Below are 91,496 nucleotides of genomic sequence, written 5' to 3' on the forward strand. Positions count from 1 at the left end.
TGACGTTCCTCGCGGGGAGCCGCGGCGGAGCGCCGGGCCTCCTCGGCGGCCGCGTCGGCCAGGCCGGCGGGCAGGTCCGCCTGCGGCACCTTCTGGCGGCACCCGCGCCACCCCTACACGCAGGGGCTCATGGCCTCGATCCCCAGCGTGCGCCGGCGCTCGGCCACGCTGCAGCAGATCGACGGCGCGATGCCGCGCCCCGGGTCCTGGCCGCAGGGCTGCGCCTTCCATCCGCGCTGCCCGAGGGCCGTCGACCGTTGCCGGGCGGAGCGTCCGCCTCTGGAGGGCGCGGGAATGCATGCGGCCGCCTGCTGGCGTCCCGTCGAGGAGGACCGCCATGCTGGCTGACGCCGCCGCGCCTCCCGCGCCGACCGAGGATTCCGCGCCCGCCAGCGACATCCTGCGGGTCGACGACGCTGCGTGCTGGTTCACGCTGCGCAGGCCGGGCCTGTTCTCCATGCTGTCGCGCGAGCCCGCCCGCGTGCTGAAGGCCGTCGACGGGGTGAGCTTCCGGGTCCGTCGCGGATCGACCTTCAGCATCGTGGGCGAGTCCGGCTGCGGGAAGTCCACCCTGGCCCGGCTCGTCGTCGGCCTCTACCGGCCGACCTCCGGCGGGCTCGCCTTCGGCGACGCCGCCCGCGCGCCGGGCCAGCCGCCCCGCATCCAGATGATCTTCCAGGACCCCTACGCCAGCCTTAACCCGCGCTGGCGGGTGGAGGACATCGTGGCCGAACCGATCCGGGAGCTGAAACTGCTGCGCCATCACGCCGACGTCGCGGCGCGGGTCGGCTCGCTGCTGGAGATGGTCGGCCTCGCGCGAACCGACGGGGCGCGCTATCCGCACGAATTCTCGGGCGGTCAGCGCCAGCGCATCTCCATCGCCCGGGCGCTGGCCACGGAGGCGGAGTTCCTCGTTTGCGACGAGCCCACCTCGGCGCTGGACGTCTCGGTGCAGGCGCAGGTGCTGAACCTGATGAAAGGACTGCAGCAGGAGCTGGGCCTCACCTACCTGTTCATCAGCCACAACCTCGCCGTGGTGCGCCACATCTCGGACGATCTCGCGGTCATGTATCTGGGCCGCTTCGTCGAACAGGGCCCCGCCGAGCACGTGTTCGCCCAGCCCCGCCACCCCTATACGCGCCTGCTGCTGGACACGATCCCCGACATGGACGCGCCCCGGCGAGACCGGGTGGTCCCCGCCGGCGAAGCGCCCAACCCCATCGATCCGCCGACGGGCTGTCCGTTCCACCCGCGCTGCGGCCTGGCCGACGCGCGGTGCCGGGAGGAGCGGCCGCTGCTTGCGGCCCGTGCGGGCGCAGAGGTCGCCTGCCATCACGCCTGAGCGGCGCAGCCCGGACCGAAACGGGATTGCGTCGCGCCCTGGCAACCCGTTCAATGCGCGCATGAGCGACCCCCGCCTCCCCCTCCTCCGCGAAATCGAACGCCGCGTGCTCTGGCTCGCGTCGTGGACCATCCACAACGCCAATCACCTGCGCCCCGCCGGAGAGGTGAAGGTGGGCGGCCACCAGGCCTCGTCGGCCTCGCTCGGCTCCATCATGACGGCGCTCTACTTCGCCGCCCTGCGCCCGCAGGACCGGGTCGCCGTGAAGCCCCACGCCTCGCCGATCTTCCACGCCATCCAGTATCTCGCCGGCAACCAGACCCGCGAGAAGCTCGAGGCGTTCCGCAGCTACAAGGGCGCGCAGAGCTATCCGTCGCGCACCAAGGACGTCGACGACGTCGATTTCTCGACCGGCTCGGTCGGGCTCGGGGTCGCGCAGACGCTGTTCTCCTCGCTGGTGCAGGACTATGTCCGCGCCCATGGCTGGATGAAGGATCGGCCCGACGGCCGCATGATCAGCCTCATCGGCGACGCCGAGATGGATGAGGGCAACATCTACGAAGCCCTCATCGAGGGCTGGAAACACGGGCTGCGCAACACCTGGTGGGTCGTCGACTACAACCGCCAGTCGCTCGATTCCGTGATCCGCGAGGGGCTCTGGCGAAAATTCGAGCAGATCTTCGCCAATTTCGGCTGGGACGTCGTGATCCTGCGGCATGGCTCCCTCCAGGAGGCCGCCTTCGCCGAACCTGGCGGCGAGACCCTGAGGGACTGGATCGAGCGCTGCCCCAACCAGCTCTACTCCGCTTTGACCTTCCAGGGCGGCGCGGCCTGGCGCAAGCGCCTGCTCGACGAGATCGGCGACCAGGGGCCGGTCACGCGGCTCATCGAGAGCCGGTCCGACGAGGAGCTCGGCGCCCTCATGGTCAATCTCGGCGGCCACGACATGCCGAGCCTGCTGGAGGCCTTTGAGCGGGCCTCCACGCATGACCGGCCGGTCTGCTTCATCTGCTACACCATCAAGGGCTGCGGGCTTCCGCTCGCCGGCCACAAGGACAACCACGCCGGACTGATGACCCCCGCCCAGATGGAGGGGTTCCGCCGGCAGATGGGCGTGCGTCCCGGCCACGAATGGGACAAGTGGGAAGCGGTGAGCCGCGACCCGGCCGAGCTGGAGGCCTTCGTCGCGCAGGCGCCCTTCTTCGCCGAAGGCCGGCGCCGGCTGTCGGCCCCGACCGTGCCCGTGCCGGAGGTCCTGCACGTTCCCGCCCATGGCGGCAAGCCGGTCTCCACCCAGATGGGGTTCGGGCAGATCCTGAACGAAATCGCCCGCGAGCCGACGCCGCTGGCCGAGAGGATCGTCACCACGGCCCCGGACGTGACCGTCTCGACCAATCTCGGGCCGTGGGTCAACCGCCGTGGCCTTTTCGCCCGCGAGAGCATGGCCGACACCTTCAAGGCCGAGCGGATCCCCTCGACCTACACCTGGGAGTTCGGGCCCAAGGGCCAGCATTTCGAGCTCGGCATCGCCGAGTCGAACCTCTTCATCATGCTGTCGGCGCTCGGGCTGTCGCACTCCATCAACGGCGCGCGCCTGCTGCCGATCGGGACGGTCTACGACCCGTTCATCTACCGCGCCGCGGACCAGCTGAACTACGCCTGCTACCAGGACGCCCGCTTCCTCCTGGTGGCGACGCCGTCGGGCGTCACGCTGGCCCCGGAGGGCGGCGCGCACCAGTCGATCGGGACGCCGCTGATCGGCATGGCCCAGGACGGCCTCTGCGCCTTCGAACCGGCCTTCGTCGACGAACTCGCCGTCATGATGCGCTTCGCCTTCGATTACATGCAGCGCGACGGCGAGGGCGACCCCGACGAGACCACCTGGCTGCGCGACCAGACCGGCGGCTCGGTCTATCTGCGGCTGTCGACCCGGCCGCTGGAGCAGCCCCTGCGGACGATGACGCCCGAGCTGGCGCGCGACGTCGTCAACGGCGCCTATTGGATGCGTCCGCCCGGTCCGAACGCCAGCGTGGTGATCGCCTACCAGGGCGTGGTGGCTCCCGAGGCGATCGAGGCCACGGGGCTTCTGGCGGAAGACCGGCGCGACGTCGGCCTGCTGGCCATCACGTCGGCGGACCGGCTAAACGCCGGCTGGCAGGCAGCGGAGCGCGCGCGCCAGCGCGGCATGCACGACGCGACGAGCCACATCGAGCGGCTGCTTTCGCCGCTCTCGCGCGATTGCGGGATCGTCTCGGTGCTGGACGGCCATCCCGCCACGCTGGCCTGGCTCGGCGGCGTCCACGGCCACCGGCAGAAGGCGCTCGGCGTCGAGCATTTCGGCCAGACCGGCACGATCGCGGACCTCTACCGCCACCACGGCATCGACGCCAACGCCATCGTGCACTCCGCCCAGGCCGTGAGCGCGGGGCGCACCGTGCGCTATCTGCGCGCCCTGCCCTGAACCGGATCGCGGACCTTCAGGCCCGCTTCCGGATTTCAACGACGCTCAACCCGTGACGGCGGCCTGCACGTCGGCCGGGAAATCCGTCATCTCGAACACCTGGCGGATCTCGATCATGTCGCCGTCGGCCGCCGGGCACTTCGACGCCCAGGCGATGGCCTCGTCGCGCGACGCGACGTCGATCATCCAGTAGCCGCCCAGCATCTCTTTCGCCCCGGGGAACGGACCGAGCGCCACGCTGGGCTGGCCTCCGGAGAACGAAACCCTCGCGCCGGTGGCGGGGGGATGCAGGCCGTCCAGCGCGATCAGGGCCCCGGCCTCCTTCAGCGCCGTGTTGAACTTCATCATGGCGGCGACCGCCTCGGCGCTGGGCCGGGCGTCGGCGCTGGCGGCCGCGTAGTCGTTCGGGATCATCAGCATCATGAATCGCATCGTCGTCCTCCATTCTGCGCGGCCCGGTGCGTGCGCCGGCCGCGTTCCTCCAAGGACGAGCGGCGACGGCCCGTGCCGACATCCGCGCGCGTTTTCCTATGCTCCGTCCGCCTCCTGGAGAAGGCGGTCCAGATGCTGGCGGATATGCGCAGCCTCGGCGGCCGTGCCCGCCAGCGCGATGGCCCGGCCGAAGGCCTCGCGCGCCTCCGCGGGACGACCGAGCTGGGTGAGGAACGCGCCTCTGGCGCCGTGGAAATGGAAATAGCCGGAGAGCCTCTCCTGGAGCGGCTCGATGAGGGCCAGCGCCGCCGCCGGGCCGCGCGTCTTGCCCACCGCGACCGCGCGGTTGAGCGTCACGACGGGCGAGGGCTGCAACCGCTCCAGCACGCCGTAGAGCAGGTCGATCTCCGCCCAGTCGACGTCGGCCGGCGTCGCGGCCCGGGCGTGCAGCGCCGCGATGGCGGCCTGCACCTGGTAGGGCCCGGCGCGCCGGTGCCGGAACGCCTTGTCGACCAGGGCCAGGCCCTCGGCGATCATGCCCTTGTTCCACAGCGCCCTGTCCTGGTCGTCCAGCAGGACGACGGAGCCGTCGGCGGCGTGGCGGGCCGGCGTGCGGGAATGCTGGAGGAGCATGAGGGCGAGGAGCCCCATCATCTCGGGTTCGGTCTGGAACAGCCTCAAGAGCAGGCGGGCCAGCCGAATCGCCTCGTCGCAGAGGGGCGCCCGCCCGCCCTGCGGGCCGGCCGAATAGCCCTCGTTGAAAATCAGGTAGATCATGGACGCGACCGACGCGAAGCGGTCCGCCCGCTCCGCCGGCCCAGGGGCCTCGAAGGGGACGTCGGCGGCCGCCACCCTGGCCTTGGCGCGGGTGATGCGCTGCTCCATGGCGCTCTCGCCGACCAGGAAGGCGCGGGCGATCCTGGCGACGCTGAGGCCGGACACGATGCGCAGCGCCAGCGCGATCTGCTGGGTGGGGGCGAGGTCCGGGTGGCAGCAGATGAACATCAGCCGCAGCACGTCGTCGCGGTAGTCGGCTCCGTCCAGCCGCGCGGCCATGGCCTCCTCGGCGTCGTCCAGGTCGGAGAGCGCCTGCTCGTCCGGGAGCGGCTCCTGCCGCCGGTCGCGGCGGGTCTGATCGATGGCGGCGTTGCGGCCGACGAAGATCAGCCAGGCGGCGGGATCGCGCGGCGGCCCGTTCTTCGGCCAGGTTCGGAGCGCCCGAAGGCACGCGTCCTGGTAGGCTTCCTCGGCGACGTCGAGGTCGCGGAAATAGCGCAGCAGCGCGCCCACGGCCTGGGGCCGCGCCGATGTGAGGGCCGCGTGGATCCAGGCGATGTCGGTCATGAGCCCGCCTGTCCGGGCCGGAACAGGGACACGGGCCGGATCTCGTAGGCGCCGGCCGAGCTGCTCGCCTTGCCGAGATCCTTGGCGGTCTCGATCGCCTCCTCAAGGCTGGAGCAATCGATGATGTAGAAGCCGAGGAGCTGCTCCTTCGTCTCCGCGAAGGGGCCGTCGATGATCAGCGACTCGCGCCCCTTGCGGACCGTGGTGGCCGACGTGGTCGGCAACAGGCGGGCCACCGGCCCGAGGCGGCCCTCGCGGGCCAGCTTCTCCTGGACGACGCCGAGCTTGGCCATGACGGCGTCGTCCTCCTCCTTGGACCAGGAGCCGACGACGTCCTCGGAATCGTAGCAGAGTATGGCGTAGAGCATGGGGGGCGCTTCCTCGTTCGGGCTCCTCGAGCCTAGGACGAACGGGAGTGCAGCACCCCGACAGGCCGGCGGCAAGACGCCCGGCGATTTCGTTGCGGCCCATCGCCCGGACGGCCCCGGCGCGCTATCTAGCGGCGTGCGCCGCCGACCGGGCGAGAACGCCAGGAGCCCGCTTGTCCCCCATCATCTCCATCCAGAACCTGTCGAAGCGCTACGCCAGCGGCCTGCAGGCGCTCAGCCATGTCAGCCTCGACATCGCCGCCGGCGAGATCTTCGCCCTGCTCGGCCCGAACGGGGCGGGCAAGACGACCCTGATCGGGATCGTGTGCGGCATCGTCAATCCGACCGAGGGATCCGTGCGGATCGCCGGGCACGACGTGGTGAAGGACTACCGCGCCGCCCGGTCCCTCATAGGGCTGGTGCCCCAGGAGCTCTCCACCGACATGTTCGAGACGGTCCTGAACACCGTCACGTTCAGCCGGGGCCTGTTCGGCAAGCCCGCCGACCCGGCGCATATCGAGAAGGTGCTCAAGGACCTCTCGCTGTGGGACAAGCGCCATTCCAAGATCATGGCGCTGAGCGGCGGGATGAAGCGGCGCGTGATGATCGCCAAGGCGCTGTCGCACGAGCCCAAGATCCTCTTCCTCGACGAGCCGACCGCCGGGGTCGACGTCGAGCTCAGGCGCAGCATGTGGGAGATGGTGCGCGGGCTGCGCGAGACCGGCGTCACCGTCATCCTCACGACCCATTACATCGAGGAAGCCGAGGAGATGGCCGACCGCATCGGCGTCATCCGCAAGGGCGAGATCGTGCTGGTGGAGCAGAAGGACGACCTGATGCGCAAGCTCGGGCGACGGCAACTGACGCTGCACCTGCGCACGCCGCTGGCCGCCCTGCCCGCCGACCTGGCCTACGCGTCGCTGGAGCTGTCGCAGGACGGTTCGGAGCTGACCTACAGCTTCGACGCGCAGGCCGACCAGGGCGGCATCGCGACTCTGCTGAGGCGGCTCGGGGAGCACGGGATCGACTTCAAGGACCTGCGCACCACCGAGAGCTCGCTCGAGGAGATCTTCGTCAGCCTGGTGAGGGGCGCGGCATGAACATCCACGCCATCAAGGCCATCTATCTCTTCGAGATGGCGCGCACCTGGCGCACCCTCATGCAGAGCATCGCCTCGCCGGTGCTGTCCACGTCCCTCTATTTCGTGGTGTTCGGCTCCGCCATCGGATCGCGCATGGCGGAGATCGACGGCGTCAGCTACGGGGCCTTCATCGTCCCCGGGCTGATCATGCTGTCGATCCTCACCGAAAGCCTGTCGAACGCGTCCTTCGGAATCTACATGCCGCGCTTCTCCGGCACGATCTACGAGGTGCTCTCGGCGCCGATCTCGGCGGGCGAGATCGTGCTCGGCTATGTGGGCGCCGCGGCCACCAAGTCGGTGATCCTGGGATTGATCATCCTCGTCACGGCGCGGCTGTTCGTGCCGTTCGGCATCGCGCATCCGGTCTGGATGCTGGCCTTCCTGCTGCTCACCGCGGTGACGTTCAGCCTGTTCGGCTTCATCATCGGGATCTGGGCGGACAGCTTCGAGAAGCTGCAGATCGTCCCGATGATGATCGTCACGCCCCTCACCTTCCTGGGCGGAAGCTTCTACTCGATCGCGATGCTGCCGCCGTTCTGGCGGAAAGTGACGCTGTTCAATCCGGTCGTGTATCTCGTCAGCGGCTTCCGCTGGAGCTTCTACGGCGTGTCGGACGTCGGCGTCGGCGTGAGCCTGGCCATGACGCTGGCCTTCATGGCGATCTGCCTCGTCGTGGTCTGGCGGATGTTCGCGACAGGCTACAAGCTGAAGACCTGACCTCCAGCTCTATGCCGAGATCCGTGCGCCGACGTGCCGCACGGGCGTGGTCCGAACGGAACGGCGCTTTCCGGATTGCTACGGCGGGGGCGCGCGGGTCCGGCCGCTCGATCAGCCGGCCCGGGAAGAAAGCAGGACCGGCATGACCACCCATCCCTTCATCGCCCTGGGCGCCCTCGGCGCCGCCCTCGCCGTGTCCGGTTGCGGCGAGCAGGCGACGATTCCGGCGGAGAAAGGGTTCGGCCCCAATCCCACCCTGCCCCAGCCGAACGCCACCCTGATCCCGACCGTCAAGGTGGCGGACGCCAAGGGCTGGCCGCAGGGCGAGCAGCCCACCGCCGCGCAGGGCCTGGCCGTCAAGGCCTTCGCCAGCGACCTGCAGCATCCGCGCTGGCTGCACGTGCTGCCCAATGGCGACGTGCTGGTCGCCGAGAGCGACGCGCCGCCCAAGCCGGACGACGGCAAGGGACCGAAGGGCTGGATCATGCACCTTCTGATGAAGAAGGCCGGATCCAGCACCCCCAGCGCCAACCGCATCACGCTGCTGCGCGACAAGGACGGCGACGGCGTCCCGGAGACCCGCAGCGTGCTCCTGGAGGGCCTGCATTCGCCCTTCGGGATGACGCTGGTCGGCGACAAGCTTTACGTGGCCGACACCGACGCGCTGATGGTCTTCCCCTACAAGGAGGGAGACACCCGGATCGCCGACCCCGGCCGCAAGGTCACCGACCTGCCCGCGGGCACGATCAACCACCACTGGACGAAGGACGTCAAAACCAGCCCGGACGGCTCGAAGCTCTATGTCACGGTGGGCTCCAACAGCAACGTGGCGGAAAACGGCATGGAGGCGGAGACGAACCGCGCCGCGGTTCTCGAAGTGGATCCCGGCTCGGGGACGTTCCGGGTCTTCGCCTCTGGCCTGCGCAATCCGAACGGCCTCTCCTGGCAGCCGCAGTCCAAGCAGCTCTGGGTCGCCGTGAACGAGCGTGACGAGATCGGCAGCGACCTCGTGCCCGACTACATGACCTCGGTGAAGGAGGGCGCGTTCTATGGCTGGCCCTACAGCTATTACGGCCAGCACGTCGACGCCCGCGTCAGCCCGCAAAAGCCGGAGCTGGTCCAGAAGGCCATCGCGCCGGACTACGCGCTGGGCGCGCATACGGCGTCGCTGGGGCTGACCTTCTACACCGGCGACGCGCTGGGCCAGGGCTATGACGGCGGCGCCTTCGTGGGCCAGCACGGCTCGTGGAACCGCAAGCCGCCGAGCGGCTACAAGGTGATCTTCGTCCCGTTCAAGGACGGAAAGCCGGCCGGCGAGCCCAAGGACATCCTCACCGGCTTCCTGGGGCCGAACGGCGAAGCGCGCGGCCGGCCCGTCGGCGTGGCCGAGGACAAGTCCGGCGCCCTGCTGGTCGCCGACGACGTCGGCGGCAAGGTCTGGCGCGTGACCAGCGCCGGCAGGCAGCAAGCGTCGAACTAGGCGCGTCGTCGGCGTCGTTCTCTCCCGCCAGATGTGGCATAGGGGGGAGGACGACGCTGGAGACGCTCCGATGACCCCCGAAGACAAGCTCGCCTCGCTCGGCCTGACCCTGCCGGACGCCCCGACCCCGGTCGCCAATTACGTGCCCTATCGCTGGGCCGGAAACCTGCTCTACCTCTCCGGGCAGGGCCCTCGCCGCACGGACGGCACGTACAAGCCAGGCCGTCTCGGCCGCGACATGACGATCGAGGAGGGCTACCAGGAGGCCCGGCTCACCACCCTCAACATGCTGGCCGTCGCCAAGGCGGCGCTGGGCGACCTGTCGCGCATCGAGGCGGTGGTGAAGCTGCTCGGCATGGTCAACGCCGAGCCCGATTTCGGCGACCACCCCAAGGTGATCAATGGCTGCTCGGACCTGCTGGTCGAGGTGCTCGGCGAGGCCGGCCGCCACGCCCGCTCGGCCGTCGGCATGGGCTCGCTGCCCAACCGCATGGCGGTCGAGATCGAGGCCATCCTGCTGATCCGGAGCTGAGCATGTCCATCGAAGAGCTGAAGGCCGAAGTCTCGCGCCGCTACGGCACGCCGGCGCTGGTCGTCGACCTCGACGTGGTCGAGCGCAACATCGCCCGGGTGCAGGCGCTGTGCGACGCGGCCGGAGTGGCCAACCGGCCCCACATCAAGACCCACAAAAGCCCGGTGATCGCCGCCATGCAGCGCGACGGCGGGGCGCAGGGCATCACCTGCCAGAAGATCGGCGAGGCCGAGGTGATGGCGGAGGCCGGCTTCGACGACATCTTCATCACCTACAACCTGCTCGGCGAGGAGAAGATGGGCCGGCTCGGCCGCCTCCTCGACCGCGCCCGGATGAGGGTGGCGGCGGACAACCCGACCGTGGTGGCCGGCCTGCCCGAGGCCGCCCGCATCGGCGGCCGCGACCTGGAGGTCGTGGTGGAGTGCGACACCGGCCGCAAGCGCGCCGGGGTCGAGACGCCGGCCGAGGCCGTGGCCCTGGCCAGGGACATCGCCTCGCGCCCGGGCCTCGCCTTCGCCGGGCTGATGATGTACCCGCCCGAGTCCCGCATGGCCGAGACGCAGGCCTTCATGGACGAGGCGCTCGCGGGGCTGCGGGACGCTGGGCTGCAGGCCCGCGTGATCTCGTCCGGCGGCACGCCCAACCTCGCCCATCTGGGCAAGCTGAGCGGCGTCACCGAGCACCGCGCCGGCACCTGCATCTACAACGACCGCATGATGATGCGGGCCGGCGTCGCGACGCTCGAGGACTGCGCCCTCACGGTCTACGCGACGGTGGTGAGCCGGGCGGGGCCGGAGCGCGGCATCCTGGATTCGGGCTCCAAGACCCTGACGAGCGACACCGGCGGCGGCCTGGACGGGCACGGGCTGATCCTGGAGCACCCGGAGGCGCGCATCGCGCAGTTCGCCGAGGAGCACGGGTTCCTCGACCTGCGGGCCTGCAACGACCGCCCGAAGGTCGGCGACGTCGTGCGCATCGTGCCCAACCATGTCTGCGTCGTGGTGAACATGGTCGACCGCGTCGTCGCCGTGAGGGGCGACGAGATCGTCGGCGAGCTGCCGGTGGCGGCCCGCGGCAGGATCAGCTGAGGCGCGTCGGGCTCAGATCGACGAAGGGTCGCCCACCGTCGCGACCGGGACGGGAACGCCCGGTCCGACCGCCTGCCGGATCGGGGCCGCGAGGCCCTGCGCCAGGCACTCGTAGCCGCGGTCGTTCATGTGGAAGGCGTCTGCCGACAGCGCGGCCGCCAGACGCTCGCGGCCGTCGGCGGCCCAAGTCCGCATCATCTGGAAACGGGAGAAGACCGGCACGTCGTTGCGGCCGGCCACGTCCGCCACCGCGGCGACGTAGCGCTCGTAGCGCGGCATGTCCTTGATGCCCGGGAAGAGCTGCTGGTCGACGATGACGAGCTCGACCTTGGCCTCGCGCGCCATCGCGATGCCGCTCTCCAGCATGGACCGGAACGCCGTCTCGTCGTCGCCTTTGAGCGCGTCGTTGGTGCCCACCTGCCAGATCACCAGGCTGTAGGCCGGCCCGGACAGGGCCTGCCTGAGCCGCTGCAGGGTCGCCCCCGCCGTCTCGCCGCCGACGCCTGCGTTGTCGACGCGGATGCGGGCCGTCGGCCAGGTGCGCTGGAGCAGGTGCTCCAGGGTCGCCGGATAGGAATGGTCCTTGGCGGAGGCGCCGACGCCCTCCGTGGAGGACGACCCGATGGCCAGGATGCTCACCGGGCGGGACTGCTTCAGCCGGCGCGTGATGGCGTCCGCATGCAGGGCGCGGGACAATCCCGGCGCCTGGCACGTCGTCTCGGCGGCGCTCGCCGCGAGGGGGCTGGCGATGGCCGCAACCAGGCCTGCTGCGAGGACGGCGACGCGGGAAATCGAACCGGACATCAGGACTACGCTCGTGTTGGCTTCGTTTCACGTTCAGCTCTAGCACGGCGACCTGAACGTGCGCTGAACGGAATGCGCCGAATTCACGCCATCTTAACCAATTATTGATTCATGGTGTCGGGCGACCAAGGGTACACTGCCGGTCAATGGCGGGTGCAAGTGCGACGATGCAACGCGTCGCCGGCCGCTTCTCGGAGGGAACGAAGACCATTCCACCCTGTTGCTCGCGGAGCGCGGGAGACGTCGATGGCTGCTGAACGTTTGAGGATCATGAGCATCGACGCGTGGCGCGGTCTGGCGCTTGCGACGATCTTCGTCAACCACGTGCCCGGCACCGCTTTCGAGCGCTACACGCACAAGAATTTCGGCTTCTCGGACGCCGCGGAGGTGTTCGTTCTCCTGGCGGGGTTCGCCGCCGCGCTCGCCTACCTGCCGCGCTTCGTCGCCGGGGACGCGCCGCGCCAGTCCTTCCGCATGGTCCTGCGGGCGTTCCAGATCTACTCGGCCCATATCGTCGTCCTGGTGGCGTGCGCCGCCCTGGTGGCCTACGCCGCGGTCGCCACGCAGGACCCGCGCCTGCTCGAGGCGATGAATTTCGACCTGCTGACCTCCACGCCGGCCGCGAGCATGATCGGCATCGCCACGCTGGGCCTGCAGCCGTCCTATCTCAACATCCTGCCGCTCTATGTGATGCTGCTGCTGATGGCGCCCGCGCTGATGACGCTGGTCGGCGCCAGCTGGCCCTTCGCCATGACGGCGTCGTTCGCGATGTATCTGTGCGCCCAGGCCGGGCTCGGGTTGCCGAGCTACCCGGGCGCGGACAACACCTGGTTCTTCAATCCCTTCGCCTGGCAGCTTTTGTTCACGATCGGCCTGTGCGCCGGATCGATGGCCGTGGCCGGACGGACCTTGCGCCGGTCGCGGGCGCTGCTCGCGGCCAGCGTCGTCTATCTCCTCTTCGCGCTCGTCTGGAAGAAGGCCGAGATCTATCCGGAGGGCGTGCTGGGCCTGCCGCGCTTCCTCTGGGAGGACGACAAGCACATCCTGTCCCTCCCGCGGCTTCTGCATGTGCTGGCTCTGGCCTATGTGGCGGCCTGTCTGCCGGTCGAATCCTGGGTGCGCAAGTGGAGCGTCGCGGCGCCGCTGATGTGGCTGGGACGCCATTCCTTGGCGATTTTCGGATTGGGAACTATTCTGGCGATCGGCGGGCAGGTGCTCAGGATCGTCGGAGGCGGAGATCCGACGATCGATCTGCTCGTGATCGCCGCAGGCCTCAGCCTGCAGGTCGGATTGGCATGGGCGCTCGAATGGAACAGGACGGGTGGCGAGACGAAAGTCGCCGCCAAGACGGCGATGCGCCCGCGCGGCGCGGAGGCCGAGCAGCCCGCACAGGCGCTCTGACCGGCGCGCTGGGGTTCGCCGCGCTGCTGGCGTTCGGCCTGTCGGTGTCGATCAGCGCTCCGGCCCTCGCCGAAGTCTCGGCGCGCTGCCGCGTGCCCGACGTCTATGTGGCCCTGCCCGCCGACCTGAAGCGCACCGAGCGGCTGATCGACCGCGAGCGCCCGGTGCGCCTGCTGGTGCTCGGCCCCTCGATCGGCGGACCCGGCCCCCTCCCCGAGCAGCGCCGGACCCGGCTGCATCAGGAGCTGTCGAAGCGCCTTCCCGCGGTGAAGTTCGAGTTCGTCGACGACGGGCCGCCCTCGGGCCTGGCCCAGAACGACTTCAACAATCTGCGGGCCGCCGTGAGCAGCGGCGAGCCGGACCTCGTCCTGTGGCAGGTGGGCGCGCCCGACGCCCTGGCGATGGCCGATCCCGAGGAGTTCGGCCGCACCCTGAAGGACGCCGCCGACTGGCTGAAGGCCCGCAACGTCGATTTCATCCTGATCGACCCGCCCTTCGCGCCGAGCGTCCGGCACGAGAAGCTCTACTGGCGCATCGTGGGCAAGATCCGGGAGGTCTCCGACCGGGCCGGGCTCAACCTCTTCCGGCGCTACGCGGCCATGCAGTATCTGGAGTTCGAACGCCAGAAGCTGAGGGAGGAGCCCGCCGACGCCGGCTCGCGCCGGGTCTGCATGTCGGAACTCGTCGCCGAGGCCATCGTCCGGGCCGTCACGCGCTAGCGCGTCCTGGCGTCCTCCAGGATCATCCGCGCGCCCTTCTCGGCGATCATCATGGTGGGCGAGTTGGTGTTGCCGGAGGTGATGCGCGGCATGGACGACGCGTCGATGACGCGCAGCCGCTCCACCCCGCGCACGCGCAGCCGCTCGTCCAGCACCGCCAGGGGATCGTCCGCAACGCCCATCTTGGCCGTGCCGACCGGGTGGAAGATCGTCGACGAGACGTCGCCGGCGGCCTTGGCGAGGTCCTCCTCCGAGGTCAGGTGCGCGCCGGGCTTGTACTCTTCCGGGTGGAACCGCTCCAGCGCCCGGGCGCGCACGATCCGGCGCACCAGCTTCAGCGCGTCGGCGGCGACGCGCCGGTCCTCCTCGGCGGCGAGGTAGTTGGGCGAGATGGCGGGCGGCGCGGCCGCGTCGGACGACCTGATGCGGACCGTGCCGCGGCTCGCCGGGCGCAGATTGCAGACGCTGGCCGTGAAGGCCGCGAAGGCGTGCATCGGGTCGCCGAACTTGTCGAGCGAGAGCGGCTGCACGTGGAACTGCAGGTTGGGCGTCGCGTAGTCCGGCGAGGACCGGGTGAAAAGTCCGAGCTGCGACGGCGCCATGGTGAGCGGGCCGGTGCGCAGCAGCGCCCATTCGGCGCCCATCAGCCCGCGCTTGATCAGGGACTGGTAGTCGATGTTGAGGGTGCGCACGCCCGTGACCTTGAACACGGGGCGGATCTGAAGGTGGTCCTGCAGGTTCTCCCCGACGCCCGGCAGGTCGCGGAGCACAGGAATCCCGTGCTCCTGCAGAAGCCCGCCCGGCCCCACGCCGGAAAGCTGCAGCAGCTTGGGCGAGGCGACCGCGCCGGCGGACAGGACGACCTCCCCGGCCGCCCGGGCCGTCTTCTCGACGCCGCCCTGGCGATAGACCACGCCGACCGCCCTGCCCTCCTCGACGAGCACCCGCTCCACCAACACGCCCGTCTCCAGGCGCAGATTGGGGCGCTTCAGCGCCGGCCTCAGGAAGCCGCGCGCCGCGCTCCAGCGGCGCCCGCGCTTCTGGTTGACCTGGAAGTAGGACGAGCCCTCGTTGTCGCCGGTGTTGAAGTCCACGACCTTGCGGATGCCGATCTCTTCGGCGGCGTCCTGGAAGGCGTCCAGGATGTCCCAGCGCACGCGCGGATACTCGACCCGCCATTCTCCGCCCGAGCGGTGGAACGCGTTGGGAGGCGCCGCATGGTCCTCCTGCGCCAGGAAGGCCGGCAGCACGTCCTCCCAGCCCCAGCCGGTCAATCCGAGCTGGCGCCAGCCGTCATAGTCGGCCGCCTGGCCGCGCATATAGATCATGGCGTTGATGGCCGACGAGCCGCCGATCACCTTGCCGCGCGGATAGGCGATCGCCCGGCCGTTGAGCCCGGCCTGCGGCTCGGTCGTGAACATCCAGTCCGATCGCGGATTGCCGATGGCGAAGAGGTACCCGACCGGGATGTGGTACCAGATCCAGTTGTCCATCCCGCCGGCTTCGAGCACGAGCACGCGCGCCTTGGGGTCGGCCGAGAGCCTGTTGGCCAGCACGCAGCCCGCCGATCCGGCGCCGCAGACGATGTAGTCGTAGCTTCCCTCGTCCTGCCGCACGGCCATGAGCGCTTCCGCCTGAATGTTCTTCGCGCCGGCGGATCCATCGCCCGCCGGGCGGCTCGTTCCTCTTCGATATCGTCGGCGGCGGCTGCTTTCCAGCCTCAAACGTGGTGCAGTGTCGCTCATCCTGAGTCTGAAAAAGGCCGAAGCCCGATGTCCGGCGATCATGCCCATCCCCATCCGCACCCCAGCGACGCGCAGGGCGACCCCGCCCATGGCCACGACGACGGCCGCTGGAAGCATGACGGGGTCCGGGTGATCTCCGGCTCACAGCTCGATCCGAACACCGCCCAGACGCCCGGGATGGACCGGCGGGCCGCCATCAACTTCGCCCGGGTCGGGGCGCAGAAGCTGTGGGCAGGCACTGTCACCATCCACCCGGACGCCAAGACCGGCGCCCATCACCACGGGCATCTGGAGAGCGTGATCTACGTGCTGAAGGGCAAGGCCAGGATGCGATGGGGCGAGGCGCTCGAATTCGTGGCGGAGGCCGGACCGGGTGATTTCATCTACGTGCCGCCCTATGTCCCGCACCAGGAGATCAACGCCAGCCCCGACGAGGTGCTCGAATGCGTGCTGGTGCGCAGCGACGGCGAGGCGGTCGCGGTCAATCTCGACATCGAGCCGGTCGAAAAGCCCGAAACCGTGCTGTGGATCGATCCCACCCATCCGGCGCCGCCGGAGCGCTAGCGGCCTGAGCGGCTATCCGTCGCGCACCCTCCGGGGGCCTTGGCGCGTTGTCTGGCGAGATGCTGAACATGGCGACCACGTATAACGAGCCCCGGCTCGACCAACATCGAATCCTGGTGGTGGAGGATGAGAACCTCATCGCGCTCGACCTCGCGCATGCCCTGCGCCGGCTGGGGGCCGAGGTGATCGGCCCGGCCGCCAGCGTCAGCAAGGCGCGCGCGCTCATCTCCGACTCCAAGGGTCCGATCTCGATGGCCATCCTGGACATCAATCTGCATGGCGAGCTCGTGTTTCCGCTCGCCGAGGAGCTGCGGGCGCGCCAGGTGCCGTTCCTGTTCGCGAGCGGCTACGCGCAGCCCGTTCTGCCCGAGCGCTACGCCAATGTGCCGATCTGGGGCAAGCCGCTCGATTCGGAGGCCTTCGCCAAGGCTCTCGCCGCCCATCTCGCCCGAAAGGCGCCGAGGCTCTCTTAAGGCGACGGGTTCGCACACGGTGGAGTTGTCAATTCCCACCATGCAGGACGCCTGATTGGATCGCGCCCTACGCAGTAAACCTGCTTGACGCTTTTTAACTTGACGCCGACGTCCCGTTTAGGCTGTTTGCGCCTTGGTGTGCTTTGCCACCGGGCCGGCGCGGGAGTCGGGGGGCTCTCCGCGTGGCGGCGTGGCGTCGAGGGGCGTCACGCCGCGCGGTCTATCCGGCGGCGGCCATCCTTTCGGGCGGGCCAGTCGACCCGCCCTCGCCGTCCCGGACGCAGTCGCCTCAGTCGAGGCGGAACTTCTCGAACTCGCGGTGCTCCGCCTGGATCTTGCGCACCGTGCCGGTGATCGAGCGGTACACGATGGTCTCCGTGTGGATGACCTCCTTGCCGAAGCGCACGCCCGAGAGCAGCTGCCCGTCGGTGACGCCGGTGGCCGAGACGATGACGTCGCCGGCCGCAAGGTCGATCATCTCGTATTTCCGCTTCGGATCCGCGACGCCCATGCCGCGGGCGCGCTCCACCTTCTCGGGCGTGTCCAGGATCAGGCGCCCCTGCATCTGCCCGCCGACGCAGCGCAGCGCCGCGGCGGCCAGCACGCCTTCCGGCGCTCCGCCGATGCCGAGATAAAGGTCGATCCCGGTCTCGTGCTGCATGGCGGTGAAGATGACGCCCGCGACGTCGCCGTCGGTGATCAGCCGGATCGAGGCGCCGGTCTTGCGCACCGCCGCGATCAGGTCCGCGTGGCGGGGGCGGTCCATGATCAGGACCGAGACCTCATGCGGCTTGACGCCCTTGGCCTTGGCCACCGCGGCGATGTTGTCGGCGGGGCTGGCGTCCAGGTCGACGACGCCCTGCGGATAGCCGGGCCCGATCGCGATCTTGTCCATGTAGACGTCCGGCGCATAGAGGAGCGACCCCGCCTGGGCCATGGCCATCACGGCGATCGCGCCCGGCATGTCCTTGGCGCAGAGCGTCGTGCCCTCGAGCGGGTCGACGGCGATGTCGACCTTGGGACCCTTGCCGTTGCCGACGCGCTCGCCGATGAACAGCATCGGAGCCTCGTCGCGCTCGCCCTCGCCGATCACGATGGTGCCGTCGATCGGGAGCTTGTTCAGCTCGCGCCGCATGGCGTCCACGGCGGCCTGGTCGGCCGCCTTCTCGTTGCCGTGGCCCCGCAGCCGCGCGGCCGAGACGGCGGCGCGCTCGGTGACGCGCACGAGCTCCATGGACAGGATGCGCTCGATCACGTCCTTGGGCTGAACATTGATGTCGTGGGTATGATCGATCACGGCCGTTTCCCCGATCTTTCTGGGTGTGGACAGGTTGCGCAGTCTCGCTGGCGTAAAGTCGGAGGCCGCCGGAGGGTTGCGCGGCTGAACGCGTTCAGGGCGAAGCGCCCGCAAGGGCGCCAGCCCATCATGCTCTATTCCCGCTCGATGCGGATCACCTGAGGCGGCTCGGCGATGTGCCCGTCCGCCATCATGGCCTCGATGGCGGCGCGGATCGCGGCCTCGGTGGTCGCATAGGTGATCAGCACGACCGGAACCGGCGCGCCGGAGCGGCCGTCGCCGGACGGGCGAGGTCCGGGCCGACGCTGCACGATGCTCTCCAGCGAGATCTGCCGCTCCGCCATGCGGGTGGCGATCGCGGCGGCGGCGCCGGGTCGGTCCAAAACGGAGAGGCGGATATAATAGCCGCCCTCGTGGCGCTGCATGGGCGCGCGCTCGGCCCGCTCCAGCCCGGCGACCGGCTGGGCGAAGGGCGACACCACGACGCCCCGGGCGACGTCGACGAGATCGGCCAGGATCGAGGAGGCGGTGGCGTCGCCCCCGGCGCCGGGACCCACCAGCGTGATCTCGCCGACCGGTTCGGCCAGCACGTTGACGGCGTTGGTGACCCCCATCACCTGCGCGATCGGCCAGGTCTTGGGCGTCATGGTCGGGTGGACGCGCTGCTCGATGCCCGTCTCGGTGCGCTGCGCCACGCCCAAAAGCTTGATGCGATAGCCGAGATCGTCGGCCATCTTGAGGTCCAGCGGCGTGATGGAGCTGATGCCCTCGATGTGGATGGCGTCCGCGTCGATCTGCGTCCCGAAGGCGAGGCTGGTGAGAATCGCGAGCTTGTGGGCGGTGTCGAAGCCGCCGACGTCGAAAGTGGGGTCCGCTTCGGCGTAGCCCAGGCGCTGCGCATCGGCCAGCACCTCCTCGAAGTCGAGCCCTTCCAGCTCCATCCGCGACAGGATGTAGTTGCAGGTGCCGTTCAGAATGCCGGAGATCCGGTGGACGACGTTGCCGGCCAGCGTCTCGCGCAGCGCCTTGACGATCGGGATGCCTCCGGCGACGGCGGCCTCGAAGCCGATGCTGACGCCTTTTTCCTCCGCAAGCCTCGCCAGCGCCGCCCCGTGATGGGCGAGCAGCGCCTTGTTGGCGGTGACGACCGGCCGTCCCGCCGCGAGGGCGGCCTCGACGACCGCCTTCGCGGGGCCGTCGGATCCGCCCATGAGCTCGATCACGCAATCCACGCCGGGAGCCTTGGCGAGCGCCACCGGATCGTCGAACCACTCGAACCGGGAGATGTCGACGCCGCGGTCGCGCGAGCGGTCGCGGGCCGAGACGGCCACGATGGCGACGGCCCTGCCGCAGCGCGCCTCCAGGGTCCGGGCGTGCGCGTCGAGCAGACGGACCACGGAGGCCCCCACGGTGCCGAGCCCGGCGATACCGACCCGTAGGGCCTCAACCATGACCTGATCCTGTCGAAAAGGCGCGCCCTATCAGCCGCGCGCCGCCAGCGGGACGACGTTGTGCAATGTTTTTTCCGCCGTTTCAAGAAAGCGGCGGACGTTGCGGGCGGCCTGCCGGATGCGCTGCTCGTTCTCCACCATGGCGATGCGCACATACTCGTCGCCGTGCTCGCCGAAGCCGATGCCGGGCGCCACGGCCACCGACGCCTTTTCGACGAGAAGCTTGGAGAACTCCAGGCTGCCCAGCTCGCGGAACGGCTCGGGGATGCGGACCCAGGCGAACATCGAGGCCTGCGGGGCGGGGAAGTCCCAGCCGGCCTTGGAGAAGCTGTCCACGAGCGCGTCGCGGCGCTTGCGGTAGGTCTCGCGCATCTCGCGGATGCAGTCGTCGGGCCCGTTCAGCGCGGCCGTGGCGGCGACCTGGATCGGCGTGAAGGCGCCGTAGTCCAGATAGCTCTTCACCCGCGCCAAAGCCGCGAGCAGGCGCTCGTTGCCGACGGCGAAGCCCATGCGCCATCCGGCCATGGAGAAGGTCTTGGACAGGGAGGTGAACTCGACCGTGACGTCGATCGCGCCCGGCACCTGCAGGACGGAGGGCGGCGGGTCCTTCTCGTCGAAATAGACCTCCGCATAAGCGAGGTCGGAAAGCAGGATCAGCTCGTGCTTCTTGGCGAAGGCGACGAGGTCCCGGTAGAAATCAAGCGAGGCCGTATAGGCGGTCGGGTTGGCCGGATAGCAGGTCACCAGGGCGATCGGCTTGGGGATCGAGTGGATGACGGAGCGCTCCAGCGCGCGGAACATCTCGGCCGTGGGTTCGGCCGGGACCGAGCGGATCACGCCGCCCGCCATGAGGAAGCCGAAGGCGTGGATCGGGTAGCTCGGATTGGGCACCAGCACCACGTCGCCCGGCGCCGTGATGGCCTGCGCCATGTTGGCGAAGCCTTCCTTGGAGCCCAGCGTCGCGATGACCTGGGTGTCCGGGTTCAGCTTCACGCCGAAGCGGCGCTCGTAATAGCCCGCCTGGGCGCGGCGCAGGCCGGCGATGCCCTTGGAGGCGGAATAGCGGTCCGTCCGCGGCTTGCCGGCGGTTTCGACCAGCTTGTCGATGACGTGCTTGGGAGCGGCCAGGTCCGGGTTGCCCATGCCGAGGTCGATGATGTCGGCGCCGGCGTTGCGTGCGGCGGCCTTGATCCGATTCACCTGCTCGAAGACGTAGGGCGGCAGTCGCTTGATGCGGTGAAAATCGGTCATGGTCTTCAGTTCCCGTTGTCGAGGCCCCCTGCCCGGCCCGTCCGGCGGGAGCGATCGTGAAAGCGCCCCCGCGCCGCCACGCAACGGCGCGCCAGAGCCGCCGCCCCCCATGCGCGAAGCAGCGCGCCTGTTTAACATCGACGGGCCGCGCTGGCACGCGTTCGTTGCGGAACCTTGACCAAAGACCGATGGCGGCGCCCGGCGAAGGCGCAAGGTTCGGGTTAAAGCGGAGCGCCGGGCGGCTTCGCCGCGGCCTTGTCCGCGCCGGCCGCCTTGGGCTTGGCCGGCGCGGGCGGCTTGCGGCCGCCCAGCCTGTCGTGGCGGACCCGGGTCGCCACCATCTCGGCCTCCAGCTCTTTCACCTTGGCCGGATCGCGCGGCTTCATCGCCCGCGCCGGCGGGACCACGCCGACCGGCATGTAGTCCATGGAGGGCGGGCGCGACTTCGCCACGAAGTCCGCCGGCGGCGGCACGGTGGTGGTGATGTTGAGCTTGTCCGTCACGCCCTTGACGCTGGGATTCTCGGACAGCGGCTGCGCCGAGCAGCCTGCCGCGCCCAGCCCGACCGCGGCCAGCAACGCCAGGCCCGCGCAAGTCCTGGCCCGCGCTCCGGGCCTGGCTCGTTTTCCGGTCTTGCGGACGCGCCAAAAATTCACGAATGCTGCTCCGTCATGCGGCGTTCAACGAAACGCCTATGAAGTTCGACGAATTTTTTGGCCCTGAAAGGCCGGTTAGATCGTTACTATGTCGACAACGAGAGCGCCCCGGCAAGGGCCGCCACGTGTCAGAGAGGATTGTACGCCCATGCCATCCGGCGAAGCTCACGAAAAAACCTCGCCGCCGCTGCCGGACGTCGAGGCCATGGCGGCCAATTCTGCCCGCCTGATGGAGGAACTCGGCAAAGCCACCGCCGCGGCGTTGAAGCCGGTCGAGGAGGGCCGCGTCAAGCCCGGCGTGAGCGACGAGGTGAGCGACATGGTCAAGACGCTGGGCCAGGTGGCCGAGCACTGGGCCATGGACCCGCAGCGCGTGATCATCGCCCAGACCTCCCTCACCAAGGGCTTCATGGACCTGTGGACCGGTTCGATGCGCCGCCTTCAGGGCGAGAACGTGCCGGCCGTCGCCGAGCCGGAGCCGTCGGACAAGCGCTTCCGCGACCCCGAATGGTCTGAAAATCCGGTCTTCGATTTCATCAAGCAGGCCTATCTGATCACGTCGCGCTGGGCCGAGGACCTCGTCAAGCAGGCCGAGGGCGTCGACCCGCACACCAAGCACAAGGCGGAGTTCTACGTCCGCCAGATCGCCAGCGCGCTCGCGCCGACGAACTTCGTGGCCACCAACCCGGAGCTGATTCGCGAGACGCTGAAGGAGAACGGCGAGAACCTCGTGCGCGGCATGAAGATGCTGGCGGAGGACATCGAGGCCGGCCGGGGCACGCTGAAGCTGCGCCAGACCACCTCGGGGACGTTCGCGGTGGGCCACAACATGGCCACCACGCCCGGCAAGGTCATCTTCCGCAACGACCTGATGGAGCTGATCCAGTACGCGCCCACCACCGAGACGGTGTACAAGCGGCCGCTGTTGATCGTGCCGCCGTGGATCAACAAGTTCTACATTCTCGACCTGAATCCCGACAAATCCTTCATCCGCTGGGCGGTCGCCCAGGGACTGACGGTGTTCACGATCTCCTGGGTGAACCCGGACGAGCGCCAGGCGCAAAAGAGCTTCGAGGACTACATGCGCGAGGGCGTGTTCGCCGCCCTCGACGCCATCGAGACGGCGACCGGCGAGAAGAAGGTCACCGCCATCGGCTATTGCGTCGGCGGCACGCTGCTCTCTGTGGCGCTGGCCCACATGGCCGCCCAGGGCGACGACCGGATCGAGAGCGCGACCCTGTTCACCACCCAGGTGGACTTCACCTATGCGGGCGATCTTTCGGTCTTCGTCGACGAGGAGCAGGTCCGCAACATCGAGGACAAGATGTATGCGCGCGGCTATCTGGAGGGCTCCAGCATGGCCAGCGCCTTCAACATGCTGCGTCCGAACGATCTGATCTGGCCCTATGTGGTCAATGTCTATCTGAAGGGGCAGTCGCCCTTCCCGTTCGACCTTCTGTACTGGAATTCCGATTCCACCAGAATGCCGGCCGCGAACCACTCCTTCTACCTGCGCAATTGCTACCTGGAGAACAAGCTCTCCGCCGGCAAGATGGAGGTGGGCGGGGTGCAGCTCGACCTGTCCAAGGTCAAGATCCCGATCTACAACCTGGCGGCCCGTGAGGACCACATCGCGCCGGCCAAGTCGGTGTTCCTGGGCTCGCAGTATTTCGGCGGCGAGGTCACTTATGTGCTGGCCGGCTCGGGCCACATCGCCGGCGTGGTGAACCCGGCCGACAAGCCGAAGTACCAGTACTGGACCGGCGGCAAGGTGCAGGGCGAGCTCGACGACTGGATCGCCAAGGCGACCGAGCACAAGGGCTCCTGGTGGCCGCACTGGGCGCAGTGGATCGCCGCGCAGGCCCCCGAGAAGGTCAAGGCCCGCATCATCCCCGGCGGCAAGAAGCTGAAGCCGCTCTGCGATGCGCCCGGCGAGTATGTGAAGGTCCGCGCCTGACGGCGCCGCGGAACTCGGGACCGCAGGTCCTCTGACCGCATCCACCAATAACCGCGAGCCTGAAGGCTCGCGGTCCAGGGCGCGCTGGCGGCTCGGCCGGCGCGTGCGCCGGCCCCCTCGCCGTCCGGGTCAGTATTTGCGCACGATCGGGGTCGTGACCGGGATGGTCTTGGCCACGTCGTCCCAGCGGTAGCGCAGGCCGACCGAGACGATGTCGACGCGCGCGTCGACCTTGCCGACCAGCGGGCCGGAGGCGGCCGAGTAGCTGGGGTTGCCGGGCGTCAGCGCGATGCGGGTGCTCTTGGGGAAGAGGTGCGCGTAGGAGACGTCGAAGGTCAGCTTGTCGTTGAAATTGTAGCTGGCGCCGATCGTCGTCCAGATGCGGTCGTTGTCGGGCAGGCGGATCGTGCGGGTGCGGTCCTCGATCGGCGAGACCTCGTAGCCGAGGCCGGCGCGCACGGTCCAGAGCGGGTTGATCTTGTACTCGCCGCCGACGGAGAAGAAGTAGCCGTCCTTGTAGTCCAGCGTCAGGGCCGGCAATCCGGGATAGAGGCGGCCGGTGGTCTGGTCGACGACGCGCGGATAGCCCACGCGGCTCCAGTTGGTCCATTCGGCGCCGAGCGACAGCGTGAACTGCTCGGTGATCTGCTGGCGCAGGCCGAAGGTGAGCATCTCCGGGAGCACGATGTTGAGCTTCACCGGGCGCGTCGGGAACGCCGCCGCTGCGCCGGCGAGGGCCGGGACGGCGTTGAACGGCGCCGGGATCTGCAGGCCGTTGACGGTGCCGTCGAGCTTCTCCTCCACGGCGGAGCGGAAGCCCACGCCGATCTCGGTGCCGGCGAACGGACGGACCGTGGCGCCCAGCGTGTAGCCGACGCCCCAGCCGTCGCCCTCGAGCCCGAAAGCCTGGCTCAGGCTCGGCGCCGCGGCGGTCTGGAAGAAGGACTTGTAGTTGGCCTTGAAGTACATGACCTGCAGGCCGGCGCCGACCGAGAGCCAGTCGTTCACCTTGTAGGCGACGTTCGGGTTCACGTTGAAGGACGTCACGCGGGTGGAATAGCCGTAGCTGCGGGCCGTGAAGCCGTAGTCCGGCTTGGTCGCCAGGCCGAAGGGCGCCCCGGTGGACAGGCCGATCCACAGGCGGTCATTCACCTGGTAGGAGCCGTGGCTCGCCGGAAGGACCGCGTCGAGAGCGAGGTCGCCGGTGTTCGAGCCGACGAAAACCGGCGTGGACCCGGGCTCGCCGCGGAACTTGGAGTAGGGCGAGATGCCGGCCAGGTTCCACTCGCTGCGCCAGCCCGGATTGTCGGTCATCGTCGCCGGGTTCCAGAACATGGACCCGAGATTGGCCGAGCCGGCCGCTACGCCCGCAAACGCCATGCCGAGCCCGACGGTGCTCTGCTCGCGCAGCGCGAAGGCGCCCGCCTGGGCGGAGCCCTGGGCGGCGAGGGTCAGCACCATGGCCGAAACGGCGGAGGCAAGGACGCTCTTCAGAGCAGTGTTCGACATGATCCGCGTTTCCCCAAGGCACGTTTTGCGGTTTGTTCATTGCGACCCAACCAAGTGTTCGCTTGGGCCGTTCTGAATCATTCATCGCAATATTCGCGTTTTCCCGCAATATCGCCTGAAACGGCGGGCTTGCACGGACAAGGCCTCATTTCCCGGCTCGTTTCGGCCCAAATCGGGCCGAAACGGTCGCCAGGATGGGGCGCCGAGGGTAGTTCACACTGAAACCATCCCAAAATCGCCGTTTTCGCCATGCCGCCCTCTTCTCGGATCCCCCCTCCGTGACGGCTCGCCAGCCTGAATGCCGCGTCACGTTGCCGTTCTGCAACATTCGACGAAGCCGCGCGGCAGAAGCGCGGCGGTTGCGCTTGCTCAGGCAGGCTCGCTCTTGCAAGGTCGCCGCCACGGCGTCACAAGCGCGCGGCAAGATCGCGCAAGATCAAGACGGAACATGAGGAAAAGCCCATGAAGCTCGTACGGTTCGGCCAACCCGGCGCCGAGAAGCCCGGCATCATCGACGCCGGCGGCGTCATCCGCGACGTGTCGGCCCATGTGGCGGACTGGGCTGGGGCCGCGCTCGATCCGCAGAGCCTCGCGCGGCTGAAGTCGGTGGACATGTCCAGCCTTCCGGCTGCGCCCGCCGGCGCCCGGCTGGGCTCCTGCGTCGCCCGCCCGGGCAACTTCATCGCGGTCGGGCTCAACTTCGCCGACCACGCCGCCGAAACCGGCTCGCCGATCCCCAAGGAGCCGATCCTGTTCAACAAGGCGCCCAATTGCGTGCAGGGCCCCGACGACGACGTCGTGATCCCGAAGGGCTCGACCAAGACCGACTGGGAGGTCGAGCTCGCCATCGTGATCGGCAAGACGGCGCTCTACGTGTCGGAGGAGGACGCGCTGTCCTACGTGGCCGGCTATTGCATCTGCAACGACGTCTCCGAGCGCGAATACCAGGCCGAGCGTTCGGGCCAGTGGATGAAGGGCAAGGGTTGCCCCACCTTCGGGCCGCTCGGACCGTGGCTGGTCACGCCCGACGAGATCGAGGACGTGCAGAACCTGAAGATGTGGCTGGAGATCGACGGCAAGCGCGTGCAGGACGGGTCGTCGAAGACCATGATCTTCGGCGTCAAGCACCTCGTCTCCTACATCTCGCAGTTCATGCAGATGGACCCGGGCGACGTCATCACCACCGGCACGCCCCCGGGCGTCGGGCTCGGCATGAAGCCCCAGCGCTTCCTCAAGGCCGGCGAGACCATGAAGGTCGGCATCGAGGGGCTGGGCGTCCAGACCCAGAAGGTCGTCGCCTATCAGGGCTGACGGCCGTCCGGACGCAGGCCCTCCGGGGCCTGCGTCGCGCTCGCTCAGGCCAGGCCGAGCATGAGCTTCAGGTTCTGCACGGCGGCGCCGCTGGCGCCCTTGCCGAGATTGTCAAGGCGCGCCACCAGCACGGCCTGCCCCCGGGCGGCGTTGCCAAAGACCCGCAGCTCCATACGGTCGGTGTCGTTCAGCGCCTGCGGCTCGAGCTTGCCGCCGCTCACCGACGGATCGCTCGCCGGGACGACCCTGACGAGCTCGGAGCCGGCGTAGCGCTCCGCCAGAATGGCTTCGAGGTCCTGCGGCTTGGGCGAGCCCTTCAGCGTGTCGAGATGCAGCGGCACGCTGACCAGCATGCCCTGCCGGAAATCGCCCACCGACGGCACGAAGATGGGCCTGCGGCTCAGGCCGGAATAGCGCTGCAGCTCCGCCAGATGCTTGTGCTCCAGGCCAAGGCCGTAGAGTTCGAAGGCCGGGGCCCGGCCGCCCTCATAGGCCTCGATCATCGACTTGCCGCCGCCCGAATAGCCGCTGACCGCATTCACGGTCACCGGGTAGTCCGCCGGCATCACGCCGGCGTCCACCAAAGGCCGGATCAGGGCCACGCCGCCGGTGGGGTAGCAGCCGGGGTTCGACACCTGCCTGGCCCCGCGGATCGCGTCGGCCTGCCCGGGCGCGAGCTCGGCGAAGCCGTAGACCCAGCCCTCGGCGACGCGGTGGGCCGTGGAGGCGTCCAGCACGCGCGGAGCGGCCGTTCCCAGCGCGGCCGCGAGCGCGGCGGATTCCTTAGCCGCGTCGTCCGGCAGGCAGAGCACCACGGCGTCCACCTGCGCCATCAGGTCCTGGCGGGCGCCCGGGTCCTTGCGCCGCGCCGGGTCGATGCTGCGCACCTCCACGCCGGGGACCCCGGCCAGCCGCTCGCGAATGCCGAGCCCCGTGGTGCCGGCCTCGCCGTCGATGAACACCGTCTTCGCAGTCGCAGAATCAGCCATGTCGATCTCGTTCCCTGCCCGGCGCCGCCGGTCCAACCGCCAAACAAAAAAGCCGCGCTCGATGGCGCGGCCGTGACGTCAGAAGCCGATACGGCTCATCGTCGCGCGCGCCGCGGAGCGGCCGCACGTCGCAGGGCGGAAAGGATGAGCGCCGTCGACATGCGTTTGAGATGGCGCAGGACGCGCCGTCTGTCAATGCGCAGGCGTTGAAGAGGGCCTTCCGCCCTGCCGCCTGCACCAACGCCCCTCATCCTGAGGAGTAGGCCTGCTCGGGCCTGCGTCTCGAAGGACGAGGGGGTCCAGAAGGCTGAACCCTCGTGCGCTCTGGAGCCCTCGTCCTTCGAGACGCATCGCCAAGGGGCGATGCTCCTCAGGATGAGGGGATGGTGGGTGGCGGGACCAGAGTGGTCCTGCCGCCTCTCCAACGTTAAAGCGTCTCGAGGAAGCGCGCCGCCTCGCCGGTCGCCGGGCCCACCAGCTCGCCCTCCCACATCACGCGGCGGCCGCGCACGACCGTGCCGACAGGCCAGCCGGTGACCTGGACGCCGTCATAGGGCGTCCAACGGCTCTTCGAGGCGATCCACGCATTGGCGATGGTCTCGCGGCGCTTCAGGTCCACGATGGTGAGGTCGGCGTCGTAGCCGGCCGCGATGCGGCCCTTGTTGGCCAGGCCGAAGATGCGGCACGGCCCCTCGCTGGTGAGGTCGACGAAACGCGCCAGCGAGAGCCGCCCGGCCGCCACATGGTCGAGCATGATCGGCACCAGCGTCTGCACCCCGGTCATGCCGGAGGGCGAGGCCGGATAGGGCTTGGCCTTCTCCTCCAGCGTGTGGGGCGCATGGTCGGAGCCGAGCACGTCCACGACGCCCTGCTCCACGCCCCACCAGATCCCGCTGCGCGCCTCCGCCCCGCGCACCGGCGGGTTCATCTGCACCAGCGTTCCCAGGCGCGCATAGGCCTCGTCGCCGTCGATGGTGAGGTGATGCGGCGTCGCCTCCACGCTGGCGACGTCCTTGTGACCGGCCAGGAAGCGCATCTCCTCGGCGGTGGAGATGTGGAGCACGTGGATGCGGGCGCCCGTCTCATGCGCGATGCGCACGAGGCGCTCGGTGCAGCGCATCGCCACCTCGGGCGAGCGCCAGACGGGGTGGGAGCGCGGGTCGCCCTCCACACGCAGGTCCTTGCGGGCCCGCAGCATCTCCTCGTCCTCGGAATGGAAGGCCGCGCGCCGGCGGGTCGCCCGCAGCACGGCGGCCACGCCGGCGTCGTCCTCGACAAGAAGCGAGCCGGTGGACGAGCCCATAAAGACCTTGATGCCGGCCGCGCCGGGCAGGCGCTCCAGTTCGGGGATGTCGCGCACATTCTCGTGCGTGCCGCCGACCCAGAAGGCGAAGTCGCAATGCATGCGGTGCGTGCCGCGCCGGATCTTGTCGGCCAGCGCCTCGGCGGTGGTGGTCTGCGGGTTGGTGTTCGGCATCTCGAACACGCAGGTGACGCCGCCCATCACGGCCGCTCGGGAGCCCGTCTCGAGATCCTCCTTGTGATCCAGGCCGGGCTCGCGGAAATGAACCTGGCTGTCGATGACGCCGGGCAGCACATGCAATCCCGTGCAGTCGACCCTCTCGCCCGCCGAGGCGCGGGAGAGGTCGCCCAGCTCCGCGATGCGGCCGTTGCGGACGCCGACGTCGCGCACGCCCGCCCCGTCCTGGTTCACCACCGCGCCGCCCGCATAGATCACGTCGAAGGTGTCGGCCATGGGAGGCTCCGCTGAAGCTTGGACGCAGGGATGGACTTGCTGCTTGATCCGCCAGAAGCTTCGCATACGTAAGGGCGGCGGAGGCTGCAAGCCAGACCGCGCCCGATCCTGTCGAGTTCCACCGGAGAGCGCCCATGTCCTCGGCCTTCCTGCACGACCGCGGCGTCGTCCGGATCACGGGGGAGGACGCGCGCGGCTTCCTCGACGGGCTGATCACCGTCGACATGGACAAGGTCGGCGTCGACCGCGCCCGCTTCGCAGCGCTGCTGACGCCGCAAGGCAAGATCCTGTGCGATTTCATCGTCACGGAGGCGGACGGCGAGCAGAGGGGCGGCGGCTTCCTGCTCGACTGCCCGAAGGCGCTGGCGGCCGACCTCACGCGGCGCCTCGCGATGTACAAGCTGCGCGCCAAGGTGACGATCGAGGATCTCTCCGACACGCTGGGCGTCGTCGCCTTCTGGGACGGCGAACGCGGCGGCGACGGCGAGGGCGTCGTCTACGCCGACCCGCGCCACCCCGCGATGGGCGATCGCCTCGCGCTCGACCGGACCCGGGCCGAGAACCTCGGGGTCGGGACGGCGGCGGCGTGGCGGGAGCACCGCATCCGGCTCGGCGTGCCGCAGGGCGGGCAGGATTTCGCCTATGGCGACGCCTTTCCGCACGAGGCCGACATGGACCAGTTAGGCGGCGTCGATTTCGACAAGGGCTGCTATGTGGGCCAGGAGGTGGTCTCGCGCACCCAGCATCGCGGAACCGCCCGCACCCGCATCGTGCCGGTCCGCTTCGACGGCGGCTTCGCGGCCGAGGAAGGCTCCGAGGTGATGGCCGGCGACAAGGCGGCGGGCCGCATCGGCTCCACGGCGCCAGGCGGAATCGGCCTGGCGCTGGTGCGGCTCGACCGGATCGCGGACGCGCTCGCGGCCGGGGCTCCGGTCACCGCCGGCGGGCTCCCCCTTCGTCTGGCGAAGCCCGACTTCGCCCGCTTCGACGTGCCGGGCGCGGCGTAGGCCGCGCAAACACCCTGCCCAGCGGACGAATCCTGCGCTAAGAACAGGCCATGAACGCCCATCTCATCGTCCATCCCGACGGCAAGACGCGCTGCTCCTGGCCCGGCGTCGACCCGCTCTATGTCGCCTATCACGACACCGACTGGGGCGTGCCGGAGTTCGACGACCGCGCCCTGTTCGAGAAGCTGATTCTCGACGGCTTCCAGGCCGGCCTCAGCTGGATCACGATCCTGCGCAAGCGCGACAATTTCCGCGCCGCCTTCGATGGATTCCGGCCCGAGGCGATCGTCCACTACGGCCCCGAGAAGATCGAGGCGCTGATGGCCGACCAGGGCATCATCCGCAATCGCTCCAAGATCGTCTCCACGGTGCGCAGCGCGCGCAGCTATCTCGACATCATGGAGAAGGGCTCCTTCTCGCAGTTCCTGTGGAAGCACCTGGACGGGCGCCCGCAGCAGAACAGCCCCCGCGACCGCGGCGACGTCCCGACCGAGACCGAGACGGCCCGGCGCATGTCCAAGGAGCTGAAGCAGGCCGGGTTCAACTTCGTCGGCCCCACCATCGTCTACGCCTTCATGCAGGCGGTCGGCATGGTCAACGACCACTATGTCGGCTGCTTCCGCCACGAGGAAGTGCGGGCGCTGGGAGCGCGGCTGTGAGCGTCGATGTCGCACTCACGCCGTCCCTCCTCCGTCATCCCCGGCCGGAGCGCCGAAGGCGCGGAGGGGAAGGGTATCCAGGGAACGCCCGGCATCGCTCTGGAACCCCTTCCCGGCGCTGCGCGCCGCCGGGACTGACGGCGCACGGATCGTCGAGCTCCGGAACGGAGCAACTCCATGCCGCCGCGTGACGCATCGCCACGCGCCTGGCAGCGCATGCTGTCGGGCCGCCGCCTCGACCTGCTGGACCCCTCCCCGCTGGACGTGGAGATCGAGGACATCGCCCACGGCCTCGCCCGGGTGGCGCGCTGGAACGGCCAGACCCGGGGACCGCACGTCTTCTCGGTGGCTCAGCATTCGCTGCTGGTGGAGGCCGTCGCCGGCGCGATCGACCCGGCTCTCGCGCCGGAGGCGCGCCTGATCGTGCTGCTGCACGATGCGCCGGAATATGTGATCGGCGACATCATCTCGCCCTTCAAGGCGGTGCTGGGCGACGGCTACAAGGGGATCGAGAATCGCCTGCTCTCGGCCATCCACCTGCGGTTCGGCCTGCCGCCCGCGGCGCCCAAGCCGCTCGCCGCGCTCGCCAAGACCGCCGACAAGGCCTCCGCCTATTGGGAGGCGACGCGGCTGGCGGGTTTCGCCGAAGCCGAGGCGGCGCGCTTCTTCGGCCGGCCGCCGGTCGAGCCTCCCGGCGTCGACGCGCTGATCGCGCCCTGGACGGCGGGCGAGGCCGAGGCCGCTTTCCTCGATCGTTTCCGGGCGCTGGACGGCGCGAGGAGAGGGAACGACGCGCCGCAGGTGGCGCCGGGACGAAACCGCCCTAATCTGGACGCCTGAGCCTCCGGACCACAGCCATGCCCGCCATCCACGTCACCCCGCTCTCCCGCCTGCACGAGACCGTGGACGCCTGCGCGGCCAGCCATGTCGTGACCCTGATCAACGCCACGACGGCGGTGGCCCGGCCGCCGGCGATCCTGGCGGAGCGACACCTCTTCATCGGAGTCAGCGACATCGTCGATCCGCTCGACGGCCACATCGTCCCGGCCGAGGAGCACGTCGCCAGGCTGCTCGACTTCGGCCGCGGCTGGGACCAGCGCAGCCCGATGGTGGTCCATTGCTGGGCCGGGATCAGCCGCTCGACGGCGGCGGCCTTCATCACGGTCTGCGCGCTGCGGCCCGAGCGGGACGAGGACGAGGTGGCGCAGGCGCTTCGCGAGGCGTCGCCCTCCGCCACCCCCAACAGCCGGCTCGTCGCCATCGCGGACGACATGCTGGGCCGTCAAGGGCGCATGAGGAGCGCCATCGCGGCGATCGGGCGCGGCGCGGACGCCTATGAGGGCGCGCCGTTCCGGCTGGCGCTGGACCGCCCCTGAATGGCGCTGGCCCGCCCCCCTTCGGAGCCCGCCATCGGGATCGGCCTCGCGGCGGCCGTGGTGGCCATCGACGGGCAGGCGCCGCAGATCCTGGTCGCGGGCGCGGAGCGGGGCGAATTGCCCGGCCTGCCCTCGGGCCGCTTCGAGCCGCAGTCGCATCGCACGCTGGAGATCGGACTGCGGGCCTTCGTGACCGAGCAGACCGGGCTTGGCCTCGGCTATGTCGAGCAACTCTACACCTTCGGCGACCGCGGGCGGATCGCGGAGCCGGACGAGGCGACCCATGTGGTCTCGATCGGCTATCTGGCGCTGACGCGGTTCGACGAGGAGCGGGCGGCGCTGCCGAAGGGCGCCCGGTTCCGGCCCTGGTACGCCTTCTTCCCGTGGGAGGACTGGCGCGACGGGCGCCCGGCGATCCTGTCGCAGATCCTGCCCGCCCTGTTCACATGGGCGGCGGACTCGGCGGCCGAGCGCGCCGAAGGGGACCGGCGTCCCCTCACCCGGCTCGAACGGCTGTCCTTCTCCTTCGGCGTCGGCCCGGACGCCCCGGACCAGATGCACTGGGACGAGGAGAAAGTGCTGGAGCGCTATGAACTGCTCTACGAGGCAGGGCTCCTCGTCGAGGCGCGACGGGACGGCCGGCCCGCCGCATTGGCGCGCGACAGCACGCCGGCGCTGGGCGAGCCCATGCGCTTCGACCACCGCCGCATCCTGGCCACCGCCATGGGCCGGCTGCGGGGCAAGCTGAAATACCGGCCCGTGGTGTTCGAGCTGCTTGCGCCCACCTTCACGCTCACGACCCTGCAGCGCACCGTGGAGGCCATCTCCGGCCGCCACGTCCACACCCAGAACTTCCGGCGCGTCGTGGAGGCCGCGGCGCTGGTGGAGACGACGGGCGAGACGGCCACCACGGGCGGCCGGCCGGCGGCGCTGTTCAGGTTCCGCCGCGACGTCATCCAGGAGCGTCCGGCGCCGGGCCTGAGGCTCGGCGCCAGGGGCTGAACGGCGCCTGCTGAACGCCGCCTGTCAGATCGGCAGCAGGGAGACGAAACCGATCGAGAGCAGCACTATGGCGGCGTAGAGGAGATCGACGGTCGCATCGAGCTTCATGATCAGCTCCCGCTCACGACTTGCGAACGGTCCGATCATACTCCCGTCGGGCGTCGGCGCGCGAGCCCGGCCGTTCAGGATATCGTGAGCCGGGCCGATCGCCCCGCTCAGCTCTTCTTCGGGTCGGGCCTGTCCGGATAGGCTCCCGACCGGCCGGTTTCGATCGGCTCCTGCGCGGGATCCGGGTCCGGCATGCCCTTGCCGGGCCGTTCGATGTCTCCGCCCTGGCCCAGCGCGCCATAGCCGGAGCCTTTCTTGACCTCGTATCCGGGCTGGTAGGCGTCCCGCGGCTCGTGCTCGGGCGGGCCGCCTCCCCCGAAATCCTCGCGAGCTCGGACATAGTCCGAACCATATCCGCCGAAGGCGTGGTTTTCGCCGCCGCCGGCGACATTGTCTTCCGACCGCACGCGGCCGTAGTCGCGGCCCTGGCCGGGATCCGGCTCGCGCCGCTTCTCCTCGTACCGGTGCCGCTCGGGGCTGGGTGCGCCGGATTTAGGGTCGGCCATTCGCGCCTCCTCTGGTGACGGCGCAGCCGGAGGCCGCGCCTGGCAGAGGTGAACGTGGCCTCCTGCGCCTCGTTCCCCAAGGCGCGGCGGCGCGCCCATCAGGAACATCGGACGCGCCGGCCCGTTGTCTCCGCGAAAGATCCGCCGGGCGCCCCGGCGTCGCCGAATGGAGCGCCCGGCCCGCCCGGGCGGTGAACCGCCATGGAAAACCTCCTCCCGCAGGCCGCCCTCCAGGGTCCCGCCTCCGACGACCTCGACCTCGCCTTTCCGCTGTTCGCCATGAAGATGGCGCTCGGCTTCACCCTTCTGGGCCTCACGATCACGCAGGCGATGGTCCACGCGGCGGCGGGCGAGGACGATCATCCGAAGGGCTGACCCCGGGGCGTCCGCGCCCCAGGCGCATGTTCCTATGGGCGGCGCAGCATCGGGCGACTAGACTGGCGCAGGGACCAGCCGGTCCCGCGGCGGATGACGTCCCGGTCGGGCGGCGAGCGCGCGTCAGGGTCATCCACCCCAGAGAGGGCGCCCCCGCATGACCCAGTTCTACAATCCCGACCTGCAATCCGCCGGAGGCGATCACGACGCCCCCCACCCGTCGATCGAAACCGTGATCGTGCCCCGGGCCAAGGATCTCGGGGGTTTCGAGGTACGGCGCGCGCTGCCCTCCGCGCAGCGCCAGATGATCGGCCCGTTCATCTTCTGGGACCAGATGGGACCGGCGGTGTTCAAAGCCGGGACCGGCATCGACGTGCGGCCCCATCCCCATATCGGCCTCGCCACCCTCACCTATCTGTTCGAGGGACAGATCCTGCACCGCGACAGCCTCGGCTCGATCCAGGCGATCGACCCCGGCGAGGTGAACTGGATGACGGCGGGACGCGGCATCGTCCATTCCGAGCGCACGGCCCCCGAGGTGCGCCTCAACGACGCCCCGCTCTTCGGAATCCAGTCCTGGATCGCGCTGCCGGAGCGGCACGAGGAGACCGATCCAGGCTTCGCGCATCATCTGGCCGGCGAATTGCCGAGCATCGAGGCCGAGGGCAAGCGCGTGCGGCTGGTGGCCGGCTCCATGTACGGCATGAGCGCTCCCGTGCGGACCTTCTCGGACATGGTCTACGCCGACGCCATCCTGGAGCCGGGAGCCAAGCTGCCGGTGCCGGCCGAGCATGTCGAGCGGGCCGTCTATGTGGCGCAGGGCGCCGTGGAGGTGGCGGGAGACCGCTTCGACGCCGGCCAGCTCCTGGTGCTGCGCACCGGCGACGCCATCACGCTCGTCGCCTCCACGGCCGCCCGGGTCCTGGTTCTCGGCGGCGAGCCGATGGACGGCCCGAGGCACATCTGGTGGAACTTCGTCTCCCGCTCCAAGGACCGCATCGAGCAGGCCAAGGCGGACTGGCGGGCCGGGCGCTTCGAAGCGGTGCCGGGCGAGAGCGAATTCATCCCCCTCCCAAGCTGAGGGGATGATCTGTCTTAAGGCGGACCGGCCGGCGATCGTCCACTCTCCGATAACCATGGAGGACGGATGCAGCGCGCCATCACCAGCGTGGAGGCTCTCGGGACCACCGCGGGGCCCGCTCCGGCCTCGCCCCCCGCCGTCGCGCGGCCGCAGCTTCCCGCCTCCCTGCTGGGCTTCGTCTGGCGGCTGAGCGCGAGGCACCAGATCGCGCTGTCCTGCCTGTCGGTGGTGGTGTTCCTGATGTCGGCCGCTCCGCTGGAGATCCAGCGGCGGATCGTCAACGACGCGTTCCGGGGCGGCCAGCTTCGCCCCATCCTGGCGCTCGCTTTGCTCTATCTCGCGGTGGCGGCGACCGAGGGCCTGATCAAGCTCGGCATGAACGTCTATCGCAGCTGGGTCAGCGAGAACGCCGTCAGGACGCTGCGTCTCGACGTGGAGGCGCTGCTGGTCGGCCTGCAGCCCGCCGCAACGGCGCCGGGGGCGCTCGGCGTCGAGACCTCGATGATGCTCAACGAGGTGGAGCCGATCGGCGGCTTCGTCGGCGTCTCGCTGTCCGAACCGCTGCTGCAGGGCGGGCTGCTCGTCACGGTGTTCGGCTACATGGCGCTGATCCAGCCCACCATGGCGCTGGTGGCCATGGCCGTGTTCCTGCCCCAGGCGGCGTTCGTGCCCATCATTCAGCGCGCCATCAACCGCAGGGTCGCGCAGCGCGTCACCGCGCTGCGCGCGGTCAGCACCGCGATGGTCACGGCCGGCGGACCGGCGCAGAATCCTGGCCCGGAAGCGCTCATCGACCAGATCTTCGCGCTCAACATGGGCATCTTCAAACTGAAGTTCTCGATGAACTTCCTGATGAACCTCCTGCATCACGCCGGCACAGCGGCGGTGCTGGCGGTGGGCGGGTGGTATGTGGTGCAGGGGACGACGGAGGTGGGCACCGTGGTGGCGTTCATCTCGGGGCTGAGCAAGGTCAACGACCCCTGGGGCGACATCGTCAACTGGTTCCGCGACCTCACCGCCACGGCGACCAAATACGCCCTCATCGCCCTGGCGGTGAACACGCTGGCGCAGGAGCCGCCGCGGGCGGGCGAGCCGGTGGAGGCCGTCGAGTAGCGCGCGCCCCGCCGTTCCGGGGCTTACGCCTCTGGAGGCTTACGCCTCTGGAGGCTTACGCCTCTGGAGGCTTGCGCCTCTGGAGGCTTGCGCCGCCCCGCCGCCTTTGCGACAAGCCGGCATGCTGCATCTGAACGAAATCACCTACCGGCTGGGCGCCCGGACGCTGTTCGACAAGGCCACCGTGGCCATCCCGGGCGGCGCGCGGGTCGGCTTCGTGGCCCGAAACGGCACGGGCAAGACGACCCTGTTCCGCATCATCCGCGGCGAGACCGCCCTGGAGAGCGGCTCCGTGATGATCGGCAAGGGGCTGAAGATCGGCTCCGTGGCCCAGGAGGCGCCGGGCGGGCCCGAAACGCTGACCGAGGTGGTGCTGGCCGCGGACGTGGAGCGCACGGCGCTCCTGGCCGAGGCGGAGACCGCGACGGATCCGCACCGGATCGCCGAGATCCAGACGCGCCTCGTCGACATCGGCGCGCATGCGGCCCCGGCGCGGGCCGCCTCGATCCTGCATGGGCTCGGCTTCGACGCCCAGGCGCAGGAGCGGCCCTGCTCCTCCTTCTCCGGCGGCTGGCGCATGCGCGTCGCGCTGGCGGCCGTGCTGTTCGCCGAGCCCGACCTGCTGCTGCTGGACGAGCCCACCAACTATCTCGACCTGGAGGGCACGCTCTGGCTGATGGACTATCTCGCCCGGTATCCCCACACCGTGCTGGTCATCAGCCATGACCGCGACCTCCTCAACCAGTCCGTCGACCAGATCCTGCATCTCGACCAGGCCAAGCTGACGCTCTATCGGGGCGGCTACGACCAGTTCGAGCGCCAGCGCCGCGAGAAGCAGTCGCTTCAGGTGAAGCTGGTCAAGAAGCAGGAGGAGGAGCGAAAGCACCTGCAGGCCTTCGTGGACCGGTTCAAGGCCAAGGCCTCCAAGGCCCGGCAGGCCCAGTCGCGCGTGAAGCGGCTGGAGAAAATGGAGCCGATCGCGGCGCTCATCGACCAGGACGTGCTGCCCTTCAACTTCCCCTCGCCCGAGCGGCCGCTCTCGCCGCCCATCGTGGCGATGGAGAACGCCGCCGTGGGCTATGGCGGGGCGCCGGTGCTGTCCCGGCTGTCGCTGAGCATCGCGGAGGACGACCGCATCGGCCTCCTGGGCTCCAACGGCAACGGCAAGTCCACCTTCGCCAAGCTGGTGGGCGGCCGGCTCGAGGCCATGTCCGGCGTCTTCCGGCGGTCGAGCAAGATGAAGGTGGCGTATTTCGCCCAGCATCAGCTCGACGAGCTGAACCTGGCCGCGACGCCCTACACGCATGTCGCCGAGCTGATGCCGGACGGTCCGGAATCGAAGGTCCGCGCCCGTTGCGCCCAGATGGGCTTCCCGGGCTCGAAGGCGGACACGCCGGTGTCGGCCCTCTCGGGCGGTGAGAAGGCGCGGCTGCTGATGGGGCTGGCGACCTTCGGCGGGCCGCATCTGCTGATCCTCGACGAGCCCACCAACCATCTCGACATCGATTCCCGCGCCGCCCTCATGGAGGCGATCAACGACTATCAGGGCGCGGTGATCCTGATCTCGCACGACCGCTTCCTGCTGGAGGCCTGCGCCGACCGGCTCTGGCTGGTGGCGAATGGCGGGGTGAAGCCGTTCGACGACGACCTCGACGCCTACCGCAAGCTGGTGCTGGGCGGCCCGGTCAGCCCCGACCGGATCGCCAAGGCCGAGGAGGCGCGGGCGTCGCAGGCGGACCTGCGCCGCGACGCGGCGAGCCGCCGAGGCTCGCTGACGCCGCTGCGCAAGAAGATCGACGCGGCGGACCTGCGCATGACCAAGCTCGCCGAGCTGCTGCGCCGGGTCGACGCCGTGCTGGGCGATCCCAACACCTTCCTGCGCGACCCCGCCAAGGCGGCGCAACTCTCCGCCCAGCGCGCCACGCTGCAGTCGCAGCTCCAGGCCGCCGAGGAGGAGTGGCTCGCCCTCTCCGCCGAGTACGAGGACGCGCTGGCCGGCTGAGCTGGTCGATGCCGTCGCCCCCGGCGGCGAGAAGCGCCGGGACGGTGATCCAGGAGGCTTGAGATCAGGCGCCTCCCGCCCGGCCATTCTGGATCCCCTTCCCGCGCCTCCGGCGCGCCGGGGATGACGGTGGGTGGTTTTGCGCAAACTGCCCCTCATCCTGAGGAGCATCGCCTTTGGGCGATGCGTCTCGAAGGACGAGGGGGGTCCAGGGGGCGCGGCCGTTGCAGCCTGCTGGAGCCCTCGTCCTTCGAGACGCCATGCTGCGCGTGGCTCCTCAGGATGAGGGGGTGGGGGGCTGAACCGTTGGGAAGCGCCGCAGCCGGCCCCCTCGCCCCGGAACGGGGAGAGGGTGGGGTGAGGGGCGGCGCCGCTTACTGGATTTCGGCCCCCCTCATCCGACCTGGCTGCGCTCGGGCGCCCTCGGGTCAGGCCCGAGGGCAGCGCCGTCAAGCGGCGACCGGTCTATTCCGCCGGCATGGGGCGTTCGGCTCCGTGCGCCTCGGGGCGGGGCTGGGCGGCGCGGGGGCGGCGGAACCAGCCGATCAGCGAGCCGACGCCGTTCGAGAGGCGGTCCATGTAGAGGTAGAGGACCGGCGTGATGAACAGCGTCAGGGCCTGCGACACCACGAGGCCGCCCACCACGGCGACGCCGAGCGGCTGGCGCAGCTCGGCGCCGGCGCCGGCGCCGAGCGCGATCGGCAAGGTCCCCATGATGGCCGCGAAGGTGGTCATCATGATGGGCCTGAAGCGCACCAGGCACGCCTCGTAGATCGCGTCGCGCGGGGCCTTGCCGTCGCGCTGCATGACGAGCGCCACGTCGATCATCATGATGGCGTTCTTCTTCACGATGCCGATGAGCATCAGGAGGCCGATCATCGCGATGACGCTGAGGTCCATGCCGAAGAGCTTCAGCGTCGCCAGCGCGCCCAGCGCGGCGGAGGGCAGGCCCGTCAGGATGGTGAGCGGGTGGACGAAGCTCTCATACAGGATGCCCAGCACGATATAGATCGTCACGATCGCGGCCGTGAGCAGGATGCCCTGGTTGGCCAGCGACTGCTGGAACGTCTTGGCCGTGCCGGCGAAGCTGGTCGAGATGGTGCCGGGAAGCCGCATCTCTCCCTTGAGGGCGTCGAGCCGCGTGATGGCGTCGCCCAGCGCCACGCCGTTGGGCAGGTTGAAGGAGAGCGTCACGGCGGTGAGCTGGCCGAGCTGGTTGACGGTGAGCGGTCCCGCCGTCTTCTCGACCCGCGAGAAGGCGCTGAGCGGCACCAGCGTGCCGTTGGAGGCGCGGATGCGCAGCACGTCGAGCCGGTCGGCCGACCACGCCACGGAGGGGTCGAACTCGATCAGCACGCTGTAGCTGTCGCCGGCGGTGTAGATCGTCGAGACCTGCCGCGTGCCGAAGCCCGAATAGAGCGTCGAACGGAGCTGGTCGGCCGTGATGCCCAGCGCGTTGGCCTTGTCGCGGTCGATGGAGAGCGTCGCCTGCAGGGCGTTGTTCTGCAGGTCGGTGCTGACGTCCGCGAAGGCGCGGTCGCGGCCCATGGCCTCCGCCATCTTCTGCGACCAGACGTAGAGCTCGTTCTGGTCGAGCCCCTGCATGACGAACTGGTACTGGCTCTTGGAGGCCCGGCCGCCGATGTTCAGGTTCTGCACGGGCACCATGTAGGTGGTGATGCCGGGCACGGCGGCGAGCTGACGGCGAAGCTCCGGCAGGATCACCGACAGCGGCGGACGCTGGCTCTGGTCCTTGAGCTCGATGAACATGCGGCCGGAATTCATGCCGCTGTTGGCGCCGCCGCCCGTGGTGGCGACGCCGGCGGTTGAGGCCACATGGGCCACGTAGGGCGACTTCTGGAAGACGTTCGCCACCTCCTTCTGCAGCGCCGACATGGCGTCGAAGGAGATGTCCTGACGGGCCTCGGTGGTGACGCTGAGCTGGCCGATGTCCTCCTGGGGGAAGAAGCCCTTCGGGATCGACATGAACAGCCAGACCGTGCCGCCCAGGGTGGCGAAGAAGACGAGCAGCATCGTGAACTGGTGGCGCAGGCTGAAGCGCAGGCCCCAGTCGTAGCCGGCCAGGAACTTGTCGAAGCCGCGCTCCAGCAGTCCGCCGAAGCCGGACCGGTCGTCGTGGCCCTTCTCCGGCACGCTGAGGAGCTTGGAGCAGAGCATCGGGGTCAGCGTCAGCGACACGAAGGCGGAGGCCGCGATGGAGGCCGTCACCACCACGGCGAACTCGTTGAAGATGCGCCCGATCACGCCGCCCATCAGCAGCACCGGCAGGAACACGGCGACCAGCGAGAGCGTGATGGAGATGATGGTGAGCCCGATCTCGCGGCTGCCCGCGAGGGCTGCCTCGACGGGGCCCTTCCCGTCCTCCTCCATGTGCCGGACGATGTTCTCCAGCATCACGATGGCGTCGTCGACGACGAGGCCCACGGCCAGCGTCAGGCCGAGCAGCGAGATGTTGTCGATGGAGAAGCCGAACAGATACATGGCCCCGAGCGTGGCCACGATCGAGATCGGCACCGCGAGCGACGGGATCAGGGTGGCCCAGACCCGGCGCAGGAAGACGAAGATGACCAGGATCACGAGGCCGATCGTCAGGCCCAGCGTGAACTTCACGTCCTCCACGGCGTGGCGGATCGAGATCGAGCGGTCGTTCAGCGTGTGCAGGGTGGTGTTGGGCGGCAGCTGGCTCTCGAAGGTGGGCAGCAGCGCCGTCACCCGGTCGACCACCTCCACGGTGTTGGCGTCCGGCTGGCGTTGCACGGCGAGCACGATGGAGCGCGTGCCGTCGTACCAGCTCGCCTGCTGGTAGTTCTCGACCGAGTCGATCACCGTGGCGACGTCGCCGAGGCGCACGGGGCGGCCGTTGCGGACCGCGATGATGATGTTGCGGAACTGGTCGGCGTTGGAGAGCTGCGTCTGCGCCTGGATGGTCAGGCGCTGCTGCGTGTTCTGGATGGTGCCGACGGGCGTGTTGGCGTTGGCGGCCGTGATGGCCTGCTGCAGCTCGTTGACGCCGATGCCGCGCGAGGCCAGCGCGTTGGGGTCGATCTGGACGCGGACGGCGTATTTCTGGCTGCCGTAGATCTGCACCTGGGCGACGCCGTCGATGGTCGACAGCGCCGGCGAGATCACCTGCTGGACGAAGGCGTCGAGCTTGGAGAGCGGGGTCGTGTCGCTCTTGATCGACATCAGCAGGATGGGGGCGTCGGCCGGGTTCACCTTGCGGTAGCTCGGCACGTCGGTCATCTCGGCCGGCAGCTGGCGCTGGGTGCGGGCGATGGCGGCCTGCACGTCGGCGGCGGCGGCGTCGATGCTGCGGTCGAGATTGAACTGGATCGCGATGGAGGTCTGGCCCTGCGAGCTCGACGAGGTGATCGTGTCGATGCCGGCGATCGTGGTGAACTGCTTGATCAGCGGCGTGGCCACCGAGGTCGCCATGGTGTCGGGGGACGCGCCGGGCAGGGACGCGGAGACGTTGACCACCGGGAACTCGGTCCGCGGCAGGGCCGCCACCGGCAGGAAGCCGTAGGCGAACAGGCCGCCGGCGACCATCGCCACCGACATGAGCGTGGTGGCGACCGGATGACGGATGCAGAATTCGGAGATGTTCACGGTCCAGGTCCCTCGGTCGGGGGTGGAGGGCTGCGCGTCAGGATCGGGAGGCGGGCCTTGCGGCCGCATCCTTGCCCGTCGCTTCGTCGGGCTGGGCGCGGCCGGGCTCGACCTGCGCGGCGCGGGCCGTGTCGCGCACCCGCGCGCCGTTGGCCAGCCGGAGCTGGCCGTCGATGACGACGCGCTCGCCGGCCTTGACGCCGTCCACGATGGCGGTGCGGTCGCCGTCGGCGGCCGCGACCGTCACCTTGCGCAGCTCGACGGTGCTGTCCGGCTTGACGACGAAGACATAGGGGCTGTCCTGCCCGACCTGCAGCGACACCGTCGGCAGCACGACCGTGTTGGGCCGCTTGCCGAGTTCGATCTCGACGTCGACATACTGGCCCGGCCACAGCGCCAGGTCCTCGTTGGCGAAGGTCGCCTTGGCGGTGATGGTGCCGGAGGCCATGTCGACGGCGCTGTCGATGAAGGTCAGCGGGCCGGAGGCGAGCGGGGTCTTGCCGCCGCTGGGATAGACCCGCACGGTGGGCGGAGCGCCCTTGGCCATCGCATCGCGGATGGCGGGGAGTTCGCGCTCGGGCATCGTGAAGGTGACGCGCACGGGCTTCACCTGCGTGATGGTGACGAGCCCCGCGCCGGAGCCGGTGGTGTTGTCGGCGGCGCGCACGAGGTTGCCGGGCGTCACCTGGATTACGCCGAGCCGCCCGTCGATGGGGGCGGCGATCTTCGTGTAGGACAGGCGCAGGCGGTCGCTCTCCAGATTGGCCTGGTCGGCCGCGATGACGGCTTCGGCCGCCTTGGCGTCGGCGATCGCCTGGTCGACCTGCTGCTGGGCGCCGGACTTGTTGGCGAGCAGCTCGCGCTTGCGCTGGAGATCCGCCTGGGCGCGCGTGGCGTTCGCCTCGTCGCGGGCGAGGTTGGCCTCGTCCCGGGCCACGGCGGCCCGCAGCTCCTTGTCGTCCAGCGTGAACAGCATGTCGCCGGCCTTGACGAACTGGCCGTCCTTGACGTGCTGGGTGACGAGCTGGCTGTCGACGCGCGACTTCACCACCACGGTGGCGTTCGGCTCGATGTTGCCGATCGAGCGCCGGCGGATGGGGAAGTCCTGCTGCTCGGCGGCGGCCGTGACGACGGCGGCCCCCGGCCCGCCCTGGCGTGCGTTGGCGGGAGCCGCCTTGGCCGCGCCCTCCCCGGCCGAGGCGTGCTGGCCGGCCTCGCCGGATCCGAACCGCTTGGCGTATTCGCTGCGCGCGAGGGCCACGACGTCGGGACGCCCGTAATAGCTCCACGCGCCGAAACCGGCGGCGGCGATCAGGACTGTCGTGACCAGGAAACTGCCTCGGCTCATGAAGGGACCACCGTTTCGTCCAGCAAAGAGGGTTCGGCGCCGACCACGGGCGCCTCGGGCGCGAGCCCGTTTTCGATAAGGTCGGCCAGCATGCGGGCCGCGCCCGCCTGCTGGCGTTCCGTGGTGTGCGCAGCGGTCATCCGCATCGCGCCCAGGAGCGCCACGGCGACCAGATCGGGCTCGAGCGGGCGGAATTCGCCCGTCGCGACGCCCCGCGCGATCAGGGACGCGATCGTCTTGCGGATCTGCTTGACGCGCCGGCGGATGACGGCGCGGCCGCGCTCGCCCAGACGCGCATCGGCGCCATCAAACGCGCGGATCGCCGCCGTGCAGCGGCCCAGCGACGCGATGACGCAGCGGATGACGGTGGCCAGGCCCTCGCGGGCGCTCGCCGCCTTGGCGGCGGCCTCCTCGGCCTCGGTCTCCAGGTCCCCGAGCGCCTTCTCGAGCCCTTCCAGGAACAACTCTTCCTTCGTGTGGAAGTAGCGATAGAGCGTCGGCTTGGCGACGCCGGCCGCGCGCGCGACGTCGTCCATCTGGACCGCCTCATAGGCGCTCTCGGAAAACAGCCGCAGGGCCGCGTCCACCATCCTGGCGCGTCTGAGAGTCGTCTGGGAAACTGAACCGGCGAGTTTCATGGCGCTGGGGATATGAACTCGCGAGTTTCCTTTTTCAACTTAATTTCCCGTAAGTCGCATGCATGTGATCGCAGCTTCGCGCGCCTGATTTGCGGCCGCCGGGCGGCTGCTCTGCGAGGGGCGCCGTGGCCGTGGGCGGCGATTGCCTGTACGCAGTGCGCCTTGCCTCTGGACTGAGCGACCATGACCGACGCTGCTGCCGATCTCGGGCGGGACCTGCGCGTGATGACCCTGGTGGGGGTGGCGCATTTCTCCAGCCACTTCTTTCAGCTGGTGCTGCCGCCCCTGTTCCCGCTGATCCGGACGGATCTGGGCGTGAGCTTCACCGAGCTCGGCGCCGTCATGGCGGTGTTCTTCGCCGCGTCCGGGGTTTGCCAGGTCCTGGCCGGCTTCATCGTCGACCGCATCGGCCCGCAGCTGGTGCTGCCGGCCGGCGTCGCGCTGTGCTCCGGAGCCATGGCGATGGCCGGCTTCACGCCCGGCTACTGGGGCCTGCTTCCCGCGGCGGCGCTGGCCGGGCTCGGCAACAGCGTCTTTCACCCCGCCGACTACGCCATCCTGACCGGCCGGATCGCGCGCCGCAGGATCGGACGGGCCTATAGCGTCCATACCGTGCTGGGCACCCTGGGCTGGGCGAGCGCGCCGCTGACGATGCTGGTCCTGGCCGAACGGTATGGCTGGCGCACGGCGCTGGTCCAGGTGGGCGTGGCGGGGCTCGCGCTCGCCGCCTTCATCGCGCTCCAGCACGGGCGGCTGAAGATCGAGCCGGCGGCGCATGGGTCCGGCGGCGGCAAGGCCGATTGGCGGCTGCTGACGGCCGGGCCGATCCTGGCCTGCCTCGTCTATTTCATCCTGCTCTCCATGGCGCAGATCGGCGCCCAGAACTTCATGCCGACCCTGCTGCCGCTGGTCCAGCGCACCACCCTCTCCTTCGCGGCGAGCGCGACGACGCTCTACCTGGTGTGCAGCGCGGTGGGATCCCTGGGCGGCGGCTATCTGGCGGACTGGACGCCCAATCACGAGCGCATCGTCGGCGCGGGGCTGTTCGCGGCGGGTGCGCTGACGGTGGCGTTCGGCTTCGCGCCGATGCCCGACGTCGTCCTGCTGGCCCTGATCGGCCTGTCGGGCTTCCTCACCGGCGCCACCATCCCGTCGCGCGACATGCTGGTGCGCAGCGCCACGCCGCCGGGCGCGACCGGCAAGGTGTTCGGTTTCGTCTATTCGGGGCTGGACATCGGGGCCACCGTCGCCCCGCTGGCGATCGGCGCCTTCATCGACCATGGCGCGCCGCGGGCCGCCTTCGGCTTCATCGCCGCGGCGCTGCTGGCGACCGTGCTCAGCGCCCTCTTCGTCAAGCGGCAGGTGCGGGCCGAGGCGGCGCGCTGAGCCGAGAGCGCCCAAGAAAAACCCCCGGCGAGGCCGGGGGCAGTTGATCGCACGCTCGGGAGGGAGGGCGTGAGTGGAAGGGCAACGTGCGTTCCGCCGGACCGTTTCGGGCGGCGGAGCGGAAAGTCGGCCGCCCCGCTCCTGCGCGCGTTAACGGACCGCGTTCCGCCGAGAAGGCCTCAGGCCGACAGGAGTTGGAAGGTCTCGGCGTTCGGGCAGTAGTCGCGCGACGTCACGGCCGCGGTTCCCTCCGCCAGGTCGTGCGCGCAGCGCTTCTTCTCGCCGCAGCGGGCGCAGGCCACCGCCATGTCGCGGATCTGGTCGGGGTTGCGGCTGCGCGCCTGGTCGAGGTCGAGGCCCCGCGCCTGGGCCATGCGGCGCATCAGCGACGCGCCCTTGTCGCCGTCCTCGGAGAGGTCGCGCAGGTCGGCGTCCGACAGCGAGAGGTCGCGGGCGATGCGCCCGAACTCGGCCGCCGACAGGCCCGCGAGTTCGTCCCGCTCGCGCCGCTCGCGCCACCACGCATAGGCGCGGCCCAGCAGGTCGTCGCTGACGTCGCTCGTCGGAAACTGGTCGTTGAATGCGGACATGGCGGGGTCCTCCCATCCCTGAATGCATCCATGCTGGGCTGGCGAACGACGCTGCGCCTTGAGGCAGGTCAAGGGTCGGGAAGAAACAAAGAAAAAGGCGGGGCCTGCCGGATGGCAAGCGCCCGCCAAAGGAACTTGGGGCTTCGCATGTCCTCAGGGAGAGGACAGTCCTTGAGGCTGGCAAGGACGTGACCCCAAGCTAGACCGTTCCGCATCCGCGTCCCACTGGCCTGACAAGCTAGACCGATGGGACTAGACCTTGCGCCTTCGCGGCCCTTCGCCGGCGCGGGCGCGACGGCGCGGCCTTCGCGCCGGGCGGCGGCGCGGGAAGGCGCTGGCGCATCCCGAAGATCTCGGCCCAGGGGTCGGCGCCGAGACGGCTCATCCGCTCCGGGACGGTCCGAATCGTGAAGGCGGCGGGATCGAGCGACGGCGTGACTTCGGACCAGTCCAGCGGCGTGGAGACCGGGGCGCCGGGCCGGGCCCGGGACGAGTAGGGCGCGACGGCCGTCGATGTGGGATCGTTGCGCAGATAGTCGATGAAGATGCGGCCCTTGCGCTCGGCGATCGAGATCTTGGTCAGGAACCGCTCCGGCGCGGCGGCGGCGACCTCCTCCGAGAAGCGCCGGGCGAAGCTCTTCACCTCGGGCCAGTCGTGGCGCCGGGCGAGCGGGACGACGACGTGCAGGCCCTTGCCGCCGGTGGTCTTGGCGAAGCTCAGCAGGCCGATGGCGGCCAGCCGGTCGCGCAGCTCCAGCGCGGCGGCCACGACGGCGGCGAAGGGCGTGCCCTCCCCCGGGTCGAGGTCCAGCACCATGCGGTCGGGCCGATCCGGCCGGTCCTTGCAGGCGCCCCAGCTGTGCAGCTCCAGCACGCCCATCTGGACGATCGCGATCAGTCCGCGCAGGTCCTTCAGAAACAGATAGGGCTCCTCGAAGCCCGGGATGAGCACCTCGCCCAGTTCGGGCGGAACGCCGGAGCCGGCGTGGCGCTGGTAGAAGCACTTCTTCTGGCGTCCGGCCGGGCAGCGCACCAGCGTGATCGGCCGGTTGCGGATGTGGGGCAGCATGAACCCGGCGACCGCCTCGTAATAGTCCGCCAGCTCCCGCTTGGTGATGCCCTGCTCCGGATAGAGCACCTTGTCGGGGCTGGTGACGCGCACGCCCGCGATCTCGACGGCGTCCTTCTCCGGCTTGGCGGCAGAGCGCCTGGCCCCGGAGTCTGCGGCTGCGGATTTGGGTTGCGTGCTCGCGGCCATGTCAGCCCTCCCTGATCCGTTCGGCGATGCGGCCCGGCCGCGCCTCCTGCTGGAGCTGCTCCATCGTGCACTGGCGCGGCGCCTTGTCCGGACGCCAGCGCAGCAGCGCCGTGCCGTGGCGGAAGCGGCCGCCCGTGACGTGGTCGTAGCGGACCTCGACCACGAGCTCGAGGCGCAGCGGGCTCCATTCCGTCGAGCGCTCGGTGCTCCAGCGGCTCGGGCCGCCCGGCGCGTCGCCGGTGAATCCGGGGGGCTCGACGAGCGCCTCCAGGCGGGCGGTCAGCGCCGCGCGGTCCTTGTTGGCGATGGTGGACGTGTAGCCGACATGGTTCAACCTGCCCTCGTCGTCATACAGGCCGAGCAGGAGAGAGCCCACGTTGCGGGACTTCGATTCGTAGCGAAAGCCCCCCACCACGCAATCGGCGGTGCGCAGGCGCTTCACCTTGATCATCGCCCGTTCGCCCTCCTCGTAGGGACCTTGGCGGCGCTTGGCGATGACGCCGTCCAGCGCCCCTCCGACGGTCTCCAGCCAGGCGGCCGCCTCGCCATGGTCGTCCGTGTAGGGCGACAGGCGCAGCACGGCCGCTTCGCCGCAGGCGGCGTAGAGCCGCTCGAGGGCCTCGCGGCGATGAGCCAGCGGAGCGGCGCGGAGATCCTCCTCCTGCGGGGTCGCCAGGCAATCGAAGGCGATGAGGAAGGCGGGCGTCTCGGCTGAAAGCTTGCGGATGCGGCTCTCCGCCGGATGCAGGCGCATCTGCAGGGCGTCGAAGGACAGGCTGTCGCCCAGCGCGATGGCGAGCTCGCCGTCCAGCACGAAGCGCTCGACCGGGAGCGCCTTCAGGCCGGCGACGACCTCGGGGAAGTAGCGCGTGAGGGGCTTCCCGGATTTGGCCCTGAGCTCCACGACGTCGCCCCAGCGGAAGGCCAGGCAGCGGAAGCCGTCCCATTTGGGTTCATAGCGCCAGTCCTCGCCCTCGGGCAGGCTCTCGGCGGACTTGGCCTCCATCGGCTGCGCGTCGAGCGGCACGGCCAAGGGCGAGGCGTCCTTCGGCGCCCCCGCCTCGACGGGCGGCTTGCGGCGGGCGGCCCCGCCGGTCTGGGTACGCATGACACGCCTCCTGGGCACGCGAACGCGAAAGCGTCGTCTCGCCCCACACAAGCGCCCGCGGGTCGGGTTCGTTCCGGACGCCGAATGGGAACGCCACGGTCACGCTGGCGTTGTGGTCCAGACCTCGCCGCCTGCGGGGCGTCCGGAGCCGTACATTTTGGACCAGACCGTCGAGACGTCCCCGCCCGCCTCCAAGCCGGCCGAAAGCACCATCCTGTTCACCAGTGAGGAAGGCGAAGCGCCGCGCGGCGACGCGCGGGCGTTCTGGCGCATGTCGTCGGGCTTCTGGCGCGGCGACAGCGCCCGGCAGGCCTGGATCCTGACCGCGGCCATCCTGGCCCTGATCGTGGTCAACATCGCCGTCCAGTACGGCATCAACATCTGGAACAAGTATTTCTTCGACGCTCTGGACGCCCGGGACGTGGCGCGGGTGGAATGGGCGGTCGCCCTCTTCGCCGCCCTCGCGGCGGCGGCGATCTGCGCGATGGTCGCCCAGGTCTTCTGCCGCCTGACGCTGCAGGCGCGCTGGCGTCGGTGGCTGACGGCCTATCTGGCCGGCCGCTGGCTGGAGGAGCGCCGGTTCTACCAGATGAACATCGCCGCGCCGGAGCTGGACGGCCCCGAGTTCCGCATGACGGACGACGTGCGCATCGCGACGGAGCCGATCGTCGACTTCGCCATCGGGCTGTCGAACGCGGTCCTGATGGCCATCGTGTTCGTCGGCGTGCTGTGGACGGCGGGCGGATCGATCGAGGTCTTCGGCTACACGATCCCGGGCTACTTCGTCGTCTGCGCGGCCTGCTACGGCCTGTTCACCTCCGGCCTGATGGTGTTCCTGGGACGGCCGCTGATCAAGCGCACCGAGCAGAAGAACGCCGCCGAGGCGCAGATCCGGTTCGAGCTGGTGCGGGTGCGCGAGAACGCCGAGAGCATCGCGCTGATCGGCGGCGAGCAGGACGAGGTCCGCTCGATCACCTCGACGCTGGACGAGGTCCTAGCCCGCTGGAAGAAGGTGGTGTCCCAGCAGGCGCTGATGACTTTCATCATCCACGGCAACACCATCCTCGCGCCGGTCGTGCCGCTGCTGCTGGGCGCGCCGAAATATCTGAGCGGGCAGATGTCGCTCGGCCAGCTGATGCAGATCGCGGCGGCCTTCGTGCAGGTGCAGCTCGCCTTCAACTGGCTGGTGGAGAACTATATCCGGCTCGCCGAATGGCGCGCGTCGGCCGGCCGCGTGGTCGCGCTGTGGCGCACCCTGCGCGAGCTGGGCGACCCCGCGGCCGAGAAGAGCCGCATCGAGATCGGCGAAAGCCCGGACGACAGCTTGCGCATCCAGGAGCTCTCCGTCGGCCAGCACAACGGCCGGGTCGTGATCAACGACGCCGAAGCGGCGTTCGCGCCCGGCGAGAAGGTGCTGATCAAGGGCGAATCCGGCACCGGCAAGTCGACCCTGATCCGCGCCATCGCGGGGCTCTGGCCCTGGGGATCGGGACGCGTGCTGTTCCCCAAGGGCGCGCATGTCATGTTCGTGCCGCAGAAGCCCTATGTCCCGAACGGCTCGCTGCGGCAGGCCCTGCTCTACCCCGAGACGACGGCCGACATCACCGACCAGGCCCTCGTCGACGCCCTGCACCGGTGCGGGCTGCGGCAGATCTCCGGCCGGCTCGACGAGGAGGAGCGCTGGGACAAGCTGCTCTCCGGCGGCGAGCAGCAGCGCCTCGCCTTCGCGCGGCTGCTCGTCCACAAGCCCGAGATCATCATCCTGGACGAGGCCACCTCGGCGCTGGACGAGGCCAGCCAGGACACGATGATGTCGCTCTTCCAGAGCGAGCTCTCGCACGCGACCCTGCTGAGCGTCGGCCATCGCCCCTCGCTGGCGGAGTTCCACGACCGCATCGTCGAGCTGAAGCGCAAGCCGAAGGGGGCCGAGATGAGCGATCCCCAGGGCGGCCAGAACCCGCGCAAGGCGCGCATCTTCGAGCGCATCCTGAAGCGGGGGCTCAGGCCGCGGCCGTCGACCGACCCCGGCGCCGAGGCGGAGAGCGTCTGACGCCGGAACTGGCCAGCGGACCGCCCGTTCTCCATGCTGCGCCGCGTCCATCGCCACGAGCCACGCCATGAAGCTCTTCGCATGCGCCATCTGCGGCCAGCCGCTGCATTTCGAGACGTCCCGCTGCGACAGCTGCGGGACGCCGCAGGGCTTCGATCCAAGCGAGATGGAGCTGGTTCCGGCCGAGCGGCCCGGGCGGGGCGAGATGCTGTGCGCCAACGCCGAGCCGGGCGGCTGCAACTGGCTGACCGAGCCGGGCGAGCCGTTCTGCCGGGCGTGCCGCTACAACCGGACGATCCCGGACCTGTCGCAGGGCGACAACACCCAGCTCTGGCGCAACATCGAGGTCGCCAAGCGCCGGACGTTCTACTCGCTGTTCCGCTTCGGGCTCAGGCCCGAGACGCGGCTGGAGGCGCCCGACGGCCTCGCCTTCGATTTCCTGGCCGACCCGCCTGACCCCTCCAGGCCGGTGATGACGGGCCATAGCGACGGGCTGATCACGGTCAACATCAAGGAGGCGGATGACGTCGAGCGGGAGCGTCGCCGGCGCGACCTTGGCGAAGCCTACCGGACGCTGCTCGGACATTTCCGGCATGAGATCGCCCACTACTTCTGGGGAGTCCTGACGCGCGACCAGGGCGCGCTGGAGCAGTTCCGCGAGGTGTTCGGCGACGAGCGGCCCGACTACGGCGAGGCGCTGGCGCGCTATTACCGGGACGGCCCCCCTGCGCGCTGGCAGGACCACTTCATCAGCGCCTATGCGAGCTCCCATCCCTGGGAGGACTTCGCCGAGACCTGGGCGCACTACTTCCACATGGTGGACACGCTGGAGACGGCCTGCTTCCTGAAGGTGTTCGGCGCCGCGCCCGACCCGGACAGCGAGAGCCCGGCCTCGCAGGACCCCTCGCCCATCGACTTCGACCCCTATTCCGAGCCGCGCTTCGAGCGGATGGTCCATAGCTGGATGCGGCTCGCCTTCTCGCTGAACCTGTTGAACCGCAGCATGGGCATGCCGGATCTCTACCCGTTCCAGCTGTCGCCGCCGGCGGTGTGCAAGCTCAGCTTCGTGCACGCCTGGATCCGCCAATCGGTGGGACGCGCCGGGCGGACGGACACCGCCATGGCGGCCCTGCGGGCGATGGCGGAAGGGCTAAGATCCGGGATGAGCTCTCCCGCCGAACCTGTTGTGAAATAATCCTATTTCGCGTCGTTGGATAGCATCGCCTCGAGGCGCTCGCGCGCGGTCTGGTGCGCCTTGCGCAGGTCATGCAGCCGGGCGCCGTCCGGGTCGGGCTTGTCCACGTCGCTGCCGCCGAACGAGTTCGCGATGGCGCGGGCGCGCAGATGTTCGCGAAACTCGGTCCAGGTGCGATCGGTCTCGGAGATCGCCCACTCCATGTCCTTGTCGAGCAGCTTGCCCACGTCGTCCTCCCTGGCTGTGACCCGTCAACGCGGAAAGGCCGCAAGCCGTTTCAATCGGCGAACGCGAGCGGGCGGGCGACCGCCTCCAGGGACTTGCGCTCGGCCGCGACGCCCCACATCCAGACCACCACGGCGGCCGCGATCATCAGGACCGAGCCGAACACGTAGCCGGCGAAGACGGCGTCGCGCGAGCCGCTCTGCACGAGATGGCCGAACACAGCCGGCCCCGCCACGCCGCCGATCCCCGTCCCCACCGCGTAGAACACCGCGATGGCGAGCGCCCGGATCTCGAGCGGGAAGGTCTCGCTCACCGTCAGATAGGCGGAGCTCGCCGCCGCCGAGGCGAAGAAGAACACCACCACCCAGCACATCGTCAGGGTGACGGCCGTGAGCAGGTTCTGCTGGAACAGATACCCGCTGATGGCGAGCAGGACGCCGGACGCCACATAGGTGAAGACGATCATGGGCCGGCGGCCGACGGTGTCGAAGAAGCGGCCCAGCAGCAATGGGCCGAGGAAGTTTCCGAGCGCGAAGGGCAGGATGTAGAGCCCGATATGGTCCGACGGGACGGCGTAGAAGTCGGTCAGCACCAGCGCGTAGGTGAAGAAGATGGCGTTGTAGAAGAACGCCTGCGCGGCCATCATGGCGAGCCCCACCATGGCCCGGCTCCGGTGCGCGTGGAAAATGGTGCGGAACACCTCGGAGAGCGGGGTGTGGCTGCGGGCGCGCAGGCGCGCCTTCGGGAACGGACCGGGGGCGAGGTCGTGGCCCTCCTCGCGGAAGCGCTCCTCGATCCCGGCCACCACGGCTTCCGCCTCGGCGGCGCGGCCATGAGTCATCAGCCATCGCGGCGATTCCGGGATCCACAGGCGCATGAACAGGATGACGAGGCCGAGCACCGCGCCGATGAAGAAGGCGACGCGCCAGCCCGTGTCGACGCCGAAGACGGCCGGGTCGAGCACCACGACGGAGCCGGCGGCGCCCAGCGCAGCCCCGATCCAGAAGCTGCCATTGATGCACAGGTCGCTCCAGCCGCGCACGCGCGCTGGCAGGAGTTCCTGGATCGTGGAGTTGATGGCCGTGTACTCGCCGCCGATGCCGGCCCCCGTCAGGAAGCGGAAGAAGCAGAAGCTCCACACGTCCCACGAGAAGGCGCTGGCCGCAGTGGCGATCAGGTAGAGGAAGAGCGTGATGAAGAACAGCTTCTTGCGGCCGAGCCGGTCCGTGAGCCAGCCGAAGAACAGCGCGCCCAGCACCGCGCCGGCCAGATAGGCGCTGCTGGCGAGGCCGATATCCGTGTTGGTGAGGTGAAGGGTCGGGCTCTCCTTCAGCGCGCCGGCGAGCGAGCCCGCCAGCGTCACCTCCAGCCCGTCCAGGATCCAGGTGACGCCGAGCGCGGCGATGACGAGCTTGTGGAAGCGTCCCCAGGGCAGCCGGTCCAGGCGCGAGGGGATGTCGGTCTCGACCACTTCGCCCGTGAGATGCGCGCCCTGCATGCCGGTTCTCTCCCTGTCAGGATCGAGAACGGCACAGGCGCGCAAGGGTTCATTGCGGGAGTGGGTGAGTCACTGCAGAGTCAGCCGGCGGCGCCGCCCTCACCCCAGCCCTCTCCCTTTGCCAGGGAGAGGGCGCGCGCATGCCTTCTACCGGCCCTTGGCCTTGCGCCATTCGGCGAAGTCGACCTTGCTCTGCTCGTCCGTGGGCGGATAGAGGCCCAGGATCGAGCGGCCCTCGTTCACCTTTTCGGTGACGAAGTCCTCGAAGGCCGTCATCTCGACGGCCTCGTCGGCGATCTCGTCGGCGATGTGGGCCGGGATCACGACCACGCCCTCGCGGTCGCCCACGATCACGTCGCCGGGCCAGACCGGGGCGTCGCCGCAGCCGATCGGCACGTTGATGTCGAGCGCCTGGTGGACCGTGAGGTTGGTCGGGGCCGCCGGCCGGTTGTGGTAGGTCGGGATGTCGAGCTCGGCGATCTCCGGGCTGTCGCGGAAGCCGCCGTCGGAGACGACGCCGGCGACGCCGCGCTTCATCAGGCGCGTGACGAGGATCGAGCCGGCCGACGCCGCGCGCGGGTCCTTGCGGCTGTCGATCACGAACACCGCGCCGGGCGGGCACTCCTCCACCGCCTTGCGCTGCGGGTGGGCGCGGTCCTGGAACACCGAGATCGGGTTCAGGTCCTCGCGCGCCGGGATGTAGCGCAGCGTATAGGCCTCGCCGACCATCGGCTTGACGTTCGGGTTCAACGGCCGGACGTCCTGGATGTACTGGTTGCGGAATCCGCGCTTGAACAGCGCGGTGCAGATCGTGGCGGTGCTGACGGTCTTCAGCTTTTCGCGGGTTTCGGGCTTCAGGCTCATGGCGGGCTCCACCGGTCAGAAAATGTCGGGCTCGGCGACGGGCGCGCCGAAGGTCGTCTCGAGGAAGTCGAAATCGCAGCCCTCATGGGCCTGCTTGATGTGCTTGGAGAACATCCAGCCATAGCCGCGATGGTAGCGCGGCTCCGGGGCCACCCAGGCCGCCTTGCGCCGGGCCATCTCCTCGTCGCTGATCTCGAGAGTGATCGTGCGGGCGTCGACGTCGACGGAGATCAGGTCCCCGGTGCGCACGAAGGCGAGCGGGCCGCCGACATAGCTCTCGGGCGAGACGTGGAGGATGCAGGCGCCGTAGCTGGTGCCGCTCATTCGGGCGTCCGACAGGCGCAGCATGTCGCGCACGCCCTGCTTCACGAGCTTCTTCGGGATCGGCAGCATGCCCCACTCGGGCATGCCGGGGCCGCCCTGCGGGCCCGCGTTGCGCAGGATCAGGATGTGGTCGGCCGTGACGTCGAGGTCGTCACGGTCGATGGCGTCCTTCATCTCCGGGTAGCTGTCGAACACCAGCGCCGGGCCGGTGTGCTTCAGGTACTGCGGCGCGCAGGCGCTCGGCTTGATGACGCAGCCGTCGGGCGCGATGTTGCCCTTCAGCACGGCCAGCGCGCCTTCCTGGTAGATGGCGGTCTCGACGGTGCGGATGACGTCGTCGTTGTAGACCTCCGCCCCGGCGATGTTCTCGCCCAGCGTCTTGCCGGTCACCGTCATGCAGTCGAGATGCAGGTGCTGCGTGATGCGGTTCATCAGCGCCGGCAGGCCGCCGGCGTAGAAGAAGTCCTCCATCAGGTAGGTGTCGCCGCTGGGGCGGACATTGGCGATCACCGGCACCTTGCGGCTCGCCTTCTCGAAGTCGTCGAGGCCGATGTCGCAGTCGGCGCGGCGCGCCTGGGCGATCAGGTGGATGATCGCGTTGGTGGAGCAGCCCATCGCCATCGCGACCGCGATGCCGTTCTCGAAGGCTTCGCGGGTCTGGATCTTCTTCGGGGTGAGGTCCTCCCACACCATCTCGACGATGCGCCGGCCGCAATCGGAGGCGAGGCGGATGTGGTTGGCGTCGGCCGCCGGGATCGAGGAGGCGTTGGGCAGCGTCATGCCGATGGCCTCGGCGATGGCCGTCATCGTGGAGGCGGTGCCCATGGTCATGCAGGTGCCGTAGCTGCGGGCGATGCCGCCCTCCATGGCCTCCCAGTCGGCGTCCGTGATCGTGCCGGCGCGGCGCTCGTCCCAATATTTCCAGGCGTCGGAGCCCGAGCCCAGGATCTTGCCCTTCCAGTTGCCGCGCAGCATCGGGCCGGCCGGCATGAAGATGGCCGGCACGCCGGCGCTGGTGGCGCCCAGCAGCAGGCCGGGCGTGGTCTTGTCGCAGCCGCCCATCAGCACGACGCCGTCGATGGGATGGGAGCGGATGAGCTCCTCGGCGTCCATCGCCAGCATGTTGCGATAGAGCATCGTCGTGGGCTTCACGGCGCTCTCGGAGAGCGACAGCGCCGGCAGCTCGACCGGAAAGCCGCCGGCCTGGAGCACGCCGCGCTTCACGTCTTCGACCCGCTGCTTGAAGTGCACGTGGCAGGGCTGCAGGTCCGACCAGGTGTTCAGGATGCCGATCACCGGCCGGCCGACCCAGTCCGCCGGCGCGTAGCCCATCTGCATCAGGCGCGAGCGGTGGCCGAAGGCGCGCAGGTTGTCGGGCGCGAACCAGCGCGCGCTGCGGAGCTGGTCGTAGGTCTTCCTGGCGGTGTCGGTCATGACGGGGCGTCCTGCTTGGCGGCGGTCTGCTGGGTGGCGGTCTGCTGGATGACGGTCTGCTTGGCGGCCTCGCGATGCGAGCCGTCGATGAGGCGGGCTGACCCGGATGGCGGCCCGTCCATCGAGCCCGGGAAAGATGGCGCGGGCGGGACGGCCGGTCCGTCCCGCATCGTCGTTTTCGATCTGGCGATCTGGATCGGCCCGCCGCGCCGTGCGAGACGGGTCTGGGCGTTCGGGCGTCCTGGCGTCCTGCGTCTCCCTGCTCGGTCCTTCGGAGAAGAGCCGCCGCAAGCGCCGCGGCTTGTTCCGGGACCGTTGCTATGGCACTAATGCATTAGTGGATCGGGCGCAAGCGCCATGCTAGGCTATCCGTCATGTCGGCTCTTCCTCCCGCGTCTTTGACCCTCCCCACTTTGCCGTCGGCGCGCCTGGAGCGCGGCCGCCAGGCGGCGCCGCAGGTTTTCGAGTGGCTGCGGGGGTCCATCATCGACCTGTCGCTGCCGCCCGGGACCGTGCTGTCGCGCGCGGATCTCGCCCAGCAATTCGGCGTCAGCTCGACCCCGGTGCGGGACGCGCTGATGCGGCTGCAGGAGGAGGGCCTGGTCGACGTCTTCCCCCAGCACGCGACCGTCGTGAGCCCGATCGATATCCGGGCGGTCAACCAGGCGCATTTCCTGCGCCGGTCGCTGGAGATCGAAACCGTCCGGACGGTGGCGCGCGCCCCGTCCGGCGACCTCGCCGAACGGCTCGGGCGCAGCGTCGCCCGCATGCAGGCCATGTTCGAGCTGCAGGACTTCGAGGGGTTCGCGAACGAGGACGAAGCCTTCCACCGGCAGCTCTTCGAGGCCGCCGGCGTGCCCGACCTGTGGCCGCTCGTGCGCAGCCGCAGCGGACATCTCGACCGGCTGCGGCGGCTCCATTTGCCGAGCCCGGGCAAGGGCGAGGCCATCCTGAAGGATCACGCCGCCGTCGTCGCGGCCATCGCGGCCGCCGATCCGGACGCGGCGGAGGCCTGCATGCGCCGGCATCTCGCCGGGACGGTCGCCAATCTCGACGACATCAGGACGCGCCACCCGGACTACCTGCGCTCCTGAGGCCGCTCACGCGGCGTCTCGCAATGCAACAAACTGTGATTCGCATGCACGCGAGGCGTGTGGTCCGATGAGGCCGTCACGCATGTTCAGACTCCTTTGCGAGACGAACTCCAGGTCGCCCTTCATGCCCCCGTCGGATCACCGCGGGGGCATTTTTTATGCGCGCCCGGCTTAAGAGGCGGACCTGCCGCCCCCGACCGGGGTGGAGTGAGGCTTGGCCCAGAACAGGCCGGCCTCGCCGGTGAGCGCCTCCACGAGATCGTCCAGCACCGCGATCAGCTCGCGCACCGCCCGCGCTCCCTCCGAGTGGATCGGGGCCTGCGTGAGCGCCTGCACGGCGGCGCGCCGGCACTCCTGCACGGCCCGCAGCAGGGCGTCTGAATCGGCTTGCGAGAAGCGGCGGCGGCGTGGCGTCATGCCGAGAACAAAAACGGAACATCGGTCTCCCGTCAACGCCTGCGCGAAGGCTGTCCCCATGTGATGACGCTTGATGGGCGCGCAATGCGGTTCAGCCGCCGAAGATGCTGGAGCAACGACCCTGTGCCTTGAAGCCCAATCAGAGACAGGTACGGACGCCGTTCTTGACGATTTCCTGCCACTCGGGACCTAGCGCCTGTCGAGCGTCGAGCCCCTGTTCGTAACCGGGATCGCCCTTGTTGAACATGATGACGTTCAGATTGCGATCATGGGAACCAGTCACAATGGTGGGGCCGGGCGTGTACGTCGTGGTTCCGCTGTAAGAACCGAATCCGCCGCCGTAGCTGAGTTGCCCCGTGGTGTTGAACTCACCCGGCAATTGCGACACTCGGACATTGTTCTGAGCGTATCCGCCTCCGATGATGTACCGCTCGTATCCGGCTTTGATCGTCTCGATCGCAGCAGCTTTCGCAGCAACCCGTGCTGCCCCTCTTGCGCCGCAGGCAGGAGCAGCGCCCGCATCAATCTGAAGCGTGTTTTGAGACGTTCGGGTCGCTTGGGCGGCTGCGCACCCGGCAAGCAAAGGGATCAAAGAAAACGTCAACCACCGTGTCGCCACCCGCCACCTCCAGACGTGCGACTACAGGCGAACACTTGATATATGTGTCAATACGGATCGCTGCTCATCGACCATGATAAGCCACAACAGATCGTCGGCTCCTGCACAAATCGAGCGGCAAGCTCGTCAATGGAGAACGGTGAGAGAGGCAAGCATGTGAGGCCCCGCTGGCGTCCCGGAAGGGATTCGAACCCCTGACCTACGGTTTAGGAAACCGTTGCTCTATCCTGCTGAGCTACCGGGACCTGCGGCGGCGCGCGGCGGACCGTTTAGCATGGAGCGCGCCTGCGCGCCACTGGGCGGCGCGGCCCGAGAGGCTCTCTTCGCAGGTGCGGAACGCCGCTCCGGGTTGGGCGTTCGTAACCAGGAGGTGCCACCCTTGACCACCGAATTGCGCGACCGCCCCGCCGCCGGGACACGGTATTACGTTCACTACCTCGAGCGCCTCGCCGGGGAGCCGCACTACTCGCGAGCCACGGCGCGCGACTTCGCCTCCGCCCAGGAAGCGAACGCCTATGCGACGACGCTGGCGGCCGAGTCGAAACCGCTCGTCACCACGAGCCCCGAGCCGCCGGACATGGACCAGGACCAGCACGACCAGTCCTGACGCATGGCGCGCGCGCCGGAATGGACGACGCGGGCGAAGATGGGCACTGTGGCGCGCCGCTCACGGCCGCAGCCAGCAGACGCATGTCCCGTCCGACCCCCGAACCTCCCCCTTTCAGGATCGACGCGCTCGCCGCGCCGTGCGGCGGCCTGATCGGACTCAGCGCCTGCCCGGGGCGCGACGCGGGGCGTGAACGCTCCCTGGCCCGGGACCTCGCGGACATCCGCCGCTGGGGCGCCGGGTCCGTGCTGACCTTGCTGGACGACGGCGAGCGGGACCGGCTCGGGGCCGCCGGCCTGCCCGCGGCGGCGGAGGCCCACGGCATGACATGGCGCAGCCTGCCGATCGCGGACATGCGGCCGCCCTCCCCTGCGGCGCTGGCCCGCTGGCGGGCGGTCGCGCCCGCGCTCGCGGCCGAGCTTCGCGCCGGGCGGCGCATCCTCATCCATTGCGCGGCGGGACTCGGGCGGACCGGGACCATGGCCGCCGCCCTGCTCGTGCATCTGGGCGTCGAGCCCGTCGAAGCCGTCGCGCAGGTCCGGGCGGCACGGCCGGGCGCCATCGAGACGCCGGAGCAGCTGCGTTTCGTCCTGGAGGACGCCGGCCGCTAGATCAGGCGGCCGCCTCGATGGAGCCGCCGAGGAACAGCGCGCCGATGCGCGGATCGGCGAGCACGGAGGCCGCCCTGTCCATGATGCGGGTCTGGCCCAGCTCCAGCACCACGCCGTAGTCGGAGATCTCGAGCGCCGACCGGGCGTTCTGCTCCACCATCAGCACCGAGACGCCCTTGGCGCGCAGGTCCTTCAGGATGTCGAAGGTTTCCTGCACCATCAGGGGCGACAGCCCGATGGAGGGCTCGTCGATGAGGACGAGCTTGGGGTCCAGCAGCAGGCCGCGCACGATCTCCACCAGCTTCTGCTCGCCGCCGGACATCGTGGAGGCCTGCTGGTTCGCCTTGCGGCGCAGCACCGGGAAGCGCTGCATGGCCTCCTCGATGCGCCCGTCGATGTCGACGCCCCGGGCGGCGGAGATGCCGCCCAGCTCCAGATTGTGGCGGACGCTGAGCTCGGGGAAGATGTTGCGGCCCTGGGGCACGTAGCAGACGCCGCGCTCCAGCAGCGCGCGGGGCGTCCAGTTCGTGACGTCGGTCCCGTCGAAGCGGACGGTGCCGGCGCGCGCCTTCAGCAGGCCGAACACGGTCTTGAACACCGTCGACTTGCCCGCCCCGTTCGGGCCGATCACGGTGGTGATCGTGGCGCGCGGGACCGAGAAGGTCGTCCCGTTCAGGATCGTCATCTGGCCGTAGCCGGCGACGACGCCGTCGAGTTCGAGGATGGGGTTGGGTGCGCCCGCCTGCTCCATGGACTGCTCCTCAATGCCCCAGATAGGCTTCGATGACGCGCGGGTTGGCGCGGATGTCGGCCGGCGAGCCCTCGGCGAGAAGCCGGCCCTCGGCCAGCACGATGACGCGCGTGCACAGGCTCATGACGAAATCCATGTTGTGCTCGATGACCACGAAGGTCGCGCCCTGCTCGGCGTTGATGGCGCGCAGGCGGTCCTTGAGGTTGGCCAGCATCGTGAGATTGACGCCGCCGGCCGGCTCGTCGAGCAGAACGAGGCGGGGACCGGCCATGAAGGCCATCGCGGCGTCGAGCAGCTTCTGCTGGCCGTAGCTAAGGCCGCCGGCGCGCTCCTCGGCGAGATGCTGCATCTTGAAGAACGCGATCATCCGGTCGGCGTCGCCGGTGAGGCCGGCGTCGCGCGGGCCGAACAGGCGCGACGCCATGGTGCCGCGGTGCTCCTGACCGGCCAGGATCAGGTTCTCGCGCACGGAGAGCTGCGGGAACACCTGGAGCAGCTGGAAGGTGCGGCTGACGCCGAGACGGTTGAGGTCCGACGGGCGCATGCCGGTCGTCTCGCGGCCGTCCAGGATCACCCGGCCCTCGTTCGGCGTGAGCTGGCCGAGGATGCAGTTGAACAGCGTGGACTTTCCGCAGCCATTGGGGCCGATGATGCCGAGGATCTCGCCCTCGCGCACCTCGAAGCTGACGCCGTCGACGGCCGCGATTCCGCCGAAGCTCTTCTTCAGGCCCTCGACCTGGAGGACCGTCTTGCGCGCAGCCAAGGCCTCGGCCGGCGGCGTCGGAGCGGCAGCGCCGGTGGAGAGCGGGGCCTGCATCACACGCCCTCCTTGCTGAAGGTGGCCGCGGCGGCGGCGCGGGCCGCGGAGGCGGCGCGGGTCTTGCGCTCGGCGATCCAGCGGTCGGCCACGCCGAGCAGCCCGGTCGGCGACCAGACCAGCAGCGCCATGACGAACAGCGCATAGACGATGAGGTAGAATTCGTTGATGCGCCGGAACGCCGCCGGCAGGTCCTGCCAGCCCATGAGGGCCTTGATCATGCCGGGCGCGCCCTGCAGCCATTCGGGCAGCAGCACGGCGATCAGCGCGCCCAGGAACGGGCCGAAGAAGAAGCCGGAGCCGCCCACGATCACCATCATGAGGATGTTCAGCGACAGCGTGAGCGTAAAAGGCGTGGGATCGATGAACTCCACCAGCGGCGCATAGAGCGCGCCGGCGACGCCGCCCAGCGTCGACCCGATCGCGAAGGCCATCAGGGTGTAGCGGCGGGTGTCGACGCCGAGCGACAGCGCCCGCACCGGGTTCTCGCGCAGCGCCACGAAGGCCCGCCCCCAGGGCGAGCGGACGAGCCACCACGTCATCGCGGTGACCAGCGCCAGCGATCCGAGGCAGAAGAAGTAGAAGGGCAGCGGCCGGTTCGTGGGCAGGCCGAACACCGAGGGGCGCGGGATGCCGATGATGCCGTAGATGCCCTTGGTCAGCCATTCCTCGTTGCGGAACGTCAGGAAGGCCAGGGTCGAGAAGGCCAGCGTCACGAAGGCCAGATAGTGGTGCTGCACCCGCAGCGCCGGATAGCCGAGCAGCCAGCCAATGGCGAAGCAGACCACGATCGCCACCGCCAGCGCGCCCAGGAAGGGCCAGCCCTGGGTGGTGAGGATCGCGACCGCATAGGCGCCGATGCCCACGAAGGCGCCCTGCGCCAGCGACACCTGCCCGGCGTAGCCGAGCGTGAGGTTGAGCCCGATGGCGGCGATCGACATCACCGCCCAGAGGCTGAGGATGTAGAGGCCGTAGCGGGCCAGGTAGAGCGGCATGACGAGCAGGACGAGGATCGCGACCAGGATCGCGGCCGCCGCCAGCAAGGTGCGGGTGCGGGTCATACGGTGCGCTCCTCTGCGCGGCCGAACAGGCCCTGCGGACGGAACAGGATCACGGCGATGAGCAGGAAGAGCGGCACCGCCCCGCGATACTGGGTCGACACATAGGCGGCCGCCAGGTTGTCGACCACGCCGAGGAGGAGGCCGCCCGCGATGGCGCCGCGGATCTGGTTGAAACCGCCCACGATGGCGGCGATGAAGGCCGCGAGGCCCAGCGTGTCGCCGCTCGAGAACTTGGCGAGGTAGATCGGGCTGACCAGCGCCGAAGCCAGCGTGACGAGGCCGGCGTTGATCAGGAAGGTGAGCATGATCATGCGCTCGACCGGCACGCCCAGGATACGGGCGACGGTCGGGTTCTGGGCGGTCGCCTGCATCTGGCGCCCGAGGCGCGTGCCGGCGATGAACCACTGCAGGACCAGCACGGCCAGGACCGCGACGACGAGCACGCCGACGCTCTGCACGGACACCTGGACGCCGAGGACGTCCAGGTTGGATCCGGGCAGCAGCGAAGGGAAGGGTTGCGCCTCGGCGCTGTAGAACTCCTTGACGCTGTCCTTCAGGAAGATCGACAGCGCCATGGTGGCGATGGCCAGAGGCAGGACGCCATGCTTCAGCATGGGGTCGACCAGCAGGAGCTTGAAGGCGGCCCCCAAGGTCACGAGCGAGAGGACGAGGCCGACGAGAAGCGCCAGCCAGAACGGCAGGCCGGCGTTCATCACGGCCAGCATGAAGAAGGCCGGCAGCATCACGAACTCGCCCTGGGCGAAGTTGATCGTCTGCGACGTCTGCCAGAGCAGCGTGAAGCCGATCGCCACCAGCGCGTAGATCGCGCCCGTCGCCAGGCCGGCGATGACAAGGTTGATGAAGTTGACCATCGTCCGCTCTCCGGCGTGGCGTGCTGAACTCGATCGCGTCCCGCCCTCCCCCGCGGCGCGGGAGAGGGCTCTGAGGATCTCCTTCGGGCGGTTACCTGTTCAGCTTCGGAAGCACCTCTTTGATCACCTGCTTGCCGTTGACGACTTCGCCGAGGAAGCTCTGGCGGTCCAGGTCGCCGTTCTTGTCGATCGTGACCTCCATCAGGATGCCGGGCTCCTTGTCGGGCGTGATCGTCAGGCCGTGCAGGGTCTTGGGCAGCTCCTTGGCGTCGACCTTGCCCTGCTTCTCGGTGGCGGCCTTGATCATGTAGACGGCCAGGTAGCCCTTGATGCCGTTGTGGTCCGGCACGTAGTTGTACTTGTCCGAGAAGCGCTTGCGGAAGTCCTGGATGGCCGGCACCGGCGCGTCCGTGGTCAGGCCGACATGGCCCCTGACGCCGTTGGCGGCGTCGCCGGCGAGCTCGATCACCTTCTGGCCGAGCAGCGTGGTCTCGCCGATCAGCGGCGCGGAGACGTTCTGGCGGCGCAGCTCCTTGAGGGCGCGGGCGCTCTCCTCCTCGTTGAGATAGATGAAGACGACGTCCGGATTGGCGTTCTTCACCTTCACGGCGTCGGCGGCGAAGTCCGCCTGGCCGGCCTCGGTGGAGATGTCGGCCACGACCTTGACGCCGCGGGCGGCGAACTCCTTGGTGACCATGTCCCGGCCGCCCTTGCCGAAGTCGTTGTTCACCCACATGACCGCGGCCGTCTTCGCCTTCATGTCCTCGGCCATGTATTTGGCGATCTTCGGCATCGAGGACTGCTGGCCGAAGGAGGTGCGAAACAACGTGTCGATGCCGGCCTGGGTGAGCTCGGCGGCCTCGCCGCCCATCACCTGGGCGATGCCGGCCTGCTGGACGAGCGGCGCGGTCACCTTCACCGAGCCCGAATAGCCCGGCCCGAGCAGCGCGTAGGGGTTCTCGTCGAGCGCCTTCTGCACCTGGGCGCGCGCGTTGCCGGGGTTCGACTGGGTGTCGAGATGGGTGATCTCGATCTTGCGGCCGAGGACGCCCCCTTTCGCGTTGATCTCGGCGATCGCCAGATCGGCGCCGTTCTTGAAGTTGGTGCCGACCGTGGCGCCCGCTCCGGAGAGCTCGCCGACGGCGATCAGCTTGATGGGCGCGTTCTGGGCGCCGGCCTGCGCGATCAGGCCTCCGGCGAGCAGCACCCCGGCCAAGGCGCCGGTCCAGGACTTCAGCATCGTCTTCCTCCCACCCTTTGGACAGCCGGGATCTTGCGTCGCCGGCTCCGTGTCGTTTCCGTCCCGAGCGATGACCCAGCCGGGCGTCCGGCGCAATGGCTCACGCGCGAAATGATGTCGAAACCGGGCCGCGCGGCTCTCGGCGCCGCCAGCCTATCGTTCGCAATGCGAACTTACGTCCGCCTGACGAACCCAGTAATGGTGAATGCGGGGCTTTTGTCAATCTCCCACGCAGTGCGAAATCTAGGAGGTTTTGCGCTTGCGTCGGGACGCAGCGGTCTTTCCGCTCTCGCCCCTGGCAGGCCGTTCGGCGCCGACGCCGTCGCTCAGCCCGGTGATCTCCGCGCCCTTGAGGATGTGCTGGGCCAGCACCCTCGCCGCCGCGTCGGCGTCGCGGTTCAGCGCCGCATCGAGCAGCAGCCGGTGCTCCTGGGCCGATTGCGAGCGGGGGAACGGCTTCGTCTTCAGCGACAGCATGCGGTAGCGCTTGCTGTGGTCGTACATCGCCTTGTGGAACAGCCGCAGCCAGCGCGAGGGGCAGTTCGCGATCAGGGCTGCGTGGAATTCCTGGTTGTAGCGCTCCCAGGCGTCGCCATAGTCGTCCGGCGCCTCCTCGACCAGCGCCTCCACCTTCGAGAGTTTGTGGTAGGCGCCCACCACCTTGGCCTCCCAGTCCAGGTCCGCATTCGCGATCGACCGCCGCAAAGCGTGGCATTCGAGCAGCTGCCGCATCTCCGTGATGTCGCGCAGGTCCTCGGTCGAGACCGGCAGCACGGCGAAGCCGCGCTGGCCCTCTGCGACCACGAGGCCGTCGGCGGCGAGGCGCGAGAGCGTCTCGCGCAGGGTGTTCACGCTCGCGCCGTAGGATTTGCTCAGGCGCTCCAGACGGAGCTTGGAAGCGGGCTGAAGCGCGCCCAGGATGATGTCCTGGCGGATGCGCTCGTGCAGCGCCTCGGTGAGCGTGGAGGCGCTCGGCTCGGCCGCGCCGTGGTGGTCGTAGTCCATACCGTCTCCTGACGACGCCCGGCGCAGATCGTGGGTTGTCGCCCGTGGCGCCTTTTCGTATGAGATCATACGAGATCTCGGAGATTTTGCGATGTTCAAATGGTCGATCGCCACGGTGTGCATGGGCGGCACCCTCGAGGTCAAGCTCTCGGCCGCCGCCCGGGCCGGATTCCGCGCCGTCGAGATCTTCGAGAACGACCTGACCTTCTTCAACGGCAAGCCGAGCGACGTGCGCCGAATGGCCGACGATCTCGGACTCGCCATCGTGGCGCTGCAGCCGATGCGCGATTTCGAGGGCATGCCCGAGCCCGCCCGCAGCCGCAACATGGACCGCGCCCGGCGCAAGCTCGACCTCATGGAGGAACTCGGCGCGCCCCTGCTGTGCATCTGCTCCAACGTGTCGGAGGAGGCGCTGGACGACCGAGACGCCGCCGCCGCCGACCTCGCCGCCCTGGCGGACGAGGCCGCGCAGCGCGGCTGCCGCATCGGCTACGAGGCGCTCGCCTGGGGCCGGCGCGTGAAGGACTGGATGGACGCCTGGGACCTGGTGCGCCGCGCGGACCGGCCCAATTGCGGGCTGGTGCTGGACAGCTTCCACGCCTGCGTGCGCAAGAACCCGCTGGCCCCCATCGCCGAGATCCCGGGCGACCGGATCGCGCTCGTCCAGGTGGCGGACGCGCCCGGCCTGCTGATGGATCCGCTGTCGCTGAGCCGGCATCACCGCAGCTTCCCGGGCCAGGGCGACTTCGCCGTGGACGAGTTCATGCAGGCCGTCGGCAAGAGCGGGTACCGGGGCCCCGTCTCGCTGGAGATCTTCAACGACCAGTTCCGCGGCGCCTCGGCCAACGCCATGGCGCTCGACGGCATGCGCTCGCTCCAGACCATGGGCGAGCGGCTGAACGCGGCCCGCGCGGCGGCGGGAGAACGCCCGATCGCCGGAGTCGCAGCCCTGCCCCCGCCTCCCGAGGTCCGCGGCGTCGAGTTCGTGGAGTTCGCGGCGGGCGACAGCGACATGCGGCCGCTGGCCGACCTGCTGGCCGGGCTCGGCTTCAGCGCCGTCGGCCATCACCGCTCGAAGGAGGTCACGCTGTTTCGCCAGAACGGCGTCAATCTCGTGCTCAACCGCGAAAAGGAGGGCTTTTCGCACGCGTTCTCGCTCGTGCACGGCCCCTCGGTCTGCGCGGTCGCCCTTTCGGTCGACGACGTCGGGGCCGCGCTGGACCGGGCCGAGGCGCTCGGCGCGGCCACCTATTCGGGGCGGGTCGGGCCCGGCGAGGCCACCATCCCGGCGGTGCGCGGCGTGGAGGGGAGCCTGCTTTATGTCGTCAGGACCGGGCAGGACTTCTGGGCCCAGGACTTCGAGATCGAGACGGCCGCTCCGGCGACCGGCGGGCTGCGCCGCATCGACCATCTGTCGAACGTGGTGCGGCGCTCGGAATTCCTGACCTGGACGCTGTTCTACAAGAGCGTGCTCGGCTTCGTGGACGAGCCGCAGGTCGAGCTCGCCGACCCCTATGGGGCGTTCTACAGCCGCTCCGTGCGCTCGCCCGACGGAAGCGTCCGCATCCCGCTCAACATCGCCGATGGCGGCTCCACCATGGTATCGCGCTTCATCGAGGAGTTCGGCGGCGCGGGCGTGCAGCAGATCGCGTTCGAGACCGACGACCTCCTCGCCTTCGTGGAGGCGGCGCGCGGCCGGGGCGTCACCTTCCTGGACATCCCCGACAACTATTACGAGGATCTCGCGGCGCGCTTCGATCTCGACCCGGTGCTGCTGGACCGCATGCGCGCGCTGGGCGTGCTCTACGACCGCGCCGGCCAGGGCGAATTCTTCCACATCTACACGCAGACCTATCGCAACCGCTTCTTCTTCGAAGTGGTGGAGCGGCGCGGCTACGACCTCTTCGGCGCGGCGAACACGCCGATCCGCCTGGCCGCCCAGGCGATGGCCCAGGACCGCCAGCGCGACGCCGAGTTCACCGTCGACTGACCGATTCCGGTGCGCTCCAGCTCGCGCTGTCCGGCCTGTTGCAGTTTCGTCATCGACAGACTCCGGCGACTCACCTGTGATCGGTGAAATCGTCGGGGGCGACCATGCGGCTGACACACGAAGACATCGCGAAGAGACTGGCGTCCCTGCTGGACGTCGCGCTCGAGGAGATCCGCCGCATGCCCGAGGCGGGCGAGCGCGGCGACCGCGTCTCCACCCTGCTGCACGTCACCCGCGACGGGCTGAAGCGCCTGGCGGAGGACCTTCCGCCGCTGCGGGAGATCCCCGGCTACGCCCAGGCGGCGGCCGCGCGGCCCGGCCTGGACCCGAGCGCGCTCGGGGCGAACATCGTCCTCTTCCCGACCGCCCGTCGGCAGGCGACCGCCTGAGGGCCTCAGGGCCCCTGGATCGCGTCCCAGGTGACGGCGAGCTGCTCGGGCTTCAGGGTCCGGCCGACATTCGTCATCACATAGGGCTCGGCTCCGGCCGGCGGATCTTCGGTGGCGACCACGTGCAGCGCCTCGCGCAGCGAAGCGAACCGGCGCGCGTTCTCCCATTCCGCCCCGTCGGTGAGACCGTCTCCGGCCCGGCAGTAGCGCAGGCGCGCGGGCCCGTCGAGTTCTTCGTTGGTGACGTCCATGGCTCGATCCTCCGCGTGACCAACACCGTCTCGCGGCCCGGGTTCCGGGCGCGGGTCGGCGGCGCGGCGGGTCGGCCACGCTTTCGCCGCGACCGCCTGCGACGACCCGCGCCATGACATCAGGGCCCGGCACGATGACGACGAATCGCAGATCCCTCCTTCTCGGCGGGCTCGCCCTGCTGGGCCTGCCGGCCCGCGCGCGCGCCCAGGGCCAGAACCAGTGGACCAAGCTGAAGGGCGACGAGGGACAGCCCGTCGGCAACGCCCGGCTCCCGGTCGAGCTCGTCAGCCAGGTCGACGCGATGCCGGGCCGCATCCAGGTCGGGTCCAAGGCCCCCGACGTCGTGCTGGCGGAATTCTACGACTACAACTGCCCCTGGTGCCGCAAGGCCGCCCAGGACATCGGCGCGCTGGTGGAGAACGATCCCGACCTGCGGATCTCCCTGATCGGCAACCCCATCCTGTCGCCCGGCTCCAAGCAGGCCGCCGCCGTCGAGGCCGCGGTCCAGAACCTGTCTGGCGACGAGGCCGCGTTCCGTTTCCACGCCAGGATGTTCGCGGAGCCGGGACGGGCCGACCTCGCCAAGGCCGTGCGGATCGCCGCCGAGGCGACCGGCCGGCCGGCGGCGGATTTCGAGCGCGTGTCGGCCTCCCGGGAGGCGCAGGCGCAGGTCGCCGACCAGCTCCGGCTGGCGGCCAATCTGGGCTTCATCGCGACTCCGACCTTCGTGCTCGGCGGGCTCGGCGTGTTCGGCTATCCGGGCCCGCGCAGCACGGCCAAGATGATCACGGCCCTGCGGTCCTGCGGAGAGGTCGCCTGCCGGTGACCGGCCGGCGTCAGGTCGGCCAGGGCGTCGACCATGTCCGGATGGTGGTGAAGCTCTTCATGGCCTCGACCACGCCCTCCTTGTAGCCGAGCCCGGAATCCTTGACGCCGCCGAAGGGCGACATCTCGATGCGGTAGCCCGGGACTTCCCAGACATTCACCGTGCCGACCTCGAGCTCGTTCACGAAGCGGGCGACATAGTCCATGCGGTTCGTGCAGACGCCCGAGGACAGGCCATAGGCCGTCCCGTTCGCGATCCGGATCACCGAGTCGATGTCGTTCGGCGTGCGGATGATCGGGATCACCGGCCCGAACGTCTCCTCGCGCACCAGTTCGCAGTCCGGCGGCGCGCGGTCCACCACGGTGGGCGGAAACAGCGCGCCTCGCCGCGGCGGGCCGTAGAGGATCTCGGCGCCCCGGGCCGCCGCGTCCTGGACGCGCCGCTCGAACTGCCGCGCCGCGCCCTCATGGATGACGGTCCCGATGTCGGTGGCGGGATCCATCGGGTCGCCGAAGGTCAGCCTGCGGGCCTTTTCCAGCACCAGGGCGCTGAAATCGTCAGCCACGGCCTCGACGCACAGGATGCGCTTGACGGCGGTGCAGCGCTGGCCGGAGTTCTTCGTGGCGCCCTGAACGGCGAGCTCCGCCGCCTTGTCGAGGTCGGCGTCCTCCATGACGATCAGGGGATCGTTGCCGCCGAGCTCCAGCACGATGCGCCGGTAGCCCGCTTTCTCGGCGATGTGCTTTCCCACCCGCACCGAGCCCGTGAAGGTGATCAGGTCCGCATCCGGGTCGGCGATCATGCTGTCGCCCATGACGGCCGGGTTCCCGGTCACGACGGAGAGCATCTCGGGCGGCAGGCCTGCCTCGTAGAGCACGTCCGCCAGCGCCAGCGCGGTGAGCGGCGTCAGCTCCGTCGGCTTCAGCACCACCCGGTTGTTGGTCGCGATGGCGGGGGCGAGCTTGTGGCTCACCATGTTGAGCGGATGGTTGAAGGGCGTGATGGCGGAGATGACGCCCAGGAGCGGCATGCGCTGCGTGAAGATCTTGCGCTGCTTGCCTTGCGGGCTGATGTCGCAGGCGTAGCTCTCGCCGTCGTCCCTGATGCAGAGCTGCCCGGCGAAGGAGTAGACGTCGTAGGCCCGGCTCGCCTCGTAGAGGCTGTCCTTCCAGCACAGGCCGGTTTCGGCCGTGATCAGCCGGGCGAAGTCTTCCCGGCGCTCGCGCAGGATGTCGGCCGTGCGCAGCAGGATCTGCTGGCGCTCGTAGCGCGACAGCTTCGGCTTGAACGCCCGGGCCTTGGCGAAGGCCTCGCGGACATGCTCGGGCCGCGCGCTCGGGACCGTCCCGACGACCTCGTCCGTGTAGGGGTTGAGGACCTCGACCACATCGTCGGTCGCCACCGGCCGGCCGGCGATGCGCATGGCCTCGCGGCGAAACCCTTGCGCCTTCACGCGCGTCCCGGCGGCTTCACTGGACATGGTTCAGGGCCACGTCGAAGGCGTCGAAATTGCGCAAGATTCGCCCCGGCGGCAGCGTGACGCGTCGGTTGGAGATCATCGGCACCGCCTGCTCGGTGAGGCCGCCATGGGAGCGCAGCGGCTCGGTGAGCCCGCTGAGGTCGTGGCGGCCGCGGCTCGATCCCAGCACCTTGCGGCGCGAGGCGATGACGACGACGTCGCCGATCCGGTCGGCCGGCAGGTCGAAGCGGCGGCAGGCCTCCTCCGCGTCGATCGAAACCTCCACGCCGGGCAGCCCGGCGATCCGCGCCGCGACCGCGCGGGCGTCCCCCGCAGACTGCAGATAGATGGTCGCGAAGGATCCGAGCGCGCCATGGTGGACCACATAGGGGTCCGTGATCGGCAGGATGACGCGGGCCGCGCCCTGGCCCAGCCACTCGTCCAGCACGTCCTGCAGGTAGAGCACGTCGGGCTGCCCGTCCGGCAGGTGCTTGTCGTTCATGCCGTGGTCGGCCGTGAGCACCAGGGTGCAGCCCAGCGCGTCGAGCTCGCCCACATAGCGGTCCATCATGGCGTAGAAGGCGTTGGCCATGGGCGAGCCCGGGCCCGCCTTGTGCTGCACGTAGTCCGTGGTGGACAGGTACATGAGGTCCGGCCGCATGAGGCCGATCAGCTTGACGCCGGCGGCCATGACGAATTCCGACAGCTCGGCCGAGTAGACGTCCGGCAGCGGCATGCCGACCATCGCCAGCGCGTCGGCGACGCCGTGCTCGGCCCTGGTCGCCTTGTCGGCCTTCTCGGAGGAGAACGCCACGGCGGACCCGGCGGACATCGCGAGGCTGTGGCCCAGCATGGCGCGAAGCTTGTCCTTGGCGGTGACGACGGCCACCTTGGCCCCGGCGTCCTGAAAGGCCTTCATGATGGTGGGCGCGCGCAGGAACCGCACGTCGTTCATCATCACCTCCTCGCCCGTCGCGCGGTCGAAGAAGTAGTTGCCGGCGACGCCGTGCGTCGAGGGCGGGCGGCCGGTGATGATGGAGATGTTGTTGGGGTTGGTGAAGCTCGGGATCTGGGCCTGGGCCGTCAGGTTCGCGCCGGCGGCCATCATGCGGGAGAAATTCGGAGCGAGGCCGGCTCCGATCGCCGCCTCGATGTAACCGGGCTCGGACCCGTCGATGCAGACCACGACGGTGGGGCGGCTCGGGAAGGCGTATTCGCGCCCGTTCGCGGTGATCACGGCCGGCTTGCGGGGACCCATCAGGCGGCCCTCCTTGGCGACGCCGAGACGACGCCCAGTTCGGCCATGACGTCGCGAACGGCGTCGAGCGCCTGTCTCATATGGCTGGCCTCCAGCCGGCCGATGCAGCCGATGCGGAAGCTGTCGGCCACGGTGAGCTTGCCCGGATAGATGACGAAGCCGCGGTCCTTCAGCCTGTCGTAGAACTCCTGGAAGACGAATCGGGGATCGGCCGGCATGTGGAAGGTGACGATGATGGGCGCCTGCAGAGCGTCGGGCAGCAGGGTCTGGAAGCCGAGCGCGCGCATGCCCTGGACGAGGGTGCGGCGGTTCTCCTCGTAGCGGGCCAAGCGGCCGGGCTGGCCGCCCTCGGCCCAGAACTCGCGCAACGCCTGATGGAACGCGACGATGACGTGGATCGGCGGCGTGAAGCGGTACTGCCCCGTCTTCTCGAAATTCGCCCACTGGTCGTGCAGGTCGAGCGACAAGGTCGTCGCGGAGCCCTTGGCGGCGGCGAGATCGGCCGCGCGGGCGACCACGAAACCCAGCCCCGGCACGCCCTCGATGCATTTGTTGGACGAGGCCGCGATGGCGGTCGCATGCGCGGCCCGGGCGTCGAGCGGCAGCGCGCCGAAGGCGCTCATCGCATCCACCAGATAGGCCTTGCCATGGCGCCGCGCCACGGCGCCGATCTCCTCGACAGGGTTCAGGACGCCCGACGTGGTCTCGCAGTGCACGGCGAACACATGGGTGATCGACGGCGAGCGGGCCAGCAGCGCCTCGACCTCGGCGAGGTCCGGCGGGACGTCCTCGGGCGTTTCGTGGACCACGCTCCGGCGACGGGCGATGTCCAGGATGCGCCGCGCGCGGTGGCCATAGGCGCCGTTGACCAGCACCAGGCACTCGCCGTCCGGGGGCACGAACGTGGTCAGCATGGCTTCCACCGCAAAGGTGCCGGAGCCCTGCATGGGGACGGCGACATAGTCCCCCTCCCCGTTCACGATCCGCGGCAAAGCCTCGAGGACCTCGCGGTTGATCCGGACGAAGGCGGCGTCGCGCGATCCCCAGTCGTGCAGCATCGCCTCCTTGACGCTGCGGGACGTCGTCAGGGGTCCTGGCGTGAGCAGGAAGTCGTCCCCGGTTTCGGAAGCGGCGCGCGGCGCTGGCGCAGGCATCGGTCGTCCTCGGCGTTGATCGGCCCGAGCGTAGCCGACCGGACCATCGACGCCAGCCGCGTGTTTCGATAGTCTCCATAGACCCAGTCTATGGCTCCGGACGGCGATGAACCTCACCCAGCTGCGCGCCTTCCACCTCGTCGCCATGGCGGGGAGCTTCAGCCTGGCGGCGCGCGCCCATGGCCTCGCCCAGCCCACGCTGTCGGCGCAGGTGAAGGCGCTCGAGGGCGCCTTCGGGGTGAGCCTGTTCGACCGCAAGCGGCGCGGCGCGCAGCTGACGCCGCTCGGCCATTCGCTGCACCAGATCACCACGGCCCTGTTCCAGTGCGAGGAGCAGGCGCGCGACCTCCTGGCCGGCGCGCGGCGGGTCACGCGCGGCCATCTGCGCGTGTCGGCCGACAGCGCTCATCACGTCATGCCCGTGCTGGCGGCGATGCGGGAACGCCATCGCGGCCTCACCTTCCAGATGCGGATCGACAACTCCGCGACGGTGCTCTCGCAGGTGCTCGCCTTCGAGGCCGACGTCGCCGTGACGGCGTTGCCGACCTCCGACCCGCGCGTGACCGCGCAGCCGCTGCGGCTCGATCGCCTGGTCCTGTTCGTGCCGGCCGCCCATCCCTGGGCGGAGCGGGGCGTGGTGTCGTCGGCGCAGATCGACGGCTGCGACCTCGTCATCCGGGAGCGCGGCTCGATCACCCGCGAGGTGTTCGAGGCGAGGCTGGCCGCCGACGGCGTCAGGCCCGGCGCGCTGTTCGAGGTCCAGACCCGCGAGGCCGTGCGCGAGGCGGTCGGCGCCGGCTTCGGCGTGGGCGTCGTGTTCGAGAGCGAGTTCGGCGCGGACCCGCGCTTCCGGGCGCTGTCGCTGGAGGGACACGGGCTGGAGGTGGGCGAATATGTCGTCTGCCTCGCCGAGAGGCGAAAGCTGGCGCTGGTGTCGGCCTTCTTCGACGCCGCATCCGCCCTGGCGGCCCAGGAGGGTTGGCTCGCCGGGGCTAGGCCAGCCGGATCAGCGCCAGCCCCGTCATGATGAGGCAGGCGGACAGGATCCGCGCCGGACTGAGCGGCTCCTTCAGCCAGACCACGGCGATCACGCTGGCGAACAGGACGCTGGTCTCGCGCACCGCGGCCACGAGCGCGATCGGGGCGACCGTCATGGCCCAGATGGCGATCCAGTAGGCGCAGAGGCTCATGGCGCCGCCGAGCAGGCCCGGCCACCGGAATCGCCAGAGCGGGCGAAGGCCGGCGGGGCCGCGCATCCACAGCGCCACGGCGGTCAGGCCGACGCCGTCGAGGACGAACAGCGCGGCCGCATAGGCGTGAGGGTCGCCCGCCGCGCGGGCGCCCAGGCCGTCGGTGAGCGTGTAGAAGCTCACCGTCACGGCGGTCAGGCCCGCATAGGCCAGCGCCCGGGGGTCGACGGAGCGCCTGCGGCCGGCCAGCGCGAGCATGCCGATCCCGGATGCGAGCGTCGCGATCCCGGCCAGCGTCAAGGTCGGCAGCGCCTCGCGCAGCAGCGCCAGCGATCCGAGCGTGGTGATGAGCGGCGCCGAGCCTCGCGCGATGGGGTAGACGATGCCCATGTCGGCGCGCGCATAGGCGGCGGTCAGGAACATGTAGTAGCCGAGATGGATCGCCGCGGAGGCGATCAGCCACGGCCACGCGGCCGCGATCGGCCAGCCCGTGACGAGGACGGCCGCGCCGCCGAGCGCCGCGCCGGCGCCGTTGATCAGCACCATCGCCAGGAACGGCTCGATGCGGATCTTCAGCACGGCGTTCCAGCCCGCATGCAGGGCTGCGGCGGCGAGCACCGCCAGGAACACGGACAGGGTCATGAGGGATCGCCGCGAATCAGCGCAGGCTTGCGCTGCAGGCCGATCCTAGAAGCGCCGCCGCCCCTGCGGTACTGGGGCGGAGAGGCGGGCGCAAACGCCCGCCGTCCGGTCAGCGCCGCGCGCCGCCGCTAGTTGCGGGAGAGCGCGCGGGGTTCGGTGTGAGGGGTGATCGGCAGGACGTGCTCGACCTCCACGTCCGCATGGCGGTCCATGATCTCGGCCACGATGAAGCAGTCGTCCCGGTCCATTTCGACCATCGGGTAGAGCGCGAACGCCTCGAAGGTTTCCACGATCTCGGCGTCCCGACCGAATGTCAGCACGCAGTTCTCGCCGCGCATGAACCAGTCGGGTACGTTCGCGCCGGCCTCGAAGGTCCAGCGCTTTTCTGCGGGCATGCGCGACGTCTCAGACCGCAGCTGCGCTCGCCGTGACCGCCTTGGCGGCGGCCGCCGCCTCGGACGCGGCCTTGGTGCGCCACAGCTGGAAGCCGGACGATCCGATCGCGCTCTCGATGTCGCGGCGGGAGAAGTTGTGCGGCGGGTTCTGGCGGGTCTGCAGCACGCCGGTGATGCCCCAGGGACCGTACCGCTCCGGCAGCTTCGAGCCCTCCGCGTCGCCCGCGAAGGCGTTCAGACCGTCCTTGGCTTGGGACGTGAACATGAAGATGCGCATGGTCGGCTCCTTATGCTTTGACGTGTGCTCGCGGACGGCGTCCGCGACGGGGCGGGCCCTGCGGCCCGCGGGATCGGCGATCGCCTACCGGCGACGGAACGGAGGCCGGCGCGCGCCGCCCGGGCCTGCGGGACGCTCGTCCTTGTGACGGTAGATCAACCGTCCCTTGTCGAGATCGTAGGGGGACATCTCGACGGTGACGCGGTCGCCCGTGAGCGTCTTGATGCGGAACTTCTTCATCTTGCCGGCCGTGTAGGCGATCAGCTCATGGCCGCTCTCGAGCCTGACGCGGAAGCGGGCGTCGGGGAGGATCTCGGTGACCTGCCCTTCGAATTCCATCAGTTCTTCTTTGGCCATTGCTCCTCAGGGGTTCTGGCGCATCGGGAGCGCAGGGGCGCGGCGCGATGCTGGGCTTTCGGGAAACCTCAAAAGGAAAAAGCCGTTCCGCGTGGAACGGCTTCCTGTCGGGGCTGTGGCGCGCGGGCGAACCCGCGCGCGGACTCCGGCTGCTTACGCGGCCTGGAGGTTGCCAGCGGACTGCTTGCCGGTGCGGCGATCAGTCTCGAGCTCGTAGGAGATCTTCTGGCCCTCGACCAGGCCGCGCATGCCAGCGCGCTCGATGGCGGAGACGTGGACGAAAACGTCCTTTCCACCTTCGTCAGGCTGAATGAAGCCGTAGCCCTTTTGGTCGTTGTACCACTTCACGGTTCCGGTAGCCATTGGGGTAGTCCTTTCGGTGAACTGCAAACGCACGTGGAGATCCGGCCGCGAGAGCGCCCGTTCTCCGGTTCGTCGATGTTTGGAGAGATTGTCGCAGCGTGCGCCTGTGTTCAGGCGAAGCGGCCCAGTCGTCCGGCCAAATGTCGATGCCGTATAATTACCCCCTTATCGATGATTTTTCAACCTCGGCGTCGCTTTTTTCTCACACGCCTCGTCCGCCATGCCTCGGCTGCGCCGATCTCAACCGGTGAAATGGCGGATTTCGGCGCGAAACAGCCGGCCAGAACTGGAGTCAGTGGGCGCGAGAGGCGACTTCTGCACGCGGCTGGCGCGGCCGCTCCGCCGAAAAGGCCAGTTGCTCGATGGTGCCGAGGTCGATGAGGTGCACCCCGCCCTTCACCAGGCGCAGCAGCTTCTGCCTCTGCCAGACCTGGAGCTGCTTGTTGGTGCTCTCGCGCGAGAGCCCGATGAGCTGGCCGAGCTCGCGCTGGGTGATGGCGATGTAGCCGCCCGTCGGCGACAGGCGCAGCAGCGCCTTGGCGAGCCGGCTGGAGACGTCCAGGAAGGCGACGTCCTCGACCTGTTCGCTGGTGCTGCGCAGCCGCCGGCAGAGCAGGCTGATGATCCTCATCGCCGCGCCGGGGCGGTCCTCCACCAAGGGCAGGAAGTCGCGCCGCTCCACCACCAGCAGCTCGCTCGGCGCCATCGCGACGGCGTCGGCGGATCTCGGCGCGCCGTCGATGAGCGCGATCTCGCCGAAGACCTCGCCGGCCCGCATCAGGTTGAGCACGAGTTCGCGCCCGTCGGCCGCCGGGACGCCGATCTTGATCAGGCCCTCGACGACGATGAACAGGCTCTGGCCGGGATCGCCCTTCCGGAACAGGATCTCGCCCCGGTCGACCTGCACGGAGCGCACATAGGACGACAGCCGTTCCAGGTCGGCGGGTTCCAGGGCCGCGAAGAAAGGGTGGGTGTTCAGGAGACGCAGCCGCGTTTCCAGGCTCGGCTTCTTGGCGTCCCGCATCAAGGCCGCTCCGCAACTGAGAGGCGAGATCATCTCGCCTTTCATCGCAGGGTGCAACATGCCGGGACGCTCCGGCTAGGCCGAGGCGCTGACGCGGAGCCGTTCGGCCTGGCGAAAATGATCGGACAGGGAGCCTTGCAGGGTCACGACTTCGCAATTGGCCATCCATCGGCCCGTCAACCAACGGAAGAACGTGCCATGGCCGACGATCGCGATGGCGCGCTCCGGCCGCTCCTCCAGCCACTCGCCGAAATGCTCCACCCGATCGCGGAACACCGATTCGGGCTCGTAGGGCACGCCGCGCTCGTCGGCGTCCCCGTCATGCCACCAGGGATCGGCGAGGTGATCGAAGGACAGCGAGGGAAACTCCTGGATCAGGCGCGCCGGGCTGCGGCCGACGTCGCAGCTGCTCTCCAGCCTCTCGCGGTGCTTGCAGGTGACGAGGACCGGCACGTCGCGGTCCTTGAAGACGCCGAGCGCGGTCTGGAGCGCGCGCGTCAGCGGCGACGCGATGACCAGGTCCACGGCCACGCCCTCCATCCGGCGCCGCGCGTCCTCCACCTGGGAGAGGCCGAGCTCCGTGAGGGGCGCGTCGATATGGCCGGGGTCCACGCCGGTCAGCTCATAGGCCTGGTTGAAGGTCGACTGACCGTGTCGGATCAGGTGAAAGGTGCGGGTCATCGAAGTCCGGTGTCGGAGTGCGGCGTCTCGTCTGGCGCGTGGCTGTGTACCGCCGAAGCGCGACCATCACAATGCGCCCGGGCGGGACCCTGTTCCCCGCCGGCCGCTCGTCGGGCCGTCCACGCCTCTTCGCCGCGCCGGACTTGTGCGGGACGCCCCGGACGTGCAGCGTCCCGCCTTTGTGAGGAGAGGATTCGCATTGGCCGAAGATCCGGTCGACGTCCTGCATCGATGGTTCGGCCACAAGGCCTTCCGGGGCCGGCAGGAGGAGGTCGTGCGCCACGTCGTCGGCGGCGGGGACGCGGTGGTTCTGTTCCCGACCGGCGCCGGAAAGTCCATGTGCTACCAGGTGCCTGCGCTCTGCCGCGAGGGCGTGGGCGTCGTCGTCTCGCCGCTGATCGCCCTGATGCGCGACCAGGTGGAGGCGCTGCGCCAGGCCGGCGTCGCCGCCGCGGCGCTCAACTCGACGCTGACCAGCGCCGAATCCTACGCGGTCCGGCAGGACTACCTCTCCGGCAAGCTGAAGCTGCTTTACGTCACGCCCGAGCGGCTGGTCTCCGACGCGTTCCTCGATTTTCTGGGCCGCGGCAAGATCGCGCTGATCGCAATCGACGAGGCGCATTGCGTCAGCCAGTGGGGCCACGACTTCCGGCCCGAATACATGCAGCTCGCCGTGCTGGCGCAGCGCTTCCCGAACGTGCCCCGGATGGCGCTGACGGCTACGGCCGACCCCCAGACCCGCGACGACCTGCGCCGGCGCCTCGCCCTGGAGGACGCCCCGGTCTTCGCCACCAGCTTCGACCGGCCGAACATCCGCTACGAGATCGTCTCCAAGACGAATCCGCGCCGGCAGCTCCTGGACTTCCTCAGCCGCAGGCGGGGCGACGCGGGCATCATCTACTGCCTCAGCCGCAAGAAGGTGGAGGAGACGGCCCAATACCTGAACGAGCACGGGTTCAAGGCCCTGCCCTACCACGCCGGCATGGACCGCGCGGTGCGCGACGCCAACCAGGACGCGTTCCTGCGCGAGGAGGGCCTGGCGCTCGTCGCCACCATCGCGTTCGGCATGGGCGTGGACTCGCCCTCGGTGCGCTATGTCGCGCATCTCGACATCCCGGGCTCGATCGAAGCCTACTACCAGGAGACCGGGCGCGCCGGGCGCGACGGCCTGCCCTCGGACGCCTGGATGACCTACGGCATGTCGGACCTGGTCCGGCGGGCGCAGATGATCGAGGAAGGCGAGGCCCCGGCGGAAGTGAAGCGCGTCGAGCGGGCCAAGCTTTCGGCGCTGCTGGCCGTGTGCGAGACGGCGGGGTGCCGCCGGCAGGCCATTCTCGCGCATTTCGGCGAGAGCCATCCGGGCGCCTGCGGCGCTTGCGACACCTGCATCACGCCGGTCGAGACCTGGGACGGGAGCGAGGCGGCCCAGAAGGCGCTGTCGGCGATCTACCGCACCGGCGAGCGCTACGGCGCGGCCTATGTGATCGACGTCCTGCGCGGCGTCGCGTCCGAGAAGGTGACGCGCGCCGGCCACGACGCGATCAAGACCTTCGGGGTCGGCGCGGACCTCGACGAGAAGGTCTGGCAGTCGGTGATCAGGCAGCTCGCCGCGATCGGGGCCATCGTGGTCGACCACGACGCCTATGGGGCGCTGACGCTGGGCGACGGCGCGCGGGCGATCCTGAAGGGCGAGCGCCGCATCGAGATGCGCAAGGACCGCGTCTTCAAGGCCGAGCGGGTCAGCCAGAAATCGGTCCGGGCGGCTGCGGCCGCGGCGCTGGACGAACCCTCGCAGCGGGTCTTCGAGGAGCTGCGGTCCGAGCGCATGCGCATCGCCCGCGAACAGGGCGTGCCGCCCTATGTGGTGTTCCACGACTCCACGCTGCGCGACATGGCGATGATCCGTCCCCGCAATCGCGGTGAGCTCGCCAGCGTGCAGGGCGTGGGCGAGGCCAAGCTCGAGCGCTACGGCGCCGCCTTCCTGGCCGCCGTCGCCCGGGCGGAGCGCTGAGCGTCCTCAGCGGTTCGGCAGCACCACGATCCCGGCTTCGGCGAATCCGACATGCACCTTGGAGCCCGGGGGATGGACCTGGGCGCGCCCGGCGTCGACGACGAAGAGTTCGCCGAGCGCGCTCGACACGCGATATTCCAGGCTCCGGCCCAGATAGGAGCTGTGCTCGACGACGCCCTCGACGCCGGGGCGGCCATTGGCGGAAGGCGTGATCGCCAGCGCGTCGGGCCGCACGGCGAGCTTGACCGGCCCCGCCGCTGCGCCGCGGCGCGCGAGGTCGAGCGTCATGGGGCCGATGCGGATGAGGCCGCGGTCTCCCCTCTCCTCCTCCAGCACCCCTTCCAGGATGTTGGCGTCGCCGATGAAGTCGGCCACGAAGAGGTCGGCCGGCTGCTCGTAGAGCTCGCGCGGCGAGCCCTCCTGGGCGATGCGGGCGTTCGACATGACGATGATCCGGTCGGAGACGGCCAGCGCCTCCTCCTGGTCATGCGTCACATAGGCGACCGTGAGATTGAGCTCCTGCTGCAGGGCCCGGATGTCCTCGCGCACGCGGCGGCGGAGCTTGGCGTCGAGATTGGACAGCGGCTCGTCGAAGAGCAGCACCTGCGGCTCGAGCACGAGCGCGCGGGCCACCGCGACGCGCTGCTGCTGCCCGCCCGAGAGTTCGGAGGGTGAGCGGTTCTCCAGCCCGGCGAGCCCGACGACGGCGATCTTCTCGGCCGCCATTTCGCGGGCCTGCGGCTTGGGGACCCCCTGCACCGTGGGGCCATAGGCCACGTTCTCGATGACGCTCATATGCGGAAACAGCGCATAGGACTGGAAGACTATGCTGACGTCGCGGTCCGCCGCTGACAGGCGCGTCACGTCGGCCCCGCCGATCATGATCTGGCCCTCGGAGGCCATCTCCAGGCCGGCGATCAGGCGCAGGGTCGTGGTCTTGCCGCAGCCGGAGGGGCCCAGCAGCGTCACGAGCGTGCCGGGCTCGATAGTGAAGGAGACGTCGTCGACGGCCGTCACCACGCCGTAGCGCTTGCTGACGTGGCGGAATTCGACGGAGGCCGGAGCCTTGGCCATGCGGTGTTCCTTGCTTTCAGTCAGCCGCCGGCCGCGACGACGGCGGCGGGCGCCTCGCGCCGCCCGAGCCGGCGTTTGCCGACGAGGAGCTCGATGCCCAGGATGGCGACGAGCATGACGCCGATGAGGACGGACGAATACGCGATGGCGATGCCGAACTCGCCCGCCTCGACGCGCCCGACGATGTAGGTCGTCGCCATATTGTACTTGGCCGACACCAGGAAGATCACCGCGCTGACCGCCGTCATGGCCCGCACGAAGGAATACACGAGCGAGGCCAGGATGGCGGGCCGCAGCAGCGGCATCACGACGTAGCGCAGCGTCGTCCAGGACCGCGCCCCCAGCGTCAGGGAGGCCTCGTCGAGCGACTTGTCGATCTGGCTCAGCGTCGCCACGCCCGAACGCACTCCAACGGGCATGTTGCGGAAGACGAAGCAGATGATGAGGATCAGCGCCGTGCCGGTGAGCTCGAAGGGCGGCACGTTGAAGGCCAGGATGTAGCTGACGCCGACGACGGTCCCCGGGATGGCGAAGCTCAGCATGGTGCCGAACTCGAAGGCGCGCAGGCCCGTGAAGCGCTGGCGCGTCAGCAGATAGGCCGTCAGCAGCCCGATCGCGGCCGTCAGCGGCGCGGCGAAGGCCGCGACCTCGAGGGTGGCGAAGAGCGAGTCCCACGCGCCGCCGGAGAACACCAGGCCGCCGGCCCCGCTCTCGACCCTGAACCCGGCCGAGTAGTGGTCCATGGTGAGGCTGTAGTCCCGCCCGAGGCTCTTCACGAAGCCGCCGACCAGGATCAGCAGGTAGATCGCCGCCGTGAACAGGGCCCAGGGGAGCGCGGTAAGGTAGCAGGCCCAGGCGACTCGCCGCGGCAGCGGCAGCGGCAGGCCCGCGTCGCCCTTGCCGCCCACGGTGACGTAGACCTTCTTGCCGAGCCAGACCTGCTGGGCCCAGAAGGCCAGCAACGTAAAGGCGAGCAGCACGATGGACAGCACGGCCGCCCGGCCCTGGTCGGTGGCGGCGCCGACGACCGCGAAGAATATTTTCGTGGAGAGCACCTCGAAATTGCCGCCCAGCACCAGCGGATTGCCGAAATCGGCGAGGCTCTCGACGAAGCCGAGCAGGAAGGCGTTGGCCAGACCCGGCCGCAGCAGCGGCAGCGTCACGGTGCGGAACGTCGTCCACCGGCTGGCGCGCAGCGTCTGGGAGGCCTCCTCCAGCGACGGGCTGACGCCCTGCACGACGCCGACCAGAACCATATAGGCGATGGGCGTGAAGGCGAGGAGCTGGGCGATCAGGATGCCGGGCAGGCCGTAGATCCAGCGCGATCGCGGCAGGCCGAACCACTCCGACAGCAGGGCGCTGACTGCGCCGGACCGCCCGAAGAGGAGAATCAGCGCCAGCCCGATGACGAAGGGCGGGGTGATGATCGGCAGGATGGAGAGGATGCGCAGCGCGCCCTTGAAGCGAAAGGGGGTGCGGGTGGCGATGAGCGCGAAGGCGAGGCCCAGCGCCGTCGTGCCGAGGCCGACGAGCACGCCGAGGAACAGGGTGTTCCAGGCCACGCCGCAGCGCAGCGGGCCGGCGAGGCAATCCAGCCCCCAGATCGACTGGTCGGAGATCTTGGCGGCGAATTCGGACGGCGCGAACCGGCCGGCGTTGTCCTGGAAGGCGCTGGCCAGGATGGTGGAGACCGGGAAGAAGACGAAGAGCAGGATCAGCGACACGACCACGCCGACCGAGCAGACGATGAAGGCGTCGCCCCGGCACCAGCCCCGGCCGGCGAGGCCCTGGCAGAGCAGGATCAGGAAGGCCAGCAGGAGCAGCGCCGCGCCGAGGCCGAAGCCGACCTGGCTCGGACCCGGCCCGCCCATGAGCGCCGCCACCCAGGCGAAGCTCCATCCCTTGAGGCCGATGACGAAGCCCTGCTTCAGCAGCGCCCAGACGCCGAGCGCGCCGGCCCAGACCAGCAGGGCGTTGCGCCGCATCGGGTTCCGGTCGCGGACCGCGAACGTCGCCAAGGCCAGCGGGACGAGCAGCGGCAGCAGCCACCAGGCCCGGCCGGATATGGCGAGCGCGAGGCCCGAGCCGGCGGCGCCCAGCGGGTAGCCCGCGAGGCCGGAGGAGCCGGCCGAGAGGTCGAGCCAGTACCAGGGCAGGAGCGCGAAGGCGATCCAGGCGACGACGACGACCGCCCCGCCCCGCACCGTCTCGGCGCCGGCGCGCCGCTCCCGGAACTTGCCCCGGCGCGGCCGTCCCTCGCCGCTCAGGCCCAGGCGGGAGGGCCCGCCCGGAGCCTCGCTGATCGCCGACATCGAAAGCCCCGCTCCCTTGGTGGTCCTGGGGAGGCGCGTCCCTCCCCACCCCGATCAGGCCTATTTCGGCTGGTTCTTGACCTCGGCGTCCCACTTGGCGAGCAGCCGCCGGCGCTCCTCCGACGAGCCGTATTTGGCGAAGTTGAAGTCGATCAGCTTGATGTCGGCCAGCTTGGGCGCCTGCGGCGGGACCGGCGTCGCCTTGTTGGAGGGCACCTGGTAGGACTTCGCCTGAGCGCCGAGCGCCTGGGCGGCCGGCGTCAGCGCCCAGTCGTACCACTTCTTGGCGTTGTCGAGGTTCTTGGCGCCCTTGATGATCGACATCGAGCCGATCTCGTAGCCGGTGCCCTCGCAGGGCGCGACGGCCTTCATGGGCGCGCCTTCGACGATCATCGTGACGTGGTCATGCAGGAAGGCGATGCCGACCGTGGTCTCGCCGAGGCTGGTGGCCTTGGCCGGGGCCGCGCCCGACTTCGTATACTGGTTGATGTTCTTGTGCAGGGCCTTCAGGTAGTCGAAGCCCTTCTGCTCGCCCATGATCTGCACGATCGTGGCCAGCATGGTGTAGGAGGTGCCGGACGAATTCGGGTCGGCGACCTGGACCTCGTCCTTGAGCTTCGGGTCCAGCAGGTCCGCCCAGCATTTCGGCTCGGCGAGCTTCTTCTCGGCCAGGAGCTTGGTGTTGTAGGCGAACCCCAGCGCGCCCGAATAGACGCCCACGGTGCGCCCCTTGGTCTGCTCCCACTGGCGCACGGCCCAGTCGTTGAGCTCCGACAGCTTGGGGGACTTGTACTCCTCGGTCAGGCCCTCTTCGGCGGCCTGCTGGTGGGGGTCGCCCGTGCCGCCCCACCAGATGTCGCCCCTGGGATTGGCGGACTCCGCCTTGACCTGGGCGTAGGTCTCGCCGGAGCTCTTGCGGGTCATCGAGACCTTGATCCCGGTCTCCTTCTCGAAGGCGGCCACCATCGGGCGGCACCACTCCTCCTGGACCGAGCAGTACACGGTCAGCTGGCCCTGCGCCGCCGCCGGCGTCGCGAGCGCGACCGTTCCGAGAAGAATCAGGGTCGCTCCGAAAACGGCCGAACTGCGCGCCGTGACTGTCATGTCCATGTCGTAAACCTCCCGAAACCGCTTATTTTTTCGTAGTTTGGCTTGGACGATCCGGTTTCGTCAACCGATTGCCCGCATGTCGCGAACCTGCCTAGAGCCGAAGGCCCGAGGCGGTGGACAACGCCGGGGCCAGAGCCGGCGTGCAGGCCAGGATCGGAGCGCCGCGGGCGAGCCCGCCCTGCCCCATGAAGTCGCTCACGGCGCCGCCGGCCTCGCGCACCAGCGCCACGCCGGCCAGCACGTCCCAGGCGTTGATGTGAAGCTCGCAATAGCCGTCGAGGCGCCCCGCCGCCACATAGGCCATGCCGAGCGCGCCGGAGCCGCAGCGATAGAGGCCCGCGCCCATCTCCATCACGCGCGCGCACATGGCGATGTAGTCCGCCACGGGCCGGCGCATGCTCCAGCCGCATTCGACCGAGGCCGCCCGGATGTCGGACACGCCCGACACGCGCAGGGGCGCGCCGTTCAGCGTGGCGCCCCGGCCGCGCAGGGCGGCGAACATCTCGTCGCGCATGGGATCGTAGATGACGCCGATCACCGGCTCGCCGCCGGCCACATAGGCGATCGAGATGCAGAAATGGCCGATGCCGCGGGCGAAATTGGACGTGCCGTCGATGGGATCCACCACCCAGACGCCGTCCGTGCGGCCGGCAGACCCGTGCTCCTCGCCGATGAAGCCGTCATCCGGGAAGGCGCGCGCGATCGCGGCCGCCACCATCGTCTCCACTTCGCCGTCGACCTCGGTCAGGAAGTCCTGGTGGCCTTTCATCTCGTAGGTCTGCGCGCCGCGGGTCGCGAAGCGCTCGCGAATCACCGCGCCCGCGGTCCGCGCCACGCTCACGGCGGCGTCGAACCGCTCCTCCAGTCCTGTCGGCATTCTCGTCCCCCGTTCCGGCCGGACCGTAGCGCTCGCGTCAGGGAAACCCAAGCCGTTTCAGCGGGCTCCCGGCCGTCTTTGCACAACCGGCGTGCGCCTGGCGCCGCCTCGCTGAACAGGATGCGCGAACAATCGGCGGATGGTTGTGATTTCGTTACGCATCCATGCGTCGACATCATGGGCGGCATGAGCGAAACCGAGATGTTGCGGTGCAGCAAATCGTGTATTCCATCGTCAACGTCTAGATCAGGAAGCGCTCGGGGATCTCTGTCTCAAGGAGAAGTCCCATGGCCAACTCGGCCCTCGCACTCGATGCAGTCCTTTCGGCGCCTGCTCGCTCGTCCCGGCCCAGCATCGTCCGGATTCTGTTCGAGCGTTTGAAGAACGCCAGGCGCGCGGAAGCCGAACAGGTGGTCGCCCGCTACATCCAGCTCAACGGCGGTCGCCTGACCGACGACCTGGAGCGTGAGATCTCCCGCAAGTTCGGCGACTTCGCCGGCTAAGTCCCCGGGCGGACCGATCCGCCCTGCATGGCCCGGAGCCGGCCCGCGCCATTGGCGCGCCGCCGGCCCGCCTTTCCTACGCCTCGGGCGTCCGGGACGCCGTCTCGAAGACGGGCGGCTCTTCGACGCCGAAGCGGCGGGCCCGCGCCGACGCGTAGCCCCGCGCCGTCTGCGGCTTCACGAACAGCATCGTGACCGCGGGGGCGGCCCCCCTCACCTCTTTCTCGATGGCGTCCACCACGCGCTCGATGTCGGGCGTGCGCAGGTCGTCGTCGAACTCGATGCTGATGGATGCGGTGATCTGGTCCGGCGCCAGATGGGTCGTGATCACGCCGTTGGCGCTGGCGACCCCGCGCTGGTCGCGCGCGACTCGCAGGATGAGGTCGCTGATCGCACGGTCGGCCGGCTCCCCGATGAGGAGGCCCTTGGTCTCGCGGGCGAGGATCAGCGCCGTCACGGCCAGGAGGCCGCCAATCGCCAGGGAGCCGATCCCGTCGAATTCCGGCCTGCCGAGCTCATGCGCCGCGAAGGTCGCCAGCAGCGCGACGCACAGGCCGATCACGGCCGCCGTATCCTCCAGCAGCACCGTGAAGGTCGCCGGATCCTTGCTGCGGCGGATCGCCGACAGCATCCTCCGGTCGGGATTGGAGGCGCGGAACTGCCGGTAGGCCACCGCCCACGAGATCGACTCGAAGACCAGCGAGAGCGCCAGGACCGCATAGGCCACCATCGGGCTCTGGATCGGCTCGGGATCGCGCAGGTGGACCACGCCTTCATAGATCGAGACGCCCGCGCCCAGCGCGAAGACGAGCAGCGCGACGACGAAGCTCCAGAAATAGAGCTCTCGGCCATGGCCGAGCGGATGCTCCGCGTCCGGCCGCTGGGCCGAGCGGTGCAGGCCATAGAGGAGCAGGACCTCGTTCAGCGTATCGACGAGCGAGTGCACCGCCTCGCTGAGCATCGACGAACTGCCGGTCCACGCCGCCGCGCCGAACTTGGTCACGGCGACGGCCAGGTTGCCCGCCAGCGCGGCGTAGATGGCGGGCTTGGACGCGTGACTTGACGCCATGGGAGACCTCCGGCCCCCAACGGAGGGCCGGCGGCGAACGTTCCCGGCCGCCCTGGCTCAGGGCCGCGCTTCGATCACCATGTTGAAGGGCGTGGCGGCGGCGACCCTCACCTTCGAGAACCCGCCCTGCCGGATGACGTCGAGGAGCTTCTCCTGGCCGGCCTGCGCGCCCAGCGCGAGCCCGACGTCCTGCGACAGCGAAGCCGGGGTGCACAGCATGGTGGAGGCCGAGTAGTAGATCCGGCCGATCGGGTTCAAATTGTCCTGGACGTGGTCGCCCGCCATGGGCTCGACCACCATCCAGGTCCCGTCCCGGGCCAGGGTCTCGCGGACGTGGCGGGCCGCGCCGACCGGGTCGCCCATGTCGTGCAGGCAATCGAAGAAGGTGACGAGGTCGTAGCCCCTCACCGGGAAGCTGCGGGCGTCGGCGACCTCGAAGGTGGCCCGGTCGGCCACGCCGGCCTTCTGCGCGTTCTCGCGCGCCTTCGCCACGGAGGCCTCGTGATAGTCGTAGCCCCAGAAGGTCGAATGCGGGAACGCCTTGGCCATGATCGTGGTCGACGCGCCATGGCCGCAGCCGACATCGGCGACGCGGGCGCCGCGTTCGAGCTTCTCCACGACGCCGTCCAGCGCCGGCAGCCACTCGGCCACGAGGTGCTGGTTGTAACCGGGGCGGAAGAAGCGCTCGGTGCCGCTGAACAGGCACTGGTGATGCTCGTGCCAGCCCACGCCCTTGCCGGACTGGAACGCCGCCGTGACCTTCGGCTCGTCGCGATAGAGCGCCGCCACGATGTCGTAGGCGCCGGCCATGAACATGGGGCTGTCGCCGTCGGCGAAGACGGCCGCCTGCTCGGGCGGAAGCGTATATTTGCCGGTGGCCGGGTCGAACTCCACATAGCCCGAGGCCGCCATGGCGTTCAGCCACTCGCGGACATAGCGTTCGTGGGTGTGGGTGCGCAGGGCCAGCTGCTGGGGTCCGATCGGACCGGCGTCGGCCATGGCGCGGTAGAGCCCCAGCCTGTCCCCGATCAGGATCAGCGCGCCGCTGAAGGCCGCGCCCATGTCGCCGAGCATCCGCCCGACGAACGCGTTCATCTTCTGCTCGTCCGGTGCGGTCCGGGTCGCGATATCGGTCATGACGCCCTCCATCAGGACGCGCCCGATCGGGCGCGCCGCGTTTCGTCGGAAGAGGTCGTGAGCGGGACCGGGCCCATCGATCGCAGGCCCGCAGGGCCGCTCGCGATACGCACGTCGCGCGGCGGATCAGGCCTCGCGGGTGGCGGATCATAGCACGCCGCAGCCCCGGCCGCGCGCCCCTGCGCACGGCCCGCACAAACGAAAGCGGCGCCCCGAGGGACGCCGCTTCGCGAGATCCGCGGTGAGCGGAGCTAGATGGTCGGCCGCCTGCCGCGCATCATGCCGATCACGGCCGACACGACGAACAGCACGATGGCCACGTAGAAGAGGATCTTCGCGCCTTCCATGGCGGTGCCCGCCACGCCGCCGAAGCCGAGGGCGGCGGCCACCAGCGCGATGACCAGGAAAACGATAGCCCAGCGGATCATGTCAGATCTCCCGGGTCTTGCGGTCGGCGTCGCGGACCGCGTCCTTCACCCCGCCGGCGGCGTTCTGGACCTTGCCCTTGATCTGGTCGCCCTTGCCTTCGGCCTGCAGCTTCGCGTCGCCGGTGAGCTCGCCGGCCGCTTCCTTGACCTTGCCCTTCGCCTGATTAAAGGCGCCCTTGATCCGATCGCTGTCCATGTCCGTCTCCCAAGCTTCAGGTGCTGGAAGAACGGCGCTGGCCTTCGCAAAGTTCCCTCGCCCGGCTGCGACGACGCTGAAATCGGGGACGAATTTGGCCCCGCCCTCAGTACCACATGTCCGGCATGGCCGATTTCCGCCGGGCCACGAAGTCCCGGAGCGCCTCGTCGACGGCCGGGTCGATGGCCGGAGCCTGGTACTCGGCCAGCATGCGCTTCCAGCGGGCGTTGGCCCGGCGCGGCAGGTCCAGCGCGCCCTCGTCCGTCCATTGCTCGAAGGAGTTGTTGTCGGAGCTCGGCAGGTCGTGGAAGGCGGTCTCGACGTTGCGCATGGTGTGGGCCGAACCCAGGAAGTGCTTGCCCGGCCCGACCTCCGCGAAGGCGTCCATCGCGAAGGCGTTCTCGTCCAGCGCCATCCCCTGCGCGAGCACGTGGAAGACGCCGCATTGCTCGGCGTCCATGACGAATTTCTCGTAGCTCATGGCCAGAGCGCCTTCGGCCCAGCCGGCGGCGTGCAGGATGAAGTTCGCGCCCGCCAGGAAGGCCGGCCACATCGAATTGGCGCTCTCGTAGGCGGCCTGCGCGTCCGGGATCTTGGAGGCGCACAGATTGCCGCCGCAGCGCAGCGGCACGCCGAGGCGCCGGGCGAGCTGACCCACGGCGAAATAGGCCAGCGCCGGCTCCGGCGTGCCGAAGGTGGGCGCGCCCGACTTCAGCGACATCGAGGAGAGGAAGTTGCCGAGGATCGCGGGCGAGCCCGGGCGCTCGAGCTGGCCCAGCGCCACGCACACCATGGCTTCGGCGAAGCACTGCGCCAGCGCCCCGGCCGTGGTCACCGGCCCCATCGCGCCGCCCAGGATGAAGGGCACGCAGACCGGCGCCTGGTTGGCGGCCGCATAGGCGCGGATCACCCGGCTGGCCTCGCCGTCGAGCACCAAAGGCGAGTTCACGTTGACGTTGCCCAGGATGACGCAGTGGCGGTCGACGAAGTCGGCCCCGAACAGGATCCGGCACATCTCGATGCTGTCCTGGGCGCGCCCGGCGGTGGTGACGGAGCCCATGAAGGCTTTGTCCGACCAGCGCGCATGGGCGTAGACCATGTCGAGGTGGCGCTTGTTGACCGGCACGTCGACGGGCTCGCACACGGTGCCGCCGGAATGGTGCAGCCACGGGCTCGCATAAGCGAGCTTCACGAAGTTCTCGAAATCCGCCAGCGCGCCGTAGCGGCGGCCCTGGTCGATGTCCGTCACGAAGGGCGAGCCATAGGCGGGCGCGAACACCGTGGCGTCGCCCCCGATGACGACCGAGCGGGCGGGATTGCGGGCGTGCTGGACGAACTCGCGCGGCGCCGTCGCGGCGATGAGCGAGCGGACCAGGCCGGGCTCGAAGCGCAGCCGCTGGCCGGAGACCTCGGCGCCCGCCGCCCGGAACAGCGCCAGGGCTTCGTCGTCGCCGCGGATCTCGAAGCCGATCTCGGCGAGGATGCGGTCGGCGTGGACCTCCAGCGCCGTCAGGCCCTCCTCGCCCAGCATCTCGTAGGTGGGGATCCGTCGCCGGATATAGGCCGGCCCGGCCGCCCCGGCCGAGGTGGAGCGGGCGCGCTGGCGGTTCTCGCGGCCCGTCCGGTGGGGACGATCCGCCTGCTGAAGGGTCATGGCTCCGCCCTTTGCGTCGCGTGGCGGGCCATTGTGGGCGCGCTTGCGCGACCCCGTCCAGCGCCCGACGGGGGGCGCCGTCGAATTTAAATCAAGCCGCCCCGCCCGATGTCGGACAGAGCCACGAGAACGTCGCAAACAGACCGGGCGACCGCGGCTGCCCCGAACGCATCATGGCGTCGTCCCGTCGCAAACGCCCAAGACCGCGAAGGATCGGCGCGGCGGCGCAGGGACGGGAGAGGGTTTGCGCCTCCGGCGGGATGAACCATGGCGCGGCCATGAGGTCGCCCCCTGGCGGAGGCGGGCCTCGCAGGTTGCGCAAAGGACTGTCCGCACGTCGGAAAAGCAGTCGTTGCAGCGCGGTCTGCGAAGCGCGAACATCGGCTCCGGGAACGGTCAAGAACACGACGGCGACGACACCACACGGGCCTCGGGAGGTCGACATGACGGATGACAGCGACAATCCACATCTTGGGTTTTTGAAAGAGCAGCTTTCCGACGGGCGCATGGGGCGGCGGGAGTTCATCCGCTACGCGGCCCTCGTGGGCGTCTCCGCGGCCTCGGCCTACGCCATGGCGGGCCTGCCGATGGCGACCCCGGCCAAGGCGCAGGCGGCCAAGGGCGGCACGCTGCGGATCGGCACGCGCATCAAGGAGATCAAGAGCCCCCACACCTATTCGTGGGGCGGCTACGACTCCAACATCTCCCGCCAGGTGCTGGAATACCTGACCTTCACGGACGAGAAGGGCGTCACGCACCCCTATCTGTTCGAGAAATGGACCGTCAGTCCGGACCTGAAGACCTGGACCTTCAACGTCCGCAAGGGCGTGAAGTGGTCCAATGGGCAGGACTTCACCGCCGACCACGTGATCTGGAACCTGACGCGGGTGCTCGACCCGGCCGTGGGCTCCTCGATGATCGGCCTCGTCAAGGGCTACCTCCTCGACGACGTGACGGTGGACGGCAAGGCCTCGACCAAGATCTGGGCCCCGAACGCGATCGAGAAGGTCGACGACTACACGGTCCGGCTGAACTGCAAGGCGCCGCAGGTCGCAGTCCCCGAGCACCTCTTCCATTATCCGATGGCGATCATGCACCCCGACTCCAAGGGCGTGTTCGAGGTCGGCTCCATCGGCACGGGGGCGTTCACGCTCACCGAGTTCGAGCTCGGCAAGAAGGCGGTTCTCAAAGCCCGCAAGGACTACTGGGGCGGCCCGGCCTCCATCGACACGATGGAGCAGATCGACGTCGGCGACGACGCCAGCGCCGCCATCGCGGCCCTGGCGTCCAAGCAGATCCACGGCCTCATGTTCGCCGATCCCGGCCAGTACGACGCGCTGAAGACGCTGCCCCACCTCGCCTTCTACGACGTGCCGACCGCCGAGACCGGCGTGATCCGGATGCGCTGCGACCAGAAGCCGTTCGACAATCCCAAGGTGCGCAAGGCGATGCGCATGGCGGTCGACCCGGAGGTGGTGCTCAAGGTGGCGCTGCGCGGGCTCGGCGTCGTCGGCGAGCATCACCACTGCTCGCCCGCCCACCCGGACTACGCCAAGATCGCGCCCTTCAAGCGCGACGTGGCCGGCGCCAAGAAGCTGTTGGCGGAAGCCGGCTACCCGAACGGCGTGTCCTCCGAGCTGATCGTCCCCAACGACCACGCCTGGTTCCAGGCCCAGGCCGAGTCCTGCATCGAGATGTGGAAGGAAGCCGGGATCAACATCAAGCTGACCCCGATGCCGGGCGCCGCCTATTGGGACGTCTGGACGAAGGTCCCGATGGGAACGACGATCTGGTACCACCGGCCGCTGTCGATCATGTGCCTGGGCCTCGCCTACCGCACGGGCGTGCCGTGGAACGAGTCGGGCTACTCCAACAAGGAGTTCGACGCGCTGCTGGCCGAAGCGGAAGGCACGCTCGACCTGACCAAGCGCAAGGAGACCGTGGCCAAGCTCGAGGCCATCATGCAGGAGGACGGACCGCTGGTTCAGCCGGTGTTCCGCTCCACCTTCACCTTCATGGACAAGCGCGTGAAGGGCTTCTCCATGCATCCGACGAACTACATGTTCGCCTGGAAGATGTCGCTCGACGCGTGATCCGGACGGGCCGGCCCGCGGGCGCGGCCCCCACGACCTCGGGGGGGGGGGGGGGGGCCGGGGGCGGGGGGGGGGGGGGGGCGGGGGGGCCGCGGGCGGGGGGGGGGGGGGGGGGG

At 69.6% G+C, this 91,496-nt stretch carries 88 protein-coding genes, 1 tRNA gene and 1 pseudogene; 36 read left to right on the top strand and 54 right to left on the bottom strand.

Going from position 1 to position 91,496, the window contains the following annotated elements; all coding sequences use genetic code 11:
• Positions 1 to 99 precede the first annotated feature (99 nt).
• The 3 genes and pseudogenes from ACYVO7_RS19345 to ACYVO7_RS19355 form a co-directional block, all read left to right on the top strand.
• Positions 100 to 348 (top strand): annotated as a pseudogene (locus ACYVO7_RS19345) (oligopeptide/dipeptide ABC transporter ATP-binding protein); the annotation flags it as partial.
• The gene (locus tag ACYVO7_RS19350) at positions 338 to 1,342 is read left to right on the top strand and encodes an ABC transporter ATP-binding protein (RefSeq protein ID WP_460451449.1); all 1,005 of its coding nucleotides are present in this window, start codon (positions 338 to 340) and stop codon (positions 1,340 to 1,342) included. The pseudogene ACYVO7_RS19345 and the gene ACYVO7_RS19350, both read left to right, overlap by 11 nt.
• A 61-nt stretch (positions 1,343 to 1,403) precedes the next feature.
• Complete coding sequence (locus ACYVO7_RS19355; protein ID WP_460451450.1) at positions 1,404 to 3,803, top strand: transketolase; 2,400 nt, start codon at positions 1,404 to 1,406, stop codon at positions 3,801 to 3,803.
• A 45-nt stretch (positions 3,804 to 3,848) separates the two neighbouring features.
• On the opposite strand, the gene ACYVO7_RS19360 is transcribed toward ACYVO7_RS19355, so the two are convergent.
• The 3 genes from ACYVO7_RS19360 to ACYVO7_RS19370 form a co-directional block, all read right to left on the bottom strand.
• Positions 3,849 to 4,235, bottom strand: coding sequence for a YciI family protein (locus tag ACYVO7_RS19360; protein ID WP_460451451.1), 387 nt, complete (start codon positions 4,233 to 4,235; stop codon positions 3,849 to 3,851).
• 96 nt (positions 4,236 to 4,331) lie between these two features.
• Entirely contained in the window at positions 4,332 to 5,579 is a 1,248-nt protein-coding gene (locus ACYVO7_RS19365) for an RNA polymerase sigma factor (protein WP_460451452.1), read from the bottom strand.
• Complete coding sequence (locus ACYVO7_RS19370; RefSeq protein WP_460451453.1) at positions 5,576 to 5,947, bottom strand: YciI family protein; 372 nt, start codon at positions 5,945 to 5,947, stop codon at positions 5,576 to 5,578. Before ACYVO7_RS19370 ends, ACYVO7_RS19365 begins: the two co-directional genes overlap by 4 nt.
• Positions 5,948 to 6,120: 173 nt before the next feature.
• Between ACYVO7_RS19370 and ACYVO7_RS19375 the strand changes: the two genes are divergently transcribed.
• The 5 genes from ACYVO7_RS19375 (at position 6,121) to ACYVO7_RS19395 (ending at position 10,905) form a co-directional block, all read left to right on the top strand.
• Positions 6,121 to 7,047 (top strand): ABC transporter ATP-binding protein, encoded by a 927-nt coding sequence (locus ACYVO7_RS19375; RefSeq protein WP_460451454.1) that lies wholly within the window; start codon positions 6,121 to 6,123, stop codon positions 7,045 to 7,047.
• The gene (locus tag ACYVO7_RS19380) at positions 7,044 to 7,805 is read left to right on the top strand and encodes an ABC transporter permease (RefSeq protein ID WP_460451455.1); all 762 of its coding nucleotides are present in this window, start codon (positions 7,044 to 7,046) and stop codon (positions 7,803 to 7,805) included. Before ACYVO7_RS19375 ends, ACYVO7_RS19380 begins: the two co-directional genes overlap by 4 nt.
• Before the next feature lie 142 nt (positions 7,806 to 7,947).
• Entirely contained in the window at positions 7,948 to 9,285 is a 1,338-nt protein-coding gene (locus ACYVO7_RS19385) for a PQQ-dependent sugar dehydrogenase (RefSeq protein WP_460451456.1), read from the top strand.
• Between the two features lie 70 nt (positions 9,286 to 9,355).
• On the top strand, positions 9,356 to 9,817 hold the full coding sequence (locus ACYVO7_RS19390; protein WP_460451457.1) for a RidA family protein: 462 nt from the start codon (positions 9,356 to 9,358) through the stop codon (positions 9,815 to 9,817).
• A 2-nt stretch (positions 9,818 to 9,819) separates the two neighbouring features.
• The gene (locus tag ACYVO7_RS19395; protein ID WP_460451458.1) at positions 9,820 to 10,905 is read left to right on the top strand and encodes a D-TA family PLP-dependent enzyme; all 1,086 of its coding nucleotides are present in this window, start codon (positions 9,820 to 9,822) and stop codon (positions 10,903 to 10,905) included.
• A 12-nt stretch (positions 10,906 to 10,917) separates the two neighbouring features.
• Here the strand turns inward: ACYVO7_RS19395 and ACYVO7_RS19400 are convergent, their stop codons facing one another.
• The gene (locus ACYVO7_RS19400) at positions 10,918 to 11,709 is read right to left on the bottom strand and encodes an SGNH/GDSL hydrolase family protein (protein WP_460451459.1); all 792 of its coding nucleotides are present in this window, start codon (positions 11,707 to 11,709) and stop codon (positions 10,918 to 10,920) included.
• Positions 11,710 to 11,955: 246 nt separating this feature from the next.
• Here ACYVO7_RS19400 and ACYVO7_RS19405 point away from each other — a divergent pair, with 246 nt between their 5' ends.
• A complete protein-coding gene (locus tag ACYVO7_RS19405) occupies positions 11,956 to 13,110 on the top strand; it encodes an OpgC family protein (protein ID WP_460451460.1) in 1,155 nt (384 codons plus the stop codon).
• A gap of 44 nt (positions 13,111 to 13,154) precedes the next feature.
• The gene (locus ACYVO7_RS19410) at positions 13,155 to 13,829 is read left to right on the top strand and encodes a hypothetical protein (protein ID WP_460451461.1); all 675 of its coding nucleotides are present in this window, start codon (positions 13,155 to 13,157) and stop codon (positions 13,827 to 13,829) included.
• On the opposite strand, the gene ACYVO7_RS19415 is transcribed toward ACYVO7_RS19410, so the two are convergent.
• Entirely contained in the window at positions 13,826 to 15,451 is a 1,626-nt protein-coding gene (locus tag ACYVO7_RS19415) for a GMC family oxidoreductase (RefSeq protein WP_460451462.1), read from the bottom strand. The genes ACYVO7_RS19410 and ACYVO7_RS19415 overlap by 4 nt on opposite strands.
• A 150-nt stretch (positions 15,452 to 15,601) precedes the next feature.
• Between ACYVO7_RS19415 and ACYVO7_RS19420 the strand changes: the two genes are divergently transcribed.
• Complete coding sequence (locus ACYVO7_RS19420) at positions 15,602 to 16,138, top strand: cupin domain-containing protein (protein ID WP_460451463.1); 537 nt, start codon at positions 15,602 to 15,604, stop codon at positions 16,136 to 16,138.
• Between the two features lie 68 nt (positions 16,139 to 16,206).
• Positions 16,207 to 16,611, top strand: a complete 405-nt coding sequence (locus ACYVO7_RS19425) for a response regulator (protein WP_460451464.1) — start codon at positions 16,207 to 16,209, stop codon at positions 16,609 to 16,611.
• Positions 16,612 to 16,900: 289 nt separating this feature from the next.
• Here the strand turns inward: ACYVO7_RS19425 and glpX are convergent, their stop codons facing one another.
• The 4 genes from glpX to ACYVO7_RS19445 form a co-directional block, all read right to left on the bottom strand.
• Complete coding sequence (glpX, locus tag ACYVO7_RS19430; RefSeq protein ID WP_460451572.1) at positions 16,901 to 17,905, bottom strand: class II fructose-bisphosphatase; 1,005 nt, start codon at positions 17,903 to 17,905, stop codon at positions 16,901 to 16,903.
• A gap of 137 nt (positions 17,906 to 18,042) precedes the next feature.
• Positions 18,043 to 19,359, bottom strand: a complete 1,317-nt coding sequence (locus tag ACYVO7_RS19435) for a homoserine dehydrogenase (RefSeq protein WP_460451465.1) — start codon at positions 19,357 to 19,359, stop codon at positions 18,043 to 18,045.
• 30 nt (positions 19,360 to 19,389) lie between these two features.
• A complete protein-coding gene (locus ACYVO7_RS19440) occupies positions 19,390 to 20,610 on the bottom strand; it encodes an LL-diaminopimelate aminotransferase (RefSeq protein WP_460451466.1) in 1,221 nt (406 codons plus the stop codon).
• Positions 20,611 to 20,831: 221 nt separating this feature from the next.
• A complete protein-coding gene (locus tag ACYVO7_RS19445; protein ID WP_460451467.1) occupies positions 20,832 to 21,266 on the bottom strand; it encodes a hypothetical protein in 435 nt (144 codons plus the stop codon).
• A gap of 148 nt (positions 21,267 to 21,414) precedes the next feature.
• Between ACYVO7_RS19445 and phaC the strand changes: the two genes are divergently transcribed.
• Positions 21,415 to 23,223: a class I poly(R)-hydroxyalkanoic acid synthase gene (gene phaC, locus ACYVO7_RS19450; RefSeq protein WP_460451468.1), complete on the top strand. Its 1,809-nt coding sequence runs from the start codon at positions 21,415 to 21,417 to the stop codon at positions 23,221 to 23,223.
• A gap of 129 nt (positions 23,224 to 23,352) precedes the next feature.
• On the opposite strand, the gene ACYVO7_RS19455 is transcribed toward phaC, so the two are convergent.
• On the bottom strand, positions 23,353 to 24,732 hold the full coding sequence (locus tag ACYVO7_RS19455) for an OmpP1/FadL family transporter (RefSeq protein WP_460451469.1): 1,380 nt from the start codon (positions 24,730 to 24,732) through the stop codon (positions 23,353 to 23,355).
• Between the two features lie 462 nt (positions 24,733 to 25,194).
• Between ACYVO7_RS19455 and ACYVO7_RS19460 the strand changes: the two genes are divergently transcribed.
• Positions 25,195 to 26,043: a fumarylacetoacetate hydrolase family protein gene (locus ACYVO7_RS19460; protein WP_460451470.1), complete on the top strand. Its 849-nt coding sequence runs from the start codon at positions 25,195 to 25,197 to the stop codon at positions 26,041 to 26,043.
• Positions 26,044 to 26,087: 44 nt separating this feature from the next.
• Here the strand turns inward: ACYVO7_RS19460 and argC are convergent, their stop codons facing one another.
• On the bottom strand, positions 26,088 to 27,032 hold the full coding sequence (gene argC / locus ACYVO7_RS19465; protein WP_460451471.1) for an N-acetyl-gamma-glutamyl-phosphate reductase: 945 nt from the start codon (positions 27,030 to 27,032) through the stop codon (positions 26,088 to 26,090).
• 427 nt (positions 27,033 to 27,459) lie between these two features.
• Positions 27,460 to 28,788 carry a dihydroorotase gene (locus ACYVO7_RS19470; protein WP_460451472.1) on the bottom strand — a complete coding sequence of 443 codons (1,329 nt, stop codon included), beginning with the start codon at positions 28,786 to 28,788 and terminating at the stop codon, positions 27,460 to 27,462.
• 134 nt (positions 28,789 to 28,922) lie between these two features.
• Between ACYVO7_RS19470 and ygfZ the strand changes: the two genes are divergently transcribed.
• The 5 genes from ygfZ to ACYVO7_RS19495 all read left to right on the top strand — a co-directional run bounded on the left by ygfZ (position 28,923) and on the right by ACYVO7_RS19495 (position 32,832).
• Positions 28,923 to 29,795, top strand: a complete 873-nt coding sequence (gene ygfZ / locus ACYVO7_RS19475) for a CAF17-like 4Fe-4S cluster assembly/insertion protein YgfZ (RefSeq protein ID WP_460451473.1) — start codon at positions 28,923 to 28,925, stop codon at positions 29,793 to 29,795.
• A 50-nt stretch (positions 29,796 to 29,845) separates the two neighbouring features.
• Positions 29,846 to 30,454 (top strand): DNA-3-methyladenine glycosylase I, encoded by a 609-nt coding sequence (locus ACYVO7_RS19480; protein ID WP_460451474.1) that lies wholly within the window; start codon positions 29,846 to 29,848, stop codon positions 30,452 to 30,454.
• A gap of 177 nt (positions 30,455 to 30,631) precedes the next feature.
• Positions 30,632 to 31,294, top strand: coding sequence for a hydrolase (locus ACYVO7_RS19485; protein WP_460451475.1), 663 nt, complete (start codon positions 30,632 to 30,634; stop codon positions 31,292 to 31,294).
• A 17-nt stretch (positions 31,295 to 31,311) separates the two neighbouring features.
• Positions 31,312 to 31,830, top strand: a complete 519-nt coding sequence (locus ACYVO7_RS19490) for a tyrosine phosphatase family protein (RefSeq protein ID WP_460451476.1) — start codon at positions 31,312 to 31,314, stop codon at positions 31,828 to 31,830.
• Positions 31,831 to 32,832, top strand: a complete 1,002-nt coding sequence (locus ACYVO7_RS19495; RefSeq protein ID WP_460451477.1) for an NUDIX hydrolase — start codon at positions 31,831 to 31,833, stop codon at positions 32,830 to 32,832. It abuts the gene before it with no gap.
• A gap of 24 nt (positions 32,833 to 32,856) precedes the next feature.
• On the opposite strand, the gene ACYVO7_RS19500 is transcribed toward ACYVO7_RS19495, so the two are convergent.
• Together ACYVO7_RS19500 and ACYVO7_RS19505 are read right to left on the bottom strand one after the other, a co-directional pair.
• Positions 32,857 to 32,979 (bottom strand): hypothetical protein, encoded by a 123-nt coding sequence (locus tag ACYVO7_RS19500; RefSeq protein ID WP_460451478.1) that lies wholly within the window; start codon positions 32,977 to 32,979, stop codon positions 32,857 to 32,859.
• A 68-nt stretch (positions 32,980 to 33,047) separates the two neighbouring features.
• On the bottom strand, positions 33,048 to 33,446 hold the full coding sequence (locus tag ACYVO7_RS19505) for a hypothetical protein (protein ID WP_460451479.1): 399 nt from the start codon (positions 33,444 to 33,446) through the stop codon (positions 33,048 to 33,050).
• A gap of 201 nt (positions 33,447 to 33,647) precedes the next feature.
• On the opposite strand from ACYVO7_RS19505, the gene ACYVO7_RS19510 reads away from it, so the two are divergent.
• From ACYVO7_RS19510 to ACYVO7_RS19525, 4 genes are all read left to right on the top strand, one after another.
• Complete coding sequence (locus ACYVO7_RS19510; RefSeq protein ID WP_460451480.1) at positions 33,648 to 33,821, top strand: hypothetical protein; 174 nt, start codon at positions 33,648 to 33,650, stop codon at positions 33,819 to 33,821.
• A gap of 157 nt (positions 33,822 to 33,978) precedes the next feature.
• Positions 33,979 to 34,902 carry a pirin family protein gene (locus tag ACYVO7_RS19515; protein WP_460451481.1) on the top strand — a complete coding sequence of 308 codons (924 nt, stop codon included), beginning with the start codon at positions 33,979 to 33,981 and terminating at the stop codon, positions 34,900 to 34,902.
• A 66-nt stretch (positions 34,903 to 34,968) separates the two neighbouring features.
• A complete protein-coding gene (locus tag ACYVO7_RS19520) occupies positions 34,969 to 36,015 on the top strand; it encodes an ABC transporter transmembrane domain-containing protein (RefSeq protein ID WP_460451482.1) in 1,047 nt (348 codons plus the stop codon).
• Between the two features lie 121 nt (positions 36,016 to 36,136).
• Positions 36,137 to 38,017 (top strand): ABC-F family ATP-binding cassette domain-containing protein, encoded by a 1,881-nt coding sequence (locus ACYVO7_RS19525; protein ID WP_460451483.1) that lies wholly within the window; start codon positions 36,137 to 36,139, stop codon positions 38,015 to 38,017.
• 465 nt (positions 38,018 to 38,482) lie between these two features.
• On the opposite strand, the gene ACYVO7_RS19530 is transcribed toward ACYVO7_RS19525, so the two are convergent.
• Genes ACYVO7_RS19530 through ACYVO7_RS19540 form a run of 3 tightly spaced genes read right to left on the bottom strand, consistent with a single transcriptional unit; the run spans position 38,483 to position 43,585 of the window.
• Complete coding sequence (locus ACYVO7_RS19530; protein WP_460451484.1) at positions 38,483 to 41,647, bottom strand: efflux RND transporter permease subunit; 3,165 nt, start codon at positions 41,645 to 41,647, stop codon at positions 38,483 to 38,485.
• A 37-nt stretch (positions 41,648 to 41,684) separates the two neighbouring features.
• A complete protein-coding gene (locus ACYVO7_RS19535; RefSeq protein WP_460451485.1) occupies positions 41,685 to 42,995 on the bottom strand; it encodes an efflux RND transporter periplasmic adaptor subunit in 1,311 nt (436 codons plus the stop codon).
• A complete protein-coding gene (locus ACYVO7_RS19540; protein WP_460451486.1) occupies positions 42,992 to 43,585 on the bottom strand; it encodes a TetR/AcrR family transcriptional regulator in 594 nt (197 codons plus the stop codon). Before ACYVO7_RS19540 ends, ACYVO7_RS19535 begins: the two co-directional genes overlap by 4 nt.
• A gap of 231 nt (positions 43,586 to 43,816) precedes the next feature.
• Here ACYVO7_RS19540 and ACYVO7_RS19545 point away from each other — a divergent pair, with 231 nt between their 5' ends.
• Complete coding sequence (locus tag ACYVO7_RS19545; RefSeq protein ID WP_460451487.1) at positions 43,817 to 45,019, top strand: MFS transporter; 1,203 nt, start codon at positions 43,817 to 43,819, stop codon at positions 45,017 to 45,019.
• A gap of 179 nt (positions 45,020 to 45,198) precedes the next feature.
• Here the strand turns inward: ACYVO7_RS19545 and ACYVO7_RS19550 are convergent, their stop codons facing one another.
• From ACYVO7_RS19550 to ACYVO7_RS19560, 3 genes are all read right to left on the bottom strand, one after another.
• Entirely contained in the window at positions 45,199 to 45,609 is a 411-nt protein-coding gene (locus ACYVO7_RS19550) for a DUF6455 family protein (RefSeq protein WP_460451488.1), read from the bottom strand.
• Positions 45,610 to 45,847: 238 nt separating this feature from the next.
• Entirely contained in the window at positions 45,848 to 46,867 is a 1,020-nt protein-coding gene (gene ligD, locus ACYVO7_RS19555; protein ID WP_460451489.1) for a non-homologous end-joining DNA ligase, read from the bottom strand.
• A 1-nt stretch (position 46,868) separates the two neighbouring features.
• Entirely contained in the window at positions 46,869 to 47,975 is a 1,107-nt protein-coding gene (locus ACYVO7_RS19560) for an ATP-dependent DNA ligase (protein WP_460451490.1), read from the bottom strand.
• 157 nt (positions 47,976 to 48,132) lie between these two features.
• Between ACYVO7_RS19560 and ACYVO7_RS19565 the strand changes: the two genes are divergently transcribed.
• Positions 48,133 to 50,025, top strand: coding sequence for an ABC transporter ATP-binding protein/permease (locus ACYVO7_RS19565; RefSeq protein WP_460451491.1), 1,893 nt, complete (start codon positions 48,133 to 48,135; stop codon positions 50,023 to 50,025).
• Between the two features lie 67 nt (positions 50,026 to 50,092).
• Entirely contained in the window at positions 50,093 to 51,220 is a 1,128-nt protein-coding gene (locus tag ACYVO7_RS19570) for a zinc-binding metallopeptidase family protein (RefSeq protein WP_460451492.1), read from the top strand.
• Positions 51,221 to 51,222: 2 nt separating this feature from the next.
• On the opposite strand, the gene ACYVO7_RS19575 is transcribed toward ACYVO7_RS19570, so the two are convergent.
• From ACYVO7_RS19575 to ACYVO7_RS19595, 5 genes are all read right to left on the bottom strand, one after another.
• Positions 51,223 to 51,447, bottom strand: coding sequence for a hypothetical protein (locus tag ACYVO7_RS19575; protein WP_460451493.1), 225 nt, complete (start codon positions 51,445 to 51,447; stop codon positions 51,223 to 51,225).
• 50 nt (positions 51,448 to 51,497) lie between these two features.
• Positions 51,498 to 52,943: an MFS transporter gene (locus ACYVO7_RS19580; RefSeq protein WP_460451494.1), complete on the bottom strand. Its 1,446-nt coding sequence runs from the start codon at positions 52,941 to 52,943 to the stop codon at positions 51,498 to 51,500.
• Positions 52,944 to 53,090: 147 nt separating this feature from the next.
• Positions 53,091 to 53,807, bottom strand: coding sequence for a ribonuclease activity regulator RraA (locus ACYVO7_RS19585; protein ID WP_460451495.1), 717 nt, complete (start codon positions 53,805 to 53,807; stop codon positions 53,091 to 53,093).
• A 15-nt stretch (positions 53,808 to 53,822) separates the two neighbouring features.
• Positions 53,823 to 55,565: an L-arabinonate dehydratase gene (araD, locus tag ACYVO7_RS19590; protein ID WP_460451496.1), complete on the bottom strand. Its 1,743-nt coding sequence runs from the start codon at positions 55,563 to 55,565 to the stop codon at positions 53,823 to 53,825.
• Positions 55,562 to 55,735: a hypothetical protein gene (locus ACYVO7_RS19595; protein ID WP_460451497.1), complete on the bottom strand. Its 174-nt coding sequence runs from the start codon at positions 55,733 to 55,735 to the stop codon at positions 55,562 to 55,564. The genes araD and ACYVO7_RS19595 overlap by 4 nt, the downstream gene beginning before the upstream one ends.
• Positions 55,736 to 55,939: 204 nt before the next feature.
• Between ACYVO7_RS19595 and ACYVO7_RS19600 the strand changes: the two genes are divergently transcribed.
• The gene (locus ACYVO7_RS19600; RefSeq protein ID WP_460451498.1) at positions 55,940 to 56,659 is read left to right on the top strand and encodes a GntR family transcriptional regulator; all 720 of its coding nucleotides are present in this window, start codon (positions 55,940 to 55,942) and stop codon (positions 56,657 to 56,659) included.
• 171 nt (positions 56,660 to 56,830) lie between these two features.
• Here ACYVO7_RS19600 and ACYVO7_RS19605 read toward each other — a convergent pair whose 3' ends face one another.
• The 3 genes from ACYVO7_RS19605 to ACYVO7_RS19615 form a co-directional block, all read right to left on the bottom strand.
• Positions 56,831 to 57,076: a hypothetical protein gene (locus ACYVO7_RS19605; RefSeq protein ID WP_460451499.1), complete on the bottom strand. Its 246-nt coding sequence runs from the start codon at positions 57,074 to 57,076 to the stop codon at positions 56,831 to 56,833.
• A gap of 139 nt (positions 57,077 to 57,215) precedes the next feature.
• Positions 57,216 to 57,695 (bottom strand): hypothetical protein, encoded by a 480-nt coding sequence (locus tag ACYVO7_RS19610; RefSeq protein WP_460451500.1) that lies wholly within the window; start codon positions 57,693 to 57,695, stop codon positions 57,216 to 57,218.
• Between the two features lie 168 nt (positions 57,696 to 57,863).
• Positions 57,864 to 57,940, bottom strand: a tRNA-Arg gene (locus tag ACYVO7_RS19615).
• Between the two features lie 134 nt (positions 57,941 to 58,074).
• Here ACYVO7_RS19615 and ACYVO7_RS19620 point away from each other — a divergent pair.
• Positions 58,075 to 58,302 (top strand): hypothetical protein, encoded by a 228-nt coding sequence (locus ACYVO7_RS19620; RefSeq protein ID WP_460451501.1) that lies wholly within the window; start codon positions 58,075 to 58,077, stop codon positions 58,300 to 58,302.
• 83 nt (positions 58,303 to 58,385) lie between these two features.
• Positions 58,386 to 58,913 carry a cyclin-dependent kinase inhibitor 3 family protein gene (locus ACYVO7_RS19625; protein WP_460451502.1) on the top strand — a complete coding sequence of 176 codons (528 nt, stop codon included), beginning with the start codon at positions 58,386 to 58,388 and terminating at the stop codon, positions 58,911 to 58,913.
• Position 58,914: 1 nt separating this feature from the next.
• On the opposite strand, the gene ACYVO7_RS19630 is transcribed toward ACYVO7_RS19625, so the two are convergent.
• The 6 genes from ACYVO7_RS19630 to ACYVO7_RS19655 all read right to left on the bottom strand — a co-directional run bounded on the left by ACYVO7_RS19630 (position 58,915) and on the right by ACYVO7_RS19655 (position 64,659).
• A complete protein-coding gene (locus ACYVO7_RS19630; protein WP_460451503.1) occupies positions 58,915 to 59,664 on the bottom strand; it encodes an ABC transporter ATP-binding protein in 750 nt (249 codons plus the stop codon).
• Positions 59,665 to 59,674: 10 nt separating this feature from the next.
• Positions 59,675 to 60,481, bottom strand: coding sequence for an ABC transporter ATP-binding protein (locus ACYVO7_RS19635; protein WP_460451504.1), 807 nt, complete (start codon positions 60,479 to 60,481; stop codon positions 59,675 to 59,677).
• Positions 60,481 to 61,542 (bottom strand): branched-chain amino acid ABC transporter permease, encoded by a 1,062-nt coding sequence (locus ACYVO7_RS19640; protein WP_460451505.1) that lies wholly within the window; start codon positions 61,540 to 61,542, stop codon positions 60,481 to 60,483. Before ACYVO7_RS19640 ends, ACYVO7_RS19635 begins: the two co-directional genes overlap by 1 nt.
• Positions 61,539 to 62,414, bottom strand: coding sequence for a branched-chain amino acid ABC transporter permease (locus tag ACYVO7_RS19645; protein WP_460451506.1), 876 nt, complete (start codon positions 62,412 to 62,414; stop codon positions 61,539 to 61,541). The genes ACYVO7_RS19640 and ACYVO7_RS19645 overlap by 4 nt, the downstream gene beginning before the upstream one ends.
• Positions 62,415 to 62,505: 91 nt before the next feature.
• Positions 62,506 to 63,654: an ABC transporter substrate-binding protein gene (locus ACYVO7_RS19650; protein WP_460451507.1), complete on the bottom strand. Its 1,149-nt coding sequence runs from the start codon at positions 63,652 to 63,654 to the stop codon at positions 62,506 to 62,508.
• A 243-nt stretch (positions 63,655 to 63,897) separates the two neighbouring features.
• A complete protein-coding gene (locus tag ACYVO7_RS19655) occupies positions 63,898 to 64,659 on the bottom strand; it encodes a GntR family transcriptional regulator (RefSeq protein WP_460451508.1) in 762 nt (253 codons plus the stop codon).
• Positions 64,660 to 64,750: 91 nt separating this feature from the next.
• Between ACYVO7_RS19655 and ACYVO7_RS19660 the strand changes: the two genes are divergently transcribed.
• A complete protein-coding gene (locus ACYVO7_RS19660) occupies positions 64,751 to 66,649 on the top strand; it encodes a bifunctional sugar phosphate isomerase/epimerase/4-hydroxyphenylpyruvate dioxygenase family protein (protein ID WP_460451509.1) in 1,899 nt (632 codons plus the stop codon).
• Positions 66,650 to 66,753: 104 nt separating this feature from the next.
• A complete protein-coding gene (locus tag ACYVO7_RS19665) occupies positions 66,754 to 67,038 on the top strand; it encodes a hypothetical protein (protein WP_460451510.1) in 285 nt (94 codons plus the stop codon).
• Positions 67,039 to 67,043: 5 nt separating this feature from the next.
• Here the strand turns inward: ACYVO7_RS19665 and ACYVO7_RS19670 are convergent, their stop codons facing one another.
• A complete protein-coding gene (locus tag ACYVO7_RS19670; protein WP_460451511.1) occupies positions 67,044 to 67,289 on the bottom strand; it encodes a hypothetical protein in 246 nt (81 codons plus the stop codon).
• A gap of 134 nt (positions 67,290 to 67,423) precedes the next feature.
• Here ACYVO7_RS19670 and ACYVO7_RS19675 point away from each other — a divergent pair, with 134 nt between their 5' ends.
• Positions 67,424 to 68,116 (top strand): DsbA family protein, encoded by a 693-nt coding sequence (locus ACYVO7_RS19675; RefSeq protein ID WP_460451512.1) that lies wholly within the window; start codon positions 67,424 to 67,426, stop codon positions 68,114 to 68,116.
• A 10-nt stretch (positions 68,117 to 68,126) separates the two neighbouring features.
• On the opposite strand, the gene phnY is transcribed toward ACYVO7_RS19675, so the two are convergent.
• The 3 genes from phnY to ACYVO7_RS19690 are packed head-to-tail and all read right to left on the bottom strand — an operon-like array spanning position 68,127 to position 71,987.
• The gene (phnY, locus tag ACYVO7_RS19680; RefSeq protein ID WP_460451513.1) at positions 68,127 to 69,596 is read right to left on the bottom strand and encodes a phosphonoacetaldehyde dehydrogenase; all 1,470 of its coding nucleotides are present in this window, start codon (positions 69,594 to 69,596) and stop codon (positions 68,127 to 68,129) included.
• Entirely contained in the window at positions 69,586 to 70,833 is a 1,248-nt protein-coding gene (gene phnA / locus ACYVO7_RS19685; protein ID WP_460451514.1) for a phosphonoacetate hydrolase, read from the bottom strand. The genes phnY and phnA overlap by 11 nt, the downstream gene beginning before the upstream one ends.
• Complete coding sequence (locus ACYVO7_RS19690) at positions 70,833 to 71,987, bottom strand: 2-aminoethylphosphonate--pyruvate transaminase (protein WP_460451515.1); 1,155 nt, start codon at positions 71,985 to 71,987, stop codon at positions 70,833 to 70,835. The genes phnA and ACYVO7_RS19690 overlap by 1 nt, the downstream gene beginning before the upstream one ends.
• A gap of 106 nt (positions 71,988 to 72,093) precedes the next feature.
• Here ACYVO7_RS19690 and ACYVO7_RS19695 point away from each other — a divergent pair, with 106 nt between their 5' ends.
• Positions 72,094 to 73,014 (top strand): LysR substrate-binding domain-containing protein, encoded by a 921-nt coding sequence (locus tag ACYVO7_RS19695; RefSeq protein ID WP_460451516.1) that lies wholly within the window; start codon positions 72,094 to 72,096, stop codon positions 73,012 to 73,014.
• On the opposite strand, the gene ACYVO7_RS19700 is transcribed toward ACYVO7_RS19695, so the two are convergent.
• The 7 genes from ACYVO7_RS19700 to ACYVO7_RS19730 all read right to left on the bottom strand — a co-directional run bounded on the left by ACYVO7_RS19700 (position 72,980) and on the right by ACYVO7_RS19730 (position 76,916).
• Entirely contained in the window at positions 72,980 to 73,819 is an 840-nt protein-coding gene (locus tag ACYVO7_RS19700; protein WP_460451517.1) for an EamA family transporter, read from the bottom strand. The two genes, ACYVO7_RS19695 and ACYVO7_RS19700, sit on opposite strands and share 35 nt — an antisense overlap.
• Positions 73,820 to 73,947: 128 nt before the next feature.
• Positions 73,948 to 74,214 carry a hypothetical protein gene (locus ACYVO7_RS19705; protein WP_460451518.1) on the bottom strand — a complete coding sequence of 89 codons (267 nt, stop codon included), beginning with the start codon at positions 74,212 to 74,214 and terminating at the stop codon, positions 73,948 to 73,950.
• A gap of 10 nt (positions 74,215 to 74,224) precedes the next feature.
• The gene (locus tag ACYVO7_RS19710) at positions 74,225 to 74,491 is read right to left on the bottom strand and encodes a hypothetical protein (RefSeq protein ID WP_406857896.1); all 267 of its coding nucleotides are present in this window, start codon (positions 74,489 to 74,491) and stop codon (positions 74,225 to 74,227) included.
• Between the two features lie 84 nt (positions 74,492 to 74,575).
• Positions 74,576 to 74,848, bottom strand: coding sequence for a translation initiation factor IF-1 (infA, locus tag ACYVO7_RS19715; RefSeq protein WP_406857895.1), 273 nt, complete (start codon positions 74,846 to 74,848; stop codon positions 74,576 to 74,578).
• Positions 74,849 to 75,001: 153 nt separating this feature from the next.
• A complete protein-coding gene (locus tag ACYVO7_RS19720) occupies positions 75,002 to 75,211 on the bottom strand; it encodes a cold-shock protein (protein ID WP_188517919.1) in 210 nt (69 codons plus the stop codon).
• 292 nt (positions 75,212 to 75,503) lie between these two features.
• The gene (locus ACYVO7_RS19725) at positions 75,504 to 76,235 is read right to left on the bottom strand and encodes a Crp/Fnr family transcriptional regulator (protein WP_460451519.1); all 732 of its coding nucleotides are present in this window, start codon (positions 76,233 to 76,235) and stop codon (positions 75,504 to 75,506) included.
• 75 nt (positions 76,236 to 76,310) lie between these two features.
• Entirely contained in the window at positions 76,311 to 76,916 is a 606-nt protein-coding gene (locus ACYVO7_RS19730) for a histidine phosphatase family protein (RefSeq protein WP_460451520.1), read from the bottom strand.
• Between the two features lie 163 nt (positions 76,917 to 77,079).
• On the opposite strand from ACYVO7_RS19730, the gene recQ reads away from it, so the two are divergent.
• Complete coding sequence (gene recQ / locus ACYVO7_RS19735; RefSeq protein WP_460451521.1) at positions 77,080 to 78,927, top strand: DNA helicase RecQ; 1,848 nt, start codon at positions 77,080 to 77,082, stop codon at positions 78,925 to 78,927.
• Positions 78,928 to 78,933: 6 nt separating this feature from the next.
• On the opposite strand, the gene ACYVO7_RS19740 is transcribed toward recQ, so the two are convergent.
• From ACYVO7_RS19740 to ACYVO7_RS19755, 4 genes are all read right to left on the bottom strand, one after another.
• A complete protein-coding gene (locus ACYVO7_RS19740) occupies positions 78,934 to 80,001 on the bottom strand; it encodes an ABC transporter ATP-binding protein (protein ID WP_460451522.1) in 1,068 nt (355 codons plus the stop codon).
• 20 nt (positions 80,002 to 80,021) lie between these two features.
• Complete coding sequence (locus ACYVO7_RS19745) at positions 80,022 to 82,313, bottom strand: ABC transporter permease (RefSeq protein WP_460451523.1); 2,292 nt, start codon at positions 82,311 to 82,313, stop codon at positions 80,022 to 80,024.
• A gap of 60 nt (positions 82,314 to 82,373) precedes the next feature.
• Entirely contained in the window at positions 82,374 to 83,423 is a 1,050-nt protein-coding gene (locus ACYVO7_RS19750) for an ABC transporter substrate-binding protein (RefSeq protein WP_460451524.1), read from the bottom strand.
• 91 nt (positions 83,424 to 83,514) lie between these two features.
• Entirely contained in the window at positions 83,515 to 84,300 is a 786-nt protein-coding gene (locus ACYVO7_RS19755; RefSeq protein ID WP_460451525.1) for an inositol monophosphatase family protein, read from the bottom strand.
• A 287-nt stretch (positions 84,301 to 84,587) separates the two neighbouring features.
• Between ACYVO7_RS19755 and ACYVO7_RS19760 the strand changes: the two genes are divergently transcribed.
• Complete coding sequence (locus ACYVO7_RS19760) at positions 84,588 to 84,803, top strand: hypothetical protein (RefSeq protein ID WP_460451526.1); 216 nt, start codon at positions 84,588 to 84,590, stop codon at positions 84,801 to 84,803.
• A gap of 76 nt (positions 84,804 to 84,879) precedes the next feature.
• Here the strand turns inward: ACYVO7_RS19760 and ACYVO7_RS19765 are convergent, their stop codons facing one another.
• The 5 genes from ACYVO7_RS19765 to ACYVO7_RS19785 all read right to left on the bottom strand — a co-directional run bounded on the left by ACYVO7_RS19765 (position 84,880) and on the right by ACYVO7_RS19785 (position 89,287).
• Positions 84,880 to 85,872: a cation diffusion facilitator family transporter gene (locus ACYVO7_RS19765; protein ID WP_460451527.1), complete on the bottom strand. Its 993-nt coding sequence runs from the start codon at positions 85,870 to 85,872 to the stop codon at positions 84,880 to 84,882.
• 57 nt (positions 85,873 to 85,929) lie between these two features.
• A complete protein-coding gene (locus ACYVO7_RS19770; RefSeq protein ID WP_460451528.1) occupies positions 85,930 to 87,009 on the bottom strand; it encodes a class I SAM-dependent methyltransferase in 1,080 nt (359 codons plus the stop codon).
• A gap of 251 nt (positions 87,010 to 87,260) precedes the next feature.
• Positions 87,261 to 87,437, bottom strand: a complete 177-nt coding sequence (locus ACYVO7_RS19775; protein ID WP_460451529.1) for a DUF1328 domain-containing protein — start codon at positions 87,435 to 87,437, stop codon at positions 87,261 to 87,263.
• 1 nt (position 87,438) lies between these two features.
• A complete protein-coding gene (locus ACYVO7_RS19780; protein ID WP_460451530.1) occupies positions 87,439 to 87,633 on the bottom strand; it encodes a CsbD family protein in 195 nt (64 codons plus the stop codon).
• Positions 87,634 to 87,739: 106 nt separating this feature from the next.
• A complete protein-coding gene (locus ACYVO7_RS19785; protein WP_460451531.1) occupies positions 87,740 to 89,287 on the bottom strand; it encodes a trimethylamine methyltransferase family protein in 1,548 nt (515 codons plus the stop codon).
• 443 nt (positions 89,288 to 89,730) lie between these two features.
• Here ACYVO7_RS19785 and ACYVO7_RS19790 point away from each other — a divergent pair, with 443 nt between their 5' ends.
• Positions 89,731 to 91,380, top strand: coding sequence for an ABC transporter substrate-binding protein (locus tag ACYVO7_RS19790; RefSeq protein ID WP_460451532.1), 1,650 nt, complete (start codon positions 89,731 to 89,733; stop codon positions 91,378 to 91,380).
• Positions 91,381 to 91,496 lie beyond the last annotated feature (116 nt).

The organism is Alsobacter sp. SYSU BS001988 (assembly GCF_054796215.1).

Bases quoted from the DNA above. Each gene is read 5' to 3' on its own strand.
- ACYVO7_RS19350 (WP_460451449.1), top strand. From the start codon at position 338: ATGCTGGCTGACGCCGCCGCGCCTCCCGCGCCGACCGAGGATTCCGCG.
- ACYVO7_RS19355 (WP_460451450.1), top strand. From the start codon at position 1,404: ATGAGCGACCCCCGCCTCCCCCTCCTCCGCGAAATCGAACGCCGCGTG.
- ACYVO7_RS19360 (WP_460451451.1), bottom strand. From the start codon at position 4,235: ATGCGATTCATGATGCTGATGATCCCGAACGACTACGCGGCCGCCAGC.
- ACYVO7_RS19365 (WP_460451452.1), bottom strand. From the start codon at position 5,579: ATGACCGACATCGCCTGGATCCACGCGGCCCTCACATCGGCGCGGCCC.
- ACYVO7_RS19370 (WP_460451453.1), bottom strand. From the start codon at position 5,947: ATGCTCTACGCCATACTCTGCTACGATTCCGAGGACGTCGTCGGCTCC.
- ACYVO7_RS19380 (WP_460451455.1), top strand. From the start codon at position 7,044: ATGAACATCCACGCCATCAAGGCCATCTATCTCTTCGAGATGGCGCGC.
- ACYVO7_RS19385 (WP_460451456.1), top strand. From the start codon at position 7,948: ATGACCACCCATCCCTTCATCGCCCTGGGCGCCCTCGGCGCCGCCCTC.
- ACYVO7_RS19390 (WP_460451457.1), top strand. From the start codon at position 9,356: ATGACCCCCGAAGACAAGCTCGCCTCGCTCGGCCTGACCCTGCCGGAC.
- ACYVO7_RS19395 (WP_460451458.1), top strand. From the start codon at position 9,820: ATGTCCATCGAAGAGCTGAAGGCCGAAGTCTCGCGCCGCTACGGCACG.
- ACYVO7_RS19400 (WP_460451459.1), bottom strand. From the start codon at position 11,709: ATGTCCGGTTCGATTTCCCGCGTCGCCGTCCTCGCAGCAGGCCTGGTT.
- ACYVO7_RS19405 (WP_460451460.1), top strand. From the start codon at position 11,956: ATGGCTGCTGAACGTTTGAGGATCATGAGCATCGACGCGTGGCGCGGT.
- ACYVO7_RS19415 (WP_460451462.1), bottom strand. From the start codon at position 15,451: ATGGCCGTGCGGCAGGACGAGGGAAGCTACGACTACATCGTCTGCGGC.
- ACYVO7_RS19420 (WP_460451463.1), top strand. From the start codon at position 15,602: ATGTCCGGCGATCATGCCCATCCCCATCCGCACCCCAGCGACGCGCAG.
- ACYVO7_RS19425 (WP_460451464.1), top strand. From the start codon at position 16,207: ATGGCGACCACGTATAACGAGCCCCGGCTCGACCAACATCGAATCCTG.
- ACYVO7_RS19435 (WP_460451465.1), bottom strand. From the start codon at position 19,359: ATGGTTGAGGCCCTACGGGTCGGTATCGCCGGGCTCGGCACCGTGGGG.
- ACYVO7_RS19440 (WP_460451466.1), bottom strand. From the start codon at position 20,610: ATGACCGATTTTCACCGCATCAAGCGACTGCCGCCCTACGTCTTCGAG.
- phaC (WP_460451468.1), top strand. From the start codon at position 21,415: ATGCCATCCGGCGAAGCTCACGAAAAAACCTCGCCGCCGCTGCCGGAC.
- ACYVO7_RS19455 (WP_460451469.1), bottom strand. From the start codon at position 24,732: ATGTCGAACACTGCTCTGAAGAGCGTCCTTGCCTCCGCCGTTTCGGCC.
- ACYVO7_RS19460 (WP_460451470.1), top strand. From the start codon at position 25,195: ATGAAGCTCGTACGGTTCGGCCAACCCGGCGCCGAGAAGCCCGGCATC.
- argC (WP_460451471.1), bottom strand. From the start codon at position 27,032: ATGGCTGATTCTGCGACTGCGAAGACGGTGTTCATCGACGGCGAGGCC.
- ACYVO7_RS19470 (WP_460451472.1), bottom strand. From the start codon at position 28,788: ATGGCCGACACCTTCGACGTGATCTATGCGGGCGGCGCGGTGGTGAAC.
- ygfZ (WP_460451473.1), top strand. From the start codon at position 28,923: ATGTCCTCGGCCTTCCTGCACGACCGCGGCGTCGTCCGGATCACGGGG.
- ACYVO7_RS19480 (WP_460451474.1), top strand. From the start codon at position 29,846: ATGAACGCCCATCTCATCGTCCATCCCGACGGCAAGACGCGCTGCTCC.
- ACYVO7_RS19485 (WP_460451475.1), top strand. From the start codon at position 30,632: ATGCCGCCGCGTGACGCATCGCCACGCGCCTGGCAGCGCATGCTGTCG.
- ACYVO7_RS19490 (WP_460451476.1), top strand. From the start codon at position 31,312: ATGCCCGCCATCCACGTCACCCCGCTCTCCCGCCTGCACGAGACCGTG.
- ACYVO7_RS19495 (WP_460451477.1), top strand. From the start codon at position 31,831: ATGGCGCTGGCCCGCCCCCCTTCGGAGCCCGCCATCGGGATCGGCCTC.
- ACYVO7_RS19500 (WP_460451478.1), bottom strand. From the start codon at position 32,979: ATGATCGGACCGTTCGCAAGTCGTGAGCGGGAGCTGATCATGAAGCTC.
- ACYVO7_RS19505 (WP_460451479.1), bottom strand. From the start codon at position 33,446: ATGGCCGACCCTAAATCCGGCGCACCCAGCCCCGAGCGGCACCGGTAC.
- ACYVO7_RS19510 (WP_460451480.1), top strand. From the start codon at position 33,648: ATGGAAAACCTCCTCCCGCAGGCCGCCCTCCAGGGTCCCGCCTCCGAC.
- ACYVO7_RS19515 (WP_460451481.1), top strand. From the start codon at position 33,979: ATGACCCAGTTCTACAATCCCGACCTGCAATCCGCCGGAGGCGATCAC.
- ACYVO7_RS19520 (WP_460451482.1), top strand. From the start codon at position 34,969: ATGCAGCGCGCCATCACCAGCGTGGAGGCTCTCGGGACCACCGCGGGG.
- ACYVO7_RS19525 (WP_460451483.1), top strand. From the start codon at position 36,137: ATGCTGCATCTGAACGAAATCACCTACCGGCTGGGCGCCCGGACGCTG.
- ACYVO7_RS19535 (WP_460451485.1), bottom strand. From the start codon at position 42,995: ATGAGCCGAGGCAGTTTCCTGGTCACGACAGTCCTGATCGCCGCCGCC.
- ACYVO7_RS19540 (WP_460451486.1), bottom strand. From the start codon at position 43,585: ATGGTGGACGCGGCCCTGCGGCTGTTTTCCGAGAGCGCCTATGAGGCG.
- ACYVO7_RS19545 (WP_460451487.1), top strand. From the start codon at position 43,817: ATGACCGACGCTGCTGCCGATCTCGGGCGGGACCTGCGCGTGATGACC.
- ACYVO7_RS19550 (WP_460451488.1), bottom strand. From the start codon at position 45,609: ATGTCCGCATTCAACGACCAGTTTCCGACGAGCGACGTCAGCGACGAC.
- ligD (WP_460451489.1), bottom strand. From the start codon at position 46,867: ATGGCCGCGAGCACGCAACCCAAATCCGCAGCCGCAGACTCCGGGGCC.
- ACYVO7_RS19560 (WP_460451490.1), bottom strand. From the start codon at position 47,975: ATGCGTACCCAGACCGGCGGGGCCGCCCGCCGCAAGCCGCCCGTCGAG.
- ACYVO7_RS19570 (WP_460451492.1), top strand. From the start codon at position 50,093: ATGAAGCTCTTCGCATGCGCCATCTGCGGCCAGCCGCTGCATTTCGAG.
- ACYVO7_RS19580 (WP_460451494.1), bottom strand. From the start codon at position 52,943: ATGCAGGGCGCGCATCTCACGGGCGAAGTGGTCGAGACCGACATCCCC.
- ACYVO7_RS19585 (WP_460451495.1), bottom strand. From the start codon at position 53,807: ATGAGCCTGAAGCCCGAAACCCGCGAAAAGCTGAAGACCGTCAGCACC.
- araD (WP_460451496.1), bottom strand. From the start codon at position 55,565: ATGACCGACACCGCCAGGAAGACCTACGACCAGCTCCGCAGCGCGCGC.
- ACYVO7_RS19595 (WP_460451497.1), bottom strand. From the start codon at position 55,735: ATGCGGGACGGACCGGCCGTCCCGCCCGCGCCATCTTTCCCGGGCTCG.
- ACYVO7_RS19600 (WP_460451498.1), top strand. From the start codon at position 55,940: ATGTCGGCTCTTCCTCCCGCGTCTTTGACCCTCCCCACTTTGCCGTCG.
- ACYVO7_RS19605 (WP_460451499.1), bottom strand. From the start codon at position 57,076: ATGACGCCACGCCGCCGCCGCTTCTCGCAAGCCGATTCAGACGCCCTG.
- ACYVO7_RS19625 (WP_460451502.1), top strand. From the start codon at position 58,386: ATGTCCCGTCCGACCCCCGAACCTCCCCCTTTCAGGATCGACGCGCTC.
- ACYVO7_RS19630 (WP_460451503.1), bottom strand. From the start codon at position 59,664: ATGGAGCAGGCGGGCGCACCCAACCCCATCCTCGAACTCGACGGCGTC.
- ACYVO7_RS19635 (WP_460451504.1), bottom strand. From the start codon at position 60,481: ATGCAGGCCCCGCTCTCCACCGGCGCTGCCGCTCCGACGCCGCCGGCC.
- ACYVO7_RS19640 (WP_460451505.1), bottom strand. From the start codon at position 61,542: ATGACCCGCACCCGCACCTTGCTGGCGGCGGCCGCGATCCTGGTCGCG.
- ACYVO7_RS19645 (WP_460451506.1), bottom strand. From the start codon at position 62,414: ATGGTCAACTTCATCAACCTTGTCATCGCCGGCCTGGCGACGGGCGCG.
- ACYVO7_RS19650 (WP_460451507.1), bottom strand. From the start codon at position 63,654: ATGCTGAAGTCCTGGACCGGCGCCTTGGCCGGGGTGCTGCTCGCCGGA.
- ACYVO7_RS19655 (WP_460451508.1), bottom strand. From the start codon at position 64,659: ATGGACTACGACCACCACGGCGCGGCCGAGCCGAGCGCCTCCACGCTC.
- ACYVO7_RS19660 (WP_460451509.1), top strand. From the start codon at position 64,751: ATGTTCAAATGGTCGATCGCCACGGTGTGCATGGGCGGCACCCTCGAG.
- ACYVO7_RS19665 (WP_460451510.1), top strand. From the start codon at position 66,754: ATGCGGCTGACACACGAAGACATCGCGAAGAGACTGGCGTCCCTGCTG.
- ACYVO7_RS19670 (WP_460451511.1), bottom strand. From the start codon at position 67,289: ATGGACGTCACCAACGAAGAACTCGACGGGCCCGCGCGCCTGCGCTAC.
- ACYVO7_RS19675 (WP_460451512.1), top strand. From the start codon at position 67,424: ATGACGACGAATCGCAGATCCCTCCTTCTCGGCGGGCTCGCCCTGCTG.
- phnY (WP_460451513.1), bottom strand. From the start codon at position 69,596: ATGTCCAGTGAAGCCGCCGGGACGCGCGTGAAGGCGCAAGGGTTTCGC.
- phnA (WP_460451514.1), bottom strand. From the start codon at position 70,833: ATGGGTCCCCGCAAGCCGGCCGTGATCACCGCGAACGGGCGCGAATAC.
- ACYVO7_RS19690 (WP_460451515.1), bottom strand. From the start codon at position 71,987: ATGCCTGCGCCAGCGCCGCGCGCCGCTTCCGAAACCGGGGACGACTTC.
- ACYVO7_RS19695 (WP_460451516.1), top strand. From the start codon at position 72,094: ATGAACCTCACCCAGCTGCGCGCCTTCCACCTCGTCGCCATGGCGGGG.
- ACYVO7_RS19700 (WP_460451517.1), bottom strand. From the start codon at position 73,819: ATGACCCTGTCCGTGTTCCTGGCGGTGCTCGCCGCCGCAGCCCTGCAT.
- ACYVO7_RS19705 (WP_460451518.1), bottom strand. From the start codon at position 74,214: ATGCCCGCAGAAAAGCGCTGGACCTTCGAGGCCGGCGCGAACGTACCC.
- ACYVO7_RS19710 (WP_406857896.1), bottom strand. From the start codon at position 74,491: ATGCGCATCTTCATGTTCACGTCCCAAGCCAAGGACGGTCTGAACGCC.
- infA (WP_406857895.1), bottom strand. From the start codon at position 74,848: ATGGCCAAAGAAGAACTGATGGAATTCGAAGGGCAGGTCACCGAGATC.
- ACYVO7_RS19720 (WP_188517919.1), bottom strand. From the start codon at position 75,211: ATGGCTACCGGAACCGTGAAGTGGTACAACGACCAAAAGGGCTACGGC.
- ACYVO7_RS19725 (WP_460451519.1), bottom strand. From the start codon at position 76,235: ATGCGGGACGCCAAGAAGCCGAGCCTGGAAACGCGGCTGCGTCTCCTG.
- ACYVO7_RS19730 (WP_460451520.1), bottom strand. From the start codon at position 76,916: ATGACCCGCACCTTTCACCTGATCCGACACGGTCAGTCGACCTTCAAC.
- ACYVO7_RS19740 (WP_460451522.1), bottom strand. From the start codon at position 80,001: ATGGCCAAGGCTCCGGCCTCCGTCGAATTCCGCCACGTCAGCAAGCGC.
- ACYVO7_RS19745 (WP_460451523.1), bottom strand. From the start codon at position 82,313: ATGTCGGCGATCAGCGAGGCTCCGGGCGGGCCCTCCCGCCTGGGCCTG.
- ACYVO7_RS19750 (WP_460451524.1), bottom strand. From the start codon at position 83,423: ATGGACATGACAGTCACGGCGCGCAGTTCGGCCGTTTTCGGAGCGACC.
- ACYVO7_RS19755 (WP_460451525.1), bottom strand. From the start codon at position 84,300: ATGCCGACAGGACTGGAGGAGCGGTTCGACGCCGCCGTGAGCGTGGCG.
- ACYVO7_RS19760 (WP_460451526.1), top strand. From the start codon at position 84,588: ATGGCCAACTCGGCCCTCGCACTCGATGCAGTCCTTTCGGCGCCTGCT.
- ACYVO7_RS19765 (WP_460451527.1), bottom strand. From the start codon at position 85,872: ATGGCGTCAAGTCACGCGTCCAAGCCCGCCATCTACGCCGCGCTGGCG.
- ACYVO7_RS19770 (WP_460451528.1), bottom strand. From the start codon at position 87,009: ATGACCGATATCGCGACCCGGACCGCACCGGACGAGCAGAAGATGAAC.
- ACYVO7_RS19775 (WP_460451529.1), bottom strand. From the start codon at position 87,437: ATGATCCGCTGGGCTATCGTTTTCCTGGTCATCGCGCTGGTGGCCGCC.
- ACYVO7_RS19780 (WP_460451530.1), bottom strand. From the start codon at position 87,633: ATGGACAGCGATCGGATCAAGGGCGCCTTTAATCAGGCGAAGGGCAAG.
- ACYVO7_RS19785 (WP_460451531.1), bottom strand. From the start codon at position 89,287: ATGACCCTTCAGCAGGCGGATCGTCCCCACCGGACGGGCCGCGAGAAC.
- ACYVO7_RS19790 (WP_460451532.1), top strand. From the start codon at position 89,731: ATGACGGATGACAGCGACAATCCACATCTTGGGTTTTTGAAAGAGCAG.